This window comes from uncultured Arthrobacter sp. (assembly GCF_947493765.1).
GTDB lineage: Bacteria > Actinomycetota > Actinomycetes > Actinomycetales > Micrococcaceae > Arthrobacter_D.
In genome coordinates this window covers 224303-339064 of record NZ_CANLSZ010000002.1, presented here as the reverse complement: position 1 = coordinate 339064, position 114762 = coordinate 224303, and the positions used below count along the sequence as shown (strand labels likewise).

103 protein-coding genes, 4 tRNA genes and 3 pseudogenes (2 of these 110 only partly in view) are annotated in these 114762 nt (G+C 67.7%); 54 read left to right on the top strand and 56 right to left on the bottom strand.

The annotated features are described in order from the left end of the window. On the top strand, nt 1-381 hold the 3' portion of the coding sequence (locus tag Q0747_RS04535; RefSeq protein WP_298252050.1) for an inositol-3-phosphate synthase. The gene continues 705 nt to the left of window position 1, outside the view; only the last 381 of its 1086 coding nucleotides appear in the window; the start codon falls outside the window, past its left edge; its stop codon occupies nt 379-381. 77 nt (nt 382-458) lie between these two features. On the opposite strand, the gene Q0747_RS04530 is transcribed toward Q0747_RS04535, so the two are convergent. From Q0747_RS04530 to mshA, 3 genes are read right to left on the bottom strand one after another with little or no spacing between them, the layout of a single operon-like run. Beyond that, nucleotides 459-2126, bottom strand: coding sequence for a formate--tetrahydrofolate ligase (locus tag Q0747_RS04530; RefSeq protein ID WP_298252049.1), 1668 nt, complete (start codon nt 2124-2126; stop codon nt 459-461). Nucleotides 2127-2152: 26 nt separating this feature from the next. Continuing rightward, a complete protein-coding gene (locus tag Q0747_RS04525; protein ID WP_298252048.1) occupies nt 2153-2923 on the bottom strand; it encodes a phosphatase in 771 nt (256 codons plus the stop codon). A 9-nt stretch (nt 2924-2932) separates the two neighbouring features. Further along, nucleotides 2933-4192, bottom strand: coding sequence for a D-inositol-3-phosphate glycosyltransferase (gene mshA, locus Q0747_RS04520; RefSeq protein ID WP_298252047.1), 1260 nt, complete (start codon nt 4190-4192; stop codon nt 2933-2935). Nucleotides 4193-4489: 297 nt separating this feature from the next. Between mshA and Q0747_RS04515 the strand changes: the two genes are divergently transcribed. After that, complete coding sequence (locus Q0747_RS04515) at nt 4490-5650, top strand: DUF418 domain-containing protein (RefSeq protein WP_298252046.1); 1161 nt, start codon at nt 4490-4492, stop codon at nt 5648-5650. On the opposite strand, the gene Q0747_RS04510 is transcribed toward Q0747_RS04515, so the two are convergent. Together Q0747_RS04510 and Q0747_RS04505 are read right to left on the bottom strand one after the other, a co-directional pair. Further along, nucleotides 5647-6297, bottom strand: coding sequence for a histidine phosphatase family protein (locus tag Q0747_RS04510; protein WP_298252045.1), 651 nt, complete (start codon nt 6295-6297; stop codon nt 5647-5649). The two genes, Q0747_RS04515 and Q0747_RS04510, sit on opposite strands and share 4 nt — an antisense overlap. Continuing rightward, nucleotides 6294-7739 carry a CCA tRNA nucleotidyltransferase gene (locus tag Q0747_RS04505; RefSeq protein WP_298252044.1) on the bottom strand — a complete coding sequence of 482 codons (1446 nt, stop codon included), beginning with the start codon at nt 7737-7739 and terminating at the stop codon, nt 6294-6296. The genes Q0747_RS04510 and Q0747_RS04505 overlap by 4 nt, the downstream gene beginning before the upstream one ends. A gap of 190 nt (nt 7740-7929) precedes the next feature. On the opposite strand from Q0747_RS04505, the gene Q0747_RS04500 reads away from it, so the two are divergent. The 5 genes from Q0747_RS04500 (at nt 7930) to trxA (ending at nt 13391) form a co-directional block, all read left to right on the top strand. Next, a complete protein-coding gene (locus Q0747_RS04500) occupies nt 7930-8406 on the top strand; it encodes an NUDIX hydrolase (protein WP_298252043.1) in 477 nt (158 codons plus the stop codon). Between the two features lie 49 nt (nt 8407-8455). Next, entirely contained in the window at nt 8456-10183 is a 1728-nt protein-coding gene (gene murJ, locus Q0747_RS04495) for a murein biosynthesis integral membrane protein MurJ (protein WP_298252042.1), read from the top strand. 71 nt (nt 10184-10254) lie between these two features. Then, nucleotides 10255-11841, top strand: a complete 1587-nt coding sequence (locus Q0747_RS04490) for an ABC transporter substrate-binding protein (protein WP_298252041.1) — start codon at nt 10255-10257, stop codon at nt 11839-11841. Nucleotides 11842-12004: 163 nt separating this feature from the next. Next, complete coding sequence (gene trxB, locus Q0747_RS04485; protein ID WP_298252293.1) at nt 12005-13039, top strand: thioredoxin-disulfide reductase; 1035 nt, start codon at nt 12005-12007, stop codon at nt 13037-13039. A gap of 25 nt (nt 13040-13064) precedes the next feature. After that, nucleotides 13065-13391: a thioredoxin gene (gene trxA, locus Q0747_RS04480; protein ID WP_298252040.1), complete on the top strand. Its 327-nt coding sequence runs from the start codon at nt 13065-13067 to the stop codon at nt 13389-13391. A gap of 1657 nt (nt 13392-15048) precedes the next feature. Here the strand turns inward: trxA and Q0747_RS04475 are convergent. The 8 genes and pseudogenes from Q0747_RS04475 to rpmH form a co-directional block, all read right to left on the bottom strand. Beyond that, entirely contained in the window at nt 15049-16059 is a 1011-nt protein-coding gene (locus tag Q0747_RS04475; protein ID WP_367277663.1) for a ParB/RepB/Spo0J family partition protein, read from the bottom strand. A gap of 574 nt (nt 16060-16633) precedes the next feature. Next, nucleotides 16634-17626 carry a ParA family protein gene (locus Q0747_RS04470; RefSeq protein ID WP_367277662.1) on the bottom strand — a complete coding sequence of 331 codons (993 nt, stop codon included), beginning with the start codon at nt 17624-17626 and terminating at the stop codon, nt 16634-16636. Between the two features lie 94 nt (nt 17627-17720). Beyond that, a pseudogene (gene rsmG / locus Q0747_RS04465) lies at nt 17721-18301 on the bottom strand (16S rRNA (guanine(527)-N(7))-methyltransferase RsmG). Nucleotides 18302-18383: 82 nt separating this feature from the next. Beyond that, nucleotides 18384-18944 (bottom strand): R3H domain-containing nucleic acid-binding protein, encoded by a 561-nt coding sequence (locus Q0747_RS04460; protein WP_298252038.1) that lies wholly within the window; start codon nt 18942-18944, stop codon nt 18384-18386. Continuing rightward, complete coding sequence (gene yidC / locus Q0747_RS04455) at nt 18941-19903, bottom strand: membrane protein insertase YidC (protein WP_298252037.1); 963 nt, start codon at nt 19901-19903, stop codon at nt 18941-18943. The genes Q0747_RS04460 and yidC overlap by 4 nt, the downstream gene beginning before the upstream one ends. A gap of 2 nt (nt 19904-19905) precedes the next feature. Then, nucleotides 19906-20259, bottom strand: coding sequence for a membrane protein insertion efficiency factor YidD (gene yidD, locus Q0747_RS04450; protein ID WP_298252289.1), 354 nt, complete (start codon nt 20257-20259; stop codon nt 19906-19908). Nucleotides 20260-20264: 5 nt separating this feature from the next. Next, nucleotides 20265-20633 carry a ribonuclease P protein component gene (gene rnpA, locus Q0747_RS04445; RefSeq protein ID WP_298252287.1) on the bottom strand — a complete coding sequence of 123 codons (369 nt, stop codon included), beginning with the start codon at nt 20631-20633 and terminating at the stop codon, nt 20265-20267. Nucleotides 20634-20726: 93 nt separating this feature from the next. Then, nucleotides 20727-20864, bottom strand: a complete 138-nt coding sequence (gene rpmH / locus Q0747_RS04440) for a 50S ribosomal protein L34 (RefSeq protein ID WP_022892375.1) — start codon at nt 20862-20864, stop codon at nt 20727-20729. A 460-nt stretch (nt 20865-21324) separates the two neighbouring features. Here rpmH and dnaA point away from each other — a divergent pair, with 460 nt between their 5' ends. From dnaA to Q0747_RS04380, 12 genes are all read left to right on the top strand, one after another. Further along, on the top strand, nt 21325-22737 hold the full coding sequence (gene dnaA / locus Q0747_RS04435; protein ID WP_298252036.1) for a chromosomal replication initiator protein DnaA: 1413 nt from the start codon (nt 21325-21327) through the stop codon (nt 22735-22737). A 460-nt stretch (nt 22738-23197) separates the two neighbouring features. Then, nucleotides 23198-24322: a DNA polymerase III subunit beta gene (gene dnaN, locus Q0747_RS04430; protein WP_298252035.1), complete on the top strand. Its 1125-nt coding sequence runs from the start codon at nt 23198-23200 to the stop codon at nt 24320-24322. A gap of 47 nt (nt 24323-24369) precedes the next feature. Further along, nucleotides 24370-25266, top strand: a complete 897-nt coding sequence (gene gnd, locus Q0747_RS04425; protein WP_298252034.1) for a phosphogluconate dehydrogenase (NAD(+)-dependent, decarboxylating) — start codon at nt 24370-24372, stop codon at nt 25264-25266. A gap of 10 nt (nt 25267-25276) precedes the next feature. Continuing rightward, entirely contained in the window at nt 25277-26527 is a 1251-nt protein-coding gene (gene recF, locus Q0747_RS04420) for a DNA replication/repair protein RecF (protein ID WP_298252033.1), read from the top strand. Beyond that, nucleotides 26469-27053: a DUF721 domain-containing protein gene (locus Q0747_RS04415; RefSeq protein ID WP_367277670.1), complete on the top strand. Its 585-nt coding sequence runs from the start codon at nt 26469-26471 to the stop codon at nt 27051-27053. The genes recF and Q0747_RS04415 overlap by 59 nt, the downstream gene beginning before the upstream one ends. Nucleotides 27054-27325: 272 nt before the next feature. Further along, nucleotides 27326-29326: a DNA topoisomerase (ATP-hydrolyzing) subunit B gene (gene gyrB, locus Q0747_RS04410; RefSeq protein WP_298252285.1), complete on the top strand. Its 2001-nt coding sequence runs from the start codon at nt 27326-27328 to the stop codon at nt 29324-29326. A 143-nt stretch (nt 29327-29469) separates the two neighbouring features. Further along, on the top strand, nt 29470-32139 hold the full coding sequence (gene gyrA / locus Q0747_RS04405; protein WP_298252031.1) for a DNA gyrase subunit A: 2670 nt from the start codon (nt 29470-29472) through the stop codon (nt 32137-32139). A 65-nt stretch (nt 32140-32204) separates the two neighbouring features. Further along, nucleotides 32205-32654: a DUF3566 domain-containing protein gene (locus Q0747_RS04400; RefSeq protein WP_298252030.1), complete on the top strand. Its 450-nt coding sequence runs from the start codon at nt 32205-32207 to the stop codon at nt 32652-32654. Nucleotides 32655-32732: 78 nt separating this feature from the next. After that, nucleotides 32733-32806, top strand: a tRNA-Ile gene (locus Q0747_RS04395). Between the two features lie 38 nt (nt 32807-32844). Further along, the gene (locus tag Q0747_RS04390; protein WP_298252029.1) at nt 32845-32961 is read left to right on the top strand and encodes a DLW-39 family protein; all 117 of its coding nucleotides are present in this window, start codon (nt 32845-32847) and stop codon (nt 32959-32961) included. 35 nt (nt 32962-32996) lie between these two features. After that, nucleotides 32997-33069 (top strand) — tRNA-Ala (locus tag Q0747_RS04385). 85 nt (nt 33070-33154) lie between these two features. Next, on the top strand, nt 33155-34072 hold the full coding sequence (locus Q0747_RS04380; RefSeq protein WP_298252028.1) for a DMT family transporter: 918 nt from the start codon (nt 33155-33157) through the stop codon (nt 34070-34072). A 98-nt stretch (nt 34073-34170) separates the two neighbouring features. Here Q0747_RS04380 and Q0747_RS04375 read toward each other — a convergent pair whose 3' ends face one another. Beyond that, the gene (locus Q0747_RS04375) at nt 34171-35046 is read right to left on the bottom strand and encodes a hypothetical protein (RefSeq protein ID WP_298252027.1); all 876 of its coding nucleotides are present in this window, start codon (nt 35044-35046) and stop codon (nt 34171-34173) included. A gap of 188 nt (nt 35047-35234) precedes the next feature. Here Q0747_RS04375 and Q0747_RS04370 point away from each other — a divergent pair, with 188 nt between their 5' ends. Together Q0747_RS04370 and Q0747_RS04365 are read left to right on the top strand one after the other, a co-directional pair. Then, on the top strand, nt 35235-35777 hold the full coding sequence (locus tag Q0747_RS04370) for a peptidylprolyl isomerase (protein WP_298252026.1): 543 nt from the start codon (nt 35235-35237) through the stop codon (nt 35775-35777). A 157-nt stretch (nt 35778-35934) separates the two neighbouring features. After that, nucleotides 35935-36657 carry a rhomboid family intramembrane serine protease gene (locus Q0747_RS04365; protein WP_367277660.1) on the top strand — a complete coding sequence of 241 codons (723 nt, stop codon included), beginning with the start codon at nt 35935-35937 and terminating at the stop codon, nt 36655-36657. Between the two features lie 222 nt (nt 36658-36879). Here the strand turns inward: Q0747_RS04365 and Q0747_RS04360 are convergent, their stop codons facing one another. After that, nucleotides 36880-37128 (bottom strand): cell division protein CrgA, encoded by a 249-nt coding sequence (locus tag Q0747_RS04360; protein ID WP_298252024.1) that lies wholly within the window; start codon nt 37126-37128, stop codon nt 36880-36882. A gap of 373 nt (nt 37129-37501) precedes the next feature. On the opposite strand from Q0747_RS04360, the gene Q0747_RS04355 reads away from it, so the two are divergent. Continuing rightward, a complete protein-coding gene (locus Q0747_RS04355; protein WP_298252023.1) occupies nt 37502-38146 on the top strand; it encodes an aminodeoxychorismate/anthranilate synthase component II in 645 nt (214 codons plus the stop codon). A 63-nt stretch (nt 38147-38209) separates the two neighbouring features. Here the strand turns inward: Q0747_RS04355 and Q0747_RS04350 are convergent, their stop codons facing one another. From Q0747_RS04350 to Q0747_RS04325, 6 genes are read right to left on the bottom strand one after another with little or no spacing between them, the layout of a single operon-like run. Further along, complete coding sequence (locus Q0747_RS04350) at nt 38210-39994, bottom strand: protein kinase domain-containing protein (RefSeq protein ID WP_298252022.1); 1785 nt, start codon at nt 39992-39994, stop codon at nt 38210-38212. Continuing rightward, nucleotides 39991-41433, bottom strand: coding sequence for a penicillin-binding protein 2 (locus Q0747_RS04345; RefSeq protein WP_298252021.1), 1443 nt, complete (start codon nt 41431-41433; stop codon nt 39991-39993). Before Q0747_RS04345 ends, Q0747_RS04350 begins: the two co-directional genes overlap by 4 nt. Next, nucleotides 41430-42860 carry an FtsW/RodA/SpoVE family cell cycle protein gene (locus Q0747_RS04340; RefSeq protein ID WP_298252020.1) on the bottom strand — a complete coding sequence of 477 codons (1431 nt, stop codon included), beginning with the start codon at nt 42858-42860 and terminating at the stop codon, nt 41430-41432. Before Q0747_RS04340 ends, Q0747_RS04345 begins: the two co-directional genes overlap by 4 nt. Beyond that, complete coding sequence (locus Q0747_RS04335; RefSeq protein ID WP_298252283.1) at nt 42853-44541, bottom strand: PP2C family serine/threonine-protein phosphatase; 1689 nt, start codon at nt 44539-44541, stop codon at nt 42853-42855. The genes Q0747_RS04340 and Q0747_RS04335 overlap by 8 nt, the downstream gene beginning before the upstream one ends. A 2-nt stretch (nt 44542-44543) precedes the next feature. Further along, entirely contained in the window at nt 44544-45032 is a 489-nt protein-coding gene (locus Q0747_RS04330) for an FHA domain-containing protein (protein ID WP_298252019.1), read from the bottom strand. Next, nucleotides 45029-45766, bottom strand: coding sequence for a DUF3662 and FHA domain-containing protein (locus Q0747_RS04325; RefSeq protein WP_298252018.1), 738 nt, complete (start codon nt 45764-45766; stop codon nt 45029-45031). The genes Q0747_RS04330 and Q0747_RS04325 overlap by 4 nt, the downstream gene beginning before the upstream one ends. A gap of 322 nt (nt 45767-46088) precedes the next feature. Between Q0747_RS04325 and Q0747_RS04320 the strand changes: the two genes are divergently transcribed. After that, a tRNA-Leu gene (locus tag Q0747_RS04320) sits at nt 46089-46171 on the top strand. 59 nt (nt 46172-46230) lie between these two features. On the opposite strand, the gene Q0747_RS04315 is transcribed toward Q0747_RS04320, so the two are convergent. From Q0747_RS04315 to Q0747_RS04300, 4 genes are all read right to left on the bottom strand, one after another. Beyond that, nucleotides 46231-49647, bottom strand: coding sequence for an error-prone DNA polymerase (locus Q0747_RS04315; protein WP_298252281.1), 3417 nt, complete (start codon nt 49645-49647; stop codon nt 46231-46233). A 65-nt stretch (nt 49648-49712) separates the two neighbouring features. Beyond that, nucleotides 49713-51314 (bottom strand): DNA polymerase Y family protein, encoded by a 1602-nt coding sequence (locus tag Q0747_RS04310; RefSeq protein WP_367277659.1) that lies wholly within the window; start codon nt 51312-51314, stop codon nt 49713-49715. Continuing rightward, nucleotides 51311-52075, bottom strand: coding sequence for a hypothetical protein (locus tag Q0747_RS04305; RefSeq protein ID WP_298252017.1), 765 nt, complete (start codon nt 52073-52075; stop codon nt 51311-51313). The genes Q0747_RS04310 and Q0747_RS04305 overlap by 4 nt, the downstream gene beginning before the upstream one ends. Before the next feature lie 76 nt (nt 52076-52151). After that, on the bottom strand, nt 52152-52544 hold the full coding sequence (locus Q0747_RS04300; protein ID WP_148599857.1) for a DUF5997 family protein: 393 nt from the start codon (nt 52542-52544) through the stop codon (nt 52152-52154). 42 nt (nt 52545-52586) lie between these two features. On the opposite strand from Q0747_RS04300, the gene Q0747_RS04295 reads away from it, so the two are divergent. Continuing rightward, on the top strand, nt 52587-53327 hold the full coding sequence (locus tag Q0747_RS04295) for a LysR family transcriptional regulator substrate-binding protein (RefSeq protein WP_298252016.1): 741 nt from the start codon (nt 52587-52589) through the stop codon (nt 53325-53327). After that, complete coding sequence (locus tag Q0747_RS04290) at nt 53317-54993, top strand: FAD-binding dehydrogenase (RefSeq protein ID WP_298252015.1); 1677 nt, start codon at nt 53317-53319, stop codon at nt 54991-54993. Before Q0747_RS04295 ends, Q0747_RS04290 begins: the two co-directional genes overlap by 11 nt. Before the next feature lie 9 nt (nt 54994-55002). Here the strand turns inward: Q0747_RS04290 and Q0747_RS04285 are convergent, their stop codons facing one another. From Q0747_RS04285 to Q0747_RS04250, 8 genes and pseudogenes are all read right to left on the bottom strand, one after another. Continuing rightward, nucleotides 55003-56403: a GntP family permease gene (locus Q0747_RS04285; protein WP_298252014.1), complete on the bottom strand. Its 1401-nt coding sequence runs from the start codon at nt 56401-56403 to the stop codon at nt 55003-55005. After that, nucleotides 56400-56942 (bottom strand): gluconokinase, encoded by a 543-nt coding sequence (locus Q0747_RS04280; RefSeq protein ID WP_187393241.1) that lies wholly within the window; start codon nt 56940-56942, stop codon nt 56400-56402. Before Q0747_RS04280 ends, Q0747_RS04285 begins: the two co-directional genes overlap by 4 nt. A 158-nt stretch (nt 56943-57100) precedes the next feature. Further along, nucleotides 57101-58342 (bottom strand): MFS transporter, encoded by a 1242-nt coding sequence (locus Q0747_RS04275; protein WP_298252013.1) that lies wholly within the window; start codon nt 58340-58342, stop codon nt 57101-57103. Nucleotides 58343-58378: 36 nt separating this feature from the next. Further along, on the bottom strand, nt 58379-59215 hold the full coding sequence (narI, locus tag Q0747_RS04270; protein ID WP_298252012.1) for a respiratory nitrate reductase subunit gamma: 837 nt from the start codon (nt 59213-59215) through the stop codon (nt 58379-58381). Continuing rightward, a complete protein-coding gene (gene narJ, locus Q0747_RS04265; RefSeq protein WP_298252011.1) occupies nt 59212-59910 on the bottom strand; it encodes a nitrate reductase molybdenum cofactor assembly chaperone in 699 nt (232 codons plus the stop codon). The genes narI and narJ overlap by 4 nt, the downstream gene beginning before the upstream one ends. Then, complete coding sequence (gene narH / locus Q0747_RS04260) at nt 59910-61586, bottom strand: nitrate reductase subunit beta (protein ID WP_298252010.1); 1677 nt, start codon at nt 61584-61586, stop codon at nt 59910-59912. Before narH ends, narJ begins: the two co-directional genes overlap by 1 nt. Then, nucleotides 61586-65311: pseudogene (locus tag Q0747_RS04255) on the bottom strand (nitrate reductase subunit alpha). Before Q0747_RS04255 ends, narH begins: the two are co-directional and overlap by 1 nt. Nucleotides 65312-65523: 212 nt before the next feature. Then, nucleotides 65524-66018, bottom strand: a complete 495-nt coding sequence (locus Q0747_RS04250) for a Dps family protein (protein ID WP_148599861.1) — start codon at nt 66016-66018, stop codon at nt 65524-65526. A gap of 206 nt (nt 66019-66224) precedes the next feature. On the opposite strand from Q0747_RS04250, the gene Q0747_RS04245 reads away from it, so the two are divergent. Continuing rightward, on the top strand, nt 66225-66773 hold the full coding sequence (locus Q0747_RS04245; protein WP_148599862.1) for an SRPBCC family protein: 549 nt from the start codon (nt 66225-66227) through the stop codon (nt 66771-66773). Between the two features lie 65 nt (nt 66774-66838). Here Q0747_RS04245 and pstS read toward each other — a convergent pair whose 3' ends face one another. Then, nucleotides 66839-67951, bottom strand: coding sequence for a phosphate ABC transporter substrate-binding protein PstS (gene pstS / locus Q0747_RS04240; RefSeq protein WP_298252009.1), 1113 nt, complete (start codon nt 67949-67951; stop codon nt 66839-66841). Between the two features lie 124 nt (nt 67952-68075). On the opposite strand from pstS, the gene Q0747_RS04235 reads away from it, so the two are divergent. The 3 genes from Q0747_RS04235 to Q0747_RS04225 are packed head-to-tail and all read left to right on the top strand — an operon-like array spanning nt 68076 to nt 70047. Next, entirely contained in the window at nt 68076-68435 is a 360-nt protein-coding gene (locus tag Q0747_RS04235) for a GntR family transcriptional regulator (protein ID WP_298252008.1), read from the top strand. Then, nucleotides 68432-69337: an ABC transporter ATP-binding protein gene (locus Q0747_RS04230; protein ID WP_298252007.1), complete on the top strand. Its 906-nt coding sequence runs from the start codon at nt 68432-68434 to the stop codon at nt 69335-69337. Before Q0747_RS04235 ends, Q0747_RS04230 begins: the two co-directional genes overlap by 4 nt. Then, on the top strand, nt 69334-70047 hold the full coding sequence (locus tag Q0747_RS04225) for a hypothetical protein (RefSeq protein WP_298252006.1): 714 nt from the start codon (nt 69334-69336) through the stop codon (nt 70045-70047). The genes Q0747_RS04230 and Q0747_RS04225 overlap by 4 nt, the downstream gene beginning before the upstream one ends. Before the next feature lie 74 nt (nt 70048-70121). On the opposite strand, the gene Q0747_RS04220 is transcribed toward Q0747_RS04225, so the two are convergent. Then, a complete protein-coding gene (locus tag Q0747_RS04220; RefSeq protein WP_298252005.1) occupies nt 70122-70919 on the bottom strand; it encodes an SDR family oxidoreductase in 798 nt (265 codons plus the stop codon). Between the two features lie 142 nt (nt 70920-71061). After that, a tRNA-Val gene (locus Q0747_RS04215) sits at nt 71062-71135 on the bottom strand. A 179-nt stretch (nt 71136-71314) separates the two neighbouring features. On the opposite strand from Q0747_RS04215, the gene Q0747_RS04210 reads away from it, so the two are divergent. The 5 genes from Q0747_RS04210 to nhaA all read left to right on the top strand — a co-directional run bounded on the left by Q0747_RS04210 (nt 71315) and on the right by nhaA (nt 76020). Continuing rightward, on the top strand, nt 71315-71566 hold the full coding sequence (locus Q0747_RS04210) for a DUF2630 family protein (protein ID WP_298252004.1): 252 nt from the start codon (nt 71315-71317) through the stop codon (nt 71564-71566). Beyond that, nucleotides 71566-72234, top strand: coding sequence for a haloacid dehalogenase type II (locus Q0747_RS04205; protein ID WP_298252003.1), 669 nt, complete (start codon nt 71566-71568; stop codon nt 72232-72234). Before Q0747_RS04210 ends, Q0747_RS04205 begins: the two co-directional genes overlap by 1 nt. Before the next feature lie 237 nt (nt 72235-72471). Next, nucleotides 72472-73797 (top strand): TrkH family potassium uptake protein, encoded by a 1326-nt coding sequence (locus Q0747_RS04200; RefSeq protein WP_298252277.1) that lies wholly within the window; start codon nt 72472-72474, stop codon nt 73795-73797. Continuing rightward, entirely contained in the window at nt 73790-74488 is a 699-nt protein-coding gene (locus tag Q0747_RS04195; RefSeq protein WP_222861825.1) for a TrkA family potassium uptake protein, read from the top strand. The genes Q0747_RS04200 and Q0747_RS04195 overlap by 8 nt, the downstream gene beginning before the upstream one ends. 113 nt (nt 74489-74601) lie before the next feature. Further along, nucleotides 74602-76020 (top strand): Na+/H+ antiporter NhaA, encoded by a 1419-nt coding sequence (gene nhaA, locus Q0747_RS04190; protein ID WP_298252002.1) that lies wholly within the window; start codon nt 74602-74604, stop codon nt 76018-76020. 4 nt (nt 76021-76024) lie between these two features. On the opposite strand, the gene Q0747_RS04185 is transcribed toward nhaA, so the two are convergent. Together Q0747_RS04185 and Q0747_RS04180 are read right to left on the bottom strand one after the other, a co-directional pair. Next, nucleotides 76025-76288 (bottom strand): hypothetical protein, encoded by a 264-nt coding sequence (locus Q0747_RS04185; RefSeq protein ID WP_298252001.1) that lies wholly within the window; start codon nt 76286-76288, stop codon nt 76025-76027. Next, the gene (locus tag Q0747_RS04180; protein ID WP_148599872.1) at nt 76288-77121 is read right to left on the bottom strand and encodes a Ku protein; all 834 of its coding nucleotides are present in this window, start codon (nt 77119-77121) and stop codon (nt 76288-76290) included. Before Q0747_RS04180 ends, Q0747_RS04185 begins: the two co-directional genes overlap by 1 nt. Nucleotides 77122-77190: 69 nt before the next feature. Between Q0747_RS04180 and Q0747_RS04175 the strand changes: the two genes are divergently transcribed. The 8 genes from Q0747_RS04175 (at nt 77191) to Q0747_RS04140 (ending at nt 87431) form a co-directional block, all read left to right on the top strand. Further along, nucleotides 77191-77685 carry an SRPBCC domain-containing protein gene (locus Q0747_RS04175; protein WP_148599873.1) on the top strand — a complete coding sequence of 165 codons (495 nt, stop codon included), beginning with the start codon at nt 77191-77193 and terminating at the stop codon, nt 77683-77685. 66 nt (nt 77686-77751) lie between these two features. Beyond that, nucleotides 77752-80274, top strand: coding sequence for an ATP-dependent DNA ligase (locus Q0747_RS04170; protein ID WP_298252000.1), 2523 nt, complete (start codon nt 77752-77754; stop codon nt 80272-80274). Then, complete coding sequence (locus tag Q0747_RS04165) at nt 80275-82656, top strand: phosphoketolase (protein ID WP_298251999.1); 2382 nt, start codon at nt 80275-80277, stop codon at nt 82654-82656. Between the two features lie 34 nt (nt 82657-82690). Further along, nucleotides 82691-83155 (top strand): SRPBCC family protein, encoded by a 465-nt coding sequence (locus Q0747_RS04160; protein WP_148599876.1) that lies wholly within the window; start codon nt 82691-82693, stop codon nt 83153-83155. A 184-nt stretch (nt 83156-83339) separates the two neighbouring features. Then, a complete protein-coding gene (locus tag Q0747_RS04155) occupies nt 83340-83753 on the top strand; it encodes a hypothetical protein (protein WP_298251998.1) in 414 nt (137 codons plus the stop codon). Between the two features lie 91 nt (nt 83754-83844). Then, on the top strand, nt 83845-84564 hold the full coding sequence (locus tag Q0747_RS04150) for a VIT family protein (RefSeq protein ID WP_298251997.1): 720 nt from the start codon (nt 83845-83847) through the stop codon (nt 84562-84564). A gap of 126 nt (nt 84565-84690) precedes the next feature. Then, nucleotides 84691-85905 carry a CaiB/BaiF CoA-transferase family protein gene (locus Q0747_RS04145; RefSeq protein ID WP_298251996.1) on the top strand — a complete coding sequence of 405 codons (1215 nt, stop codon included), beginning with the start codon at nt 84691-84693 and terminating at the stop codon, nt 85903-85905. Then, a complete protein-coding gene (locus Q0747_RS04140; RefSeq protein WP_298251995.1) occupies nt 85902-87431 on the top strand; it encodes a carboxyl transferase domain-containing protein in 1530 nt (509 codons plus the stop codon). Before Q0747_RS04145 ends, Q0747_RS04140 begins: the two co-directional genes overlap by 4 nt. On the opposite strand, the gene Q0747_RS04135 is transcribed toward Q0747_RS04140, so the two are convergent. Continuing rightward, on the bottom strand, nt 87416-88519 hold the full coding sequence (locus Q0747_RS04135; protein ID WP_298251994.1) for a GTP pyrophosphokinase family protein: 1104 nt from the start codon (nt 88517-88519) through the stop codon (nt 87416-87418). The genes Q0747_RS04140 and Q0747_RS04135 overlap by 16 nt on opposite strands. A 175-nt stretch (nt 88520-88694) precedes the next feature. On the opposite strand from Q0747_RS04135, the gene Q0747_RS04130 reads away from it, so the two are divergent. Continuing rightward, a complete protein-coding gene (locus Q0747_RS04130; RefSeq protein WP_298252274.1) occupies nt 88695-89489 on the top strand; it encodes an alpha/beta hydrolase in 795 nt (264 codons plus the stop codon). Nucleotides 89490-89511: 22 nt separating this feature from the next. On the opposite strand, the gene Q0747_RS04125 is transcribed toward Q0747_RS04130, so the two are convergent. From Q0747_RS04125 to Q0747_RS04115, 3 genes are read right to left on the bottom strand one after another with little or no spacing between them, the layout of a single operon-like run. Further along, nucleotides 89512-90309 (bottom strand): isocitrate lyase/phosphoenolpyruvate mutase family protein, encoded by a 798-nt coding sequence (locus Q0747_RS04125; RefSeq protein ID WP_298251993.1) that lies wholly within the window; start codon nt 90307-90309, stop codon nt 89512-89514. Then, nucleotides 90302-90943 carry an alpha/beta hydrolase gene (locus tag Q0747_RS04120; protein WP_298251992.1) on the bottom strand — a complete coding sequence of 214 codons (642 nt, stop codon included), beginning with the start codon at nt 90941-90943 and terminating at the stop codon, nt 90302-90304. The genes Q0747_RS04125 and Q0747_RS04120 overlap by 8 nt, the downstream gene beginning before the upstream one ends. 9 nt (nt 90944-90952) lie before the next feature. Then, on the bottom strand, nt 90953-91930 hold the full coding sequence (locus Q0747_RS04115; RefSeq protein WP_298251991.1) for a ring-cleaving dioxygenase: 978 nt from the start codon (nt 91928-91930) through the stop codon (nt 90953-90955). Nucleotides 91931-92083: 153 nt separating this feature from the next. On the opposite strand from Q0747_RS04115, the gene Q0747_RS04110 reads away from it, so the two are divergent. The 6 genes from Q0747_RS04110 (at nt 92084) to Q0747_RS04085 (ending at nt 97165) form a co-directional block, all read left to right on the top strand. Next, entirely contained in the window at nt 92084-92566 is a 483-nt protein-coding gene (locus tag Q0747_RS04110; protein WP_298251990.1) for a PGPGW domain-containing protein, read from the top strand. 51 nt (nt 92567-92617) lie between these two features. Next, entirely contained in the window at nt 92618-93541 is a 924-nt protein-coding gene (locus Q0747_RS04105) for a carbohydrate kinase (protein WP_298251989.1), read from the top strand. A 47-nt stretch (nt 93542-93588) separates the two neighbouring features. Next, a complete protein-coding gene (locus Q0747_RS04100; RefSeq protein ID WP_298251988.1) occupies nt 93589-94125 on the top strand; it encodes a YbhB/YbcL family Raf kinase inhibitor-like protein in 537 nt (178 codons plus the stop codon). 48 nt (nt 94126-94173) lie between these two features. Continuing rightward, nucleotides 94174-94983, top strand: coding sequence for an HAD family hydrolase (locus Q0747_RS04095; RefSeq protein ID WP_298251987.1), 810 nt, complete (start codon nt 94174-94176; stop codon nt 94981-94983). Beyond that, complete coding sequence (locus Q0747_RS04090) at nt 94961-95800, top strand: glycerophosphodiester phosphodiesterase family protein (protein ID WP_298251986.1); 840 nt, start codon at nt 94961-94963, stop codon at nt 95798-95800. The genes Q0747_RS04095 and Q0747_RS04090 overlap by 23 nt, the downstream gene beginning before the upstream one ends. 240 nt (nt 95801-96040) lie before the next feature. After that, nucleotides 96041-97165, top strand: coding sequence for a hypothetical protein (locus Q0747_RS04085; RefSeq protein WP_298251985.1), 1125 nt, complete (start codon nt 96041-96043; stop codon nt 97163-97165). Nucleotides 97166-97189: 24 nt separating this feature from the next. Here the strand turns inward: Q0747_RS04085 and Q0747_RS04080 are convergent, their stop codons facing one another. Together Q0747_RS04080 and Q0747_RS04075 are read right to left on the bottom strand one after the other, a co-directional pair. Next, a complete protein-coding gene (locus tag Q0747_RS04080; RefSeq protein ID WP_298251984.1) occupies nt 97190-97711 on the bottom strand; it encodes a GNAT family N-acetyltransferase in 522 nt (173 codons plus the stop codon). A gap of 81 nt (nt 97712-97792) precedes the next feature. Then, nucleotides 97793-98716: a GNAT family N-acetyltransferase gene (locus tag Q0747_RS04075; protein ID WP_298251983.1), complete on the bottom strand. Its 924-nt coding sequence runs from the start codon at nt 98714-98716 to the stop codon at nt 97793-97795. 23 nt (nt 98717-98739) lie between these two features. Between Q0747_RS04075 and Q0747_RS04070 the strand changes: the two genes are divergently transcribed. Next, nucleotides 98740-99270 carry an RES family NAD+ phosphorylase gene (locus tag Q0747_RS04070; protein ID WP_298251982.1) on the top strand — a complete coding sequence of 177 codons (531 nt, stop codon included), beginning with the start codon at nt 98740-98742 and terminating at the stop codon, nt 99268-99270. A gap of 388 nt (nt 99271-99658) precedes the next feature. After that, a pseudogene (locus Q0747_RS04065) lies at nt 99659-100447 on the top strand (formaldehyde dehydrogenase, glutathione-independent); the annotation flags it as partial. 926 nt (nt 100448-101373) lie between these two features. On the opposite strand, the gene Q0747_RS04060 reads toward Q0747_RS04065, so the two are convergent. Together Q0747_RS04060 and Q0747_RS04055 are read right to left on the bottom strand one after the other, a co-directional pair. Continuing rightward, nucleotides 101374-101883: a GNAT family N-acetyltransferase gene (locus Q0747_RS04060; protein WP_298251980.1), complete on the bottom strand. Its 510-nt coding sequence runs from the start codon at nt 101881-101883 to the stop codon at nt 101374-101376. Between the two features lie 96 nt (nt 101884-101979). Beyond that, complete coding sequence (locus Q0747_RS04055; RefSeq protein WP_298251979.1) at nt 101980-102549, bottom strand: dihydrofolate reductase family protein; 570 nt, start codon at nt 102547-102549, stop codon at nt 101980-101982. 69 nt (nt 102550-102618) lie between these two features. Here Q0747_RS04055 and Q0747_RS04050 point away from each other — a divergent pair, with 69 nt between their 5' ends. Next, a complete protein-coding gene (locus tag Q0747_RS04050) occupies nt 102619-103197 on the top strand; it encodes a TetR/AcrR family transcriptional regulator (protein ID WP_298251978.1) in 579 nt (192 codons plus the stop codon). A gap of 180 nt (nt 103198-103377) precedes the next feature. Beyond that, nucleotides 103378-103959, top strand: coding sequence for a recombinase family protein (locus Q0747_RS04045; RefSeq protein WP_298251977.1), 582 nt, complete (start codon nt 103378-103380; stop codon nt 103957-103959). A 140-nt stretch (nt 103960-104099) separates the two neighbouring features. Here Q0747_RS04045 and Q0747_RS04040 read toward each other — a convergent pair whose 3' ends face one another. The 8 genes from Q0747_RS04040 to Q0747_RS04005 all read right to left on the bottom strand — a co-directional run bounded on the left by Q0747_RS04040 (nt 104100) and on the right by Q0747_RS04005 (nt 111854). Continuing rightward, nucleotides 104100-105077, bottom strand: a complete 978-nt coding sequence (locus Q0747_RS04040; protein WP_298251976.1) for a sporulation-delaying protein SdpB family protein — start codon at nt 105075-105077, stop codon at nt 104100-104102. After that, the gene (locus Q0747_RS04035) at nt 105071-105613 is read right to left on the bottom strand and encodes an SdpA family antimicrobial peptide system protein (RefSeq protein WP_298251975.1); all 543 of its coding nucleotides are present in this window, start codon (nt 105611-105613) and stop codon (nt 105071-105073) included. Before Q0747_RS04035 ends, Q0747_RS04040 begins: the two co-directional genes overlap by 7 nt. Nucleotides 105614-105738: 125 nt before the next feature. Next, nucleotides 105739-106491: a hypothetical protein gene (locus Q0747_RS04030; protein ID WP_298251974.1), complete on the bottom strand. Its 753-nt coding sequence runs from the start codon at nt 106489-106491 to the stop codon at nt 105739-105741. A gap of 83 nt (nt 106492-106574) precedes the next feature. Beyond that, the gene (locus tag Q0747_RS04025) at nt 106575-107552 is read right to left on the bottom strand and encodes a hypothetical protein (protein ID WP_298251973.1); all 978 of its coding nucleotides are present in this window, start codon (nt 107550-107552) and stop codon (nt 106575-106577) included. After that, nucleotides 107549-108490, bottom strand: a complete 942-nt coding sequence (locus Q0747_RS04020) for a CPBP family intramembrane glutamic endopeptidase (RefSeq protein ID WP_298251972.1) — start codon at nt 108488-108490, stop codon at nt 107549-107551. Before Q0747_RS04020 ends, Q0747_RS04025 begins: the two co-directional genes overlap by 4 nt. Before the next feature lie 77 nt (nt 108491-108567). Next, nucleotides 108568-109200 (bottom strand): DUF3887 domain-containing protein, encoded by a 633-nt coding sequence (locus tag Q0747_RS04015; RefSeq protein ID WP_298251971.1) that lies wholly within the window; start codon nt 109198-109200, stop codon nt 108568-108570. Nucleotides 109201-109655: 455 nt separating this feature from the next. Continuing rightward, a complete protein-coding gene (locus tag Q0747_RS04010) occupies nt 109656-110822 on the bottom strand; it encodes an IS30 family transposase (protein WP_298251970.1) in 1167 nt (388 codons plus the stop codon). A 348-nt stretch (nt 110823-111170) separates the two neighbouring features. Next, nucleotides 111171-111854 carry a hypothetical protein gene (locus tag Q0747_RS04005; RefSeq protein ID WP_298251969.1) on the bottom strand — a complete coding sequence of 228 codons (684 nt, stop codon included), beginning with the start codon at nt 111852-111854 and terminating at the stop codon, nt 111171-111173. 108 nt (nt 111855-111962) lie between these two features. Between Q0747_RS04005 and Q0747_RS04000 the strand changes: the two genes are divergently transcribed. Further along, on the top strand, nt 111963-112454 hold the full coding sequence (locus Q0747_RS04000) for a DUF2975 domain-containing protein (RefSeq protein ID WP_298251968.1): 492 nt from the start codon (nt 111963-111965) through the stop codon (nt 112452-112454). Between the two features lie 13 nt (nt 112455-112467). On the opposite strand, the gene Q0747_RS03995 is transcribed toward Q0747_RS04000, so the two are convergent. Then, nucleotides 112468-113472, bottom strand: coding sequence for a hypothetical protein (locus Q0747_RS03995; protein ID WP_298251967.1), 1005 nt, complete (start codon nt 113470-113472; stop codon nt 112468-112470). A 67-nt stretch (nt 113473-113539) separates the two neighbouring features. After that, nucleotides 113540-114762: the 3' portion of a uracil-xanthine permease family protein gene (locus tag Q0747_RS03990; RefSeq protein WP_298251966.1), read on the bottom strand. The gene runs 106 nt beyond the window's last position; only the last 1223 of its 1329 coding nucleotides appear in the window; its start codon lies beyond the right edge, outside the window; its stop codon occupies nt 113540-113542.

Below are 114762 nucleotides of genomic sequence, written 5' to 3'. Positions count from 1 at the left end.
GAGTCCAAGAAGGTCTCCAAGACCCAGGCCGTGACCTCCAACGTGAAGGCGGAGCTCCACGCCGACGACGTCCACATCGGCCCCTCGGACTACGTGGCCTGGCTCGACGACCGCAAGTGGGCCTTCGTGCGCCTCGAGGGCCGCAACTTCGGCGACGCACCGGTCTCGCTGGAGTACAAGCTCGAGGTGTGGGACTCGCCGAACTCCGCTGGTGTCATCATCGACGCGATCCGTGCCGCGAAGATCGCCCTCGACCGGGGTATCGGCGGACCGATCCTCTCCGCCTCCAGCTACTTCATGAAGTCCCCTCCGGAGCAGTACGCGGACGACATCGCCCACGAGAAGGTCGAGGCCTTCATCCGCGGCGACGCGGACCGCTAGCACCGGCGGTATCGCCCGGCCGACACGGGGTCGACGCTCCGTGTCGGCCTCGCTCCGGTGCCCGCACCCGGAGGGACCTAGAACAGCCCGACGGCGTTCCCGTCGGCGTCGACGTCCATCCGCAGCGCGGCGGGCTCCTTCGGCAGTCCCGGCATGGTCATCACGGCTCCGGTCTTCACGACGACGAAACCCGCCCCGGTCTTGGGGATGAGCTCCCTGACGTGCAGCGTGAAGCCCGTCGGAGCTCCGAGCAGCGTCGGATCGTCCGAGAACGAGTACTGCGTCTTCGCGATGCACACCGGCAGGTCGTCCCAGCCGTTGGCCCGGATCTCCGCCAGTCGTCGCAGGGCGACCGCCGAGAACTCGACACCGTCCGCCCCGTAGATCTCCCGGGCGATGGTGCGGATCTTGTCCTCGACGGGGAGCTCGAGCGGGTACAGGTGGGAGAAGTCGACCGGACGGTCCAGGGCCGCGAGGACCTTCGCCGCCAGCTCGTCCCCTCCGGGACCACCACCGCCCTGGCCCCAGACGTCGGCGACCGCCGCCTCGATCCCCTCGCTCCGGCACCACCCGAGCAGCCAGTCCAGCTCCTCCTGCGCGTCGGTGCCGAACTGGTTGACGGCCACCACCGGCGCCAGGCCGAACTTCTCGATGTTCCGGACGTGCCGGAGCAGATTCTCCGTCCCCCTGGCAACTGCGTCGACGTCGGGTGCGGCCAGTTCCGTCTTCGCGATTCCCCCGTGCATCTTCAGCGCGCGGATCGTGGCCACGATGACCACGGCGCCGGGCGCGAAGTCGGCGGCACGGGCCTTGATGTCGAGGAACTTCTCCGCCCCGAGATCGGCCCCGAACCCCGCCTCGGTGACCACGATGTCCGCCAGCTGCCGGGCCGTCCGCGTGGCGATCACGGAGTTGCAGCCGTGGGCGATGTTGGCGAACGGACCGCCGTGCACCAGGGCGGGCGTGCCCGCGATCGTCTGGACCAGGTTCGGTTTGATGGCGTCCCGGAGCAGCAGCGTGAGGGCCCCCTCGACGCCGAGATCGCGGACCGTCAGGGGCACCCGGTCGTAGCTGGAGCCGAAGGTGATGTCCCCGAGCCGTTCCCGGAGATCGTCGAGATCCTGGGCCAGGCAGAAGACCGCCATGACCTCGGAGGCCACCGTGATGTCGAAGCCGTCCTGCCGTGGGGTGCCCTCGGTGGGGCCGCCGAGCCCGATGACCACCTCGCGCAGCGCCCGGTCGTTGACGTCGAGCACGCGCTTGAACGTGATGCGCCGCGGGTCGATGCCGAGGGCGTTGCCCTGCTGGATGTGGTTGTCGATCAGGGCGGCCAGGGCATTGTTGGCCGCCGTGATGGCGTGGAAGTCACCCGTGAGGTGCAGATTGATCTCGTCCATGGGCAGCACCTGGGAGTAGCCGCCGCCCGTGGCACCGCCCTTCATGCCGAGCACCGGTCCGAGGGAGGGCTCGCGCAGGGCGATCATCACGCGCTGCCCGGCCCGGGCGAGGGAGTCCGCGAGCCCCACGGTGCAGGTCGACTTGCCCTCGCCCGCGGGGGTGGGGCTCATGGCGCTGACGAGGACCACGCTGCCGGGCGTCCCGCCGTCCGCGGGCAGGAGGCGCGGATCGATCTTCGCCTTGAAGCGTCCGTGGAACTCGATCGCCTCGCGCGGGATGCCCGCGGCGTCGGAGATCTCCTCGATGGGCCTGACCGCAGCGTTGCGGGCAATCTCAAGATCGCTCATGCGCCAAAGGTACCAGCGGGCCGGCCTCAGGCCGGAGGCATTCCGGCCCGCTCCAGGACGTAGTCGACCAGGGGCCCGTACAGACCCGGGCACACGTTGTCGTCGAGCGGCACGGCGACGTCGAGCTGCCCCTGGGCCTCGGAGACGAACAGGCCGGGGTCGTTGCAGTCGGCGAACCCGATGGTGGGCAGGCCGGAGCTCGCGGCGTACCCGGCCCAGCCGTGGTCGGCCACCACGAGATCGGGGGGCGGAGCGCCCTCCTCCGCGAGCGTGTCGAGGCTGATCCGCATGGGTTCCGGGGAGTGCGTGTGCATGAGGCCCCCGTGCTGGTGCCAGGCGAGCACCCCGAAGAGCCGGCGGATGTCCCCGTCCCCGAAAGCGCGCCCCTCGGGCACGGCCACCACGGTGGCGCCGGCGGTGGCGGCGGAGCGGGCGAGGGCGGCATGGACGGGAAGGAGCCCGGCAGGGTGCCCCGTCGCGAAGAGGATCCTCTCCCCCCTGCCCACCGAGGCCCCGAGGACGTCGGCGAACCGGTCGAGGGCCGCGACGCAGGTCCGGGCGTCGATGGTGTCCTGACCCCGGACGTGCCCGGGATCGCCGCTGATGCCCACGCGCTCGTGCATGAGCCCGAACACGGCGTCGAAGCTCCACTCGCGTGTCCGGGTGACACCGAACTCGAGGTTCTCGTCGCCCTCGAGGAAGAGCCGTATATGCCGGAGATTGTCCTGCCGAGGCGTGGCGACCAGACCGGTGATGCGGGCGGAATCGAGGTACTCGGCGAGCTCGGTGGGATTCACCCGTCCATCCTAGGACGCCGTGATGCGCGGGGCGCCGACGGGGAAGTGCTCGACGGCGGTGCGGTAGCTCTGCGCCGTGAGCAGGGCGGTGCGCTGCCACCCGAACGCCAGGGCGTGCGTGGCCGCACCCCGGCCGAGCCTCACGCGCAGGGCCGTGTCGTCGTGGAGTCGCTCGAGGGCGCCCGCCCACTCGCCGGCGGAGTGCCCGTCGACGAGGATGCCGCTGCGCCCGTCGCTGATGGCCTGCGGCAGTCCGCCCACGTTGGCCGCGATGACCGGCGTGCCGCACGCCTGCGCCTCCAGCGCCACGAGTCCGAAGGACTCGCTGAAGGACGGCATGACGACGGCGTCCGCGGCCCGGAACCACTGGGCCAGATTGACCGCCGCGACGGGTGGGTAGAGGCGCACGCTGTCGCCGAGGCCGGCGTCGTCGATGAGGGGTTGGAGCGCCAGGGCCTCGGATCCGCTGCCGGACCCGAGGATGCTGACCACGAGCGGGATGTCGGGCCTGCGCGCGCGCAGTTCCGCGGCGGCCGCCACGAGGACCTGCGGACCCTTGAGTTTCTGGATCCGCCCCGCGAAGACCACGTGGAACTGCTCCGGCGGGAAGGCGAGGGACGCGCGGGCTGCACCGCGGTCGCCCGGGTGGAAGGTGGCGAGGTCCACGCCGGGTGCGACCACGTCGACGCGATCCGGTGCGGCGCCGTAGAGGGAGACGAGCTCGGTGGCCTCGGTGCTCGTGTTCGCCAGGAGACGCGTGGAGCCGTCCACGATGGCCTGCTCCCCACTGATCCTGTCGGCCGGTTCGGGCGAGCCGATCTTCCTCATCCGCAGGTTCTTCACGCGGGCCATGGTGTGCATCGAGTGGACGAGCGGCAGCTCGAGGTCCCTGCTGAGTTCCAGGCCCACGGCACCCGAGACCCAGTAGTGGGAGTGGAGCACGTCGAAGTGGCGGTCCGTCAGCATCCGGGCCACATCGGTGATGGCATCGGCGAAGATCCCGGTGAGGCCCGGGAGCGCTTCCTTGGGTATGGGCCGTGCCGGGCCGGCGTCGAGGTGGTGGACCACCACGCCGTCACCCAGGACCTCCCGGCGCGGACGGCCCTCGCCGACCTCGCGCGTGAAGATCTCCACCTCGATCCCCACCTTCGCGAGCTCGAGGGCCGTACTCCTGACGTACACGTTCATGCCGCCGGCGTCGCCGCTGCCGGGCTGCTCCAGCGGGGAGGAGTGGAGGGAGAGCATGGCAACGCGCCTGACGCCGGTCACACCTCTCCTCCCAGACCGGCGCGGGGGTGTGCCGGTCAATCCCCCTGACACTACAACGCCGCGATGTCGGCTCACATTCCGCTCCGGCGGCTGCACCCCGGCAGTGCCGGAGCGCCTGGAGCGCCCGGCGGGACGACGGCCGCCCCATCCCCGAGGGGCGGGAAAGCTACCCTGAGGAGGATCCGCCGGGACGGCCGCTGCGGGCGGTCCCCGGCGACGACGACCCCGGAAGGCGGGACGCATGGCTGGTTCGGTGCCGGCGGTCCGCGGCGACGACGACCCCGGAAGGCGGGACGCATGGCTGGTTCGGTGCCGGCGACGGATCGTGTCGCTGCCGTCGATGCCCTGCGCGGCTTCGCGCTCCTCGGCATCCTGCTGGTCAACATCTGGTACTTCGCCGACTCCACCACCCTCTCGGGTGGCCCGCTTCCCGCGACGGCCTCCGCGCCAAACCTGGCCGTCCGCTTCCTGGTGACCACCCTGTTCGAGGGCAAGTTCTACCTGCTGTTCTCACTCCTGTTCGGCTACGGGTCCGCCGTGCTCCGGGACCGCGCCGGCGGGCAGGCGGTACACCTGACGTCGAGGCGCCTGGGCTTCCTCGCCGTCCTCGGGATCCTCCACGGAGCAACGCTGTTCTACGGCGACATCCTGCTGACCTACGCCCTGGCCGGCTCCCTGCTGCTGGCCACGCGTTCCCTCGCCCCGCGGGTGGAACTGCTCCTCGCGGTCGCCATCACGGCCGCGATGGCGCTCCTGCTCGTCTCCTCCGCACTGCTGACCGGGCCCGCGGAGGCCGCCGCGACCGCCGTCGGGGACTCCGCCGTCGAAGACCCCGCCGTCGGGCCGGCCGGGGCGCTGGCCGCCAACGCGGCGACCTACGGGGTGATCGGGATCAACGTGGTGGTCTTCCAGGGTCCGCTCGCCCTCGCGGCGTTCTACGCCGGCTCGGCCCTCGCCGCGTGGGGGGTGCTCCGGCCGTCGGCACCCCCGAAGCCCCTCCTGCGGCGCCTCGTCCTGCTGACGCTGCCGGCGGGCCTGGTCCTCTCCGCCGGCCAGGCCTGGCTCGCCCTCCGAGGCGACGACGGCTCCACCCTGCTGGCCTCCGGGATCTCCGTGCTGGTGTCGCCGCTGGTGACGATCGGCTATGCGGCAGGCTTCCTGCTCCTCCTCGGTACCCGTCCGGGACGCGTCGTCTCGCGGGTCCTCGCACCGATGGGCCGACTGTCCCTGAGCAACTACGTCGCGCAGTCCGCCCTGCTCGGCCTGGTCTTCACCGGGTACGGGCTCGGGCTGCAGGACCGGCTTCCCGCCGTCGTCGTCGTGCTGGTCGGCGTCGCCGTGTACCTGGTGCAGGCGGTCGCCAGCCGCCTGCTCCTCCGGCGCTTCGCCTCCGGCCCGCTCGAGTGGGCGCTGCGCCGCGTCACGTACGGACGATCAGCCCGGCACGACGGCGCCTAGAGGTTCCAGTGCACGATCGCCGGTGTGCGCTTGTCCCAGCCGAGCGCACAGACGGCCGCCGTTCCCAGGACGAATCGCCGTCCCTCGATGCCCCCGAACTGCAGCCAGCGGGCAGCGACGATCCGCAGGAAGTGGCCGTGTGCCACGAGCAGTGCGTTCTGCACGGGGGTCGCCCCGGGATCACGGTCCGCAGGGGTGCCGCATCCGGCCTGGATGCGCGCGATCACGCGGTCCGCCCGCTCCGAGACCTGGTCCAGCGTCTCACCGTTCGGGACACCGTCGTTCCAGATCAGGTACCCCGGGTTCTCCTCGCGCACGGTGGCACTGTTGCGGCCCTCGTTGTCGCCGTAGTCCCACTCGTGCGCGAAGGGCAGGATCTCGGCGTCGGGGAAGCCGGCGAGCTCTGCGGTGCGCCTGGCGCGCTGCAGCGGCGAGGAGACCACGAGCTCGAAGTCGACACCTTCTAGGTGGCGGCGGGCAGCGAGGGCCTGCTGCTCGCCGTTCTCCGTGAGCGCGAGATCGGTGAGCCCCGTGTAGCGGCCGTCCCTCGACCACTCGGTCTCGCCGTGCCTCAGCAGCCACAGCCGGGGAAGGGGTGTTCCGGCCGGTGTCAGGTCCGGTGCTGCTGCGCCTGTCATGGGTGTCATCGCGTGCTCTCCTCGAATTCGGGCTGCTCGGACCACCAGGAGCGGAGCGAGGCCTCGGCGTCGGCCGGGTCCTGCGGGCCGTGTTCCATGCGTTCCTCGAGGAGGAAGCGGTAGGCGCGCCCCACCACCGGTCCCGGGGCGACGCCGAGCAGGGCCATGATCTGCTCCCCGTCCAGGTCCGGGCGGATCGAGGCCAGTTCCTCCTGCTCGGCGAGCGCACTGATCCTCGACTCGAGATCATCGTAGGCGAAGGCCAGCCGTTCGGCCTTGCGCCGGTTCCGCGTGGTGACGTCGGAGCGGGTGAGGCGGTGCAGCCGCTCGAGGAGCGGGCCGGCGTCGCTCACGTACCGCCGGACGGCCGAGTCGCTCCAGCCTGCTTCGCCGTAGCCGTAGAACCGCATGTGCAGTTCCACCAGGCGGGCCACCGCCTTGACGGTGTCGTTGTCGAACCGCAGTGCACGCAGCCGCTTCGCCGCGAGCTTGGCTCCGACGGCGTCGTGGTGACGGAAGGTGACCGCGCCCCCGGACTCGAATCTCCGGGTGGCCGGCTTCCCGATGTCGTGGAGCAGGGCCGCGAGGCGCAGCACGACGTCGGGCCCGGGCACGGGGCCCTGGGCGTCCGTCTCGAGCTCGCAGGCCTGGCGCAGCACGGTCAGCGAGTGCTGGTAGACGTCCTTGTGGCGGTGGTGCTCGTCCGTCTCAAGGCGCAGGGCCGCGACCTCCGGCAGGACGTGGTCGGCGAGGCCCGTCGCCACCATGAGGTCCATCCCGGCGTCGGGGGCCGTCCCGCCGATGAGCTTCACCAGCTCGTCGCGCACGCGCTCGGCGGAGATGATGGAGATGCGGCCGGCCATGTCCGTCATGGCCTGCGCCACCTCGGGGGCCACCGTCATGCCCAGCTGGGCGACGAACCGCGCGGCGCGCATCATGCGCAGCGGATCGTCGGAGAACGACGACGACGGCGTCCCGGGGGTCCGCAGCAGCCGCGCGTGGAGGTCCCGTACGCCGCCGAACAGGTCCACGAGCTCGAGGGACGGGAGCTTCAGGGCCATGGCGTTGATGGTGAAGTCCCGCCGCAGGAGGTCGTCCCCGAGATCCGTCCCGAACGCCACCGACGGCTTCCTGGACTCCGGATCGTAGGCCTCGGCGCGGTAGGTGGTGATCTCGATCTGATAACCGTCCCTGCGGAGGCCGATCGTCCCGTAGGCACGGCCGATCTCCCAGTACGCGTCCGCCCATCGCCTGACGACGGCGATGATCCGGTCCGGATCGGCGTCCGTGGTGAAGTCGAGATCGCCGGACACCCTGCCGAGGAACAGGTCCCGCACCGGCCCGCCGACGAGCGACAGCTCGTGTCCGGCGGCATCGAAGAGCTCGCCGACCTCGAGGACCACGGGAGGGAGGGAAGCGGTGAGTACAGAGGTGTCCGGCAGGTGCGACATAGTCCTTCAAGGGTGCCAGACGCGCCGCGGTTTCCCACAGCGGACGCCGGTCCGCCGGCGGTGGCACCGCACCGGCCGGACCCCGCGGACGGGGCTGCGCCGTCGTCAGCCCGAGGCAAAGCTCGTTAGAGTGGTCTGCATGGACCGACCCGTTCCGAGTGCTCCAAAACGCACCCCGTTGACAGTGTCAATGGGAACGACGGGCATGCCTGCGGTCCACCAGCTGCCCACGGTGGAAGAGGTCTCCTCCGGCGGAGTGGTCATCGATGCCTCGAAGGACACGTTCGACGTCGCCATCATCGCCCGCCTCAATCGGGGCGGCCGCCTCGAGTGGTGTCTTCCCAAGGGACACCCCGAGGGCCCCGAGAACAACGAGGACGCGGCGGTCCGCGAGATCGCCGAGGAGACCGGGATCGAGGGCCGGATCGTCTCCACGCTCGGGAGCATCGACTACTGGTTCACCGTCAGCGGTCATCGGGTCCACAAGACGGTGCACCACTTCCTGCTCATCGCGACCGGCGGCGAGCTCACCATCGAGAACGACCCCGATCACGAGGCGGTCGACGTGGCCTGGGTGCCCCTCCAGGACCTCGGCCGGCGGTTGTCATTCCCGAACGAGCGGCGCATCGCCGATCTGGCGCGGCAGGCACTGCCCCACCACCTCTGAGGCAGCGCGTGCGCCGGGTGCCGGCGCCCGGGTGAGACGATAGGGAACGATGTCTGACACGAACACAGCCTCGATGCCGCTCGCGGATGCCGACCCGCCGGAGCGGGCGGACCCCTCAGCTCCCCGCAGCGGTTCCACCGCCCGGTCGAGCGCCATCATGGCCGCCGGGACGCTCGTCTCCCGGCTCCTCGGGCTGGTCCGCGTGGCGCTGCTGGCCACGGCGATCGGCGCTGCGGGCCAGGTGTCGGATCTCTTCACCTCGGCCAACAACCTGCCGAACTTCCTCTACCTGATGCTCGCCGGCGGTGTCTTCAACGCGGTGCTGGTACCCCAGATCATCCGTGCCAGCCGGCAACCCGATCGCGGCGCGGACTACGTGAGCCGGCTCCTGACGCTCGCCGCTGTCGTCCTGCTCGTCCTCACCGTGCTCGTGACGCTCGCCGCGCCGATCATCGTCGACATCACCACGAGTTTCACCGGCGCCAGGCTCGCCCTCACCACGGTGTTCGCCTACTGGTGCCTGCCGCAGATCTTCTTCTACGGCATGTACGCGGTGACGGGGCAGATCCTCAATGCCAACGGTTCCTTCGGCCCGTACATGTGGGCGCCGGTGGTCAACAACATCGTGTCGATCGGTTTCCTCGTGGCCTTCATCGCGCTCATGGGCACCGAGCAGGTGGAGCGGCACAGTCCCGGGTCCTGGACGGGTGAGCAGACCCTGCTGCTGGCGGGCGGCACCACGCTGGGCATCATCATCCAGGCGCTCGTGCTGATCATCCCGCTCAAGCGGCTGAACCTCGGTCTCCGCCCCACGTTCGGTCTCCGCGGCTCGGGCCTCGGACGGACCGGGAAGCTGGCTTCCGTCACGATCGTGACCATGCTCGTGGGTAACGGTCTGTACCTCGTGAACCTGAAGATCGCCACGATCGCCTCCGACGCCCGCCCGGCCTTCCTCGGCCAGGATCCCCCGGTCGAGATCGCCGGTGCTACGAACCTCGAGTTCGGCACCATGCTCTACCAGTTGCCGCATGCGGTGATCGCGCTCTCCCTGGCCACGGTCATGTTCAACCAGCTCTCCTCCGCCCACGCCGACAACGACCTGCCCTCCGTCCGCGCCACACTGTCCCACGGCCTGCGCATCATCGGCGTCGCGACGGTCTTCGGGGCGGCCGCGCTGCTCACCTTCGCCGGACCGCTCGGCATGCTCTTCAGCGAGTCCCCGGAGGTCGCGGCCATCAACGGCGTGATCATCGCGATCCTCGCGGTGGGAGCGCCGTTCCTCAGCGCCAATTTCTTCCTCACCCGTGTGTTCTACGCCAGCGAGGACGTCAGGACTCCCCTGAAGATCCAGCTGATCCTCTCGGTGGTCGGGGTTGCTCTGGCCCTGGTGGCCGGCACGTTCAATCCCCGGCTGATCGTCCCGATGCTCGCCGTGGCATACTCGCTCGGCAACGTGATCGCCGTCGTCGTCAGCCATGTCTTCCTGACCCGCGCCATCGGATCGTACGGCGCAGGGCGCGTGTTCGACGTCCATGTGCGGCTGATCATCGCCGGTATCGTCGCGGCCGTGGTGGGCAGCGTGCTGTGCTGGAGCTTCGGCGGCTACGACGCCTCCGGATTCCTCTGGCAGTCCAAGCTCAATGCCATCGCCGTGCTCGCGCTCGGCGGGATCACCATGCTGGCCGTCTACCTGGTGATGCTCAGGGTGCTGAAGGTGACCGAGCTGCGGGAGTTCGCGGCACCACTGCTGGCCCGAATCGGCCGACGCAACGCCTGATCCGCTGATCCGCCGTCGGACAGGCCGAACGGTAGCATGGGTAGAAATCAGCCGGACGGGGAGAGGAACACGTGCCAGAAGCAGCAGACGTCGGTTCGGTCCTGGGCAATCGGTACAGGGTGACCGCGCATATTCTGGCATCTGCTCGAGAGGACCTCGTGCTCGACGGCGTGGACCAGGTCCTCAATCGTCCGGTCAGCATCCTCGCGGCCTCGGAGGGCAACGCGGACCAGGTGGTGGAGAGCGCCAGGGAACTGGCGACGGGAGAACGAACGGCGAATCTGCAGGTCCTCGACCTGCTGACCACGGACGACGGCACCTACCTCGTGACGGGTCGCACCCCGGCCGCGGATCTGCTGGACCTCGTGGTGCGGCAGGACGACGCGGCAGGCGAGGAGCCGTATGTGGAGCCGTTCTTCACCGACACCCTCGGCTCCGAGATCTTCGGGGGCCCCCGCCCCACGGAGCTCGAGACCTTCGACGACGAGGACGACGACGATCACCGCGAGGAGTTCCGCTGGTCCGGGCTTGCAGGTCTCAGGCGGCGCTTCGGGCGACGCCAGGAGGAGCTGGGCGAGGATCAGCTCGGGGACGAGCCCTTCCATGACGCCGAGGGCCCCGCCGAGGGGGCCACGCCGGTGGATGCCGCGCCGGTGGAGGCCGCTCCACGGAGCACGGCACCTGTCGCCCCGAGGCCCACCTCGCATCGCGTCCCACCACCCCCGGCCCACCGGCCGAGTGCCTACCGCAGCGAGGCGCAGGGCGAGCCCGTCCGGCCGGCCGTCGTGGCCGGACCAGCCGGAGTCGCCGTCGGCGGCAGTTCGACCGGGACCATCGGGGCACCGGACGGGACGAGCTCGGGCTTTCCGTTCTTCGACGACGACGACGAGGCGGCGGCCGGCGGTGCGGGGAACGATGGCGCGGGGGACGATGGCGCGGGGGACGATGACTCCGACGACCGGGACCGCGACACCGGTGGTGCCGGCGGATTCGGTGTCGCACGAATCGTCACCGGAGTGATCCTCAGCCTCGTCCTCGTGATCTCGGTGATCCTCGTGGTCACCCAGCTGGCCTCGGTCTTCGGCGGGTCGGAAGCGGCCAACAACCCGGCTGAGCAGAACACGGGAGCCACGGCGGCGCAGAGCCCCACCTCCGCGCCCGAGGCGTCGTCCGCCGCACCGGAGGCAGCGACGGTGGACCCGGTCATCACGGGCATCAGCCGCGTGGTCCCGGACAACCCCGGTCTCGACGCCGGCAACGACGCCGACCTCCCACAGATCATCGACGGCGATCCGGACACGTTCTGGGGCAACCAGGTCTACGCGAGCGACACGTTCGGGGGCCTCGCGGGGAGCCTCGCCCTGGTGGTCGAACTCGAGGAACCGTCCACCATCTCCGACGTCACCATCGAACAGCTCAACGGATCCGGCGGCAGCTTCTCCGTCCTGGTCAATGACGAGCCGACCCTCGACGGGGCGAAGCAGATCGCCCAGGGCAGCTTCACCGCTCCCACGGTCGACGTCCCCATCGTGGCGGGCGAGGACGGGCAGCCCACGGGCAGGTACGTGATCGTGAATGTCACGCAGCTCCCCAGACTCTCGGACATCCAGGCACAGTACCCCTACGGCCTCCGGATCGCGGAGATCGACGTCAGGTGAGCCCGATCCGGCCCAGCGTCGCAGGGGCCGCCGGGGTGTGGAATAACCCCCTCCATGGGAGGGTTCTTGCAAGTGTCCCCGGAGATGGCCGGCCAGGCCGGCTCAGCCGATGGAGAAGACAGAAAGGTCTTTCGAGAACGTGACTACTCATACCGACGTCGAGCTGGAAACGCCCAGCACCGACGCGTCCAGCACCGAACCCAAGATCCATGACGTGATCATCGTGGGGTCGGGGCCGTCCGGCTACACGGCAGCGGTCTACACGGCTCGCGCAAACCTGAAGCCGGTGCTGATCGCCAGCTCCGTCAAGGCCGGCGGCGAGCTCATGAACACCACCGACGTCGAGAACTTCCCCGGTTTCCCCGAGGGTGTCATGGGTCCGGACCTCATGGACCAGTTCGAGCAGCAGGCACGCCGGTTCGGCACCGAGATCCTGTTCGAGGACGTGGTGTCGGCCGAGCTCGACGGCGACATCAAGAAGCTCACGCTGGCCACCGGTGAGGAGTACCTCGCCCGGGCGGTCATCATCTCCACAGGCTCGGAGTACCGCGAGATCGGGCTCGACGACGAGAAGCGACTGTCCGGTCACGGGGTGAGCTGGTGCGCCACGTGCGACGGCTTCTTCTTCCGGGACCAGGACATCGCGGTAGTGGGAGGGGGCGACTCCGCCATGGAGGAAGCGCTCTTCCTCACCAAGTTCGCCCGTTCAGTGACGATCATCCACCGCAGGGACAGCCTCCGCGCGTCGAAGATCATGCAGGACAGGGCGTTCGCCCACGACAAGATCACGTTCCTCTGGAACTCCGAGGTCACGGCGATCCACGGCGGGGACAAGGTCACCGGTCTCTCCGTCTCCAGTACGGTCGACGGCACCACGAGCGAGATCGAGGTCAGCGGGATTTTTGTTGCTATTGGCAACGATCCTCGCGTGGATCTCGTCCGGAACCAGCTGGAGCTGACGAGCGAGGGCACGATCGCCGTCAACGGCCGTACGTCCAAGACCTCACTCGAGGGCGTCTTCGCCGCGGGTGACGTGATCGACCCGACATACCGTCAGGCCATCACTGCCGCGGGAAGCGGATGTGTGGCCGCCCTCGATGTGGAGCATTACCTCGCCGACACGGTCAGCGCCGCACAGACCGCTGCTCGCGTCCCCACCCCGCCGGCCGAAGCCGTGTCGGAATCCGCCTCACTCTGATCGATCGAGCACAAGGAGAATATCCATGAGCAACGCCAAAGACGTCACCGACGCATCCTTCGACGCCGACGTCCTGCAGTCGGACAAGCCCGTGATCGTCGACTTCTGGGCCGAGTGGTGTGGCCCCTGCCGCATGCTCTCCCCGATCCTCGACGACATCGCCTCCGATCACGCGGGCAAGGTGAACGTGGTGAAGGTGAACGTCGACGACAACCCCTCGATCTCCGCCAAGTACGGCATCACGTCAATCCCTGCGGTGTACGTCTTCCAGAACGGTGAGGTGGCGGCCAAGTCCATCGGTGCAAAGCCGAAACAAGTGCTGGAGCAGGAGTTCGCCGCGTTCCTCGGTTAGTCCAGAACTGAGGTGGTCCAGAACTGAGTTAGTCCGGATCAGCCCGCTCGAAAGGACCCACCCACTCGGGTGGGTCCTTTTTCGTCCCATCTTTCTCCAGCAGGAGCGCCGCGATCGTTGGTTGCCGGCGTCAGTTAGTCGCCGGCGTCAAAAACCCAGCCGTACCGGTCACCTGCCGGAGTGAAACTCGCCGCCTATGACGCGAGTCCATCGACACCGCCTACACGGGTTGATGAACACCAGTTCGTGAACGACTCAGCCGGGCCAGCGGAGTAACTATTGTCGTGGGTTCAGGTGAAACCTCCTATGATTCCGCGGCTGACGTCCTCACCTGCTATGACAGGGAGCCACCGGGCCTAAGGTCGTGCTCCACTTCGCGCTCTGATCGGCCCAAAAGTACAGGTTGCCTATTACTCCGGGCACTGACGGCCCCCTGCCAACTTGATCCAACTGCTGCAGCCAGGGTGAGGTGCGTAAGCCTGTCTTCCTCATGCAAAGGTGGCCTGCTGTGTTCGGGCATGAGAGTAGTTTCACGTGAAACATGGAGCGCCATGCCATCAGGGTCATTCGTGCTGCGCTATGTTCCACGTGAAACCTGGTCCAGATTCGGGCGCTGAAGTCTGAGTTGGGGCGGATCCTCAGCTTGCCCCGGGAGCACGGAGTTCGTCGGAACCTCTCCGAAACAGAATGGGTTCAGCAAATCACCACCAGTGACGCCGATCCGCTACCTGCAAGGGCAGTCCGGGACTTGTCCTCCTCCGGGCCGGGACCGAGGTCGGCCCTGGAGGCCCTGAGACACTGAGACACTGAACGGTCATCGTCTCTCTTCGGAGGGGACACGCCTGGCTGTTCCATGCTCCGAAGCCACAGCTGCGGACTTCAGCCGCCGTAAAAGTCCTGGTGCCAACCACGGCGTTCGAGCGCTCCGCCCGGAGAAGAGCTGGTAACGAGATGCCACATCAGTAGCCTCATCACGCGAGCCACGCAACCTACGCAAGCCGCCCAGGCCACGCACGCCACGCCCGCCGCGCAGGCCACGCAGGCCACGCAGGCCACGCAGGCCACGCAGGCCACGCGAAATGCTCTACTAAAGAGCCGCTCGATCCAGACAGATCGGAGCGAATACTTGCACTGGACCTTCTGCTCGTCCTTAGCCCGGCCTTGGATGAGATGCCGCAAGTGCACTCTCAGCAGTCAGCAGTGACCGTTTCACGTGAAACAGCGAGCCCCCTGTTTCGTTGCGATCAGGCCCGGCAGCTCTTCATCGATGTGTCGCCGCTTCGCTACCGGATCCTTCGACCCCGCTCCATCACTTCAGAGCAAGTTCACTCCCGAACTCACTTGCCCCGTGCAATTCGTGCCCGAGCGTCCCGAGCGCACCCGTCTGTCCTTGAGCACCACAGTGTTCCGCACAATACGGCGCCACGAAGCTGTTGCCCGGTCATGCGTGCGCCTACGTAGCGAAGAATTCGACCTCGCTTCATCGCAGCTTGGTGGGAATCCACATAAAGCGATCATCGGTGGTGAGCTGACCGTTCAGAGCACCGACGACCGTCCGCATCATTGCTCGTTCGCCAGTAATCACGTTTCACGTGAAACATGATTCCATGATGGCGCTTACCCGGAGCGATGCGAGATCAGTCTCGGGCGACCAGCTCTACTCGGAACCGGGGGAGATCACTCCGATGATGCGGTTCAGATCGTCCACCGACGCAAATTCGATGCTGACACGCCCCTTCTTCGCGCCGAGCGATATCTTCACATTCGTGTCGAGCCGGTCCGAGAGCGAGGAGGCCAGATAATCCAGGCGCTCGTGACGTGCACTCGTCGGTGTCCGCGCCGGCTTGGAGACTTGCCGCAAGCCGGACTCGAGGGCCACGATCTCCTCTGTGGTCCGCACCGAGAGGCCCTCAGCGACGATCCTCTGAGCCAGCTGCTCCATCGCGGCCGCGTCACTGAGCCCGAGGAGTGCGCGTGAATGGCCGGCCGTCAGGACACCGGCGGCAACTCGCCTCTGCACGAGGGGTGGAAGGCTCAACAGCCGTAGTGTGTTGGAGATCTGGGGGCGTGATCGCCCCAGGCGTCCCGCGAGTTCGTCATGGGAGCACCCGAAGTCGTCGAGCAGTTGCTGATAAGCCGCTGCTTCTTCGAGCGGATTCAGGGCACTTCGATGGAGATTCTCCAGGAGAGCGTCCCTGAGCAGATCGTCGTCCAGCGTGGATCGGATGATGGCCGGGATCGTCGACATACCGGCCTCTTTCGAAGCCCGCCATCGACGCTCACCCATGACCAGCTCGTAGTCGGTCGAGCCATCCGCCTGCGATGGTCGGACCACGACCGGCTGCAGCACGCCGACCTCACGGATCGAGTGCACCAGTTCCGCCAGCTCGTCCGAATCGAATTCGACGCGAGGCTGCTTGCTGTTAGGGCGGATCCTGTCGAGCTCGAGTTCGGCGAAGCTGGCTCCCGGCACCTGTACGAGATCGGAGGAAGCTTCGGCTGAAACGCGGGTCGGTTGCACCGACTCGGCCGAGTCGAACGATTCGCTCGGCGCTGCTGTGGCGGCGGCTGTTGAAGCGACGGGCTCCGGGGCTACCTGATCGCCGGCTGATGAGACTGTTTCACGTGAAACGTTCGACGACTCAAGCTCTTCGGCATTCTGCTTCACCTCGCGCCGCTTCCGGACCGGACTGCCCGCACCAGCAGATCGATTCACCTCGTTGCTCGTCTCCGCAACGTCAGCACCTGTCCCTGCAACATCGGGGGTCGAAGTCTTCCTGTCCCCAGCACCGGCGTGGAGAGGAGGAGCGGACTCCTCGCTCCTCGACCCTCGCGATCTACCCTTCCCGCCGGATGCTGCCCCTGGGCTCTTCTCGGCCGACTTCGCAACTCTTTTGGATTGTGCTTCACGCACATTGCGGTCGATGCCCGACCTCAGCGCTGTCGAGTAGGAGCGTGGCGTCTCGACGACATCCTCCGACGTGACACGCTCGAAGAACAGGTCCACGGGCCGGCCCCCCTGCGGTCGAGGCGCACCGGTCTCGGTGTCGTCGGTACCGGAATCGCCCCCCGGCGTCGTGTCGTCGATCTGCTCCTTCGTCTCCTCCAGTGGGGCACTGGGAATGAGGGCTCCAAGACCCCGACCCAGACCACGCCGCTTCTCCACCATGTCGTTCCTTCCGGATCCTGGGCGTCAGCCCGCTAAAGTTCGTTCCACCTCGGCGATCAGGTACGAGCGTCGCTCAGGGGCGGGCGGTGATCTCCGCCGCGGCCTCCTGGTAGGAGAGCGCACCGCTCGACGAGGGGTCGTAGGTCATCACGGTCTGCTGGTAGCTCGGAGCTTCCGAGATCCTCACCGATCGGGGGATGACCGCCTTGAGCACCTGGTCTGGGAAGTGCTCACGTACCTCGGCCGCCACCTGTGCCGCCAGATTGGTCCGCCCGTCGTACATGGTGAGCAGGATCGTGGAGACCACCAGATCGGCGTTGAGATGCTTCTGGATCATCTCGATGTTCTTGAGCAACTGGCTGAGTCCTTCCAGCGCGTAGTACTCGCACTGTATCGGGATCAGCACCTCCCTGGCCGCCACGAATGCATTGACCGTGAGCAGACCCAGGCTCGGTGGGCAGTCGACCAGGACGAAGTCGAGGCGGGGCTGGCCGAGTGCTTCCCTGTCCTTCGCGTAGGTGTCGATGGCCCGCTGCAGCCGCTGTTCACGCGCCACGAGGGAGACGAGCTCGATCTCGGCACCGGCCAGGTGGATCGTCGCGGGCGCACAGATGAGGTTCGGTACATCGGGGCACGGTGCCACGACGTCCTTCAGGGGCACGTCGTCGATCAGGACGTCGTAGATCGAATCGATCTCTGCGTGATGGTCGATGTTCAGGGCGGTGGAGGCATTGCCCTGGGGGTCGATGTCGATCACCAGCACCTGGAGGCCGGCGGTCGCGAGTGCCGCCGCGATGTTGACGGTCGTCGTCGTCTTGCCCACGCCCCCCTTCTGGTTGCTGACGGTCATGACGCGGGTGCTCGACGGTCTGGGCAGCGTCTTACCGGCCAATTTCTCACGCCGCTTCGCCTCGCGTGCGAGTTCCCGCCCGAGCGGCGACGAGTCGTCCATGGTCTCCATCACGCTCTTCGCGGATCCTGCCGATGTGCCTGCCGACACCGGGACGGCGTCGGTGGACACGACGGTTGCATCGGTGTTCTGCAGGGGGCTGCCATCAATGGACACGCACAAACCAACTCTCACAGGCCAGACATCGTTATCTACAAGGGTAGCCGGAGGAGCACCCCCGGAGGACGAGGACGACCCCGTCGGACGGCGCCTACCGCGACACCACCGGGATGCGCACCACCGTCGTGGGCGTGGAGAGTCTGTCCACCCCGGCGGACACGATGTCGACCTGGCCCCCGCCGAGGCTCCGGATCGTCTTCCTCGCCTTGGCGATCTCCTCGCCGGCGCTGCGCCCCTTGATCGCGAGCACCTCTCCGCCGACCCGGGTCAGGGGCATCGTCCAGCCCGCCAGCGTGGAGAGTGCGGACACGGCTCGAGCCGTCGAGTAGTCAGCGACGATCGTCCCGACCATCTGCTCGGCCCGGCCACGGAGCACCTCCACGTTGTCGAGGCGGAGATCCTCGACCACCTCGTTCAGCCACAGGGTTCGACGCTCGAGCGGCTCGACGAGCTGGAGCCGCAGATCAGGTCGCGCGATGGCGATCACCACCCGGGGAGCCCCGCACCACTGCCCACGTCCACCACCGTGGAATCCTGGTCCATCAGTTCGGCGACCACGGCGCAGTTGAGGACGTGGCGTCCCCAGAGTCGGGGGACTTCCCGGGGACCGAGCAGGCCCCGTTCAGTGCCCGACGTCGAGAGGTGGTGCACGAATCGCCGCGCCAGGTCCATCCGCTCCCCGAAGATCGCGGTCGCAGCAACCTGTTCCTCCGTCGTCGGCTCAGGATCCGCGTGGGAGGACCCGGGGATGTCCTCAGTCATCGCTCATGGAGACGACGATGTGCCGGGCGTGACCCTCACCCTCGGACTCGCTCGAGAGTCCCAGATCGGCGATCGCGTCATGCACGATCTTCCGCTCGTAGGCTGTCATCGGGGCGAGCGCGACGTCGTCTCCCGACTCCCTGGCCTTCTGGGCCGCGTCCTGGGCGATCTTCGTCAGTTCACCTTCACGGCGATCGCGATACCCGTCGATGTCGAGGACCAGTCGGCTCCGTGCGTCCGTCGCGGTGAGTACGCTCAACCGCGTCAGTTCCTGCAGCGCCTCGAGGACCTCCCCGTCCGGGCCCACCAGCGAGGACAGGGCGGTATCGGAGGTGTCCTCCGAGACGATGGAGATGTAGGAGCGGCCCTCGCGGACCTCGATGTCGATGTCCCCGTCGATGTCCGCGATGTCGAGCAGTTCCTCGAGGTAGTCGGCCGCCACGTCCCCCTCCTCGTCGAGACGGGACGCCCTCGTGCCCTCCCCGGAGGACATCCCCTCATCGGGGAGCGCATCCTGCGGGGCGGATGCGTGATCTTCGTTCTCCACCGTCATCGCTTCTTCCTCTTCTTGCGCTGGGGCTGCACACGCTGGGTCCGGGGCTCGGGCACCGTCTCGACCGCGGGTTCGGACTTCCGCTCACCGAGCAGGGGGACCATCGGCAGGCCCTTCTTCTCGCGCCGATCGGCGAGGGCCTTGGCTGCGGGCGAACCGGGAGTCGGCATCCGGCGGATCACGTAGAACTGCTGCGCCATGGTCCAGACGTTCGTGGTGGTCCAGTAGACGAGCACGCCGATCGGGAAGTTGATGCCGCCGATGCCGAAGACCAGGGGAAGGATGTACAGCATGATCTTCTGCTGACGCATGAACGGGCTCTGCATGGCCTCTTCGGACATGTTCTTCGCCATGATCTGCTTCTGCGTGATGAACTGCGATGCCGACATCGCGATGATCATGAGCACCGAGAGGATGATGACGCTGATGTTGCCGTCCGCGCCGAAACTCCCGAGGAACGTCGAGGACAGCGGGGCGCCGAGAATGGTCGCGTCGTCGAACTGCCGGACCGAGTCGGGCTGGAGCGCACCGATGCTCGTCCCCTCGGCGCTGGCGCGGGAGACCCCGTTCAGCACGCGGAAGAGGGAGAAGAAGAACGGCATCTGGATGATGATCGGCAGGCAGGCCGCGAACGGATTGGTCCCGTGCTTCTTGTACAGGGCCATCTGCTCCTGGGTCATGGCCTGGCGCGAGAGCTGATCGGTCTTGCCCTTGTACTTCTGCTGGAGCTTCCGCAGGTCCGGCTGGAGCGCCTGCATTCCACGCTGTGCCTTGATCTGCTTGACGAACACCGGGATCAGCGCCGTCCGGATGATCACCACGAGTCCGATGATGGACAGCGTCCAGGTCCACCCCGACGCCGGATCCATGCCCAGGAAGGAGAAGGCCTCGTGGAACAGGAACATGATCCACGAGACGAGCCACTCGAAGGGGAAGAGAATAGTCCCTAGGAAATTCATAGTCAGTCTGCTCCTCGGGCCGCGGGGCGGCTTTCGTCATCGTCCGGGATCACCGGGTGGTTCAACACAACTATTGCTGGCACTTTCCTGTCCGGAAAAATCCTGCCACCCGGCGGGACGTGATCGACGCCGCCGTCGTTCCACGGATGGCAACGCCCCACCCGCCGTATCGTGAGCCAACTACCTCGAGGAAGTCCGTGGACCGTCACCGCTTCCAGTGAGTAGGCCGAGCAACTCGGATAGAACCGGCACACCGGTCCGTACAGCGGAGAGACCACTTTCCGGTAGGCGATGAGCACCCAGATCACTGCCGTGCGAGGAACGCCGGCAAGAAGACGGATCACCCCGGTGGTGATGTCCCTCACGATACTCTGCCTTCCCGTTCGACTCGATCCGCCCGCTCCAGCTTCCGGACCACAGTGCTCAGACAACCCGCGAGCTCGTGTCGCAGCGACTGCCAGTCGGACGCGCCGGCCGCCGGTAGTGCCCGGACGACGAGGTCGTACCCGTAGGGATGCGCACGAAGGTGTTCCAGTGCGGCATGACGAAGCCTTCGTTTAACGAGGTTGCGCGCCACGGCGTTCCCCACGTTCTTGCCCACGATGAAACCGACCCGGGACGGGGAGTCGCTGGAGGTCACCACGCCATATAGCAGTACGTTCCGGCGCCCTGAGCGGGCGCCGGAACGTACGGTATGGCTGAAATCGCCGGCTGCTCGTACCCGGTTCATCACCGGGAGCATCGTCGGGGTCTTCCTGCTATCGGGGCGTCGGGTCCTGGAGCGGTGCAGTCATCCCAGGGATGCATCACCGGCAGGAGCCGCCTATGCCGAGAGTTCGGTACGACCCTTGCCGCGTCGCGCCGACAGGATCGCGCGGCCTGCGCGGGTACGCATGCGAAGGCGGAAACCGTGCTTCTTGGCACGACGGCGGTTATTCGGCTGAAAAGTCCGCTTGCTCACTGTAGTTACTCCAGAACGATCTTGAGATGCGCCCGGCCCATTGCAACAAGAGGGGAGAACAGACTGACGCGATGAGGGTGGTCGTCCGACATTCGCGGGACTGCCGTCACCTTCCGGGGTTTCTTGGACTCCGGAACAGCTGTGACGGCACGCGGAATGCAGACGTGGTGGACTTCATAACGTTAGGGGAAGCGGTTGCGAGGCGTCAAACCGGGCGGGCAGGGCCTGTGGGTGATCCTGTCGACAGCCTGTGGACAACTGGACGCCGGGTGTCGGTCGGCTGTTGTCCCGGAGTCGGCCGCCTCCCTCCTTCGACGAGCTCCAAGGCGCAGAACTCCGCTATCTTCTGCACTTTCCATCCTCTAGTCTTGGCCATGGTCCGTCCGCCCATGACCTGTGCACAAGTCTGTGGATGACGGACCTTTTCGAGCGCGAGCAACGCAGCCAAGAGGGGTCTTCCGTGGGAACAGATGAGATCAACGACGTCGGGAGCTCCTGGCGGAAGGTCATCCGGACCCTCGAACAGGACGATCGCATCACACCCCGCCAGCGCGGTTTCATGGTCCTCACCCAGGCCCAGGGACTCATCGGCACCACCATGCTGATCGCCGTCCCGAACGAGCTGACGCGCGAGGTCCTCCAGACCCAGCTCAAGGGATCACTCGACGAAGCGCTGCGGGAGGTCTTCCACGAGGAGGTGCAGTGCGCGTTCGTGATCGACCCCGAGCTGACGCCCGTGGAGGAGGAGGTCGAGCACGAAGCACCCGAAGCAGTTGCTCCGGAGCCCAAGGGGGAGCCGAAACCGTCCCCGACTCCTCCGAGCAACTCCCACGAGTTCGGTCGCCTCAATCCCAAGTACATCTTCGACACGTTCGTCATCGGGTCCTCCAACCGCTTCGCACACGCGGCGGCCGTCGCTGTCGCCGAGGCGCCGGCCAAGGCCTACAACCCACTGTTCATCTACGGGGACTCCGGGCTCGGCAAGACCCACCTCCTGCACGCGATCGGCCATTATGCGCGGCACCTCTATACGGGCATCCGCGTGCGGTACGTGAATTCCGAGGAGTTCACGAACGACTTCATCAACTCGATCCGCGACGACGAGGGCTCGAGCTTCAAGCAGACCTATCGGAACGTGGACATCCTCCTGATCGATGACATCCAGTTCCTCTCCGGCAAGGACCGGACCATGGAGGAGTTCTTCCACACCTTCAATGCGCTGCACAACCACAGCAAGCAGGTGGTGATCACCTCGGATCTGCCCCCGAAGCAGCTCATCGGCTTCGAGGAGCGCATGCGGTCACGCTTCGAATGGGGACTGCTCACCGACATCCAGCCACCGGAGTTGGAGACCCGCATCGCGATCCTCAGGAAGAAGGCGATCAGCGACAGCCTGAGCGCACCCGACGACGTCCTGGAGTACATCGCCTCGAAGATCGCCACCAACATCCGCGAACTCGAGGGCGCCCTGATCCGGGTGACCGCGTTCGCCAGTTTGAACCGCCAGCAGGTGGACGTGAATCTGGCGGAGATCGTCCTCAAGGACCTCATCTCCGACGACGGTGCCAGGGAGATCACCTCCACCGTGATCATGGCCCAGACCGCCGACTACTTCCAGATCAGCCTCGAGGAACTGTGCAGCAAGTCCCGTACGCGAACTCTCGTCACGGCCCGGCAGATCGCGATGTATCTCTGCCGCGAACTGACAGACATGTCACTGCCCAAGATCGGCCTCGAGCTGGGTGGACGTGACCACACCACGGTGATCCACGCCGACCGCAAGATCCGGGAGCTCATGGCCGAGCGACGGGCGATCTTCAACCAGGTCACGGAGCTCACGAACCGGATCAAGCACAAACAACGCGAGGGATGACAGCTGACCGTAATTAACAGCTGTGGATCGCCCTGTGGATAACTGCCGGCGCACAGGGGTACAGGCTGAGGACAACTCCCCCGATCCTGTGGACGCCGCCGTAACCCCGCACGTCGTCCACATGACACCGCTGCGCGACGCCGCATCACTTCACAGCTTATCCACAAGCAAAATGCGCGCCGGCGCGCCACGAGAACACGTTATCCACAGAATCCACAGCAGTTATTAACACTACGAACCTTAAACTTCAAAAGTTCTTCAGATAACACTTCGCGTTTCCCCGACCCGACACGATCAAGCCCGAGACCCGGTCCCGTTCCGCCTCGGCGCCCTGCTATCCGCCGCCGTCCGTACGCAGTAGGGTTGTACTTCGTTGCGTCGGGGGTCCATCCGCACGCAGTAGGCTTCCCGCTGATTCCTCCGCGGCGGTCCTCGATCCGACGAAAGGTGGCACTGCTCCGTGAAGTTCAGAGTTGAGCGGGACGTATTGGCAGAGGCTGTGTCCTGGACCGCTCGTTCCCTCTCACCGAGACCACCGGTGCCCGTCCTCGCCGGTCTGCTCATCAAGGCCGAGGGAGGAAGCCTCAGCCTCGCCAGCTTCGACTACGAGATCTCGGCCCGTCTCGAAATCGCCGCGGATGTCCTGGAGGAAGGGACCGTCCTGGTGTCGGGGCGTCTGCTGGCCGATATCTGCCGGAGCCTTCCTTCCGCGCCGGTGGAAGTCATGACCGACGGCTCGAAAGTCACCCTCACGTGCCGCAGCAGCCGGTTCAACCTGGCCACCATGCCCGAGGCCGAGTACCCGGAGCTGCCTCGTCTGCCCGAGGTCAGCGGCGTGGTGGACGGTGAAGCCTTCGCCCAGGCCGTGTCCCAGGTGATCATCGCCGCGAGCCGAGACGACACCCTGCCGATCCTGACCGGCGTCCGCCTGGAGATCGAGGAAGACCTCATCACCCTCCTGGCCACTGATCGGTACCGCCTGGCACTGCGCGAAGTGTCCTGGAAGCCGACCTCCCCCGGTATCTCCACCACAGCCCTGGTGAAGGCGAAAACCCTCAGTGAGGTGGCGAAGACCCTCGGCGGAGCAGGGGACCTCAACATCGCCTTCTCCGATGATTCGGAGCTCATCGGATTCGAATCCGGAGGTCGCCGGACCACGTCACTGCTCGTGGACGGGGACTACCCGAAGATCCGCTCGCTGTTCCCAGAGACGACGCCCATCCACGCGATGGTCCAGACCTCCGTCCTGGTGGAAGCGGTACGCCGCGTATCACTCGTCGCGGAGCGCAACACCCCGGTCCGGCTCGCCTTCACGGAGGGACAGGTGACGCTCGACGCCGGGACCGGTGAGGATGCCCAGGCGTCGGAGGTCATCGAGGCCACCCTCGAAGGGGACGACATCACCGTCGCGTTCAACCCCCAGTACCTCAGTGAGGGTCTGGGCGCCTTCAGCAGTCCGTACGTCCGGTTCTCCTTCACCTCGCCGCCGAAACCCGCCGTGATCTCCGCGCAGGAGGAAGCGACCGGCAGTGATCGCGAGGACTACAGGTACCTCCTGATGCCCGTGCGGCTGCCGAACCAGTAGTCGGACCGACAGACAGCGCCACCAGTCGTACCCAGAAGGAGAAACTCATGCACATCGGCCTCATCGGACTCGGGAAAATGGGCTTCAACATGAGGGGCCGCCTGCGTGAGCAGGGCATCGAGGTCACGGGGTTCGATCGTGATCCCGAGCTGACCGACGTCGCCACCCTGGACGATCTCGTGGCCGCGCTGCCGTCCCCGAGGATCATCTGGGTGATGGTGCCGGCAGGACAGATCACCGACGGCGTCATCCACGACCTGTCGGGTGCCCTCTCGGAGGGCGACCTGGTCATCGACGGCGGGAACTCCAAATTCACCGACGACCAGATCCACGCAACGCTGCTGGCCCAGCAGGGCATCAGGTTCGTGGACTGCGGTGTCTCGGGCGGCGTCTGGGGTCTGGAGAACGGGTACGGTCTGATGGCCGGCGGCAGCACGGAGGACATCGAGCTGGCCATGCCGATCTTCGATGCGCTGCGTCCGGAGGGTGGGCGTGCGGAGAGTTTCGTCCACGTGGGGGACACCGGCGCCGGCCATTACGCGAAGATGGTGCACAACGGCATCGAGTACGGCCTCATGCAGTCGTACGCCGAGGGGTATGAACTGCTGGAGGCGAAGGGCATCGTCAAGGACGTCCACGGGACGTTCGCGGCCTGGCAGAAGGGGACCGTGGTGCGGTCCTGGCTGCTGGATCTCCTCGTGAAGGCTCTCGAGGAGGATCCGGAGCTCTCCCGGATCGCAGGGTACGTGGAGGATTCCGGCGAAGGCCGCTGGACCGTCGAGGAGGCCATCGCGAACGGCGTACCCGCACCCGCCATCACCGCGGCCCTGTTCGCCCGGTTCTCCTCGCGGCAGGAGGACGCCCCGGCGATGAAGATGGTGGCCGCGCTTCGCCAGCAGTTCGGAGGGCACGCGGTCAAGCCCTCACGGCAGCTCCCTGGGTAAGGGCTGACCGGTGTACGTCGAGCACCTCTCGCTCACCGGGTTCCGGAGCTATGAACAGCTCGATGTCCCGATCGGGCCGGGGATCACGGTCTTCGTCGGTGCGAACGGCGTGGGGAAGACCAACATCGTGGAGGCCATCGGGTATCTGGCCACCCTGAGTTCGCATCGCACGGCGACGGATCGGCCGTTGGTGACCTTCGGGCACGAGCGCGCGATCATCCGCGGCAAGCTGGTTCGCGGGACGCAGCGGACCAGCGTCGAGGTGGAGATCAACGTCGAGGCCGCGAACAGGGCACGGATCAACCGGGCGAATCCGGTACGGGCGAGGAACGCCGCGGGAATCCTCCGCTCCGTCGTGTTCGCCCCCGAGGACCTCTCGCTCGTCAAGGCCGATCCATCCGTCCGTCGCCGCTATCTCGACGAGGTCCTGGTCGCGCTGCTCCCTCATCAGGCGTCGCTCCGTGCGGACTACGACCGTGTGCTGAAACAACGAAATGCACTGCTGAAGTCCGCACGGGCGGCCGGCCGGTTCTCCACCACGCACGAGGCGACCCTCGACGTCTGGGACCAGCACCTCGTGGAGGCCGGGGTACTTCTCCTGTCTGCACGCCTTCGCCTGGTGGAGCAGCTCCGCCCGCTGGTGGTACGTGCGTACGGGCAGCTGACGGACGGGTCCAAGGGCGTGGACATCCACTACTCCTCGAGTGTCTCCCCGTCCGGTGAGCTGCTCGTGCCGGACGACGACCCCGGAATCGCCGCCCCCGTGCGCGACGAGGGCCTGGCACACCTGCCGGATTCCGAGCTCAGGGAGCTGTTCGCCGCTGACCTGATCCGCCACCGGGGGAAGGAACTGGACCGGGGGATCTCCCTCGTGGGTCCGCACCGCGATGAGCTCGGACTGACACTGGGGGGCGCACCGGTGAAGGGCTATGCCTCCCACGGGGAGACCTGGTCGATGGCGATCGCCCTCCGGTTGGCGTCGTACTATCTCCTGCTGGAGGACGGGCGGACTCCTGGAGCGGAACCCGTCCTCATCCTCGACGACGTGTTCGCCGAGCTGGATGTGCAGCGACGTTCACGCCTGGCAGCGATCATCGGCTCTGCGGAGCAGGTACTCATCACCGCGGCCGTGGTGGACGACATCCCGGAGACTCTCACGGGACGTCGGATCAGGGTCGTTCCCGGTGGCATCGACCCTGTGGATGCCACCGGGGGTGGCGGGGTGTCGGCGCTTCCCGATGGGGCGGGTACGGATGACTGACAACCCTCCGGACGTGGATCCGCCGGATCGTGGCGAGCAGGACGCCCCCCAAGCCCTGCTGAACAGGTTGCGGGATGCCTCTCGCGCCAGGGGGACGCCGCGAGACACGGGGACCCGGGCCCGGGGAGAGACATCCCGGCGCGGGTATATACCAGCCTCGACATATGGTGGGCGCGACCCCGAGGGTGTGGGGGATGTCTTCTCCCGCATGCTCGCAGAACGCGGATGGAAGTCCCCGGTGGCGATCGGCGCGGTCCTGGGTCGGTGGCACGAGATCGTGGGTCGCGAGATCGCAGCCCACTGCGTGCCCGAGAGTTTCGACGCGGACACCGTCCTGGTGCGATGCGATTCGACGGCATGGGCCACCCAGGTACGGCTCATCACGCCCCAGGTGCTCCAGCGTTTCGAGACCGAGCTGGGAGCGGGAGTGGTGAAGAAGCTGTCGGTGATCGGACCCGCGGGCCCGAGCTGGCGCAAGGGTGGCCGATCCGTTCGCGGGAGGGGCCCTCGGGACACCTACGGGTGAGCGGGGGCGTCTGGTCCCCGCGATCCACGGGCGGCCCGCAGCGCTCGTGGGGATGCCGCCGTCGTATCCGGCCTCATGGACGGGCCTGATGAGGACTCTGAACCGGCTTTACTGCCCAGTGAGGGCTTGTTCGTGCGCGATTGTAGCCCTCCGCAGGGTAGAATGGGACGAGCTTATTTCTGCTTTACCCAGTTGAGGAGCCGACTACGCCCGTGCCACACGAGAACGAGTTGAACGCAAGCGATGTACTGATCGGCGAGGACGAGTCCCCCATCCTGGAGGCCACGACCGAGCATGCCTACGGTGCCAGTGAGATCACCGTGCTGGAGGGTCTGGAGGCGGTTCGCAAGCGTCCCAGCATGTACATCGGATCCACGGGACCGCGCGGTCTCCACCACCTCGTCTACGAGGTGGTCGACAACTCGGTCGACGAGGCCCTCGCCGGTCACTGCGACCACATCCAGATCACCCTGCGCGCCGACGGTGGCGTCCAGGTCATCGACAACGGGCGTGGGATACCGGTGGACATGCATCCCACGGAGGGTCGACCCACGGTGGAGGTGGTCATGACCATCCTCCACGCCGGTGGGAAGTTCGGCGGCGGCGGGTACGCCGTCTCGGGCGGACTGCACGGTGTGGGTATCTCGGTGGTCAATGCGCTGTCGAAGCGCGTCGAGACGGAGGTCCGGCGGCAGGGCCACGTGTGGCGCCAGTCCTTTTCCGACGGCGGTAAGCCCTTCGGTGAGCTCAGGAAGGGCGAGGAGACCTCGGAGACGGGGACGACGCAGACGTTCTACCCCGACGACACGATCTTCGAGAGCACGGAGTTCGATTTCGAGACACTCCGCGCCCGCTTCCAGCAGACCGCCTTCCTGAACAAGGGTCTACGGATCACCTTCATCGACGAGCACGTCGACGAGGTCGAGGACGAGGTGGCCGACGAGACCGGTGACGATCCGACGCCGAAGCACCGCGAGGTGGAGTACCTCTACGAGAACGGGCTGGTGGACTACGTCCATCACCTGAACTCGTCGAAGCGCGTGGAGGTGGTGCACCCGGATGTCATCGTCTTCGAGACCGAGACGCCCGACCGCACCATGTCGGTGGAGATCGCCCTGCAGTGGACCACCGCCTATTCCGAGAGTGTCCACACCTACGCGAACATGATCAACACGCACGAGGGTGGAACGCACGAGGAGGGCTTTCGTGCGGCCATGACCACCCTGATCAACAGGTATGCGCGCGAGAAGAACATCATCAAGGAGAAGGACGACAACCTCACGGGCGACGACATCCGCGAGGGCCTGACGGCGGTCATCTCGGTGAAGCACTCCGAGCCGCAGTTCGAGGGCCAGACGAAGACCAAGCTCGGTAATTCCGAGGTCAAGGGCTTCGTGCAGCGCGTGGTGACGGACCGGCTCGGTGACTGGCTGGAACGCAATCCCGGTCCGGCCAGGGACATCATCCGGAAATCCATCCAGGCCTCCCAGGCACGTCTGGCCGCGCGCAAGGCGCGGGAGTCCACGCGCCGCAAGGGCCTGCTCGAATCCGGGGGGATGCCGGGCAAGCTGAAGGACTGCCAGTCCAAGGACCCGGCGCGCTCCGAGATCTACATCGTCGAGGGCGACTCGGCCGGCGGCTCCGCGGTCCGCGGGCGCAATCCGGAGACGCAGGCCATCCTGCCGCTGCGCGGGAAGATCCTCAACGTGGAACGGGCCAGGCTGGATCGTGCGCTCGGCAATGCCGAGGTCCAGGCGATGATCACGGCATTCGGTGCCGGTATCGGCGAGGACTTCGACGTCGAGAAGGCCAGGTACCACAAGATCGTCCTGATGGCGGACGCGGACGTCGACGGCCAGCACATCACCACCCTGCTGCTGACCCTCCTGTTCCGCTACATGCGCCCGCTGATCGAGAACGGGTTCGTCTATCTGGCCCAGCCCCCGCTGTACCGGATCAAGTGGTCCAACGCGAAGCACGACTACGTCTTCAGTGACCGGGAGCGGGACGAGGTCATCAAGATGGGTCTCGCCAGGAACCAGCGGTTGCCGAAGGAGAACGGCATCCAGCGGTACAAGGGCCTGGGCGAGATGGACTACACGGAGCTGTGGGAGACCACCATGGACCCGGATCATCGCACGCTGCTCCAGGTGACCATGGACGACGCCGCTGCGGCGGACCAGGTGTTCTCGGTGCTGATGGGCGAGGACGTCGAGTCCCGCCGCAACTTCATCCAGCAGAACGCCAAGGACGTGCGTTTCCTCGACATTTGAGTGCCGGTACCCGGGATCTTGCCGGCGCGACGAAATTCGCTCGTTCCTCGCGAATATCAAAGCGCCTACACAAGACGCCGGGCACAGGCAGCCGGCCGCGTCCACTCTGCGGCGGAGACCTTCTTCACGAACGGAACTGATTCATGACTGACGAGACCATCGGCAACGGCCCGGACGAGCCCATCGAGGGCGAGGTCCTGACCGACCGTGTCGAGCAGGTGGACCTGCAGACCGAGATGCAGCGGTCCTACCTGGACTACGCGATGGCGGTCATCGTGGGACGTGCGCTGCCGGACGTCCGCGACGGTCTCAAGCCCGTGCACCGCCGCGTCCTGTATGCCATGTTCGATGGCGGGTACCGGCCCGACCGGTCGTTCAACAAGTGTGCCCGCGTGGTGGGCGAGGTCATGGGCCAGTACCACCCGCACGGGGATTCCGCGATCTACGATGCGCTGGTCCGGCTCATCCAGGACTGGACCATGCGCTATCCGCTGGCCCTCGGGCAGGGCAACTTCGGTTCACCGGGCAACGACGGGGCGGCCGCACCGCGCTACACGGAGACGAAGATGGCACCCCTCGCCATGGAGATGGTGCGGGACATCGACGAGGAGACCGTCGACTTCCAGGACAACTACGACGGGAAGAACCAGGAACCGACGATCCTGCCGTCGCGCTTCCCGAACCTGCTCGCCAACGGATCCTCCGGCATCGCCGTGGGCATGGCCACGAACATCCCCCCGCACAACCTGCGGGAGGTCGCCGAGGGTGTCCAGTGGTACCTCGAGAACCCCAGCGCCTCCCGGGAGGAACTGCTCGAGGCACTGATCCAGCGGATCAAGGGACCCGACTTCCCCACCGGCGCGCAGATCCTCGGCCACCGGGGCATCGAGGACGCGTACCGGACCGGACGCGGGTCCATCACCATGCGGGCCGTGGTCAACGTCGAGGAGATCCAGAACCGCACGTGCCTCGTGGTGACCGAGCTCCCCTACCAGGCCAACCCCGACAACCTCGCGATCAAGATCGCCGAGCTGGTCAAGGACGGCCGGATCAGCGGGATCGCGGATCTGCGGGACGAGACCTCGGGCAGGACCGGCCAGCGCCTGGTGATCGTGCTCAAGCGCGACGCCATCGCCAAGGTGGTCCTGAACAACCTCTACAAGCACACGCAGCTGCAGGACAACTTCAGCGCCAACATGCTCGCCATCGTGGACGACGTGCCCCGCACGCTCAGCCTGGACGCGTTCATCCGCCACTGGGTGACCCACCAGCTCGAGGTCATCGTGCGGCGCACGCGCTACAGGCTGCGCAAGGCCGAGGAGGAGGCCCACATCCTCCGTGGCCTGCTCAAGGCACTCGACGCCCTCGACGAGGTCATCGCCCTGATCCGCGCGTCCTCCACCACCGAGGAGGCGCGCGACGGGCTGATCACCCTGCTGTCCATCGACGAGCTCCAGGCCACGGCCATCCTCAACATGCAGCTGCGTCGACTGGCTGCGCTCGAGCGGCAGAAGATCCAGGACCGTCACGCCGAGCTGGAGTCGATGATCGTCGAGTTCCACCGCATCCTCGCCTCCGAGGACGTCCAGCGCGGCATCGTCAGCACGGAGCTCGCCGAGATCGTCGCCAAGTTCGGCGACGACCGACGGACGGAGATCCTCCAGGGCTACGACGGTGACATGAGCATGGAGGACCTGATCCCGGAGGAGGAGATGGTCGTCACGATCACCCGCGGCGGCTACGTCAAGCGCACGCGCAGCGACAACTACCGCCAGCAGGCGCGTGGCGGGAAGGGCATCAAGGGGGCGCAACTGCGGGGCGACGACGTCGTCGAGCACTTCTTCGTCACCACCACGCACCACTGGCTGCTGTTCTTCACGAATCTCGGTCGGGTCTACCGGGCCAAGGCCTACGAACTGGTGGAGGCCGCCCGCGACGCGAAGGGGCAGCACGTGGCCAATCTGCTCGCCTTCCAGCCCGACGAGACCATCGCGCAGGTCCTGGACCTGCGCGACTACCAGCAGTCGCCGTACCTGGTCCTGGCGACCCGGCGGGGACTGGTCAAGAAGACCCGCCTCGAGGACTACGACACCAACCGGACGGCCGGCGTGATCGCGATCAACCTGCGCGACAACGACGAACTCGTCTCCGCGCAGCTGGTCTCCGGCGCGGACGACATCATGCTCGTCTCGCGGAAGGGCCAGTCGATCCGCTTCACGGCCGACGACGATGCGCTGCGTCCCATGGGGCGCGCGACGTCGGGTGTGACCGGCATGAAGTTCCGCAACGACGACGAACTGCTCGCCGCGAAGGTGGTCACCGACAACTCGTTCGTCTTCATCGTCACCGAGGGTGGTTTCGCGAAGCGGACCAGGGTGGACGACTACCGGGTGCAGGGCCGCGGGGGCCTCGGTATCAAGGTGGCCAAACTCGCCGAGGAGCGGGGGGACCTGGTGGGAGCACTCGTGGTCCAGGAGGAGGACGAGGTGCTCGTGGTGATGGGCGGGGGCAAGGTGGTCCGATCCGCAGTGGCCGGTGTTCCCGCCAAGGGACGCGACACCATGGGCGTCATCTTCGCCAAGCCGGACAAGGCCGACCGCATCATCGCCGTGGCCCGCAACAGCGAACGCAGCGTGGCCGTCGAGGAGGGCCTGATCGACGATCCGGCGCAGGCCAGCCCGGACGTCGACGTCATCGGGACGGTGGGACCGGACGCTGATTCCGAGGAGTTCCCGGGGGATGAAGTACCGTTGTCGACAGAGGACGTGGCTGAGTCAGATGCCGGGTCGCCGGAACACGGAGGTAGCGAGTGAGCTCGGGCAGCACCAATCCGCGATCGTCAAGCGGCCAGGTCAAGACACCTGGATCGACGTCGCGAGTGAACCCGCCACGTCCGGCCCAGCGGCCGGCGTCCACGGGGAACCAGGGCAAGCCCGGGCTGGTGAAGCCGGCTCCGAAGGCGAAGGCGCGGAAGGCGCGCCTGCTCGTGAGCAAGGTGGATCCGTGGTCGGTCCTGAAGATGTCGTTCCTGCTCTCGGTGGCCCTGGGCATCGTCACGGTGGTCGCCTCGTTCGTGATCTGGACCGTGCTGGACCTGACGGGGATCTTCGACGGGGTGAACGAGCTCCTGAGCGAGATCGCAGGCTCCGAGAGCGGCGGGTTCGATCTCCGGGAGTTCGCATCCCTGGCCCAGGTCCTCTCGTTCGCCACCATCATTGCGGTGGTGAACGTGGTGCTGCTGACGGCGCTGGCCATGCTCTCGGCCGTGCTGTACAACATCGCGTCGAGCCTCGTGGGCGGTATCGGCGTCACGCTCACCGACGACTAGGGCTGACCCGCCCGTGGCCTGATTTGAGAAATCGAGAATCACTACGGTAAGGTCAATTCTTGGCCCGTAGCGGTATGGGGGCGTATAGCTCAGGCGGTTAGAGCGCTTCGCTGATAACGAAGAGGTCCCAGGTTCAAGTCCTGGTACGCCCACGGATCCGCCACTCGCAGGTATGCGTGAGGAGACAGTTGTGAAGAAGTTGCTCGTCGCAGCAGCGGCCGCAGCAGGTGTCCTCGTCTACACGCGGTGGCAGGGTTCGGTGAAGGAGAAGAAGATCTGGAGCAACGCGACGGATCCTGTCGCGTAGTACGGATGATCCACGCGTGTGGGTGGATGTATCTCGGGGGCATGGCGCAATTGGTAGCGCACCTGCTTTGCAAGCAGGGGGTTCGGGGTTCGAGTCCCCGTGCCTCCACCGAAGGGTAGGTCCCGGCCGGGAGGTCGGGACCTAGCCGCGTTAAGGGGGTCCTGGGGGAGATGAAGTGCACTAGGGTGGCCCGGTGATCATCTTCCTGTCGATCCTCGGCGTCATCGGAGTCTCGGCATCTGGTCCCATCATGGCCGCCACCGCCGCACCGGTCCTGGCGATCGCCTTCTGGCGGAATCTGCTCGGCGCCGGCCTGATGGCGGTACCCACGGCGGTGACGAAGCGCGCGGAGTTCGCCGCGCTGACCGCGGCCGACTACAAGCGGCTCACCATCGCGGCCGTGGCACTGGCCCTCCACTTCGTCTGCTTCGTCTCCGCGCTCAAGCTCACCTCGGTCGCCGCGGCGACGGCGCTGGTGTGTCTGCAGGTGGCCTGGATCGCCCTCTTCGACTCCCTCCTGGGCCGCCGGCCGCAGGGTGTCGTGGTGGCGGGTCTCGGAGTGGCGCTGCTCGGCGTCGTCATCATCACCGGGTTCGATCTCTCGCTCTCCCGCGAAGCGCTGCTCGGCGACGTCCTGGCCCTGGCGGGAGGAGCCATGGCGGCGATCTACCAGATGGCCGGCGCCGCGGCGAGGAGGACCATGTCCACCGGGACCTACACCACCCTGTGCTACGGCGCCTGCGCGGCGATCCTCGCGGTCCTGTGCCTCCTGACGGGGCAGGCACTCGTGGGTTTCAGCCCGGCCGCCTGGGCAGGGATCCTCGCGGTCACGGTCCTGGCGCAGCTCATGGGCCACTCGGTGTTCAATCATCTGCTCGCCGTGATGAGCCCGCTCGTCGTCTCGATGATCATCCTGCTGGAGATCCCGGGCGCGGCCCTCCTCGCGGCGATCTTCCTGGACGAGAAGTTGCCCATCGGCACGTACGGGGGGCTCCTGCTGATCCTCGCCGGCCTGGCGGTGGTGGTGCGCGGTCAGCAACGGGCCAGGGGCCGACGTCGACCGCTGGGAACCGACCATCCCACCCCGCCGCCGGCTCTCGGCGGAGAGTAGGCTCGCGCCCTCGCGGGCCGGGAGCGCCGCCCGGACAACGAAGGACCCCCGGGAATCCCGGGGGTCGTTCCGTCGTCGATGGTGCGGCGACTACCGGATCAGGCGCGGTGCTCGTCCGTGCCGGTGTTCTTGGTGGTCTCCGGTGCGTTCTTGGTCGCGGTGACCGGAGCCGGCACGTCCGCCTGGGTCTTGGTGTCCTCGGTCTGTCCTTCGGCGGCCGCCGCGCGATCAGCGGCTTCCTTGATGGTGGCGATGACCTCCTTCGCCTCCTCGGACTTGGCACTGGACACCGGAGCGGGGGTCGCCTTGATCGGCGCCGGCGTCTTCCAGGGGTCCTCGACCGGCTTGGACGCCCGCCAGGCGGCGACGCCGGCGACGAGGGCCGCCATGACGATACCGAGGACCAGCCAGCCCTTGCCGGACTTGCGCGCCTGGTTCTTCTTGAGGTCCTTCGACGTCTGCTTGGCTGCGGCGGCGAGGCGCTTCTGCGCGTTCTTCACGCTTTTCTTGTTGCCGGTCACCTTCGTCACGGTCTTCTCCACGGCGGGAGGCACCGTGGCCCCGGCGAGGGAGCGCGATGCCGTGTCGGCGGCTTCTCCGAGCCTGGTGGACAGCGCGGGGAGGTACTCGTCCACCACCTTGCCCTTCGCCGTCGTGATGGCGGGCCCGGCCTTGTCCAGGGTGCCCTGGAGCCTGGGGGTGGTGTCGTCGATCAGCTGGGAGAGCCTCGGGCCCACCTTGTCGATCCCGTCCTGGATCTTGGGCGTCACGGTGGAGATTCCTCCGGAGATGCCGTCGGCCGCACGCCGGTAGGTGTCCTGGAGCGCGGGGCCGGCGGTCTCGAGGCCCTTCTCCAGACGGGGCTTCGCCCAGCCGTAGGCTGCATCCACGCGGGGTGCCGCCCATTCACGGACGGCGGTCACTCCGGCGACGACGTCTTCGAGCTCATGGGCAACACGATCGTTCTTCTTCACAAAAACCTCCAAAAGGGTGCCTACTCGTTGACATCAGCCTACGTTGCATGGGCAGGGCGTGCTATCCGACGCCGAGCGAATATCCGTCGGGTTCCGGCATTTCACCGTGATTTCACTGTGCGATTTCACTGTGCGCGGAATGGCACCGCTCCAGCTTTTTCCCCGGGACACCGTGAAAGAATGGAGGGATGACTGCCATTCCAACAGCAAAAGCGACCATCCGGACGAACCAGGGCGAGATCCTCGTGAATCTCTTCGGCAACCACGCACCGAAGACCGTCAAGAACTTCACCGGGCTCGCCACCGGCGAGATCACCTGGACCCACCCGAAGACCGGCGAGAAGAGCAACGCCCCGCTCTACAACGGGACCATCTTCCACCGCATCATCAAGGACTTCATGATCCAGGGAGGCGACCCCCTGGGACAGGGAGTGGGCGGCCCCGGCTACCAGTTCGACGACGAGATCAATCCCGACCTGACGTTCGGGGAGCCGTACAAGCTCGCGATGGCCAATGCGGGGCTGCAGGGCGGACGCGGGACCAACGGGTCGCAGTTCTTCATCACGTCGGTGCCCACCACCTGGCTGCAGGGCAAGCACACCATCTTCGGCGATGTCACCGACGAGGACTCACGCGCGGTGGTCGACAAGCTCAACTCGATCGCCACCGACATGAGGGACAAGCCCCTCGACGACGTCGTGATCGAGAGCATCACCGTCGAGCAGCTCTGACCGAGTGTCCTTCGGTGTTCCCGCGCCAGATACCGGCAGCCAGGAGGCTCCGGTATGTCCGCGGCATCCTGACCGCGTCAGCTATGTGAGCTGCCAGCGGTGCGGTCGCCCGGCCTGCGGGCAGTGCCAGCGGCCCGCTGCCGTGGGCTTCCAGTGCGTGGACTGCGTGCGGGAGCAGGCCGCCAACGCACCGGTGCGCAGGAACGCCTTCGGCGGGATCGCCCGCGGGACCGGGCCCGTGGCCACCTACACCTTCATCGGGCTCTGTGTGGTGGTCTTCCTCCTGCAACTCGTCGTCCCAAACCTGACCCGCGCCCTGCTCTACGCCCCCGTCTTCACGGCGGGGCTCGAGGGCGTGATCCCCGCCCAGCCGTGGCGCATGCTGACGGCGGCGTTCCTGCACTCCCAGAGTTCCTTCCTGCACATCGCGTTCAACATGTACGCGCTGTACATCCTCGGGAAGGTCCTCGAGCCGGCGATGGGATGGGCCCGGTTCGCTGCGCTGTACCTGATCGCCGCCGCGGGCGGGTCGATCGGGGTGCTCCTGCTCAGCCCGAACCCGCTCCAGGGCGTGGTGGGGGCCTCCGGCGCCGTCTTCGGACTGTTCGGAGCGCTCTTCATCATCCAGCGGAAGCGCGGCAACGACGTCAAGCAGATCGTGGTGCTCATCGGCATCAATGCCGTGCTGGGCTTCGTGGTGCCGGGCATCGCCTGGGAAGCGCATCTCGGGGGGCTCCTGACGGGGGCCGCCTGTGCGGCGGTCATCGCCTATGCACCCCGCGGCGAACGGCAGGCCACCATCCAGTGGCTGGGGCTCGCCGGGGTGGTGGCGCTGCTGGCCGTGCTCACCCTCGTCGGGGGTGCACTCCTGCCCGGCTGACCACAGGGGATGCACTGAGGGGCCGGTACTGTCCGTACCGGCCCCTCAGTGCGTTATCCACAGCAGTTGTCCACAGCGGGGATAACTTACACACATGTAATTCCACAGCTGTGGATAAGCGCTGCGGGCGATCGGCCGGGAATCGGGACGAAATCCCCCATCTTCTGCACAGTTGTGGAAAACGTCATGCACACGCTGTGTACAGTCCCGGGCGCCGGGCACTCACCGCCAGCGCGTGGTCATGAGGAAGCCGACGATCGCGATGCCGAAACCGGCCATGATGTTCCATGACCCCCAGGCCTCCACGGGGAAGCGCGACTCGGAGATGTAGAAGGTGATGATCCAGAGCAGCCCGATGATCATCAGGCCGAACATCACGGGTTTGTACCAGGCAGGATTCGGGGCGGGCTGCGAGGATCTCACGCCGGCCGTTGCTGAGGTGGCTCTCTTGCGGGGCTTCGACTCTGGCACGGGTACTCCTCGACGGGGCGCGGCCGCGGATCGACGGCGCCGGGGGTGGGACGACTTGCTGTCCGGGACGCTGTGTCCGGGCCGACGGGCCCAGCGACAGGCGGCGGCCCGGCACTCCTGACGATTCTAGCCAAGACCCGGGTCACCGGAGATCCTGCCGGCGGGAGCGGCCGCCGCTCCCGCCGGGCCGGGGACCGCGCCTCGGCGGAGGAGCCCGAATGGTCCGTGCCGCAGGACAGGGATAATCTGGGGGACGACGACCCGACGACCCGACGGTCCCGCCCACCGGCTCCGGCCACCTCCGGGGTGCTGCCCGTCCGGGCCTTGGCGGGCCGGTCCACCCACCGATTCAACGATTGGTTCCCTCTGGCTCATGGCTGCTACAACCCGAATCCTCGTCGTGGACAACTACGACAGCTTCGTCTACACCCTCGTCGGTTACCTGCAGGAGCTCGGGGCCGAGACGACAGTGGTCCGCAACGACGATCTCACGCTCGCCGAGGCGCAGGAGATGGCGGCGTCCCGCGACGGCGTCCTGATCTCTCCCGGCCCCGGGACGCCCGCCGAGGCCGGCATCTGCGTGGACCTCATCACCTGGTGCGGAGAGCATGCCAAGCCGATGCTCGGGGTGTGCCTCGGGCACCAGGCACTCGCCGAGGCGTACGGCGGGACCGTCACGCACGCCCCGGAGCTCATGCACGGCAAGACCTCCCTCGTGGAGCATGATTCCACCGGGGTCTTCGCGGGTCTGCCGTCGCCCATGACGGCCACCCGCTACCACTCGCTGGCGGCCGTCAGCGACGACGTGCCGGCCGAGCTGGTGGTGACCGCGCGCACGGCGAGCGGGATCATCATGGGGCTGGACCACACCACAGCGCCCCTGCGCGGCGTCCAGTTCCACCCGGAGTCCGTGCTCACGGAGGGTGGTTATCAGCTGCTGGGGAACTGGTTGGAGTCCCTGGGTCTCCGGGGGGCTGCTGCCACTGCTGCGGGCCTCAGTCCGCTCATCGCACGCTGACGCCGGCGCAGCACGCCCTTCGACCGTGCAGGGCTTCCGACGGCGGCCCGTGGAGCCGCCGGTTCAGGGGGTCGAGGTGGGAGCGGGTGTCGGGTCGGCCGCTGCTGCGGGGCTCGAGGTGGGCTCCGGACTCGTGGTGGGCTCCGGGCTCGTCGTCGGCTCCTCGGGCGGCGGTTCTTCGCTCGGTACAGGCTCGACGGGCGGCGCAGGTGCGGGAGGACCGGAGGAGACGACGTAGTTGACGTTCGTCCCCGTGGCGACCACCGCACCGGCTCCGGGTGCGGTTCTGACGACCGTGCCCGCGGGCTGCTGGGACTCCTCGGTCCCCTCGTTCACCGGCACGAGTCCCAGATCCACGAGGATGCGGTCCACCTCGGCGGAGGTCCTTCCCTGCAGGCCCGCCGGTACCGTGACCTCCTCCGGGCCGCTGGAGACACTGAGCGTGATGGTGTCGCCCCGGGTGAGGCTGCCGACCGGGTCGATGCCGGTCACGAGGCCCTCCCGGGTATCGGAGGGTGGATCCGTCTCCGTCGTCACCCTGAAGCCGAGCTCGGCGAGCTCGTCCGTCACCTCGGCCACCGGCCTCCCCAGGTAGTCGCCCGTGGTGATGACGATCTCCGCTTCCTCGCTGGGCTCCGGTGACGGCGTCGTGGGTGCCGCCGAGGTCGGGGCCGGAGGCACGTCCGCCGCATCGTCGCCCACGAGCAGGGGCTGGAGCATCAGGAACGCGATCGCGCCGAGGGCGAGCAGGAGCAGCACGATCAGCGGTATCAGCCACGGGCTGCGCCGGTTCGCCTCGTGGTCGTACGCCTGCGCACCGTCGGGGCCCTCGACGTCGTCCTGCGACCAGTCCCGCGACGCCGCGATCCCGGCGGTCGTGGGAGCGGCCACGGTGGGCAGGGCCGACGTCGACGGGGAGGAGATGGCGGTTGTCGCCTGGGTGTCCTGGCGCTGTACCGCTGCCGTGGGCGTGTCGGCGCCGCGGGAGAAGGCGAGCATCCCGGGGACGGCGGCCTCCGCAGCCCGGATGTCGCCGGAACGGATGGCATCGACCGCCCGAGCCAGGGCCTCCGAGTCGGCGGGCCTGTCGGCCGGGTTCTTGGCCAGCATCGAGCCGATGAGTGCCCGCACCGGATGCGGGATGGACTGCGGCAGGGGAGGTGGTGCGTCGTTGACCTGCGCGAGTGCGATGGCGATCTGTGATTCGCCGGAGAAGGGGCGCCGGCCGGCCAGCAGTTCGTAGCCGATCACGCCGAGTGCGTAGATGTCGGAGGAGCCCGTGGCCGGCTGGCCGGTGGCCTGCTCCGGAGCGAGGTACTGGGCGGTGCCCATGACCTGGCCGGTGGCGGTCAGCGGCACCTGATCGGCGAGCCGCGCGATCCCGAAGTCGGTGATCTTCACCCGGCCGTCCGGCATGACGAGGATATTGCCGGGCTTGACGTCGCGGTGGACGAGGCCCTGGCGGTGGGCGACGGCGAGGGCCGTGGCGGTCTGCCCCACGATGGACAGGGTGCGGTCCGGTGAGAGGACCTGCTCCTTCTCGATCACGGCGGAGAGCGGCTGCCCCGGGACGAGTTCCATGACGAGGTAGGCGGAACCGCCCTCCTCGCCGTAGTCGAAGACATTCGCGATTCCCTCATGGTTGAGCAGGGCGGTGTGACGTGCTTCCGCCCGGAAGCGGTTGAGGAACGCCGGGTCGCCCGAGTACTCCTCCTTGAGGATCTTGATCGCGACCACGCGCCCGAGGATCCGGTCCCGGGCCTTCCAGACCTCCCCCATGCCACCGATGGCGATGCGGTCGGTCAGTTCGAATCTGCCGCCCAGGGTGATTCCTGACGTTGGCCTCATCTGTTCAACACCGCCTCTATGAGTCGCTTGGCACTGGGTGAGGTCAATTGCTGACCGGTGGGGATGTCCACGTTCTCCATCACGATCGAGATGGCCACCTGCGGGTCGTCCGCGGGGGCGAAGCCGGTGAACCAGGCGTTGTCCCCGCTGTCGGTGACCTCGGCGGTCCCTGTCTTGCCGGCCACCTTCACGCCCGCCACCTGGGCTCCCGCCGCGGTGCCGTTGTCCACCACGTTGACCATCCACTCCGTCAGCTGGTCAGCCGTCTCCCGGCTCACCGACTGCCGCAGCGTCTCCGGCTGCGGGGAGTCGATCAGTTCGAGGTCGGCGGCCCTGATGGAGGAGACGAGCTGCGGCTTCATCTGCTCGCCGTCGTTGGCGATGGCAGCGGCGACCATGGCCATCTGCAGGGGGGTGACGCGCGTGTCGAACTGGCCGACCGCCGACTGGGCCAGCTCGGGGTCCGTCAGGTCCGTCGGGAAGATACTGGCCAGGACCCTGGTGGGGATGGACAGCTCCTCGCCGAAACCGAACCGCTCCGCCTGCTTGCGGAGGGCCTCCTCGCCCAGGTCCAGGGCGATCTGCGCGAACGCCGTGTTGCAGGACTGCTCCAGGGCGAACTCGAGATCCGCCGTCGCCCGGCTCGCACACCCGCCGGAGACGAAGTTCGGCAGGGTGTACTCGATCCCGGGGAACTCGAGCGCCGGCGGGTTGGGGATCTCCGACTCGGCGTCGTACTCCCCGGACTCGAGCGCCGCCGCCGCGTCGATGAGCTTGAAGACGGATCCCGGTGCGATGAGCGACTCCGTGGCCGGGTTGGTGTAGACGGACAGGCCCGGCTGTTCCGTGAGCGCTGCCAGATTCTCGGCGACGATCGAGGTGTCGTGCCCCGCCAGCAGATTCGGGTCGTAGGTCGGCTTGGACACCATCGCGAGGATCCGCCCGGTGGACGGTTCCAGCACCACGATGGAGCCCCGCTGGCCCTCCGGGATCAGGTCCGACGCGAGCTGCTGGAGCTGGGGGTCGATGGTCAGTTCCACGGAGGCGCCTCCCGGTTCGGCTCCGGAGAACAGGCTCACCACACGGTCGTAGAAGAGCGAGCTGCTGGTGCCGGCGAGGATCTCCGATTCCGCGTCCTCGAGCTGCGTGGACCCGATCGAGAGGGAATAGAAACCCGTGAGGTGCGCGTACCGCTCGGGTTCCCCGTAGACGCGCTGGTAGTTGAACTGGTCGTCGGACGGCACGGACTGGGCCACGGCCCGCCCGTCGACCAGGATCGCCCCCCGCTGCCGGTCGAAGTCCTGATAGAGCTGGCGGTTGTTCCAGGGGTTGGCCGTCAGCTCGGCCGCCTGGAAGAACTGCACGTAGGTCAGGGAACCCAGGACGAGGGCGAACATGGTGACGGCGACCACCCAGGCCCCGCGGATGGCCTGATTCATCGGGTTCCCTCCCTGGCTGCCCTGGTTCTGCCGATCTTCCCCGTGACGCCGACCGGCTCCGGGAACGAGTTCTTCATGGGCGTGCTGGTGACCGGTCGCCGCGCGGTCTCGGAGATGAGCAGCAGCAGGGCCACGATCAGCCAGTTGGCGAGCAGCGACGACCCGCCGGCCGACATGAACGGCGTGGTGAGCCCCGTCAGCGGGATGAGCCGGGTGATGCCGCCGATCACCACGAAACACTGGAGGGCGATGGTGAAGGAGAGACCGCACGCCAGCAGCTTGCCGAAGCCGTCCTTGGTCCCGAGAGCGGCCCTGATGCCGCGGGAGACGAGGATGACGTAGAGCATCACGATCGCGACGACGCCGATGAGCCCGAGTTCCTCTCCGAGCGCGGCGATGATCATGTCGCTGTTCGCATAGGTCACGAGATCGGGCCGGCCCCCGCCGAGCCCCGTGCCCAGGAGCCCGCCGTCGGCGAGTCCGAACAGGCCCTGCACCACCTGACCGCTCCCGCCGGGAGCCCTGTTGTAGACGTCGGGGTCGAAGGCGTTGATCCACGAGTCGAAGCGCAGGGCCACGTGGCTGAACAGCTCGAGGGCGACGAACACCCCGCCGGCGATCATCGCCAGGCCGATGAGGACCCAGCTGACCCTGCTCGTCGCCACGTAGATCATGACCATGAAGAGACCGAAGAAGAGGATCGACGACCCCAGGTCGCGCTGGAAGATCAGCACGCCGATACTGACCACCCAGGCCGCGGCCATCGGGGCCAGATCACGGAAGCGCGGCAGCTGGAGGGGGCCGATCTTCTTGCCGGCCAGCAGGATCAGATCGCGGTTGGTCGACAGATAGCCGGCGAAGAAGATGGCGAGGGTGATCTTCGCGATCTCACCCGGCTGGAACGTGCCGAAACCGACCGAGATCCAGATCCGCGCCCCGTTGATCTCCAGGCCGAGGGGTGGGGGCATGAGGGGCAGCAGGAGCAGCACGGCGCTGACGATGAGCGAGGTGTAGGTGAAGCGCCGGAGGATCCGGTGATCCTTGAACACGAGCAGCAGGACCGCTGCCGCCCCGATCGCCACCGCGGTCCACATGACCTGTTGCGGCGCGACGGGGGTGAACTCGGGATTCACCGAGAGTGCCGAGAGATCGAGGCGATGGATCATGGCCAGGCCGATCCCGTTCAGGGCGATCACGATGGGAAGTATCACGGGATCGGCATACTTCGCCCGGAACCGGAGCACGATGTGGAGGAACAGGCCCATGAGCCCGAGTGTCAGGGCCTGGGACCAGAAGTAGTCGCCGAGGGGCTCGTTGCGCCCGAGATTGGCCAGGAAGTTCGCCCCGATGCCCACCACGAGGGCGAGCAGGAGCAGGACGAGCTCGATGTTGCGCCGTGAGCGGGGCGCTGTCAGGACATCACTCATCGCCGGTACCTCCACAGTCCACGGTCGGGGAACCGGACCCGGAGGCGGTACCGGCCTGCACGGACGCCGACGGCGCCAGCGAGGCGGAGGCCGACCGGTTCGGCATCGCGGAGGCCGACGGACCGGCCGACCCGGAGGGACCGGGACGTGCCGTGCTGCCGGCGGTCGGAGCCGCACTGCCGGTGCGCGGGCTCGCGGATGCGGTGCCCGGCGTGACCGGGTCGCAGGAGACGGCGCGCAACTCACTGCGCAGATCGCCCACGATCCGTTCGGCCTCCTGCAGGCTCGCCGCCGGCAGGGTGTTCCGCACCTGGGAACGCTGGTACTCGGGCAGATTGGAGACCGGGATGTCGGTGGTCCGGTACAGATCACTCAGATCGATGGGGCCCACCCTCTGGGGCACCCCCGTGAAGATCGCGACGCGATTGTCGGCGTCGGCGATGTAGTAGCGCGTCTGCGTCCAGGTGTAGCCGAAGCCCAGGACGGCCACCAGGATCAGGGTGAGCAGGGAGAGGAAGGCGGGCACGAGCCAGCGCCGCTTCCGGACGGGGGGTTCGTCCTCGAGGTCCTCGGCCAGATCCTCGTCCGACTGGCGCATCAGCATCTTCGCCGCGCGCCGCTCCGTGGTCCGCTGCGTCACGATGGGGATCTGGCCCGTCTCCGTGGCCAGGGCCGCCGAGCCCACGAGGACATGGGGCCTGGTCAGCAGATCCTCGCGGATCACGTCGGCGCGGATGGCCGTGCCGGGCAGGTCCCCCTTGTGCTCGACATCCGTGGAGGCGGTCTCCGCCGGGTCCGTCCCGGCGGTGTTCCCCGTCCCGGCGGTGTTCCCCGTCCCATCGGTGTCCCCCGTCCCGGCGGTGTCCCCCGTTTCGGCGGGGCGCTCCGCTGCGTCGTCGCGCTCGCCGGCCGCTTCCCGGGCCGGAGGCAGCACGGCGGGCGGGCCGCCGTCGTCGTCCGCATCGACCACCTCGATCACGGCGACGGTGATGTTGTCGGGCGAGCCGCCCGCGAGCGTCATGTCCACGAGGGCGTCGACGGCCTCGCGGATGTCCTCGGCCTCGCGCATGGTCTGCTCGACGACGCGGTCGGGGAGGACGGCGTTGAGCCCGTCGGAGCACAGCAGCCAGCGTTCTCCCGGCGCCGCGTCGAAGTGGTCCAGATCGAGCTCGGGGCTGGCATCGACGTCGCCCAGGACCCGCATGAGGACGTTCTTGTGCGGGTGGACCTCCGCGTCCTCGGGCGTGATGCGGCCCTCGTCGATGAGCCGCTGCACGAAGGTGTGGTCCGTGGTGATCTGCTCGAAGACGCCGTCCTTGAGGCGATAGGCGCGTGAGTCCCCGATGTGGGCCAGCTGGAGCGTGCTGTCCTCGAGGAGCAGGGCCGTGACGGTGGTGCCCATCCCCGCCAGTTGCGGACTGGTGCCGACCAGTTCGGAGAGCAGCGAGTTGGCGGTCTGGATCTCGTCCGCGAGATGCGTTCCCGCCTCGCCGCCGTGTCCGTCGTGGTCGAGGTGGATCAGGTCCAGCACCGTCGACGCCGAGGCGACGTTCCCGCCGGCATGGCCTCCCATGCCGTCGGCCACGACGGCGAGATAGCGGCCGGCGTAGGCGGAGTCGTCGTTCTTCGCACGCACCATGCCCACGTCGGACCGGGCGGCGAACCGCAGGGCGAGCCGCATGCTCACGGCCTCAATTCGATGACCGTCTTGCCGATCCGGATCGGGACCCCCGGCTCGACGGGCAGGGCTCGCGTCAATTGCTGACCGGCCAGGTACGTGCCGTTCGTGGAGCCGAGATCCTCGACGAACCAGCGGCTGCCCTGCGGGAACAGGCGCGCGTGCCGACCGGAGGCGTAGTCGTCCTCGAGGACGAGCGACGACTCCTGGGCCCGGCCGAGCAGGATGGGACTGGAGGCGAGTTCCAGGACCGTCCCGGTGAGGGGGCCCTCGGTGACGACCAGCTGCCGCGCCGTCGTGCGTGCCGGGGGTGCCTGGTCCACGAGGTCCGGGTTCCTGCGGATCTCCCGTGCCGTGGGCGTACCCACCTTGTTCCGGCGGCCCACCACGAGGTCGCGGCGCAGGGCACCCACGGTGCTGAGGACGAGGATCCAGAGCAGGATCAGGAATCCGAAGCGCAGCAGGGTGACGGTGAGTTCACCGGCATCGGTCATCGGTGTCCGCCGCCCTGCGCGGGGAGGATGCGGAACATCAGGCGCGACCGCCCCAGGGAGATGGCCGAACCGTCGGTGAGCTCCGTGCGGCCCGCCACGCGCTGGCCGTTGACGTAGCTGCCGTTGGTGGACCCGAGGTCGACGGCGTAGACGCGCCCGTCCTCCGAACGGATCTCCAGGTGCCGCCGCGACACCCCGGTGTCGTCGACGAGGATGTCCGCCTCGGACGAGCGGCCCAGCACCACCGAGCCGGAGGTGATGGAGTACCGCCGCCCGTCGAGCTCGAGGACCGGCTGGTACCGCACCGGCTCGTGCCGGGGCGTCGCGGGAGCAGCGGGCCCTGCGGGGCGACGCTCCGCGCCCGCCTTCTCGATGGAGGAGTCGATCTCGAAGACACCCGCCCGAAGATCGGGGTCGTGCTCGAAGGAGACACGCACGGGCCCCTGCAGGCTGTACTGCTGGCTGTTCACGTGGGCGATGACCACGTCGCAGAGTTCCTCGGCGAGGGGGGAACCCCACTGCTGGGCGAGGTCGAAGTCGGAGTCCGACAGTCGCGCGGCGAAGACGTTCGGTGCGAGGGTACGACCCTGCGAGAGGACCAGGGAGCGGTTGTCGAGCTCCTTCCGGAGGGCACTGGCGATCTCCAGGGGCTGGACCTGGGAGTGCGAGCCACTTGCGAAGGCGCCGCGGACGAGCTTTTCGAGTCCGCGTTCCACGTTGTCGAGAATGCCCATCGCGTGCCTCCTTCTGCTGTCGCTGCGCCGGTCCGACGGCGGGGTGCCGCGGCATCGTGCCCGGTGCTGCCTGATGGCAGGGTCCAGCCGGGCGTGTTCCATCCGATACTACTGGGAGCCCTCCTGAAAGGGCTCCAGGTGGGCTCCCCGAGGATCACTTTGTCCTAACGATCACCGGGCCGGGCAGCTCCCGGTGCGTGGATCCATGGTACGACCGGCCATGTCCGGGGGTGTTTAGGTGAATGCCGCAGCTCTCCGCTATGCTCGTTTCTGCTGTTCACAACATCTGCGCCCTGGCGTGCAGGAGTTGGAAACTCAGACTGCGCGAGTGGCGGAACGGCAGACGCGCTGGCTTCAGGTGCCAGTATCCGAAAGGGTGTGGGGGTTCAAATCCCCCCTCGCGCACAGTGCATCACAGTGGAGGGCTCCCGCCGGTCGGGGGCCCTTCGTCGTCGGGGCGCGGGTCAGCGGAAGTCGCGTGACTTGCTGGTGGCCTTCAGCTGCAGGGCCTCGATGCGGTCCGCCACCACGTTCACGATCCCCTCGTCGGAGCGTTCGAGGATGCCGCGGACGATCACGCTGCCGGCCTCGCGCGCCACCCGGCGGTGGCGCTGCCAGACGCCCACCGAGCAGATGATGTTCACCAGTCCCGTCTCGTCCTCGAGATTCATGAAGGTGATACCGCTCGCGGTTGCCGGCCTCTGCCGGTGCGTGACGACTCCCGCCACCTCGATCCTCCGACCGGACTCCGTCGTCCTCAGCTCCAGTGCCGTCAGGGCGCCACGGCGGATCAGCCTGCTCCTGGCGTGGCGCATGGGGTGGTCGTCCGGAGTGATCCCGGTGGACCAGAGATCGGACCCGACCCTGTCGATGTCCGAGAGCTCGGGCATGAGCGGGGGCTGGATGTAGACGGCGGTCCCCTTGATCTGGTCGGCCCGCTCGGTGGACGCCGGGCCGGCATGCCACAGCGCCTCCCGGCGGGTCAGGCCCATGGAGTCGAAAGCACCCGCCGCGGCCAGGGCCTCGAGCTGGCCCGCATTGACCCCGGTGCGCCGTGCCAGATCGGGAAGATCCTCGTAGGGGCCCTCCCGTTCCCGCTCCGCGACGATCCTCTCGGCCAGCTTCATGCCGAGGGACTCCACGCTGGCGAGCCCGAGTCGCACCGCATGGTTGCCGTCACGCCGGTGCGGGGTGGAGTCGAAGGGCGTGTCCGGGTCGAAGGGACCCACCGGCGCCTGCTCGTTCTCGGTGCAGCAGTCCATACCGGTGGTACGCCGGGAAGGATCGGAGGGAGGGTGGTACCCCTCCAGCGGTTCAAGATCGGCGTGCACCCCGGAGAGCAGGATGTCGGGGCGCAGCACGACGGCGCCGTGCCGCCGGGCGTCCGCCACGAGCGTCTGCGGCGAGTAGAACCCCATGGGCTGCGCACGCAGCAGCGAGGCGAGGAACGCCCCCGGATAATGCAGGCGCAGCCAGGCACTGACATAGACCAGCAGCGCGAAACTGATCGAGTGGCTCTCGGCGAAGCCGAAGTTCGCGAACGCGTAGATCTTGCTGTAGATCGCGTCCGCCGTCTCTCCGGTGATCCCCTTGGAGGCCATGCCCTCGTACAGCGTGGCCTTGAGGGAGTCGATCCGCTCCTCGCCCCGCTTCGATCCCATGGCGCGGCGCAGGAGGTCGGCGTCCGCGCCGGTGCAGCCGCCCACCACCATGGCCATCTGCATGAGCTGTTCCTGGAAGAGGGGGACACCCAGGGTCCGCTCCAGAACCGGTTTCAGTTCGGGGTGGATGTACCGGACCTCCTCCTCGCCCATCTTCCGCTTGACGTACGGGTGGACGGCGCCGCCCTGGATGGGACCGGGCCTGACCAGGGCCACCTCGATCACGAGATCGTAGAACTGGCGGGGCTGCAGGCGGGGGAGCATTCCCATCTGGGCGCGGCTCTCCACCTGGAACACCCCGATGGAGTCCGCGAAGCACAGCATGTCGTAGACGCCCTGCTCCTCCTTCGGAATGGTGTGCAGCTCCCATGTCTCACCGAAGTGCCGTTCCACGAGATCGAAGTTGTACTGGATGGCGGCTAGGATGCCGAGCCCCAGGAGGTCGAACTTCACGAGCCCCATCCAGGCGCAGTCGTCCTTGTCCCACTGCAGGACGGTCCGCCCCTCCATCCGTCCATGCTCGATCGGACATACTTCTCCCACCGGCCGGTCCGTCAGCACCATCCCGCCCGAGTGGATCCCCAGGTGGCGGGGAAACTTCAGCACCTCCTGCGCCAGCGTGACCACGGACTCCGGGATGTCGTGATCGCTGCTGGAGACGAGGCCCCCCCAGCGCTCGATCTGCCGGGACCAGGCGTCCTGCTGCCCTGGACTGTGCCCGAGTGCCTTCGCCATGTCCCGGACGGCGAACTTCGGCCGGTACGTGATCACGTTGGCCACCTGGGCGGCGTTGAAGCGTCCGTACTTGCGGTAGACGTACTGGATGACCTCCTCGCGCCGGTCCGAGTCGAAGTCCACGTCGATGTCCGGTTCCTCGTCGCGCAGACTCGAGAGGAAGCGTTCGAAGGGGAGCCGGTACTTGATGGAGTCGACGGCGGTGATCTCCAGCAGATAGCAGACCGCCGAGTTCGCGGCCGAGCCGCGCCCCTGGCACAGGATGCCGTGCCGGCGGGCGTACTGCACGAGATCGTGGACGATCAGGAAGTAGCCCGGGAAGTTCTTGTCCTCGATGACCTCCAGCTCGCGCTCGATGCGTTCCCGGACGTCGGCCCGGCCCCCGTAGAGCCTGTCGGCTCCCTGCCAGACGAGCTGGCGGAGATAGCTCATCTGGGTGTGTCCCTCGGGCAGCTCGATGTTCGGCAGACCGGGGGTGACACTGCGCAGGGTGAAGGACAGCTCCGCCGCGAGGTCCACGGTCCGTTCCACGGCTCCGGGGTAGTCCCTGAACCGTCGCAGCATCTCCGCCCCGCTGCGCAGGTGGGCGGAGCCGGCAGCGGGGAGCCAGCCGTCCATCTGGTCCAGGCTCCGGCGCGCCCTGACCGCGGCCAGGGCGGAGGCGAGCCGGTGCTGGTCCGGGGTGGCGTAGTGCACGTTGTTCGTGGCGACGGTGGGCAGCTGCAGGCGGCCGGCGAGGGTGGCCAGGGCGGCGTTGTGTGCGGTGTCCAGCGGGTTGCCCTGGTCGATCAGCTCGACGGCGACGGACTCCCGGCCGAACAGGTCCACGAGCCTCCGGAGCTCGGTCTCGGCCTCGGTGACCCCGGTGGCGAGGGCCGAGCGGACCGACCCCTTGCGGCACCCGGTGAGGATCATCCACTGGCCACCGGCGTGTCCGGCGAGACGCTCGAGGTCGTAGCAGGGCTTGCCCTTCTCGGCCCCCGCATCGAGCTGGGCCTCCGTGATGGCCGTGGAGAGGCGGTGATAACCGGCGGCCCCGCGGGCCAGGACCAGCAGGTGCTTCCCCTGCGGATCCGCCTCCCCGTTCTGGGGCCGGGACAGCCCCAGCGAGAGCTCGGTGCCGTACATCGTCGAGAAGCCGGCGTACTTCTCGGTCGCCTCGGCGAAGCGGACGGCGCCGTACAGACCGTCGTGATCGGTCAGGGCCAGCCCGGTCAGCCCGAGCCGGTGGGCCTCCTCGGCGAGGTGCTCGGGGCTGGAGGCGCCATCGAGGAAGCTGAAGTTGGAGTGGACGTGCAGTTCCGCGTACGGGACCACCGGGCCCTCCGGGGCAGGGAGCGCCGCAGGGGCCGTGTAGGGCAGGCGCTTCCGCGACCACGCGGGACTGTCACCACCGTCGGCGCCCACGGGCGGTGCACCGGGCCGGGTCGCGGAGAGATTCCGCTCGAACTCCGACCACGGGATGGGTGGGTTGTTCCAGCCCATGGTCCTCCGTCCCGTCGTCGTTCCCGTCGTCGTTCCCGTCACTGTCCCTGCTGCCGGCACCCCGGTCAGTCGTAGCTCGCCTCCACCCACCAGGCGTGGTCCTCGAGCAGCAGCAGCCAGGCGGATCCCGACTGATCCACCAGCTGGAAGCGGTGGAGCGCCCGTCCCTTCGGATCCCACCACCGTTCACTGATGGGCCACGGCCCGGCCCAGGAGTGCACGGGCCGCTGTCCGCCGTCGGACCCGGCGCTGAAGAAGGCGGGATCGGCGCTCAGGAGACCGCGGGGATCCACGTCCACCGGATTGCCGCGCGCATCGACGACGACGGCGGGCCTGGGGTCGGCGAACACGGTGGCCGGAGCCGGGCCCGGCAGCCTGCCGGGCCAGGGCTGGTCCCGCTCCCTGGCGGGTGGTCCCGGGGACTGCGATCCCGCCGGTACGTCCCCCCAGGGGATGAGGACGCGGCGATCCGCCAGGAGCCGGCCCCCGGCGATGACGGCGGTGAGCACGGCGCTGTGGCCCAGCATGCTCTGCACCCGGGCCAGGCCGTGGTGGATGCTCTCGTCCGGTCCCGTGCCCCACAGGCCGTCGGCGTGATCGCCGAGGTCCTCGACGACGTCGGGCACCAGGTGCACCCGGGTGATGCCGGAGGTCAGGCCGTGGTCGGACGCATTGGCCCCCTGCAGTTGCCAGCGCACGCGGTCCACGACGTCGTCGGCGTCGAACCAGCGCGGGTGCTGCCAGCGGCGCGCGGAGACCTCGCCCGACTCCGTGTGCAGGGACACGTGCAGGGCCGTGCAGACCAGGCCGGCCCCGCGCAGGGTGTCGATGAAGGCAGCAGCCTTGGTGCGCATGGTGAATGCGAGCTGGTCGATACGGGCCAGCGGCGGCTCGAAATCGGCGACGGCGTCGAGCTGGGGCGGGGGCGTGCGGGCCACGACGTCGTGGTGGTCGAGCCCGCCGGCCTGACGGTGGGCCACGGCGCCCTCGAGGCCGAAGCGGTTCCGGACGTCGGAGGCCCTGAGGGCGGCGAAGTCGCCGAGGGACCGGATGCCGAGCCGTTTGAGCAGCACCGTGAGCTTCGGCTGCTCCAGGACCTCCAGGGGGTAGCTGCTGAGGAACCAGGGCGAGCCACCGGGCGGGATGACGACGACCGGCGCGGCGTCGTCGTCGAGCTGGTCGGTGGCCCGGGCTGCCTGCTCGGCGGCGAACGGCCCGTCGGCGACGCCGATCCGCACATCGGTGAGGCCGATGGCGGCAAGGGTGTCGACGACGACGCCGGCGGTCTTCTCCTCGCTGCCGTAGTACCGCGCGGGTCCCTTGACCCTGATGGCGCACAGCCCGGGACGGATCACCTGCACGCCGGGCATGATGGTCTCGACCGCCGCGGTCACGGGTTCGAAGGCGCGTTCGTCGAGGGAGGCATCGTACGCGAGGGACACGAGTCCGGTGCTGCGGGCCTGGGCCTCCCTGATCCGCAGTCCCCGCCGCACGCCGTCCTGGCGCGCGGCGGGGGAGCACGCGAAGACCTCCCCCCGATCCACGAGGACGAGTGCGGTGTCCGCGGGCAGCGCGTGTTCGCGCAGTGCTGCCGTCACGGGCCAGTCCGGGCACCAGAACATCAGGGTCCGGGTGGCGGTGGGCGCTGCGGGCAGGGTGGATCTCACGAGGACTTCATCAGCCGGGGTTCGAACAGGGAACCGGCGGGATCGCCGTCGCCGAGGGAGGGGGCTCCGGGGAGCACGGTTCCGTCCGCGGTGCCCTGCAGCTCGGCCAGTCCCACATAGGCGTGGCGGAGCCGTCCGGAGGGTTGCGTGGCGGTGATCTTCATGCGGCGTTTCCGGAGGTGGCCGGAGCCGGCCCCGAGGCCCTCCCAGGCGCTCTCGGCCACACCGAGCGTCGAATCGCTCTGCTTCCAGGAGCCGAGGGTGATCAGCGCCGCGCCGCGCTGGCGCAGGCGCGCCTTCAGACGGGCCCACTCGGTGGGTGCGAGGTGTTCCGGGGTGCGGACCAGCACGATCGAGACCACGTCCACGAGGGCTGCCGTGACGGAGAGCCACTGGCTTCCGGGGTCGGGGATCAGGATGAGCCGCTCGAGGTTGATGCCGAAGCCCTGTGCCGCTTCGGCGCTGAAGTCCGGTACGCCGATGACGCAGCACCAGGCGCCCGTTGCCGACGGGCCGGCGAGCAGCGCCATGGCCAGGGTGGCGGAATTCCGCACCGCGTACGAGCTTCCGGACTGGAGGCCGCCGCCGGGCAGGATCCGGGCGAGTGCGGGAACCGTGGGCATGCACCGCGAGGCCAGCGTGCTGGCCTGCATGCTGTTGATCCGGGCCTGGAGCTCGCGGGCCGTCCCGGACGCCGCGGGTCGTGGCGCGCCCTCGGTGGGGGGATCGTCCCACTCGGGACCGGCAGCTGGAGGCGTCACCCCCTAATATTCGAAGACGTGTTCTATTAAGTCAATCGGTGTGTCCGGTCCGGACGAACCGCGTCCACGGTGCTTCTCAGGTGTCGGCAGCCCTGCGCGCGGCATCGCGCTCCTTGACCCTCGCCGCCTCGCTGCGGACGGCCGCCTGCGTGGCGCGCTCGCTGACCAGCCAGGCCGGCGGATCCTGCAGGAGGGCGGTGATCTGCTCGGTCGTCAGGGGATCCGTCAGTCCACCGCGGGCCAGGCCGCTGATGGAGATACCGAGCTTCTGCGCCACCACGGGGCGCGGGTGCGGGCCAGTGCGGCGCAGCTCCGCGAGCCATTCCGGCGGGCTCTGCTGGAGTTCGTCGAACTCCGCGCGCGTCGGTCCACTCTCCTGGAAGGCCTGGGGGGCGGCGGGCAGGTAGATCCCCAGCTTCTTGGCCGCCGTGGCGGGTTTGAGGGTCTGGGTGGCTTTCGCGGGAGTCATGGACCCAGCTTAACGGTCGAGCCCAGGCGCTACTGTGATCAGGTGCCCGCCGACCAGCCCCGCGTCCTCTCCGTCGGCTTCGTGCCGGGCGTGACGCCGGGCAAGTGGGCGTCGAGGTGGCGTGAGCGGCACCCCAGCGTGCCCCTGGAGCTCCACGAGCACGACGCCGACGCCGCCCTGGAGGGCCTGCGGAACGGATCCGACGACGTCGTGTTCGTCCGCCTGCCGGTGGAGCGCGCCGGGTTGCACCTGATCCCCCTCTACGAGGAACAGCCCGTGGTGGTGATGTCGCGGGAGAACGAGCTCTCGCTCCTCGACGAGGTGCCGCCCGAGGAACTCGGGGCGCAGACCCTGCTCGACGTCGGCGCGTGCGGCGGACCGGGGAACGCCGTGGAGGTGGCTGCCTCCGGCGCGGGGGTTGTGGTCCTGCCGATGTCCCTCGCCCGGCTGCATGCGCGCAAGGATGCGGTGCACCGCCCGGTACCGGGCCTGCCGGTGACCACCATCGGCATCGCGTGGCGGGTGGAGGACGAGTCGGACGACGTCGAGGAGTTCATCGGCATCGTCCGCGGACGGACGGCGCAGAGCTCACGGCAACCCTCCCGGCAGGAGGCCCCGAAGAGGACCGCTGCGCAGAAGGCCGCGGCGAAGAAGGCCGCCACCGGCCGGGGCGGGGGACAGCAGGGCAGTGGACAGCAGGGCAGTGGACGAAAGGGCAGTGGACAGCAGAGCCACAAACAGCAGGGCAGCGGGCAGAAGGGCGGCAGACGGCGTGGACGCTGACGTCATCATCGTCGGAGCAGGGCTTGCCGGCCTCGTCGCCGCCAACGAGCTGATCCGGGCGGGCAGGACGGTCCTCGTCGTGGAGCAGGAGAACGCCCGCAATCTCGGAGGCCAGGCATTCTGGTCCTTCGGGGGTCTCTTCCTGGTCGACACCCCGATGCAGCGCCGGCTCGGCGTGAAGGACTCGTTCGACCTCGCCTGGCAGGACTGGCAGGGCTCGGCGGGCTGGGACCGCCTCGAGGGCGAGCTTCCCGAGGACGAGTGGGCGCAGCGGTGGGGACGCGCGTACGTCGAGTTCGCGGCCGGCGACAAACGCCCCTGGCTCGAGGAGCAGGGCGTGAAGTTCACGCCGCTGGTGGGCTGGGCCGAGCGGGGTAGCGGTTCGGCGGCGGGACACGGCAACTCCGTGCCCAGGTTCCATGTCCCGTGGGGCACCGGGACCGGGATCTCCGAGCCGTTCGCCGACAGGGCCCGCGCGGCCGCGGAGGAGGGCTCACTGGGCTTTTGTTTCCGTCACCGCGTCGACGGCCTCGTCCTGGACGGCTCCACGGTCGCCGGGGTCCACGGGACGGTCCTGGCGCCGGACGACGCCGCCCGGGGTGTCAGCTCGACCCGCGACGCCGTCGGCGCGTTCGAGCTGCGGGCCCAGGCCGTAGTGATCGCCAGCGGAGGGATCGGTGGGGACCACGAGCAGATCCGCAAGTGGTGGCCCCCACGCCTGGGCACGCCGCCGTCGACCATGATCACCGGGGTGCCGCGGCACGTGGACGGACGCATGCTCGACATCGTCGCCGACGCCGGTGTCCGCCTGGTCAATCGGGATCGCATGTGGCACTACACCGAGGGCGTGCGGAACTGGGACCCTGTCTGGCCGCAGCACGGCATCCGGATCCTGCCGGGTCCGTCGTCGATGTGGTTCGACGCCCTGGGGCGGAGGCTGCCCGTGCCCGGCCTGCCCGGGCACGACACGATCGGGACCCTGAAGCTCCTCCGCACCACCCCGGACCTGGTCGAGTACGACCACTCCTGGTTCATCCTGACGCAGAGGATGATCGAGAAGGAGTTTGCGCTCTCGGGCTCGGAGCAGAATCCCGATCTCACGGACCGGGACCTGAGGCTGCTGCTGCGCAGCAGGCTGGGTCGCGGTGCGCCACCACCCGTCGAGGCGTTCAAGGATCGAGGCGAGGACTTCGTGGTCGCGAGCACCCTTCGCGGACTCGTGGCGGGCATGAACCGGCTCACCGACACGGCGCTGCTGGACCACGACCTGATCGAGCGTCAGATCGTCCAGCGTGATGCCGAGCTGGACAACCCCTATTCCAAGGACGTCCAGGTCATGAGCATCCACAATTCGCGGAGGTTCCTCGGCGATCGGCTCACGAGGACGGCGAAGCCCCACAGGATCCTCGATCCGGCGGCGGGGCCGCTGATCGCGGTGAAGCTGCACATCATCACCCGGAAGAGCCTGGGCGGCATCCAGACCGATCTGACCGACAGGGCCTTCGATACGGCGGGAACGCCGATCCAGGGCCTGTACGCGGCGGGCGAGGCCGCGGGGTTCGGGGGCGGAGGCGCCCACGGGTACAACGCCCTCGAGGGCACCTTCCTGGGTGGGTGCATCTTCTCAGGACGGACCGTGGGCCGTTCCCTGGCCGCGCTGCTGTAGCCGCGGCCGTCAGCCCGCCGAGGCGAGGGCGAAGACCGCCGCCGCGATGGCGAAGCCCATGACGCCGATCGTCGTCTCCATGACGGTCCACGTCTTCAGCGTGGTCTTGACGTCCATGCCGAAGAACCGCCCCACGAGCCAGAAGCCGGAGTCGTTCACGTGGCTGGCCACCACCGAGCCGCCGGCGACGGCGACCACGAGGGCCGCGAGCTGGAACGTGTTGTAGTCGCCCGCGAGGATGGCGGGGGAGATGAGGCCGGCCGCGGTGGTCAGTGCCACGGTCGCCGAGCCCTGGGCGATGCGCAGGATCGCGGCGATGAGGAAGCCCGCGAGGATCAGCGGGATGCCGAGCTCGCCGAGGACATCCGCGAGGGCGTCGCCGATTCCGCTGGTGCGCAGCACGCCGCCGAACATGCCGCCCGCCCCGGTGATGAGGACCACGGAGGCGATCGGCCCGAGGGCGGATTCCAGGGTGCTCTCGAGGACGGTCTTGTCCATTCCGCGCCGGCGGCCGAGGACATAGGCGGCCACGAGCAGGGAGATCAGCAGGGCCACGGGTGTCTCACCGAGGGTCCTGAGTACCTGGAACCAGGTCTGGTCGGCGAGACCCTCGTCGGCCGAGCCCGATCGTGCCACGGTGTTCAGCCCCGTGTTGAGGAAGATCAGCACGAGGGGGAGCAGGAGGATGGCCACCACGGTGCCGAATTTCGGAGGATTGGCCTCCGCATGCTCGTCCGCCGTCCCGAGGAGTGCCGGGACGGGCAGGACGTACTTCTTGCCGACCCAGAGGCCGTACAGGTAGGAGGTCACGTACCAGGTGGGGATGGCGGCGACGAGGCCGACCATGATGACGATCCCCACGTTCGCCCCGAAGAACTCGGAGGCGGCGACCGGTCCCGGATGCGGGGGGACGAAGATGTGCATGACCGAGAAGGCCCCCGCGGCCGGCAGACCGTACCGCAGCACACCACCACCGAGGCGACGGGCGATCGAGAAGACGATCGGCAGCATCACCACGAGTCCGGCGTCGAAGAAGATGGGGAACCCGAAGACCAGTGAGGCGACTCCCAGGGCCAGGGGTGCCCTCTGCTCACCGAAGACCCTGATGAGGTAGTCGGCGAGGACCTTGGCACCGCCACTGGTCTCGACGAGCCGGCCGAGCATGGCGCCGAGACCCACGAGGAGTGCCACGGCGCCCAGCGTGGAACCGAAGCTCCCCACCAGGACGGTCACGATCTGGGACGTCGGGATACCCGTGGCGAAGGCCGTCGCGAGGCTGATGAGGATCAGGGCCACGAACGCGTGGAGGCGGAGCGTGATGATCAGGAACAGCAGGACGAGGATCGCCGCTGCGGCGATCAGCAGGAGCGGACCGGCGGTCAGGGTCTGGGTCCATCCTTCGACGGTCATGGCGTCTCCTCCTGCAGGGGGTCGGAATGCTCGAGGCCGAGCTGGTCGATCACGCCGGCGGTCACCTCGTCGGGAGTCCCGGTGTTCATGATCCTGATGCCCTGCTCGTCGGACTCCAGCGGTTCGAGCGTGCTGAGCTGTGACGGCAGGAGCGACTGCGGCATGAAGTGGCCGCTGCGGGTCTTCATGCGGTCGAGGATGAGATCCGTGTCGCCGAGCAGGTGCACGAACCGGACCTCGCCCGCCGCCTGCGCGAGGACGTCGCGGTAGGCGCGCCGCAGGGCCGAACACGTGATGACGGTACTGGTACCGGCCTCCGCCTGCTCGGTGAGCCAGGCGCGGATCGACTCCAGCCAGGGCCAGCGGTCCTCGTCGGTCAGTGGTGTCCCGGACGTCATCTTCTCGATGTTCTCCGCGGAGTGGAACTCGTCCGCCTCGGCGAACGTCCACCCGAGTGTCTCCGCCAGGTGGGTGGCGATGGTGGTCTTGCCGGAACCCGAGATTCCCATGACCACCACGTGGCGCGGTTGTGCATCCATTCTGACTCCCTTACCCCACAGCGGGGATCACGATGTCGGGTAAACCTAGCATCATCGGCGCATGGGTCCCATGCCGGCTTCTACCTGAGCGGACCACGGACTCGGTCCGAGTGCGTGTCCGGGGTGGTCAGTCGGTGCTCCGGCGATACCGCGCGAGATCAGGGATCGGCCCGCGCGTCGACCTTTCCACCATTGCGCACGGTGAGGGAGAGCAGCAGGGACAGAACCGCGAATGCTGCCAGTAGTGTCAGCCCGACGAAGTAGCTGCTGTTCTCGGTGTTGTAGGTGGCACCCATGACCAGCGGTGGGAAGTACCCGCCCAGACCGCCGGCGGCCGCGATGATGCCGCCGATGGTTCCGACGTTCCTGGCCGGGGCTGCCCGGCCTACCCAGCCGAAGACCCCACCGGTGCCCAGACCGAGGAAGAGTGCCATGAGGAGGAAGACGGGCCCGTAGACGCGTTCCTGCCCGGGTTGGAGGGCCACGACCATCGCGAGCACGGCAGTGCCGCCCAGGGACGCCAGGGTGACGGTCCTGGGTCCGATCCTGTCAGCGAGGATCCCGCCGACGGGGCGGGCGATGACAGCGGCCAGGGCGAATCCCGCGGTGCGGGTACCGGCGGCGGTGGCGTCGAAGCCATACACGTTGTCGAGATAGGTCGGCAGATAGTTCGAAAATGCCACGAACGCGCCGAACACCACCCCGTAGAGGAAGCACAGCTGCCAGGTCACCTTCAGGGTGAAGGCGTGGCCGATCTTCGGCAGGACCGGCTCGGGGGTCTTGGCCGCATGCACGGGTGAGTCGCGCAGTAGCAGCCAGCTGACCAGGGCCATGAGGGCGACGATCACGGCGACGGTGATGTGCGTACCCAGATATCCGATTCCGGCCACGAGGCGGGGAGTGAGGAACGCCGAGACGGCGGTGCCGATCATGCCGGCACCGAAGACACCGGTGGCGAAGCCCTTGCGGTGGGACTCGTACCAGGCGGAGCAGAACGGGATGCCGATGGCGAAGACCGTGCCGGCGATACCCAGGAAGAACGCCGCAGCCACGAGCAGCCCGAAGCTGTTCAGCTGCCCGATCAATCCGGTGGCCAGCACCAGCGGGGCCGCCATGCCGAGGATGACGGTGAACATCACCCGTCCCCCGTAGCGGTCGGTCAGAGCTCCCACGGGAACACGGAAGACGGAGCCGACGAGGATCGGCATCGCCACCAGGACGGCGGTCTGGGTGGCATCGAGCTCCATCTGCTGGGCGTAGCGCCTGGAGAGCGGACCCACGATGGTCCAGGCCCAGAAACCGACCGTGGACGCCAGCGTGGCCAGGACCAGGTTGCGCAGCTGCCCGGCTCTGAGATCCGGGTCAGTGCCGGGAGATGTCGCTCGGGAGGTGGATGCCATGGTCGTCCTCGTGCGGTCGGTGGATGAGACGGGACATCAACGTCGGCCGGCCCTCCTGCGGGGCGAAGGTGCCCTCGTGGCACCGCGGGCCCGGTCCTGGGTGCCCACAGGTTCCCAGCCGCGGTGGCCGGATGAGTGGTGATGCGACGAGGAGCCGGTGTCGCGGGAGCGGTAGACGATGTATGGACGGAAGAGGTAGTGCACGGGTGCCGTGAACGCGTGCACGAGGCGGGTGAACGGCCAGATCGCGAACAGGGCCATCGCCCACAGCGCGTGGAGCTTGAAGGACGGCCCGGCGGCGGCCATGGCTGCGACATCCGGCTGGAAGATCCAGATGGAGCGGAACCACGGGGAGACTGTCTGCCGGTAGTCCGCGACCGAGTGGTCGAGCACCGAGATGACGGTGGTGGCCAGTCCCGTCAGCAGGGCCGCCAGGAGCATGACGTACATGAACTTGTCGTTCTTGGTGGTCGCCATGAACACGGGGCCGGTGGTGCGGCGGCGCCAGACGAGCAGGACGATCCCCACGAGGGTGCCGATCCCGGCGATCGTCCCGATGCTCAGGGCCATGAAGTGGTACATCCCCTCGGTCATGCCCACGGCGGCAGTCCAGGACGCGGGAATGAACAGGCCCATGATGTGCCCCGCCAGGACCGCGAGGATCCCGAAATGGAACAGCGGGGAGGCGATGCGCAGAATACGGGATTCATAGAGCTGCGAGGACCGGGTGGTCCAGCCGAACTGGTCGTACCTGTAGCGCCACACGGTGCCGCCGATCACGACGGCCAGCACTACGTAGGGGAGCACGCCCCACAGCAGGATGCTACCTACGCCCGTGTCAGCGTTCTGAACGATCGGGGCAACGCGGTTCATGGAGTGCTCCTTCGGCTGACGGGCAGTAACCGGGGATCGTAGGGATCCAGGCCGACGGACTCGGTGGGCGGACCGTAACCGGCCATCCGCATCACGGCGTCGCGGTCCTCCGGGGAGACCCCGGGAAGGGTGGAGCACACGAGGGCGACGGCGCCGCGGTACGGCAAATGATCGTCACGCAGCGCGAGCCGCAGCAGTTCGAGGGAGGGGCGGTAGCGCTGCAGCAGCTCGTAGCCGTCCTCCGGGGAGATCCTTGCGGCGAACTCCAGCACCAGCGGCAGATAGTCCGGAAGCTCGGATTCCTCGGGATCTGCCCCGTGGGAGCGATAGATCTCCTTGAACGCCGCCAGGGCCTCCCCCCGACGGCGGGTGTCGCCGTCGGTCCAGTACGTCAGGTGCAGGCTGTGGCGGCGGGAGAGGTCGAACTCCTGGACATAGTCGGACTGCACCTGCTCCAGCGGTCGGGCCGTGAACCAGTCGAGGAGCTCCTCGATCTCCTCCACCGGAGCTCGCACCTCCTCGAGGGCAGCACGAAGGGTCGGCAGCATCGTCAGAAGCTGGTGGTCCGGATAGCCGAGGAGCAGAGCGGTGGCCTGGCGGATCACGGCGCTGCGCCGGGGATCGGTGTCGGTATATATGCCGGGATCGACGGTTCCCGGTCCGGCTTTGCCGAGCAGCTTCTCCAGCACACCCATCAGTTCGTTCCGTTCCTAGGTCCGCTGTCGGGCGGGAACAACCCCTGGGGGTTGCCCCGGCCGTCCCAGTTGAGCAGGTTGACCCGTCCGGCCAGGCCCTCGTTGCCGGTGGGATCCTCGCCGCGCTGCCGTGCCTGCAGGGCGTTGAAGTTCTCCGTCGCCACGGGCATCGGTCGGCCGGAGGCCTCGCCGAACACGCCGGTCTGGCCCATGCCCGGCCCGCCGTCGACGTCGAGGGAGCAGCCGATCTCCTCGAGGTTGTGTGCCTCCTCCAGATGAGCGGAGGGGATGACGTAGCGTTCCTCGTACTTGGCGATCGCCATGAGCCGGTACATCTTCCGGATCTCGGCACCGGTCATCCCGACAGCCTCGGCGATCCCCTCGTCCGGGTCCTCGCCGAGGGCGATGTCGCGCATGTACGAACGCATGGCGGCCAGTTTGCCGAGTACCTCACGGATCGTCCCGGTGTCCCCGGCCGTGAACAGCTCGGCGAGGTACTCGACCGGGATGCGCAGGGCGTCGATGGCCCCGAACAGGGTGGAGGCGTCCTCGCCGTCGTGACCCTGGTCCTTGAGCAGGTCCACCACCGGGGACAGCGGCGGCACGTACCAGACCATGGGCATGGTCCGGTACTCCGGGTGCAGCGGCAGAGCCACCCGCAGCTCCTTGGCGAGAATGTGGACGGGGGATCGGCGTGCGGCGTCGAGCCAGTCCTCGGGGATGCCTTCGGCACGAGCAGCGGCGACTACGTCGGGGTCATGGGGATCGAGCATGATGTCCAGCTGGGCCTCGTAGAGGTCCTGCTCGTCCGGGGTCGCGGCGGCCTCGGTGACCCGGTCGGCGTCGTAGAGGACGATGCCGATGTAGCGCAGCCGGCCCACGCACGTCTCCGCGCACACGGTGGGGATGCCCACCTCGATGCGGGGGTAGCAGAAGGTGCACTTCTCCGCTTTGCCGGATTTGTGGTTGTAGTACATCTTCTTGTACGGGCAGCCGGTGATGCACTGGCGCCAGCCTCGGCACCGGTCCTGGTCCACCAGCACGATCCCGTCCTCCGCACGCTTGTAGATCGCGCCGGAGGGGCAGGAGGCCATGCAGGAGGGATTGAGGCAGTGCTCGCAGATCCGGGGAAGGTAGAAGGCGAAGGTCTGTTCGAACTCGAACGTGATCTTGTCCTCCGATTCCCGTCGGACCTTTTCCACGACCGGGTCCAGATGGCCCAGCTGGGCCGTACCGCCGAGATTGTCGTCCCAGTTGGCCGACCACTCGATCTTCATGTCCTCACCGGTGATCAGGGACTTGGGCCGGGCCACCGGGAAGTCGGTGCCGGCCGGAGCGGTGATCAGATTCTCGTAGTCGTAGGTCCACGGCTCGTAGTAGTCGTTGAGCTCGGGCTGGACGGGACTCGCGAACAGGCCGAAGAGCTTCGCCCAGCGCCCGCCTGCCTTGAGCTTGAGATTGCCGCGGCGATTGAGCTCCCAGCCGCCCTTCCACTTCTCCTGGTCCTCGTACCGGCGGGGATATCCCTGGCCCGGACGGGTCTCCACGTTGTTGAACCACACGTACTCCGTGCCGGCGCGGTTCGTCCACGCCTGCTTGCACGTCACCGAACAGGTGTGGCACCCGATGCACTTGTCGAGCGCCATCACCATCGCGACCTGGGCCATGACTCGCATCAGTACCGGACCTCCTGGGAACGCTTTCGGACCACGGAGACGATGTCGCGCTGGTTGCCGGTGGGCCCGAGATAGTTGAAGGCCCAGGACAGCTGTGCGTAGCCACCGATCATGTGGGTCGGTTTGACGAGGATGCGGGTGACCGAGTTGTGGATCCCGCCCCGGCGGCCGGTCGTCTCGGACTTCGGCACGTCGATGGTGCGCTCCTGAGCGTGATGAACATAGACCACCCCGGCCGGCATGCGGTGGGAGACGATGGCCCGTCCCACGTAAACGCCGTTGGTGTTGAGGCACTCGACCCAGTCGTTGTCGGAGACCTCGATCAGCGCGGCGTCCTGGGGGCTCATCCACACCGTGGTGCCGCCGCGGGAGAGGGAGAGCATGAACAGGTTGTCCTGGTACTCCGAATGGATCGACCACTTGTTGTGCGGGGTCAGGTACCGCACGGCGATCGACAGCTCACCGCGCTGCCCGAGCTGGGGCTCCCCGAACAGGCGGTGCATGTCCAGGGGCGGGCGGTAGATCGGCAGGGACTCACCCATGTCCTTGATCCAGTCGTGGTCGAGGAAGAAGTGCATCCGCCCGGTGAGGGTGTGGAACGGTTTGAGCCGTTCGATGTTGATGGTGAACGGGGCGTAGCGCCGACCTCCGGTCTCCGAGCCCGACCACTCCGGGGAGGTGATCACGGGAACGGGAGCGGCCTGGGTGTCGGCAAAGGTGATCCGCTTCTCCTGGGATCCGCGGGCCAGATCGGCCAGCTGGACTCCTGTGCGCTGCTCGAGCGTCTCGAATCCCTGTACGGCCAGCTCACCATTGGTGGTGCCGGAGAACAGCAGGATGGCCTCGGCCATCCGCGCGTCGGTGTCCACTGCGGGCCGGCCCGCCGCGGCGCCGGAGTCGAAGACGCCGTGCTTCTGCGCGAGCTGGCGGATCTGGTGGGTGACGTCGTAGGTGATGTGTTTCGTGGTGAATCCAAGCTTCTCCGCCAGCGGTCCGACGGCCGAGAACTTCTGCCCGACCGCGGCGTAGTCCCGTTCGACGATCTTCAGCTCCGGCAGATTCCTCCCCGGGACGGCCGGGATGTCAGTGCCCTTCCAGTCCGGAGCGTGGCCTCCGGGTTGGGCGAGCTCGCCGGGGGTGTCGTGGGTGAGTGCAGTGGCCACCAGGTCCTTCCGCACGCCCAGGTGGGCGCTCGCCTGCCGGGAGAATTCCTCGGCCAGCAGCCGGAACAGGTCGTAGTCCGTCTTGGCCTCCCAGGGCGGGCTGATCGCCGGGGTGAAGGCGTGCACGTACGGGTGCATGTCGGTCGAGGAGAGATCGTGCTTCTCGTACCAGGTCGCCGCCGGGAACACGACGTCGGAGAGCAGCGTGGAGCTGGTCATCCTGAAATCGGCCGAGACGAGCAGGTCGAGTTTGCCCTCGGGGGCTTCCTCGTGCCAGGTCACGTCCTTCGGCCGTGACCCGGCGTGGTCCTCCCCCATGACGTTGTGATGAGTGCCCAGCAGATGCTTGAGGAAGTACTCCTCGCCCTTGGCCGAGGAACCCAGCAGATTGGAACGCCACAGGATCAGGGTGCGAGGCCAGTTCTGCGGGGCGTCGACGTCCTCCACGGCGAAGCGCATGTCCTCGGCCTTGAGCCGGTCCGCGACCCACTGCGCCTCGTCGGCAGCTTCGCCGCGGGCCACACCCGCGATGGCCGCCTCGGCCACATCGAGCGAATTCTGGTCGAACTGCGGGAAGAACGGCATCCACCCCATCCGGGTGGACTTGGCGACCACATCGGCGGTGTGCATGCCCTCCAGATGACCCTGGGCCAGCGGGGACTGCAGGGAATCGGAGGAGTACCCGTCGGAGCGGAACTGGTCGGTGTGCATGTACCAGAAGGCCGTGCCGATCATGAACCGCGGCGGACGGGTCCAATCGGTGGCTGCCGCCATCGCTGCCCAGCCCGTGATGGGGCGGACCTTCTCCTGACCGACGTAGTGCGCCCAGCCGCCGCCGTTGCGGCCTTGGCAACCACAGAGCATGAGCATCGCCAGGATGGCCCGGTAGGTGACGTCCCCGTGGTACCACTGGCAGATGCCGGCGCCCAGGATGATCATCGACCGGCCTCTGGACTTCTCTGCATTGGTCGCGAATTCCCGGGCGATGCGGGCTACTGCCTGAGCTGGGACCGAGGTGATCTCCTCCTGCCAGGCCGGCGTGTAGGGCGTGTCGACGTCGTCGTACCCTGAGGCCCACTGTCCGGGCAATCCGGCTCTACCCACTCCGTACTGGGCGAGCATGAGGTCGAAGACCGTCGTGACCTGGCGTCCGGCAACTTCCGTGACGGGTACTCCGCGGTGCACCACCGAGCCCTCTCCCGTGGCGTCCGTGAAGGCGGGCAGCTCCACCGTACTCGTGGTCCCGCTGTACGATGCCGCGTCGGTGATCGACAGAGCCGGACGCACGCCCTGCAGATCCAGGTTCCACTTCCCCTCGTCTACCTCGTTGTAGCGGAACCCCACCGACCCGTTGGGCACCACCGGGGTACCCGCATCCCGATCGATCAGCACCGTCTTGAACGCCGCGTCGGAAGTTTCCGCCTCGGCGTTGCCCAGATCCGTGGCGGTGAGGAACTTGTCGGGCACCACGGTGCCGTCCGGTCGCTGCTCGAGGGTGACGAGGAAGGGTAAGTCGGTGTACTGCACCACATAGTCCTCGAAGAAGGGAACCCTTCTGTCCACGAAGTTCTCCTTGAGGATCACATGACCCATCGCCATGGCCAGGGCAGCGTCCGTGCCGGCCTGGGCCGGCAGCCACTCGTCGGCGAACTTCGTGTTGTCGGCGTAGTCGGGGCTGACGGAGACGACTTTCGTCCCCCGGTAGCGTGCCTCGACCATCCAGTGCGCGTCAGGGGTGCGGGTCACCGGGATGTTGGAGCCCCACATCATGAGGTAGGTGGCGTCCCACCAGTCGCCGGACTCCGGGACGTCCGTCTGGTCGCCGAAGACCTGAGGACTGGCAACGGGCAGGTCCGCGTACCAGTCGTAGAAGCTGTTCATCACCCCGCCGATGAGGTTGATGAACCGCGCGCCGGCCGCGTGGGAGACCATCGACATGGCCGGGATGGGGGAGAACCCGGTGCACCGGTCGGGTCCGTAGGTCTTGATCGTGTGCACGTGGGCGGCGGCCGTCATCTCCAGGGCCTCCTGCCAGCTCGAGCGCACCAGTCCGCCCTTGCCACGGGCCTACTGGAATGCCCGGCGCTTCTCCGGGTCGCTCACCACCGCCTGCCAGGCGAGCACCGGATCCCCACCCACCTCTTCCTTGGCCTGGCGGTACATCCCCAGCAGCACTCCGCGTACGTACGGGTAGCGCACGCGGGTCGGCGAGTAGGTGTACCAGGAGAAGGCCGCGCCACGGGGGCAGCCGCGGGGCTCGTACTCCGGGCGGTCCGGACCCACCGACGGGTAGTCGGTCTCCTGCGCCTCCCAGGTGATGATCCCGTCCTTGACGTAGACCTTCCATGAGCACGAACCGGTGCAGTTCACCCCGTGCGTGGAACGGACCACCTTGTCGTGACTCCACCGGTTCCGGTAGAACGCGTCACCGGCGCGTCCGCCCGAGCGGAACACCGCGCGACGGTCCGGGCTCTGGTCCCATCGGGTGAAGAACTGCCCGATCTTGAGGAGGGCGTCGGACGCGGGACCATCGGTACCCGGAGCTATAGGAGGGGTAGCCATGACGGAAAGCGTAGTGACGCCTGATGTCAGCACCAGGGTCCCAGGCCTCTGGTATCCCGATGCGTTTCCCTACCTGCCAGTCCTTGGGTCCCGGGTGAATCAGGCATCGGCGGACCCGGGATGAAGGCAGCGCGAAAGGGGGAGGGGAGGTGCCCACGGGCACCTCCCCTCCCTACGTGACTGTCACGCGTCAGTGCAGATAATGCAGTGGCTCAGACGGTGGCCTCTTCGGTGCCGACCGGCGTGACGACCTCTGCGGTCGGTTCCATGTTCTCGGCGTCGACCATCCAGGCGTACTGCTCGAGCTTCCCGATGAAGCCGTGGAGCAGGTCGGCCGTGGTGGGATCCTCCTCGTCGATCTGGTCGTGGACGTCGCGCATGGTCTTCACCGCTGCGTTCAGCATCCTGACCACGAGACCCACGGTGTCCTTGGTGGAGACGAGACCGGCCGGGAAGGGTTCGATCTTGGTGCCCTCGGCCACGGCGATGCTGCGGCCGTCCGGTACGGCGTGCAGCGCACGCATGCGCTCCGCCATGTCGTCGGCGAAGGTGCGGGCGTCGTCGATGATCTCGTCGAGCTGCAGGTGGAGATCGCGGAAGTTCTTGCCGACCACGTTCCAGTGCGCCTGCTTGCCCTGCAGGTGCAGTTCGACCAGGTCCACGAGGACCGCCTGCATGTTGTCGGTGAGGGTGCTTGAAGCCTTCATGAATCCTCCAGTGCTAGAGAAATGACCTCCTCCGGCGGCGTGGTGTTCACGCCGGGAAACGCCGGGGGACCGTTTTCAGCGTAGTCCCGGGTGTTGGCCAAATCCAACCGGAATCAATACGCTAAGGGGACTTACGGTCCAGTCGTGCCGAAACCCCGCACGAGGGGTATGGGCGGCGCCGGAGTCTTGAAAAAGGAGGAACCCTCGTGGCTTCAGTGCAGGAATCCATCGACGTGGCAGTACCGGTCACCACGGCCTACAACCAGTGGACCCAGTTCGAGAGTTTCCCCCGGTTCATGGGGGGTGTCGACTCCATCACGCAGTCCTCCGAGACCATGACGCACTGGGTGACGAGCATCGGTGGGGTGAAGCGCGAGTTCGACGCGGAGATCACCGAGCAGCATCCCGACCAGCGGATCGCCTGGAAGAGCACCGACGGGGAATCGCACGCCGGCGTGGTGACGTTCCACCGGCTCGACGAGAGCAGTACGCGGCTCATGGTGCAGATCGACTGGCACCCGGAGACGTTCACCGAGAAGGTCGGTGCCGTGGTGAATGCGGACGCGATCCAGGTCAAGGGCGACCTCAAGCGGTTCAAGTCCTTCATCGAGAAGAGTGGTGGAGAGACCGGCGCCTGGCGCGGGGAGGTCGACGCGCCCCCCACGGGGGAGACGGGGGATGCGGTGCCGGCGAACGATGCGGTGCCGGACACCTCGACGAACGACCCGGACTCGGGTGGACCGCGCGCCGACTGACGCGCAGGCGAAGGACAGGAGGCGGATCCCCGTGGGGTCCGCCTCCTGTCCTGCGTCCTCCCGGCCTACGGGACGTCGCCGACCTCGATCGTCGCGATGGCGTCGGTCGCCTGACGGGACAGCTCCGCGGAGATGGGGGAGCTCTTCGCCGCCTCCGCCGCTTCGGCCTGACCCTCCGCGCTGACCGCGTAGGTCCCGAAGGTGCGGACGACGTCGGCGGTCGACTCGTTCTCGTAGCGTGCGCAGTAGACGTGGTAGGACACCAGGACCAGCGGGTAGACGCCGGGTTCGCGCGTGGACCGGTCGAGGTCCAGCGCTATGTCGTAGTCCGCCCGGCCCGGGACGCGGCCCGCGAGATCGACGGCGGCTGCGGCGGCGTCGGCGCTGACCGGCACGTACGCGTCCCCGACCCGCAGGGCGGCCCGCCCGAGGGGATCCCCGACGGCCGAGTCGTCGGCATAGGTGATGGCCCCCTCCGTACCGGCCACCGTGCTGACCACCCCCGCATTGCCCTTGGCGTTCTCGTTGTCGAGACCGGAGGGCCAGGTCCCATCGGCCTCCTCGGTCCAGATCTCGGGCACCACGGCGTGCAGGTAGTCGGTGAAGTTCTCGGTGGTTCCGGAGTCGTCGGAGCGGCTCACCGCGGAGATCGCCAGATCGGGGAGGTCCACCTCGTTCTGCGCCGCGATCGCCGGATCGTCCCACCGCGTGATCTCCCCGCGGAAGATCTGCGCGATCGTACCGGCATTGAGGTTCAGCTCCGTGATGCCGGGGAGATTGAAGGCAACGCTGATGGGGGAGACGTAGGCAGGGATGTTGAAGGCCCCGCCGGGACCGCAGGCCTCCCGCGACTCGGCGAGTTCCTCGTCGCTGAGATAGGCGTCGGATCCGGCGAAGGAGACCGCGCCGGCGAGCAGCGCGCCCCGGCCCGCCCCCGAGCCGTCGGGTGAGTACTGGACCTGCGCGCGCGGGTACAGCGTACTGAAGCCGGCCCGCCACGCGTCCATGGCCGGTCCCTGCGCCGAGGACCCAGCACCGGTGATCGCGCCCTTCAGGCTCGTGTCACCGTTCTCCGCTGCCGCCTCCTGCTCGGCTCCGAGGGGGTAGTCGGAGCCGCAGGCCGTCAGGGCGAGCGCGGCGGCGAGGGCGAGGGATACGGCGGGGGCTCGGTTTCTCACCGGAGCCACGTTACAGGGGAGAGGAGCCGACCTCGCGGACGGGCGCCCGGCGCCCGATGAGGCCTTGACGGGACAGCATGCACCTCGTAGGTTAACTAGTGTAGTAATGAACCAAGGGAGTGCGATGTTCACCGGAGACAGCCCCATCTATCAGCAGCTCGCTGCCCGGATCGCGGACGACATCGTGGCCGGGACCTACGCCGAGGATGCCGCTGTACCGTCGTCGAACGACTTCGCGACCTTCCTGCACATGAATCCGGCCACGGCCGGGAAAGCGCTCAATGTGCTCGTCGAGCAGGGCGTGCTCTACAAGAAGCGGGGCGTGGGCATGTTCGTGGCGCCCGGCGCCCGGAGCCAGCTCCTCAAGCAGCGGAGGGCGGACTTCCCGCAGCAGTTCGTCCACCCGCTCATCAGGGAGGCCAGGGCCGTCGGTATCGAGCCCCCGGAGCTGGCGCAGATGATCAAGGAGGAATACATCCCATGACACAGGCGATAGAACTACAGTCCGTCACCCGGCGCTTCCGCAATGACAACGCGCTGGAGGATGTCACCCTGACCGTGCCGGACGGCGCCATCTGCGGCCTGCTCGGCAGGAACGGTGCGGGCAAGACCACCGTGATGTCGCTGATCTCGGGGCAGGACCGGCCCACCACCGGGCAGGTGCTCGTGGACGGGGAGGACCCGTTCGAGAATGAGGCGGTCCTGTCCAGGATCAGCTTCGTCCGCGACAACCAGCGGTATCCCGACGACTACTTCCTGCATCACGTCCTGAGCATCGCCCCCGAGTTCGCGCCTTCCTGGGACGGCGAACTCGCCGCCGAACTGGTCGAGGGCTTCCGGCTGCCGCGGAAACCGGCCATCAGGAAGTTCTCCAGGGGCCAGCTCTCCGCCGTCGCCATCGTGCTCGGACTCGCCTCCCGGGCGCCGGTCACCCTGCTGGACGAGCCGTATCTCGGTCTCGACGCGACGGCCCGCGGGCTGTTCCACGATCTCCTGCTCCGCGATCTCGGGCGGCACCCGCGCACGCTCCTGCTCTCCACGCACCTCATCGACGAATCGGACTCCCTCTTCGACCATGTCGTGCTCATGGACCGCGGCCGCGTGGTCCTCCGTGCGGAGGCCGAGGAGGCGCGCCGTCTCGCGATGTGCGTCAGCGGCGTCGCGGATGCCGTCCAGGCGTTCTGCGCGGACTACCCCGTGCTCCGCAGCCATTCCATCGGCGGTCTGCGCACATCCACCATCACCGGCCGGCTCGACGACGACGCCCGGTCGCGTGCGGCGACCCTCGGCGTCCAGCTCAAGGGCGCATCGCTGCAGGATCTCGCGGTGGCCTACGGCTCCGGGGACTCCCTGCAGGACTCCAGCAAGGAAGGAATCAGCGCATGAGCGGCATCCAGGCGGCCACCCGGCTGCATCTGACCAAGAAGAACATGACGTTCGGGGTCCCCCTGCAGATCGTGGGGCTTATCGCCGTCATCTCAGCCCTGATCGCCCTCATCATCTGGCGTGCCGGGGGACTCCCGGGCTCCGAGGAATGGATCGACGGAGCACGAAGCAACGGTGGCATGGCCTTCGGGCTGCTGGGATTCCTCGTCTACATGGGGGTCCAGTCGATCGCCACCACGTTCCCCTTCGCCCTGACGCTCGGCTCCACGCGGAAGGCCTTCGTGGGCGGGACCCTGGTCTGGGCCGCCGTCACCTCCGCGTATCTCGCGGTCATCTACGCCGTGCTCCTGCTGGTGGAGCTGGCCACCGATCACTGGTTCGCCGGCATCTACATCTTCGACGTCTACTACCTCGGGACCGGTGACCTGCTGATCCTGCTGCCCACGGTGTTCCTCGGCAGCCTCGGCGCACTGACCATCGGAGCCCTGTTCGGGGCGTCCTGGGCACGCTTCGGGAATCGCGGACCGGTCTTCCTCGGAGCAGGTCTGGCGATCGGACTCCTCGGCCTGCTCGCCCTGGTCCTGCCGTTGATCACCGGGTCGGTGCTCGACGGCTTCCGGCTGTGGTGGCTGGCGGTCGCCGCCGTCGTGATCATCGCCGTCAGCGCGGTCATGACCCTTCTCCTGCTGCGCTCAGCGGTGGTCCGGTAGCGCTCCGGCTCGGCGACACCGCAGGAATGACGGATCCCGGACCCCGGGACCCGTCGTTCCTGCGGGATCGGCCGCTAGACCGTGCGCCAGTCGCCGCTCGTGAGGTGCGAGCCGGCCTGCGGCCCCATGAGGAGCATGCCGCCGTCGACGACGAACGAGGCGCCGTTGACGTAGCTGGAGGCGCCGGAGGCGAGGAAGGCGACGACGTCGGCCACCTCCTCCGCCGATCCCGGCCGGCCCACCGGCACCCCGGGGCGGTCGATGCTCCGCGGATCCTGGTCCTCGGAATCGTTCATCGGAGTGTTGATCTCGCCCGGGAGTACGGCGTTCGCCGTGATGCCGCGATCACCGAGCTCCAGGGCGATGGTCTTGACGAGGCCGCCGAGGCCGTGCTTGGACGCGTCGTAGGCGGCCGATCCCACACGCGGCTGCGCCTGGTGGACACTGGTGACCGCGATGATGCGCCCGCCCCTGCCGGCGTCGAGCATGTGCCGGGCCGCGCGCTGGATGCAGACGAACGCGCCGTCGAGGTTCGCGCCGACCGTGGCGCGCCAGAGATCCCAGTCCGTCTCCATGAACATGGTGCCGCCGTTGATGCCGGCATTGTTGACGAAGACGTCCACCCCGCCGAGTTCCTCCGCGAGCTGGTCGATCACATCTCCGCAGGCCGGCGCGTCCGTGGTGTCCAGGTGCGCCACCGCCGCCTTGACGCCCTTCTCGCGGACGAGGCGCGCGGTCTCCTCCGCGCCTTCCTGGTCGGAGTGCCAGGTGACACCGACCGCGCAGCCGGCCGCTGCGAGGGCGAGTGCTGTTGCCCGGCCGATGCCGGAGTCGGAGCCGGTGACGATTGCTGTGCTCGGTGTGAAGTCCATGCCCCCATCCTTCGCGTGCGGGGCGCCGCTGTGCAAGGTGGGCCTCGGCGGGATGCGGATGCAGGAGGGGCCCGCACCGTCGTCCCGGTGCGGGCCCCTCCTGTATCACCGTCACTGTACTGCCGTCACCGGCGTTCCGATGTGCCTGCGCGGGGCCTTGATCCCCGGGCCTTCCGCGTGTGAGGCGGATGCTCTACCAGACTGAGCTACACAGGCCTGTGACTCCTGACCAGCTTAGGCCATCCGGGCGATGCGCCAAATTCGCGGGGATCAGCATCGCCGACGACGGCCGGACGGGCCGCTGGTCATCGTCCCGACACCTCAGTAGCCTGAGGGAAACGGATCGGAGGCCGGAGCGGGTCGATCGGTCGGGCACGGCGACGAAGGGACAGCACATGAACAACGAGGACATCCTGCAGCGGATCCAGGCGCTCGTGCAGGAGGAGCACGATCTCAGGGACCAGCCCCAGGGCGCTGCGGCCGGCGCCGAGAGCCAGGACCACACGGCGCGGCTGAAGCGGCTGGAGGAGGACCTCGACCAGTGCTGGGATCTGCTGCGCCAGCGCCGCGCCAAGGCCGATGCCGGGGAGAACCCCGCGGACGCCGATGCGCGCCCCATCAGCCAGGTGGAGGGGTACCGGCAGTAATGGCGCCGCCCCTGGTGCTCTTCGACGTCAACGAGACGCTCTCGGACATGAGCGTGATGTCCCAGCACTTCGAGGAACTCGGCGCACCGCCGCAGCTGGCCGGGCTGTGGTTCGCCGCGGTGCTCCGGGACGGGTTCGCCTTGACCGCCGTCGGGCAGAATGTCCCCTTCCGGGACGTGGCCGAGGGGACACTGCGGGCCGTCCTGGCCGGTCAGCCCCTCAACCGGGACCTCGAGGAGGCCGTGGAGCACGTCTTCTCGGGTCTGCAGGGCCTTCCCGTCCACGCCGACGTCGCCGACGGCATCCGTGACCTGGCCGCAGGGGGCGTCGACATGGCCGCCCTGACCAACGGCGCGGCCGCGACCGCGGAGGCCCTGCTCGACCGCGCCGGAGTCCGTGACCTGATGGGCACCGTCCTGTCCGTCCAGGATGCGCCGCGGTGGAAACCGGCGCCGGAGTCCTACGCCTACGCACTGGAATCGCTCGGCCGGGATCCGGGCGACGTCGTGCTCCTCGCCGTCCACCCGTGGGACATCGACGGCGCGGCGCGGGCCGGCCTGAGGACCCTCTGGCTGAACCGCGACGGCGCGCCCTACCCGCCCGCCATGACCGCACCGGACCAGGAGATCCACGCGCTCACCGACGCCCGGGGCGCCCTGCGCGCCTGACGCCGTCCGGGAGCCGTGGCGGGCCCGCTCGGCGGGGTGCGTTCCCGGACCGTGCAGCCCGGTCCGCAGCGCCTTCCGCGGGAGCGGGATGCGGCGTAGGATCAGCTCGCCGCATCCCGCTACCGGAGGTTCCGCGTCCCCGTGAGGCTCACCAGTCAGACCCCGCGGGCGGCCCGGACGCCGGCGACGTCGAGGGTCCAGGCCCTGGCCCGGATCCTCCGTGCCTGGGCGGCACATCTGAGTCCGCGCCATCCGGCCCAGGTGATCGTGCTCGGCTTCGCAGCGGCCATCCTCGCGGGCACCCTCCTGCTCACGCTGCCCACCTCCAGGGTGGGCCCGGGAGGCGCGGGCTTCCTCGAGGCCCTCTTCACCGCCACGTCCGCGGTCTGCGTCACCGGCCTGACCGTCGTCGACACCCCGGCGTACTGGACCGGTATGGGCCAGGTGACCATCCTGGCGCTGATCCAGATCGGCGGCTTCGGCATCATGTCCTTCGCCTCGCTGCTCGGAGTCCTGCTGGCCCGTCGGATGGGCCTGCGCTCGCGGATCTCGACGGCGGCGGAGACGAAGAGCACGGGTATCGGTGACGTGCGCAGCATCCTGGTCGGGATCCTGAGGACCACCCTGCTGGTGGAGGGCGTGACCGCGGTACTCCTCGCCGGCCGCTTCCACCTCGGGTACGGCCGTCCACCGGCCGAGTCCGTGTGGCTCGGCGTCTTCCATGCCGTCTCGGCGTTCAACAACGCCGGCTTCGCCCTGTTCAGCGACAACCTGACGGGATTCGTGGGCGACCCGTGGATCTGCCTGCCCGTGGCCGGCGCCGTCATCCTCGGAGGACTCGGCTTCCCGGTGCTGTTCGAGCTGCGGCGCCACTTCCGGTACCCGCGCAAGTGGCTGATGACCACCAAGCTCGTGCTGAGCGGGACCCTCGTGCTCCTGGTCCTCGGCACCGTCTTCATCACCGCGGTGGAGTGGTCCAGTCCGGCGACCCTCGGGCCGCTGCCGCCCGGCGAGCGGGTCCTCGCCGGATTCTTCCAGTCCACCATGACGCGCACCGCGGGCTTCAACAGCGTCGACATCGGGCAGCTCCACCCGGTCACCCTGCTGGCCATGGACGTGCTGATGTTCATCGGGGGTGGTCCCGCCGGCACCGCAGGGGGGCTGAAGATCACCACCTTCGGTGTGCTGTTCTTCATCCTCTACACGGAGATCAGCGGAGGCAACGCCGTCAACGTCTTCGGCAAGCGACTCCCGCGCTCCGTGCACCGGCAGGCCATCTCGATCGTGCTGCTCGCCGGTGGCCTGGTCATCACGGCCACGATGGTCCTGATGCTGATCACCGACTTCGGGCTGGACCGGATCCTGTTCGAGGTGGTCTCCGCCTTCGGCACCGTGGGACTGTCCACCGGCATCACCGCGGGCATCCCGTCCGTGGGCCAGGTGATCCTCATCCTGGTGATGTTCGCCGGGAGGCTGGGCCCGGTGACCCTCGCCTCGGCCCTGGCGCTGCGGTCCAGGCCCCTCCAGTACGAATACCCCAAGGAAAGGCCCCTCATTGGCTAGGCAACGCTTCTTCTCCTCCAAACCCATCGAGGCCATCGCGGCGGCCGATTCCGTCGCCGTCATCGGCCTCGGGCGCTTCGGCGGCGCGCTCGCCCTCGAACTCGAGGGGGCCGGAACCGAGGTCCTCGGGATAGACCTCGACGAGGAAGTGGTCCAGTCCTTCAACGGTCGCCTGACGCACGTGGTGCGCGCCGACGCCACCAAGGAGGAGGCGCTGCGCCAGCTCTCCCTGCCGGATTTCGACCGTGTGGTGGTGGGGATCGGCAGCGACCTCGAGGCGAGCATCCTGACGACGTCGATCCTCCTGCGGTTCGATCGCTCCACCGTCTGGGCGAAAGCCATCAGCGAGCCGCACGCGCAGATCCTGTCGCAGCTCGGGGTGGAGCACGTCATCCGGCCCGAGCACGACATGGGCCGGCGTGTGGCGCACCTGGTCCGCGGCACCATGCTCGACTACGTGGAGTTCGAGGACAACTTCGCGATGGTCAAGACCCGCCCGCCCCGCGAGTACTGGGACCGGGAGCTGGGCACCACCGGGCTGCGCGGCAAGTACGGCGTGACGGTCGTCGCCGTCCGGCGCAAGGGCGGGACGTGGGACTACACCACGGCCCAGACCACCCTCTACGACGACGACGAGATCATCGTCGCGGGACCGACGGCCAAGGCGGAACTGTTCAGCTCCCTCCTGTAGCGCGCCACGTCATCGATGTCGCGCCCGCGCCCGAGCGGGGCTAGTGTGGACGAACTGGTGAGCCGGGAAGTCTGGTCGGCGTGACGTCGAGCGTGCCCAACCGAAGGAATGCCATGGCCCATCTTGCAGGCCCCACCGATCCCGTCCCGGACTCCCCGCCCGGCAGCAGGATCTTCTCCCGCAGCAGCTACCCCGAACACCTGCGCATCACGAGCATCCTGCGCAAGGAGACCGTGGGCGGAGGCCTGCTGCTGCTGGCCACGGTGATCGCGCTGGTCCTCGCCAACACGGCCGCGGCGGACGCCTACTTCGCCGTCCGGGACTTCCGGTTCGGCTACGAGCCGTGGCACCTCGAACTGAGTGTGGGAACCTGGTCCGCCGACGGGTTGCTCGCCATCTTCTTCTTCCTCGCCGGCTTGGAACTGAAGCGGGAGTTCGTGGCCGGGGACCTCCGCAAGTTCGACCGCGCGATCGTCCCGGTCGCCGCGGCCGTGGGCGGCGTCGTCGTGCCCGCGCTCATCTATGTGGCCATCACCTTCAGCGCCGGACCGGAGGCCCTGCGCGGCTGGGCCATCCCCACCGCCACCGACATCGCGTTCGCGGTGGCCGTGCTCGCCGTCGTCGGGTCCCATCTGCCCAGCGCGCTGCGCATCTTCCTCCTGACCCTCGCCGTGGTGGACGACCTCCTGGCGATCAGCATCATCGCCTTCTTCTACTCCGAGGACATCGCGTTCCCGCCCCTGCTGCTGGCGATCGTCCCGCTCGCGGTCTACGCCTTCGCGGCGCAGCGCTTCCCCGCCTTCTTCCAGCGCCATCCGTGGTCGCCGTGGGTGATCCTGCTCCCCCTCGGGATCATCGTGTGGGCGCTGGTGCACGAGTCGGGCGTCCACGCCACGGTGGCGGGCGTGCTGCTCGCCTTCGCCATCCCGGTGCTGCCCCGCGGTGTCACCCGCGCGGACGCCGTGAAGTCGGCCGACGCCGTCGACGCCGCGGAGGCGTCGGCGGACGAGGTGCCTGCCGCCCAGCCGGACGGCCTCGCGGACACCCTCGAACACCGCATCCGTCCGCTGTCCGCCGGGTTCGCCGTGCCCGTCTTCGCATTCTTCTCCGCCGGCGTGGCCGTGGGCGGGATCGACGGTCTGGTGAATGCGATCACCGACCCGATCGCGATCGGCATCATGGTGGCCCTCGTCATCGGCAAGCCCATCGGGATCCTGCTCGCCACCGTCGTCGTCACGAAGACCACGAAGGCGGCGCTCGCCCCGGACCTGGCGTGGATCGACATCATCGGCGTCGCGATCCTGGCGGGCGTCGGCTTCACGGTCTCGCTGCTCATCAGCGAACTCGGCTTCGGGCAGGGCACCGTGGAGGACGATCACGCCAAGGTGGCCATCCTCGCCGGGTCCCTGATCGCCGCGCTCGTGGCAGCGGTCCTGCTGCTCCGGCGCAGCAAGCGCTACCGGGAGATCGAGGAGCAGGAGCAGATCGACGCCGACGACGACGGCATACCGGACGTCTTCGAGCAGCAGTAGGCGCTCAGTCCGCGCGGGGTCCGTACCTCCGCCACAGCCAGGAGAGGGTGAGGATCCCGGCGCTGCGACGGAACCCGCTCCGACCCGTGGTGGTCTCGAGCAGCGCCCACACCAGCAGGCAGGCGGAGCTCGCCCGGCGTAGGCGCTGGCGGTTCTCCGCCCCGAGCGCCATGAAGGAGGCCGCTTCGGACCCGGCCCAGCCGAGGATGGGCGCGTTGGGTCGCTGCAGCACCGTCTGCCGTCCGAACTCGTCGGTGAAGAATCCCATCACGCGCCCTTCTGCTTCGTGGAGCCGGTGGCCTTCTTGGCGCCGGCCTTCTCCCGGTTCTTCTCGACGCTGCGGCGCAGCGCCTCCATGAGATCCAGGACGTTGTCGTCGTCGTCCTCGTCCGCCGGGCCGAAGGTCTCCTCCGTGTCGAGGGTGTCGCCCTTGTCGATCTTCGCCTCGATGAGGGTGCGCAGCTGGGACTGGTAGTCGTCGGTGAAGTTCTCCGGATCGAAGTCCGTGGAGAAGGAGTCGACGAGCTCGGCCGACATCTGCTTCTCCTTCGCGGAGATGCGCACCTTCTCCTCGAGGGCGGGGAAGGCGGCCTCGCGGATCTCGTCGTCCCAGAGGAGGGTCTGGAGCATCAGGACGTCACCGCGTACGCGCAGCGCGGCGAGGCGGCTCTTCTGGCGGAGGGCGAACTGCACGATCGCCGTGCGATCCGTCTCCTGGAGCGTGCGGCGCAGCAGGACGTACGCCTTGATCGAGGTGCTGTCCGGTTCGAGGTAGTAGGCGCGGTCCAGCATGATCGGGTCGAGCTGATCGCTCGGGACGAACTCCACCACCTCGATCTCCCGGCTGCGCTCCACCGGCAGCGCGGAGAGATCGTCGTCGGTCAGCACCACGGTGTGCTCGCCGTCGTCGTAGGCCTTGTCGATGTCCTTGAAGTCCACGATCTCCCCGCAGACCTCGCAGCGCCGCTGGTAGCGGATCCGGCCGCCGTCCCTGTCGTGGACCTGGTGGAGCGAGATGTCGTGGTCCTCCGTGGCGCTGTAGACCTTCACGGGGACATTGACCAGGCCGAACGCGACCGCACCCTTCCAGATGGCTCTCATGGCTCCAGTAGACACCACGCGCGCCTAGCGGGCCAGAGCACGCGGGACAACCGCGCCTAGACTTGGGGGGTGACTTCCGAAACCGCAGAACCCACGGTCAGCAGGACCACCAGCGACGACGGCGCCACGGTGCTGCGCCTCGCCTTCGAGTTCGCCTTCCCGCCCACCGTGCTGTGGAAGCACCTCACCGACGCCGAGAAGCTCAAGTACTGGTTCCCGTGCGAGATGGAGTTCGAGCCGCGGAAGGACGCGGAGATCCTGTTCCGGTACGCCGACCAGAAGCCCCTGCGCGGTGTGGTGCTGGAGGCCGAGCGGCCCTCGGTGCTGGCGTACACGTGGGAGCGGGACACCCTGCGCTGGGAACTGGAGCGGACACCGGACAACGGTACGCGCCTCGTGCTGCTGCTCACCCCCGGGAGCCCGCGCCACGCGGCCACCATGGCTGCGGGCTGGCACCTGACCATTGCGGGCCTCGACGACTTCCTGAACAAGCGCAATCTCGGGCAGGATCCCGCACTTTGGGAGGTCTACGTGGACCGGTACCGCGAGCAGTTCGCCGACTGAGACCGCCACCGGCATCGACGGACCGCACCACTGGCATCCGCGGCCCATCCGGTCGAGACTGGGGGTATGGTCCCCACCCGCTCCCAGAGCGTCACCGTGGACGGGCGCACCCTCCGCCTGTCGAACCTGGACAAGGTGCTCTACCCGGCCACCGGGACCACCAAGGCCGACGTGCTCTCCTACTACGCCGCCGTGGCCGGGCCCCTGATCCACCACGCGGCCGGGCGGCCGGCCACGCGGAAGCGCTGGGTCCACGGCGTGGGGACCCCTGCCGCGCCGGGTGAGGTGTTCTTCCAGAAGAACATCGACGACAACGCCCCGGACTGGGTGCCCCGCACCGCCGTCCGGCACAGGGACCACACGAACAGCTATCCGCGGGTCGACGACCTCGCGACCCTGACCTGGCTGGGACAGATCGCGGCCCTGGAGATCCATGTGCCGCAGTGGCGCTTCGACGCCGACGGCGCCGCGGCCGCCCCCGACCGCCTCGTGCTCGATCTCGATCCGGGGGAGGGGGCCGGCCTGGCCGAGTGCGCCGAGGTGGCGCTCCTGGCCCGGCCCATCCTGCAGGGCATGGGTCTCGAGCCCTTCCCCGTGACGAGCGGAGCGAAGGGCCTCCACCTCTACTGTGCCCTGACCGGGGGCCAGAGCTCGGCACAGGTGTCCGCCGTCGCCCACGAGCTCGCGCGGGCGCTCGAGGCGGACCACCCCGCACTCGCGGTCAGCGACATGAAGAAGACGCTCCGCTCCGGCAGGGTCCTGGTGGACTGGAGCCAGAACAGCGCCACCAAGACCACCGTGGCCCCGTACTCCCTCCGCGGCGGGTTCGAACCCACCGTCGCGGCGCCGCGCTCGTGGGAGGAGCTCGAGGCGGGCGGGCTGGACCAGCTGGATCCCGCGGCGGTCATGGCCCGGATCGCAGCGTCCGGGGATCTCCTCGCCCCCGCCACGGTTCCCGTCCCGGCCGACGCCGGCGGCGCCTCCGCCGGCGCGTCCGCCGGTGAAGCTCCCGCCGACCGGCTCTCCACCTACCGGAGCATGCGCGATGCGTCGAGGACACCCGAGCCCGTGCCCGCGGCGACCGGCCCGGCCGGTGGGACCGGGTTCGTGATCCAGGAGCACCATGCACGCCGCCTCCACTGGGACTTCCGCCTCGAGCGCGAGGGTGTGCTGGTGTCCTGGGCCCTCCCCAAGGGGCCTCCCCTGACACCGGACAGGAACCACCTGGCCGTCCAGACCGAGGACCACCCCCTCGAGTACGGGAGCTTCGAAGGAGACATTCCGGCCGGGGAATATGGTGGCGGCCACGTCTCCATCTGGGATGCCGGAACCTACGAGCTGGAGAAGTGGAGGGACGGCAAGGAGGTCATCTGCACGCTCCACGGCCGGCCCGACGGCGGCCTGGCGCGCGCGGGAGCGGCCGTCCGCCGGTACGCGCTCATCAGCACGGGAGGCGTGAAGGGGAAGAACAACTGGCTCATCCACCTCATGAAGGACCAGCCCGCGCAGCAGGAGGACGCGCCGACGGTCCGCACGGCGCCCCCTGACGGGGAGCACCCGGAGGAGAGGACGTCCGGCGGGTTCGTCCCTCCCATGCTCGCGACCCCGAGCGTGGCGCAGACCCTTCCGGACCCCGACGACTGGGCGTACGAGCTCAAGTGGGACGGGGTGCGCTGCATAGCCACCGTCTCGGAGGGAGGGCTCACGCTGTGGAGTCGGAACGGCGTGGACATCACGGCGGTCTACCCGGAACTCGGCGACCTGGCCGAGCACGTCCGGGCCGACACCGCCGTGCTCGACGGCGAGATCGTGGCGCTCGACCCGAGGGGCCGGCCGGACTTCGGGCTGCTCCAGCAGCGCATGACGCTGACGGACGAGCAGGAGATCGAGGAGGCCCGTGGCATCACGCCGGTGCGCCTGGTGCTCTTCGATCTGCCGGCCCTCGAGGGGAACGACCTCACGGGATTCGAGTACCGCCAGCGGCGCGAACTGCTCGAGCGGGCCGTCGACGAGTCCGGGGACCACCACGTGCAGGTGCCCGCGGCCCTGGACGCGACGTTCGAGGAGGCGGTCGTGGCGAGCAGGCAGCTGGGCCTCGAGGGCATCGTGGCCAAGCGGCTCTCCGGCGACTACCGACCGGGAGCGCGCTCGCCGTCGTGGATCAAGATCAGGCACCTGCGGACGCAGGAGGTGGTGGTGGTGGGATGGCGTCCGGGCAACGGCGGCAGGGCCGCGACGCTCGGCTCCCTCCTGGTCGCCGTGCCCGACGGCGACACGCTCCGCTATGTGGGCCGGGTGGGCTCCGGTCTCGGGGAGCGCGATCTCCGCGCCGCCCGGGAACGCCTGGACGGGCTGGGCCGCTCCACGGCGCCGCTCGGCGACGTCCCGCCGGCGGAGGCCTCCGACGCCCACTGGGTGAGCCCCTCGCTCGTGGCCGAGGTCCGCTACAGCGGCCGGACGGGAGGCGGACGTCTCCGCCATCCCGTGTGGCGCGGCTGGCGCCCGGACAAGACACCGGACGACATCACCGACGACATCACGGACGACATCACCGACGACCGAACTAGTTCCATGAACACGGAGGCATAGATGAGTATCGACATCCAGGGTCTGCATGCGTGGTGGCGCGCCGCCAACTATCTGTCCGTCGGGCAGATCTACCTGCGGGACAACGCCCTGCTGACGCGATCCCTCAGGAGCGAGGACGTGAAGGAGCGCCTGCTCGGACACTGGGGGACCACCCCGGGCCTCAACTTCGTGTACGCACACCTGAACCGGGTGATCGCGCAGCGGCAGCAGGAGATCCTCTTCGTCACCGGTCCGGGGCACGGCGGCCCGGCGAACGTGGCCAACGCGTGGCTGGAGGGGACCTACTCGGAGATCTACGGGAAGATCGGGTCCGACGACGCCGGGATGAACGCCCTGTTCAAGCAGTTCAGCTATCCCGGCGGCATACCGTCCCACGCAGCACCAGAGACCCCGGGCTCCATCCACGAGGGCGGGGAGCTCGGGTACTCCCTGGCCCACGCGTACGGCGCCGTCTTCGACAACCCCACGCTCATCGCCGCCACGGTGGTGGGCGACGGCGAGGCCGAGACCGGTCCCCTCGCCGCGAGCTGGCACTCGAGCAGCTTCGTGGACCCCGCCATCGACGGCGCGGTGCTGCCGATCCTGCACCTCAACGGCTACAAGATCGCCAATCCCACGGTGCTGGCCCGCATGCCCGAGGAACAGCTGCGGCAGCTCATGTACGGCTACGGCTACGATCCCCGCTTCGTCACGGTGACCGATCCCGCCGCCACGGAGGCCGCGCACCAGGACTTCGCGGACGTCCTCGACGCGTGCATCGACGACATCCACGCCATCCAGGACCGGGCGCGGACCTCCCCCTCCGGACCAGGGGACCCCGCCGTGCGCTGGCCCATGATCGTGCTGCGCTCACCGAAGGGCTGGACCGGCCCCGCGGAGGTGGACGGCGCACCGGTGGAGGGTACCTGGCGGTCCCACCAGGTACCGCTGTCCGGGGTCCACACCGACGAGCGGCACCTGCAGCAGCTCGAGGAGTGGATGAGGTCCTACGACCCGGAGTCCCTCTTCACCGGCAACGGGGAACTGCGACCGGAGATCGCCGCCCTTGCGCCCGAGGGCGGTCTCCGGATGAGCGCGACACCCTATGCCAACGGCGGCTGGCTCCTGAAGGATCTCGTCCTGCCCTCCTACGCCGAGCACGCCGTGGCGGTCTCCCGTCCCGGGACGGAGAAGGTGAGTCCCATGATCACGGTGGGTGGCTACCTGCGCGACGTCATCGAGCTCAATCCGCACACGTTCCGTCTCTTCGGGCCGGACGAGACGGCCTCTAACCGGTTGTCGGCCGTCTACGAGGTGACGGACAAGGCCTGGCAGCCGCGCATCGAGGAGGTGGACGAGCACCTCGCGCGATCAGGGCGCGTGATGGAGGTGCTCAGCGAGCACCTGTGCCAGGGCTGGCTCGAGGGGTATCTGCTCACGGGGCGGCACGGTGTCTTCAACTGCTACGAGGCATTCGTGCACATCGTCGACTCGATGTTCAACCAGTTCGCCAAGTGGCTGAAGGTCCACCGCATGCTGTCCTGGCGCAGGCCCATCGCCTCCTTCAACTACATGCTCTCCAGCCATGTCTGGCAGCAGGACCACAACGGGTTCTCCCACCAGGACCCCGGCTTCATGGACCACGTGGTGAACAAGACGGCCGACATCACCCGCGTGTACCTGCCACCGGATGCGAACACCATGCTCGCGGTGACCGAGCACTGCATGCGCGCGCGTGACACCGTCAACGTGATCGTCACGGGCAAGCAGCCCACCCCCACGTGGTTCGGGCCGGAGGAGGCGCAGCTGCACACCGAGCGGGGCATCGGCATCCTCGATTTCGCCGGCAGCGAGGAGCCGGGCATGGAGCCCGACGTCGTCCTCGGCTGTGCCGGTGACGTGCCCACGCTCGAGGCCGTCGCGGCAGCAGGTCTCCTCAAGGCCGGTGTTCCCGGTCTGAAGATCCGCGTGGTGAACGTCGTGGACCTGATGCGCCTGCAGGACGACACCGAGCATCCGCACGGGCTCTCGTCGCGCGACTTCGATACGCTCTTCACCACGTCGAAGCCCGTGATCTTCGCGTTCCACGGCTACCCGGCGCTCATCCACCGCCTCACCTACCGGAGGAACAACCACGGTAATCTGCACGTTCGGGGCTACAAGGAGGAAGGCACGACGACGACGCCGTTCGACATGGCGATGCTGAACCAGATCGACCGGTTCCAGCTGGCCATGGACGTCATCGATCGCGTGCCGACCCTGGGCGCCTCGCAGGGCCGGTTCCGGCAGGACCTGCAGGACCAGCGGCAGCGTGCATGGCAGTACACGCGCGATGCCGGCAAGGACCTGGAAGCCATCACCGGCTGGACGCTCGACGAGTCCTCACCGGACGACGCGCAGTAGACGGCGTCGTCCCCAACCAGAAGGAGAACGTTCCATGGCAGAAACAAGCATTTCCGCAACTCGCACCATCGATGCACCCGCCGCCGCGATCTTCGAGATCCTCTCGAACCCGGAGCATCATGCCGCCCTGGACGGTTCGGGGATGGTGCAGTCCGACAGCAAGTCGGATCGCATCACCGCCGTCGGCCAGGTGTTCACCATGAACCAGCACTGGGACAAGATGGGCGGGGACTACCAGACCGACAACCACGTGGTGGGCTACGACCCGAACAAGCTGCTGGCCTGGAAGACCGCTCCGGCCGGCGAGGTTCCCCCGGGATGGGAGTGGGTCTGGGAGCTTCAGCCCGACGGCCCCGATTCCACGCAGGTCTCGGTGACGTACGACTGGTCGGCCGTGACCGACAAGGAGCTCCTCAAGAAGGTCAGCTTCCCCGCCGTGCCCCAGGACGCCCTGGACACCACGCTCGGGAATCTCGCAGCGCAGGTCTCCGAGGCCTGATGCTCCGGGCCCGTTCCGCGGGCCCGGTCAGGACGGGAACGGCCGGTCACCCTCGAGGGGGCCGGCCGTTCCGCTGCCCGGCGCGAGCACACCGGACCGACGATGACCCTCCGCCGTAGCCCTCCGCCGTAGCCCTTCGCCGTGGTCCGGAGTACACTAAATGCCCCGATGAAGCAGGTGTGTGATGGATACCCATCGAAGCCGACAGTCGCAGCAGCAGGATCCCACGGCGCAGCAGGACTCGGACGCGCAGCAGGACTCGACAGTGCCGCCCGATCCCGCGCCGCAGCCCGATCCGGCCGCCCGGCACAGGGCCGAGGACCTTCCGATGCCGCCGGAGTCCGGAACCGATCCCGGAACCGACCCGGGGACCGTCCCGAAGAAGCCGGGCAGGGGTCATGGCTCGATCTTCGACAGGATCGACTCCACCGTCCGGGTGTTCCTCGGACCGGCCGACCGGTCCGAGGGGGATCTGCCCGTGGTCCATCGGCACGACGAGGCAGAGGACTTCTCGGAGGAGACCCTGGGGTCCATCGAGATCCATGAGGACTCCCTCGGCCACCACTACGCCCAGCAGCGCCGGCGACCGGAGCAGTGAGCGTGCACCGTAGGCTCCCGCAGCGCGCGGGCCGCGTGAGGCAAGCCGAACCTGTGTGGCCGGATGGCGCCGCCCGGTGTTTACTGCAGGGATGGCACACATCCCCGCGGGTCGCCCCGAGCCCCACGACAACGGCATAGCATCGCGCCTGAACTGGCTCCGCGCCGCCGTCCTGGGCGCGAACGACGGAATCGTCTCGACGGCCGCCACCGTGATCGGCGTGGCGGGTGTGACCAATACCGTCACCCCGATCCTGGTCGCCGGAACAGCAGCCGTGGTGGGCGGATCGGTGTCCATGGCGCTCGGAGAATATGTCTCGGTCAGCAGCCAGCGGGACAGCCAGGAGGCCCTGATCGAGAAGGAACGCCAGGAGCTCCGCGAGGATCCCGAGGGCGAGCTCCTCGAACTCGCCGGGCTCTACGAGAAGAAGGGTCTGGCCCCGGACACCGCGCACCGGGTCGCGGCGGAGCTGACCGAGCACGATGCCCTGGCCGCCCATCTCTCCATCGAACTCAACATCGACGAACTCGAGGTGGCCAATCCGTGGCACGCCGCGTTCGCCTCGGCGGCGGCCTTCGCCGTGGGCGCCGTCCTGCCCCTGCTCACCATCCTCCTCGCACCCGCCGACATCCGGGTGCCGCTGACCTTCGTCGCCGTCCTGGTGGCACTGGCCATCACGGGAGCGATCAGCGCCCGCGTGGGCGAGAGTTCGGTGGCCCGCGCCGTGACCCGCCTCATGATCGGCGGGGCCCTGGCCATGGCGTTCACCTACGCGGTGGGACTCCTGCTGGGAACGACCGGGGTGGCATAGCGCTTCGCGCGTGCGCACCAGATGCGTTGGAACTCGTGGACCACAGATCCTGGTAGTGCTGGTCCGATCCACTTCGCGCACGACCGACCCCACGCGACCGATCGCGCCCGAACCTCCGGAGGAACCATGAGCGCCGAGACACCGTCCCCTACGAGCGGAGACCGCGGCGGCCCCCTCGCCGGCCGCCTGGTCGTCGATCTCAGCCGGGCGCTCGCCGGACCGCACGCGGGCATGATGCTCGGCGATCTCGGCGCCCGCGTGATCAAGGTGGAGACCCCCGGGACCGGCGACGACACGCGCGGCTGGGGGCCGCCGTTCGTGGGGCCGGAGGAGGACCGGCAGTCCACCTACTTCCTGTCCTGCAACCGCAACAAGGAGTCCATCGCCCTCGACCTCAAGAGCGACGACGGCAGGGACACGCTCACCGAGCTGCTGCGCCGCGCCGACGTCGTCGTGGAGAACTTCCGCCCCGGCGTCCTCGACCGCCTCGGGTTCTCCACCGAGGCCATGCTGGAGCTGAACGCCGGCCTGGTGATCCTCTCCATCACCGGGTTCGGGCACGACGGACCGGAGGCCAGGCGCAGCGGCTACGACCAGATCGTCCAGGGCGAGGCGGGCCTCATGTCCCTCACGGGCCCCGATCCCGACCATCCCCAGCGCGTCGGCGTGCCGATCGCCGATCTGCTCTCGGGCATGTACGGGGCGTACGGGGCCGTCGCGGCACTGCTCGAGCGCGAGCGGACGGGCAAGGGCCAGGTGGTGCGGACGTCCCTGCTCGCCTCGATCATCGGTGTGCATGCGTTCCAGGGCACCCGGGCCACGGTGGCCGGCGAGGTGCCGCAGGCGCAGGGGAACCATCACCCGTCGATCGCCCCCTACGGTCTCTTCACCTGCCGCGGAGGCAGGGTGCAGATCAGCGTGGGCAGCGAGAAGCTGTGGGCCACGTTCGCGGAGACCTTCGGCCTCGCGGCGGACGAGCCCCGGTTCGCCACCAACGCGGACCGCGTGCGGAACCGGGAGCAGCTGATCGGGGTGGTCGAGGACGCCTTCTCCGCGTACCAGGCCGAACCCCTCCTGAGGAAGCTCGAGGAGGCCGACATCCCGGCCGGCAAGGTGCGCACGCTCGACGAGGTGTACGCCTGGGACCAGGTGCGGTCGCAGGGTCTGCTCCTCGACGTCGAGCACGCGCTGCTCGGGACCATCGCCCTCCCGGGACCCCCGCTGCGGTTCTTCGACGGCGCCGCCGAGACCACGCCCACCACGCATGCCGCGCCCCCACTGCTCGACGGCGACGGCGAGTCCATCCGCGCCTGGCTCGCGGAGCCGGCGCCGGGCGCATGACCGCCGGAGCGCGCCACCTCACGGCGCGGGACCTCATCGACGAGGTGCTCGACGACGGTTCCTTCGCGTCCTGGGACAGTCCCGTCCCCGTCCCGTATCCGGGCGCGAGCCCGTCCTACGAGGACGAGCTGCTGCGCGCCCGGCACAGGAGTGGCGCGGACGAGTCCGTCCTGACGGGGGAGGGCCTCATCCACGGACGACGGGTGGCCGTCATCGTCTCGGAGTTCGCGTTCCTCGCCGGCTCGATCGGCAGCGCGGCCGCGCACCGCATCACCGCCGCCATCCAGAGGGCCACCCGCGAGCGGCTGCCCCTCCTGGCCGGGCCGGCGTCGGGCGGGACGCGCATGCAGGAGGGCACCCCGGCGTTCCTGTCCATGGTGGACATCACCGGTGCCGTGCGCGCCCACCGGCAGGCCGGTCTGCCCTATCTCGTCTATCTCCGCCATCCCACCACCGGCGGGGTCATGGCGTCGTGGGGCTCCCTGGGGCATCTCACCGTGGCCGAACCGGGCGCCCTCCTCGGGTTCCTCGGGCCCCGCGTGTACGAGGCGCTCTACGACAGGCCCTTTCCGCCGGACGTCCAGACCGCGGAGAATCTCTTCGACAAGGGACTCATCGACGCCGTCGTCGCACCGGAGCACCTGGCGAAGATCGTCGACACGGCGCTCAGCGTGCTGCTCGCCGACGCGACCGCCGGGCCGCCCGTGCCCGCCACCGCCTCCGTAGCGCCCGGCACCGGGAGCGCCTGGGAGTCCATCCTGGTCTCACGCGATCGACGCCGACCGGATCTCCGCCGGCTGCTCGCCCACGGCGCCCGGGACGTCCTGCCACTCAACGGCACGGGTCAGGGGGAGAAGGACCCGGGTCTCCTGCTCGCCCTGGCCCGCTTCGGGGCGCAGCCCTGCATCGTGCTGGGGCACCAGCGACCACGGGAGCCCGGGGAGGCCGTGATGGGCCCGGCGTCCCTCCGGGAGGCGCGCCGCGGCATGAAGCTCGCCGAGGAACTGGGACTGCCACTCCTGACGGTCATCGACACCGCGGGCGCCGATCTGTCCAGGGAGGCGGAGGAGGGCGGCCTGGCCGGCGAGATCGCCCGGTCCCTGTACGACCTCATCGGGCTCGCGTCGTCGTCGGTCTCCGTGTTGCTCGGGCAGGGCGCGGGCGGCGGTGCGCTCGCGCTCCTGCCGGCCGACAGCACCATCGCCGCCGAGCACGCGTGGCTCTCACCCCTGCCGCCGGAGGGAGCGAGCGCCATCGTCCACCGGACCGTGGAGCGGGCGCCCGAGATGGCCGAGGCGCAGGGCGTGAAGGTCGCCGCCCTCGTGGAGCGCGGCGTGGTCGACCACGTGGTGGACGAGCGCCCCGACGCCGCCCGGGAGGGGCGCGCGTTCTGCGAGCGGATGGCCCTGGCGATCGAGTACGAGCTGTCGCGGGTCAGGGCCCTGCCGTCAGCGGACCGGCTGGTGCGGCGTGCGGGGAAGTACCGCGCCGCCACCGGCGACGAGCCGGGTCAGGGATGCTGCTGACGGTAGATCTCCATCTGCCGGTGCCGGCGCTGGAGGCTGTCCCGGCGGGGAGTGCTCTCGGCGCTCTCGGGCTCGGCGGTGAGCTCGATGTGCGGATGGCCGTAGTGCCACAGCAGCAGGTCGTCGAGGAGCCGGTCCGGGCCCGGTGAGTAGCGGTGGTCCAGGGCCTTCCGGACCGAGGTGATGGCCCCGGCCTGCAGCAGCGGCACCAGATCCAGCGTGGTCCTCAGGCCGTGGGCGGCCAGCAGCTCGGCGGCCCACGCCCAGTCGTCCCCGGACTTGCGGTCCACGTGGGGCAGGAGGGTCTGCCAGATGTGGCGGATCCTGTTGGGCGTCAGCGGAGCGCTGCCCTCGCCGTCCTCGTCCCAGAAACCGGTGATGGTCTCGTACCGCTCGTGCAGTTCGGCGAAGGTGGACTCCACGGTCTCCAGCATGGCCGCGGTGGCCGTGAACTGCCGGTCGAAGTAGGGGCTCCAGGCCTTCGGGTTGGACGCCTTGAAGCGCAGGTCGTGCTCGATCTCCGACCAGGCATGGGCCAGGACCGTGCGCACCTGCACCTCGAACAGATAGCTTCCCGCGGCCTTCGTCTCCGGGTCGACGACCTGCTGGAACGCACGGACCACGTCGTTGTGGATGGTCCGCATGATCAGGTGCCGGCTCGAATAGCCGTACGTGCCGGACTCGATCGAGCCGATGTCCTTCTCGCGGTCGCCGCGGCAGTCGAACTCCCGGCGCTGGCGCTTGAGCATGTTCGCCGCGAGATCCACCTCGTGCGGGAGGGTGGTGATGATGCGCACGCCCACCAGGTCGATCAGATTACGCATCGGGTCGGGGAAGACGAGGGTGGGAGGTGCTCCCGGCTCGGACGAGGGAAGGGTGCGCGAGGCCTTGTCGCGGAAGGACTCGACGGTCTTGGTGCGCGCCGTGACGAACAGGGGGCTCAGATCGGTCCCGTCGAAGATGGCCGAGATGCTCTCCCGCATGGCGCTCGTGACGCGGTCCAGGGCAGGGCGGACACGCTCGAACTCGCGCGTATGGGCCTCGACGGCAGGGCGCAGCCGGTCGTCGAGATCGTCCCACGCGCCCATGCACACTGCCTTTCCGAGGAGAAGTCCCATCGTAGCCAACGCTCCCGACGGCTAGGCTGCACGGGTGGATCCCCTACGACGACGCCCCCTCCTCGCCCTTGCCGCCGCAGCCGGTGCCGCGCTCCTGATCGGCGGCTTCAGGGCCGCCGCGGAGCCCACCGCGAAGCCGGCCGCGGTGACGCCGCAGCGCTACGCCTACGGCGATGATCCGAGCCAGTTCGCGGAACTCTACCTCCCGGCCACGGGGACCGCCCTCCGGGGTGTCGTCGTGATCATCCACGGCGGCTACTGGCGCTCCACCTACGGCGCGGAACTCGGTGAACCCCTCGCGCAGGATCTGGTGCGGCGCGGGTACGCCTGCTGGAATCTGGAGTACCGCCGCGCGGGCAACGGCGGCGGCTGGCCCGCCACCTTCGACGACGTCGCCACCGGGATCGACCACCTCGCGGTGGCGGCCGCCGAGCACGGACTGGAGCTGCGCTCGACGACGGCGCTCGGGCACTCCGCGGGAGGTCACCTCGCGGTGTGGGCGGCGGGCCGCAGCACCCTCCCGGCCGGCACCGCCGGCACCGGTGTGCCGGCGGTGCCGCTCACGGCGGTGGTCAGCCAGGCCGGCGTCCTGGATCTGCGGCAGGCACGCGAACTGCGACTCGGCGACGACGCCGTCGAGAACTTCCTGCGGGCACCGGGCGATCCCGAGCGCTATCGCCTCGCGGATCCGATGACCGCCCTCCCGCTCGGCGTCCCGGTCCACGCGGTGCACGGGACGGAGGACACCGCGGTGCCGCTCTCGCAGTCCGAGACGTATGTGGCCGCCGCGACGGCACGGGGCGCCACGGCCGATCTCACGATCGTGCCCGGGGACCACTTCGCGGTCATCACCCCCGGATCGAAGGCGTGGGAGGCCGTGGTGGAGGCGCTGGGACGGGCCGCGGACACGGCGAACCCCGGCCCGCCCGTGACGGGCTGACCGGGGTTCGCCGGGGAACTCCCTAGTTCAGGGGACGCGTGCCCTCGGGCAGCGCGCCTCCCGCGTACAGCTCGGCGGCCGAGTCCGCCAGCGCGGTCAGGGCCACGCGCTGCGTCCACGGTCCGTAGGAGATCCGGGCCACGCCGAGCTCCTGCAGCCGGGCCGGAGCGAGACTGCCCGGCACGTTGATGACGCTCAGGCGCTGCGGGCCGAAGGCCTCCACGAGCGTGCTCACCGCGTGCTCGTCGAGCAGGCCGGGAACGAAGACGTTCGTCGCGCCGATGCCGAGGAAGGCCTTGCCGCGCTCCACGGCGTCGCCGAGGACCTCCGCCGGATCGCGATCACCGGCCCTCACGAACGCGTCGGTGCGGGCGTTGAGGACGAAGTCGATGCCCTCGGCCTGGCCGGCCTTCATGGCCGCCTCCATCTGCGCCACGGCGTCGGCGAGCGGGCGCATCTGGTCCTCGATGTTGGCCCCCACGATCCCGACGCCGATCGCCCGGCGCACGGTGTCCTCCGGGTCACCGTAGCCCGATTCGAGATCGGCGGAGACCGGCAGGTCCGTGGCCGCCGCGATCCGCCCGATCGCCGCGATCATCTCCTCCAGGGGGATGTTCTCGCCGTCCTCGTAGCCGAGGGACGCGGCGATCGAGTGGCTCGCCGTGGCGAGGGCCTTCGTGCCGGGTACGTCGGCGACGGTCGTCGCGCTGATGACGTCCCAGACGTTGACCACCTGCAGGATCTCGGGGGCGGAGTGCAGCTCGGCGAAGGCGGTCGCCCTCGCGGCGAGGCCGCCGTGCTCGGTGTGTGCGTCAGTCATGTGAAACCTTCCGGGTGAGCGAGGCGATCCACGCTGCTGCGCCGTCGATCTCGCTGGGATGGATACCGTGCCCGCCCTCGCGGACGGCCCGGTGTACTTCGGCGCCACGGCTCTCGAGGATCGACCCGAGGCGGACCACGCTGTCGATCGGTGCCATGGCATCCGCCTTCCCATTGAACAGGGCGATCGAGGACCCGGACAGGTCCGCCTCGACCGGACGCCCGTCCAGCGGGTACATCCCCGAGAACGCGACGGCGTCGGCCACCGCACCCGGGTGCAGCAGGGCCGTGGCGAGGGCGATGTTCGCGCCGTTCGAGAAGCCCACGGCCACGAGCCGGCGCTCCCCGATCCCGTAGTGGTCCCTGGCCCACGCGATGAAGTCGGCCAGCTCACCGGAGCGGCGGACCACGTCGTCGACGTCGAAGTTGCCCTCCCCGAAACGGCGGAACCAGCGGTTCATGCCGTGTTCCTGCACGGGACCGCGGGGTGCCAGGTACCCTGCCTCCGGTGCGAGCCCCTTCACGAGCGGCAGGAGGTCGTGCTCGGTCCCCCCGGTGCCGTGCAGCAGCAGCAGCACCGGGGCGTCCGCCGCTCCGGCGTCGAACAGGTGGGGCCAGTCGTGCGTGGTGGTCATGGTGCGCTCCTACTTCAGGAAGGACTGGACGGCGGGGTTGTTCTCGCCCGGGACGTCGATCTTCGCGACCGCGTGGGCGATGGCCTCGCGGTTGGGCTCGAGCCACGGCGGCAGCTTCAGCGAGCGGCCCAGTTCCAGCAGGGGTTCGTCGATGTCGAAGCCCGGTGTGTCCGTGGCGATCTCGAGCAGTGTTCCACCGGGCTCGCGGAAGTAGATCGAGGTGAAGTACTGGCGGTCGAGGATCGCGGTGACCCCGTAGCCGCGCTCCGCGAGCTCGCGGCGCCACAGCTCCTGGGTCTCCTGGTCGGGGACGCGGAAGGCGATGTGGTGCACGGTGCCGCCGGCCACGAGGCCGCGCTGGCCGCGGGGATCGGTGACCACGTCCACCACGGTGCCGGGGGCGCCGTCGTGCGTGCTCAGGCGGTAGCGGCCGTCCTTCTCGCTGAGGATGTTCATGCCGAGGTCACGCGTGAACGTCTCGAGGGTGTGGGTGGGATCCTGCACCGTCAGCACCGACGAGTGCTGGCCGCGCACGGCGTACTCGGCGGGGACGGAGGCGGAGTCCCAGGGGTTGCGCGGATCGGAGATGGAGGAGGCCACGAGGTCGATCTGCAGGCCGTCGGGGTCGCGCAGCGAGAGGCGCTCCTCCTCGGACGACGCACGCGAGACGGTGGACTCGACGCCGAGTCCCTTGAAGTGCTCCTGCCACCAGCCGAGGGTGCCCTGCGGGACGGAGAAGGCGGTGGTGGTGGACTGGCCGCTGCCCACCCGGCCGCTGCGGATGCCCTGCCAGGGGAAGAAGGTCAGGAGGGAGCCGGGGTTGCCGGACTCGTCGCCGTAGTAGAGGTGGTAGGTGCCGGGATCGTCGAAGTTCACCGTCTTCTTGACCAGGCGCAGACCCAGGCCCTTGATGTAGAAGTCGATGTTCTTCTGCGGGTCCCCCGCGATCGCGGTGACGTGGTGAAGACCTTCGGTCTGGATGGTCATGCCGTCCTCCTTCATAGGGCTGGCGTCTCTCGACCAGCATATCAATGCAAACGCATGAAGTTTTCCTTTCATTCCCGCGCCGGCGACCTCCGGTGGGCGGGCAGGCCGTCCGGTCGACCGGCTCCGCCCTGCATCCTGTGACATCCTGTGTGCATGGCAGCGAGAGGGCGGGTCTCAGGGTGGATCCGCCGCACCGGCATCGAGGTGCTCGGGTGGACCCTGGTGGTGCTGGGGCTCGCGGCCCTGGTGCTGCCCGGTCCGGGACTGCTGATGCTCGCCGCCGGTCTCGCGGTCCTCTCGCAGCAGTACCACTGGGCCCGCCGCTTCCTCAAACCGCTCAAGGGCAACGCCTTCCACGCGGCAGCGCTCGGGGTGCAGACCGTGCCGCGGATCGCCCTGAGCTGCGCCAGCGCCCTGGTGATCATGGGCCTCGGCGTGGTGTGGGTGCTCCAACCCCGGATGCCGGGCTGGTGGTTCCCCGGCGAGGGACTGTGGCTCCCCGGAGGCGTGGGGACGGGGGTCAGCCTCATCGTCTCCTCACTGATCGCCCTCGCCCTGATCGCGTACAGCGTGCACCGCTTCCGCGGCCGTCCCCTGCCGCCCAGGGTGCCGCTGTTCCGCAAGAACGCCCTGTAGCCGTCCGCGACCGAACGGCCCCGTCGCAGGTACGACTGGTACCTTGAAGGCGTGCTCACCGTGATCGGGGAAACCCTCATCGACGAAGTCGTCAGCGACATCGCCCCCATGCGCGCCCACGTGGGTGGCAGCCCCATGAACGTGGCCGTGGGGATCGCGCGGCTGGGGCATCCCGCCCAGTTCGTGGGCCGGTACGGCGACGACGACTACGGGCGCCTGATCCAGCAGCACCTGCGCGACAATTCCGTCCCGTTCCCCATCGGCCCCGACGACTCCCCCACGAGTGTGGCCACCGCGCGACTCGATCCGGCGGGCGGGGCGGCCTACGACTTCCAGCTGGTCTGGGAGCTGCCCGGTCTGGCCGGGCGGCGCGAGGAGCTGCTCGACGGCACCACCCTCCTGCACACCGGGTCCATCGCCACGATGCTCACCCCCGGCGCCGACGACGTCCTGGCCCTGGTGCGGGCGGCACATCCCGGCATCACCATCACCTACGACCCCAACTGCAGGCCGACCATCATCCGGGACCGGGATCTCGCCCGCGACCAGGCCGAGGCGTTCGTGGCGCTCGCGGATCTCGTGAAGGCCTCCGACGAGGATCTGCGCTGGCTCTACCCGGACCGGAGCCCCGAGGAGACCGCACGTGCCTGGCTCGAGGCCGGGCCCGCCGTCGTCGTCGTGACCCGCGGTTCCAGGGGGCCATGGGCGGTGTGCCGCGCCGGCGAGAGCGCCGTGCCCGCGCCGTCCACCAGCGTGGTGGACTCGGTGGGTGCCGGGGACTCCTTCATGGCAGCGCTCATCGGCTCGCTCGTGGATCTGGGGCTGGACGGCGCGCAGCGCCGGCAGGACCTGCGCGGCATCACGCTCGACCAGCTGACCGGGATGCTGCAGTACGCCGCCCGGGCAGCGGCCATCACCGTCTCCCGCCCCGGCGCGGATCCGCCCTCGCGTGCCGAGATGATCCGGACACCGTAATCTGCAGACCCCGACCCGCCCTGCCGACCACCAGAAGGAGCACTCCCATGTCCCGCGATCCGTACGCCGACCTGCCGCAGGTCCCCGAGTTCGAGCTCACCAGCGAGAGCATCACCGACGGTGAACCCCTCGCCACCGCGCAGGTCTCGGGACGGATGGGACCGGGCGGCGACGACGAATCACCGCAGCTGTCGTGGAGCGGCTTCCCCGAGGGGACCAAGAGTTTCGCCGTCACCGTGTACGACCCCGACGCCCCGACCGCCAGCGGTTTCTGGCACTGGGCGCTGGTGGACGTGGACGTCGCCACCACGTCGCTGCCCGCGGGTGCGGGGAGCGAGCACTCGGACCTGCTGCCCGAGGGTGCTTTCCAGCTGCGCAACGACGGCGGGTTCGCCGGGTACGTCGGAGCCGCACCGCCTCCCGGCCACGGCCCGCACGAGTACCACGTGGTGGTCCACGCCGTCGACGTCGAGTCCCTCGGGATCCCCGCCGACGCCTCGCCGGCGTACCTCGGCTTCAATCTGTTCTCCCACACGCTCGGCCGCGCACGGCTGATCGGGACCTTCGAGGTGCCCGCGGAGTGAGACCGCTGCGCCGGTAATCTGGAGGATCAAGGACCGAAGGAGTCAGCGATGCGCCTCGTGGCGAGCGACATGGACGGGACCGTCGTGGGCCATGACGGGAAGATGAGCGCACGGACGGTCAGGGCGTTCGAGGCATGCGTCGAGGCGGGGATCCACGTCGTGTTCGTCACCGGGCGTCCGCCCCGCTGGCTCCACCCCCTGCGCGACCAGCTCGGGCACCGGGGAACCGTCATCTGCTCCAACGGCGCGCTCACCTATGATCTCGCCACCGAGACCGTCCTCAGCTCGAAGCTCCTCGAGCCGGTCGACGTCTACGCGGCTCGCGACATCATCCGCGGCCTCTTCCCCGCGGCGACGTTCGCGGCGGAGACGATCGCGGGCTTCACCGTCGAGCCGGGCTTCGGGGACGCCGCGGCCTCGGAACTCCTGGGCGACATCACCGCCCGGCCGTTCGAGGAGACCCTGCCAGGGGAGGAGATCGTGAAGTTCCTCGCCCGGCTGACGGACATCTCCCCGGACGAGTTCCTCGCGACCGTCAGGCCCGCCGTCGCGCACCTCGTCTCGACGACCCACTCGGCACCGAGCGTGGCGCTGCTCGAGATGGCGCGGCCGAACATCGACAAGTCCGTGACGCTCGCGCAGTACGCCGCCGAGCTGGGGGTGGACAGGGCCGACGTCGTGGCCTTCGGCGACATGCCCAACGACGTGCAGATGCTCGGTTGGGCCGGGCAGGGCTACGCGATGGCCTCCGGTCACCCGGACGCGCTCGCCGCCGCGAAGCTGATGGCCCCCGCGTTCGAGGAGGACGGCGTGGCGCAGATCCTGGAGGAACGCCTTGCGGCGCTCCGTACGGCCTGATCCGCAGCGGTTCCCCTATCTCGACGCCGCAACCGGGGCTGGCGCCGGGAGCGGGGTGCGGGTTGGGCGTGCGCCCCTCGCCCTCGCCCACCGCGGTTTCGCGCCCGACGGCGGCGAGAACACCATGGACGCGATCGAGCGTGCCGTGGGCCTCGGCTTCCGGTACGTGGAGATCGACGTCAGGGCCTCGTCCGACGGCGTGGTGATGGTCTTCCACGACGAGCACCTGGACCGCGTCACGGATGCCCGCGGGCCCCTCGTGGAGCGCTCCGCTGCGGAGCTCGGCGCCGTCTCCGTGGAGGGTCGCGGCGGCATCCCGACGCTCGAGGCGGTGCTGCTGCGCTGGCCGGAGCTGCGCCTGAACATCGACATCAAGACGGATGACGCCGTGCGGCCGTTCGCGGAGCTGATCAATCGCCTGCGGGCCCATGACCGGGTGCTCGTGGCGTCGTTCTCGGACCGCCGCCGCCGGCAGGTGCTGCGCCTGCTCGAGAGGCCGACGGCGTCGTCGGCCGGGATGCGGGTCAATGCCGGGGTGAAGGCGGCGGCGCCCCTGGGTCTGGCGGGGATCGTCGCTCGGCGCGCCGGCGTCCAGGCTCTGCAGGTGCCCGAGACTTACCGGGGGGTCCGGGTGGTGACGCCCCGCTTCGTGGCAGCCTGCCACGCCGCCGGGCTGCAGGTGCACGTGTGGACCATCAATCGACGCGAGGACATGGACCGGCTGCTGGATCTGGGCGTCGACGGTCTGGTCTCGGACGCGGGAGATGTTCTTGCGGAATGTGTTGCGGCGCGCTCGACGCGTCCAGGAAGCCGGTAGTACCGCGTGGACTGACGCCGCCATGCCGCCCTCGTGGTGCTCGGGTCCAGCAGGATATGGCTCCGGTCTCCTGGGTCCGGGCGGCCCCGAGGGTGCAGCGTTCCGGCCTCGTCTCGAGAAGTTGCCTCGGCGCACAGTGACGATTGTTGACTGGGTCACACTTCTCCCGTAGCTTCCTTCGGAGACTGATATATCACTCGTCGACGACGACGTATGGATCTTTTCGGAAGAAGGCACCTTTTGGCTCAGAACGCACCCACGCGGGCGCACCTGCACACCTCCGAGAAGGTGAGTGTCCTCCGAGTCCTCACCTATGCGGGCGCGATCATGGCCTTCCTCATCGGATCCGGATTCGCGACCGGCCAGGAAATCATGCAGTACTTCACCTCGTACGGTTACTGGGGCGTGTTCGGGACCGGAGCACTGGTTCTGGTCCTCATGACCTATGTGGCCATGGAGTTCTTCGTGGTGGGGGAGGCGAAGAAGTTCGATCGTCCCTCACGGATCTTCCACTACTACTGCGGCAAGTACCTGGGGACGTTCTTCGACTTCTTCTCCATCCTCTTCGTGTTCCTGAGCTTCACCGTGATGGTGGCCGGTGCCGGCGCCGTGTTCGAGGAGCATTACGGGATCTCCCGATACATCGGCGGCGTCGGCCTAGCCGTCGCCGTCGGCGTCAGTGTGTGGTTCGGTCTGAAGAGCCTGGTCGACGTCATCGGCAAGATCGGACCGATCATCGTGGTGGTCGCCATCGCGCTCGGGCTGCTGGGAATCTTCCGGAATCCGGGCGGAATCGCTGCCGGTCATGCGATCCTTCCGACCCTCGATCTGACGCAGGCGTCCACGAACTGGTTCCTGGCCGGGCTGTCCTACGTTGGCTTCTGTATGCTCTGGCTGGCAGCCTTCCTGACGGCGCTGGGGAAGACCGCGCACAGCCGCAAGGAAGCCGCCGCAGGCGGCTCGATCGGAGCCATCGCTTTCTCGGTCGCCTGCATCATCGTCGGCCTCGGCCTGCTTGCAAATGTGGTGAAGGTCGGCGGGGCCGAGATCCCGATGCTCGTACTGGCGAGGGATGTCAGCCCAGTGCTTGCCGCAGGTATCTCGGTCATGATCCTCACCGGGATCTACACGACAGCCGTACCGCTGCTGTGGACCGTGTCCTCACGGTTCTTCGTGGACAAGACGCTCCGCTTCAAGGTGCTGACGATCGTCCTCGCGGTGGTCGGGACGGTGATCGGCTTGCTCCTGCCGTTCTCCCAGATGGTCAACATTGTGTACGTGATCAACGGGTACGTGGGCATCCTGCTGCTGGTCCTCATGCTCGTGAAGACCGGAACGCGTATCGTCCGGAGGCAACCGGTCTGAGCGAAAGCCGAGGAGGAGCCTGCATCAGAACAGGTCTACTGAGGGCGGTCCGGAGCGTGAGCTACCTGCAGCGAAGACGAGGGAACTGCTCCACTGTCCTCCTGTGAACCTGTCCCTCGGGCGCACTCCCGTGAAGGTCATGCCGATCTTCTCGAGGACCCTCGCCGATGCCACGTTGGCCGGCCGGCACGTGGCTTCGATCAGATCCAGCTCCAAGGTGTTGTGGGCGTGGGCCAAGAGGCAGGTCGCCGCTTCTGTGGCATAGCCCCTTCCCCAGTGGTCGACCCCGACGACGTAACCAAGATGACCACGCTGCTGCTCGTCCACGGTCAGTCCGACGGAGCCCACGGGCACACCCCCGGGTAGCGTGATAGCCAGGGTGAACACTGTGCGGGGAGAGGCTTCCTGAGCGGCGATGCATCCTTCGAGATAGGCGCGGGTGTCGTCCTCGGTGTTGGGCCCCCAGTCCACGAACCGGGCAATTCGCGGGTCAGAGGCGAAGGAATGGACGGCGCCGAAGTCCTCGAGGACATACTCACGAAGCACCAGTCGGTCGGTGTGTAGTTCCAGGGTCCAGCTCCAAGGTGATGGGACGGCTTCGCGGTGATTGAAATCGGTGCAACGCGTTCAGATGGTGCCCCTCGTGCTCGGTCCCGCACCCTCCGAGTGCTGCCGCAACCCGTCCTGGGTTTCTTGTTCGAGCATAGGTGCTCGCGGACGGCGTCGGTCCGACGCGTGAGCTACCAAAATCCCGGTTCTCCGGCCGCCGTCCACCGTCTCCTCGATCCGAACGAACCCGAGGCTTTCCAGGAGAGCCAGCGAGGGTGTGTTCTCGGTGTCCACGGTCGCGAACATTGCCCGAAGCCGGAGAGTGTCGAAGCCGTAGCGGGTGACCAGTGCGGCTACTGCGCGGCCGTACCCTCGGCGCCAGTGAGAGCGCTGGATAGCGTACACGAGCTCCCAGTCCTCGATGTCATCGCGGGGCGAGGGCTTGAGCTCGGCGTGTCCGATGAGCAAGCCGTGAGCGACGACAGCCCAGACTGCGAACTTGTTTGTCGGGTACACCCGGGTGAAGACGCGATGGAAAAGCTCGCGATCGGCTGCCTCGGTCTCCAACCCGTCACCGACGTAACGGACGACCTCCGGGTCCTGGAACAAGGCGACGAAGAATTCTTCGTCTGCCTTTGTGTACGGGCGAAGCTCGATGAGACCGTCGCGCAGAACGGGTGAAGATGATCCGGTGGTGCTCACCCCAGCAAGTCTGCCTGACATGGCACTCATTGATGGTCTTTCGTCGGCGCCCGTACCAATGTGAGGATGGGCGAGCCCGATCTCGATCTCGAGCTCCAGCGCGAGCTCATGGGCGACAGCGATCCTCCCGTATCTCAGCGCCGTCCGATAACCATCGATGGCCGCCCGCGCTTGGATGGTATCGACGATTGGATCCGTCGAGGAGAACCTGATTCCTCCTGAACCTTCTGACGGCAGAGCCAGGAGACAACGGCGATGCTGTTCGGGGAGCACATCACCTGGCAAGGTGTGCTTGAACAAGCGGACTTCAGAGATAAGGCGGTGTGGTGCAGCAGAGCCAACCAATCGTCAGCGGCGACGATCCGCTGATGCGATCAGTACGAGGATCATTTTTCCGCGCAGTAGATCCCTCGTATCGCGCCGACGCGCTGACCGGGTCGCGGTCTGCCGGCCGGTATTCTCCGGAGGGCGTACCGACGCTGTACCTCAGCTCCTCGCGTGAAGGGGTGGCAGCCGCGATGATCGCTCATACCGACGATCGCACTCCTGACCTTGAAGTGCTGCAGTTCGAGGTAGAAGCCGATCGCATCGTCGACCTCCGCATACAGCAGGCGTTGAGGTCCATCGGTGTCGACCCGGCGGATGCCGCCGCGGACTGGCAGGGACCCATCGCACGAGGAGAACGGCCTCGTCCCTGGCGAGTACGAGAAGCCCTTGAGGATCTGGGCGCCCACGGCCTGATCGACCCCTCCCGCAGGCAGCCTCATCTTTGGCACCTGACCCTCTTCGCCTGGAACAGCGAGGGGACTCCTCGCGTCATCGACCCCGCGATCAGGAGGGCGCCACCTCCCTAAGGGGCGAGAGGCTACCTCTGCTGAAGCTATTGGGCTGCGCGCTGGGCGCCAGTGCCTATTAGGCCGTGTTTCCCCCGCCCCATCGCTCACGCGCGTGGGGATTGCGGGTCGAAGACTCCCAGGAACGAGAAGCGGAACCTCGCCGGGTCGAGGTTGCGCAGCTCGACGTTGCCACCGTTGCCATCGGTCGCCTAGGAGCCCTAACGTTCTCGGATGCCCCCGGACCGTTTGCCTTGCCAACTTATCGGCGACGTCGGACTCCGGTTCCTCGCCACGTGCACCACGTCGAGTCGGAATTCCTCAGCGTAGGGCATGGGCATGCTGACTTAGAGCCGGAACATCCGCAGGATGAAGAACGTCATGGAGCCTAGGAGGAGAGCGAGCCCGACAGGCCGAGTATCTCTTTGTTCCCTATGCGGACTTCCAGCTGCTGAAGTTCCCGGACCGTGACCAGGCCATGGAGAAGATCCGCGATCTGGCGCTTCTCTCTGACATCCTCCCGACTGCTTTCCACGGCCTCATGGAGGCTGGCGCCAAGCCCGGGTCCACTGTCTACATCGCGGGGGCCGGCCCCGTGGGCCGTTGCGGCGCCGCAGCTGCGCGCCTGCTGGGGGCGTCCTGCATCATCGTCGGCGACCATGACAAGGATCGCTTGGCCCTGATGAAGCGCAACGGTTGCGAAACCATTGACCTCAACGAGGATGTCCCGCTGCAGGACCAGATCGAAAAGATCCTTGGCGAGCCGATGGTCGACTGCGCCGTGGACTACGTCGGCACCGAAGCTCACGGCATCGGCAAGGACGCGGACAAAGAGGATCCGGCCTATGCGATCAACCAGGTGATCGACGTTACCCGCGCGGGAGGCGCCACCGGCATCATCGGCATCTACGGGCCTGACCCCCTGGCGGATTCCAAGGACGAGCAGAACGGCATCTACCCGATTGAATTCGGCAACGCCTGGATCAAGTCCCCGAAGATCACCGCTGGCCAGGCGCCGATCATGCATTACAACTACGAGTTGATGCAGGCGATCCTGTGGGACCGCATGCCGTACCTGTCGGACATGCTGCAGACCAAGGTCATCGGCCTTGACGATGCTCCTCAGGCCTACGCGGACTTCGACAACGGCTCGGCCGAGAAGTACATCATCGACCCCCACGGCATGATCGCCTCCTGATCTTGCCCACCCGGTAGTGAGGCCCTGGCAATTTGCCAGGGCCTCAGTACTGCCAGCCCCCCCCCGCCCAAGACTGAGGGGGCCTTTTCGTTCTCTCCTATGGCCGACCAGGGACAACAGCTAGCCGTGACCCCCGGTGCCAGGGGTTCCACGCCGGGGTACCAGGCTCTCCCATGAAGGGGTGCCATGATGGGCCCCATGGCTACCCACAGTGATACCCCCAGCAACGAAATTCCTAGCCAGAAAGGGGTATCAGGGGGTTCCAGTGCGGTGTTCACCATGAAGGAAGCCGCCGATGTGGCATGTGTCAGTGTGAGCACCCTCCGCCGACGACGCGCCGAGCTGGAAGAAGTGGGGGCCACCATCACCTCCACCGGGTGGCAGGTGCCCATGACCGCACTCATCGCCGTGGGCCTTATCCACGGCGAGGGTTTCCATACCGCCTCACAGGCCGGACCATCGACCCGAGCCGCTCAGCCTTCGGAGGAACCAGAGAACACCGGGCGGCTGCTCGAGCGCGTCCGCGAGCTGGAGGCTGAGGTCCAGGAGTGGCGACGGCGCTCCGAAGTTGCTGAAGCACGAGCCGAAGAACGCCGCCGAGCTCTCGACGCCCTGCAAATCGCCAACGAAACCGAGTCGCAGATCTGTAGTAGCAGCAGATCCTGCGACGGCTACATCAAGGCGTCGTCAGCAGTGTCGCCTCCCATCCTTGGCCAGCGGTGCAGAAACGATCGGTTGTGCACTGGTGTTCTGCGCCGTACGCCAGTTGGAGCTGAACAGGTAGTGGCTGGTAGCGATGGATTCATGGGCGGTGCAGAACCGGACGGGCGCTGCTGCGTAGTTCTGCACCACCCGCGGTGTACTGATGTTGAGATCGGTGGGCAGCTCGAGGGATTGGCGAACGGTCGATCCTGGAAGCCAGCGACCTACTGCAGGGGATCGGTACCGGACGGGGGCGAAGGTTCAAAGTGCTGCCAGAGCACTTCGCCGTCGACAATGGTCGGCGTGGCGCTGAGGCCGAGGCGTGCGGCAATACGAGCCGAGGCTTCGTGGTCGGGATGGATGAAGGCCCTCACCATGATTACCTGGTGGTCTTGTAGCCAGGTGAGCATCGTTGTGGTTGCTTCTGTCGCGATGCCGTGGTGTTGTGCTGGGGGAGTGATGAGCCAGGCGATGTCTGCGACCAGAGCAGTATTCTCGTGGGTAAGGGTCGCTTGGACGTACCCGAGAGCATCCCTGGTTGTTTGGGAGCGGATAATCCAGTTGAGCCACCCGGCGTCATCGGAGGGTGAGTGGCCAACGGCTTGTTTCTGGTACCGGGTTCGTAGGGCATCCAGGGTCGGTGGCTCGCCGCCGATGAAGGTGTACAGCTCTGGGGGCGCGAGTACCGCGACCATCTCGGTGGCATGGTCAGGGGCGAGCGGTTCGAGGATCAACCGGGCGCTCTCGAGACCGGTAGCAGTAGGCCATGGCATGGAACAGATCGTCGCACGAGGGGTCAAGGCCTTACCTCGCCTGATACAGGAGGAATCTCATCGGGCGCGTTCGTATTCTTCGATGACCACGCCGGAGGAGAACCGTCGCGCGTGCACTGGGTGGAAGGACGCTGGCCGACCAGTGACGCCCCCGAACAGGGAGATGCCGGCTCCGAGGATGATGGGGTTGCGTTTGAGGATCAGACGGTCTATTTCAGGGAGTAGGTGCCCGGCCAGATTTCCCCCACCGCAGAGGTAGATGTCCAGCCCATCGTCTTGCTTGAGTTTCTGGACGGTGCTCAGCGCATCACGGGTGAAGGTGACAGCCGGATCGGTGGTGTCTTTGGTCCGTGTTGCTACGAACTCTCGGAGGTGTGCGTACGGGCGGGTGATTCCAACGGAGTGCGCGACGGCGTAGCTGTTCCAGCCTTGGATGACCGTGTTGAAACGTGTCCGCGGCGCTTCGAGACCCATTGACGCCAGGACATGGGTTGGTAGGGCGTCGGCGTACTCGGTGAGAAGCGTTTCCATATGGTCGCCCTCGAGCGGGAACGCGTCGAAGGAACCATCGGGTGCGGCGATACGGCCGTCGATCGACACGGCGATGTAATACACGAGCTCACGCACAACTACTCCAATCACTACGGATGTCGTGATCGAACGTTACCACGACGCCTGTCGTGAATATCGTAAGATATGGACATGATGCGGAACCCGGGGCGGCGCACGATTCTCGCTGATGCTGCCGTCCACGTCCTCGCGCAGCAAGGATCAAGGGGGCTCACCCACCGCGCACTCGATGACGATGCAGGGGTTCCTCGGGGGACTTCGTCCAACTTCTTCGCCACCAGGGACTCGATCATCGACGCGATTCTGGTCCGTATAGGTCAGCGCCTGGCACCTGATCCGGTTGTGCACGCTGGTCTGGCGGGTCAGGCGCCCGGGAAGAAACTGTTCACCGCCTACATGAAGGACATCGTCCACCGATTGACGTCGGACCGTGATGCGGCCCTTGCCCTGTTCGAGCTTCGCCTCGAGGCAACACGGCGCCCCCACGTCGAAGAAGCCATCACCGCCTGGCTACGGGCAGGACTCGCAGACGACGTCGCTCTCAACACCCGTATGGGACTACCAGGAGGTGAGCAGGAGATCGCCCTCTTCCACTACGCGATCAACGGGTTCATCCTCGATCAGATCACCGTTCCTGTGAAACCCGGGGTAAACAGGGACGAGATCATCGAGCGCTTCGTGCAGCTCCTACTTCATTCTGAGTAGCTTCAGTGTCCGGTCAAAGGATCCTTTGACTGGACCGACCGAGGTGGTCCAGGGGTGGGTCAGTGAACTCCAGTATCGGCGGGGAACTTGGCGGCCAGCATCTGTCTCAGCAATGTGTCTCACGTCAGTTATTCTCAACAAAGGAGAGACGGGCCTTTGATGAGTGTGAGGAACACTGAGATGGGAAGTATCGGGTATGCCAGGGTCAGCACTTTGGAGCAGAACGCGGATCTGCAGCATGCAGCGCTCACCACAGCGGGTTGCAGCCGGATCTTCACCGACCATGGTGTAAGTGGAACGGTGGCCAGTCGGCCTGAGCTCGACAAGCTCCTCGATCACCTCCGGAAGGGTGATGAGGTCGTGGTGTGGAAGCTGGACCGGCTAGGGCGCAACACTCGCAACCTACTGGCCCTCATCGACGACCTGGAGCGCAGGGGAGTGCACTTCCGCAGCGTCACCGAGGGCATCAGCACCACAGGCCCCATGGGAAGGGCCATGCTCACAGTGATGTCCGCGTTCGCGCAGCTCGAGCGTGACCAGCTCGCCGAGCGGACCAGGGCCGGTATGGCCGCTGCTGCAGAGCATGGGCGGAAGGCTGGCCGACGGGAAGTCACCACCGACCACGCGAAGGTCAGACGCGCTCGAAACCTCAAAGCTCAGGGACTTACTCCGGCCGATATCGGGAAGATCATCGGTGCCAGCAGAGCAACGGTGTACCGCTACCTGAGTCTGGGTTCGATGACGCACTCTGACGCACTCTGACGCGACCTATGAGGCTGACACCACTTGTGCCGCACAAGAACTCCGCCACGCTTAATAGCGCTTACGGCGGTGGTGTCGGGTGTCCTCCTCCTGTAGGGGCGAAGGCGTCGTCAGTTGCCCGCTGAGCCGTCACGATGGTCCTACTTCATGGCTGCCAGCTCCACAGTGGGTTCCGCCCCGGTGTCAGCGCCGTGATTCAGGGGCGTTCTTCGGTGCGCAACGGTGCGCAGGCTGAATCCGGCAGTGAAGGCCGGCGATCTGATTGGCGTTGCAAGAAGGACAAGTCCTCCGATCATGATGATCTGGAAGCTCCAGAGACCGATGAAGACAATGATCCCAAGATGCAGTGCTACTCCGGCGATGGCGATCAGGACTCTGGCCCGTCCGCGTGTGAGCAATGTCGCGGCCAGGGCGAGTTCCAGAGCGATTGTGCCCCATGTTAGAGCTGCTGCGCCTAGCGCAGTGGAGCTGACGGTCGTAATCACCCAGAGAGGAAGGCCGCTCGCTCCGAAGAAGCCCTGTCCAATGTAGTAAAGGGCTGTTCCCTCTGCCCACTCTGTGACGAACAGTTTGCCTGCAGCTGAATAGAAGTACAGGACGGTGAGTTGAAGCTTGATTCCGATGAGGAAGACGAGAGCGAATCCAGCCCGCGGCTCGTAGAGGCGACGCGCCGTACGAGCGCTGCTCCAATGGTTCATCCGTGGGTCAGTAACGCAGATCGGAACCAGGAGGAGGGCGATGATCGTGGCGATCTGGTCGCCGCCTTCAGGTATCGAGATGCTCGAACTGATGCTGAATGCAACCCAAAGGTGCAGAAGTGATGTTATCTGCGGGAGGAACCCGCTGATGACGGCCACCAGGATGAGGGCACACAGTCCTTGCGCGAGCGGAAGATCTTCCCGCATGAGGCAGAAGACGCCAGCCTGGTCCAGATTCGTGCAGAGGGGGTAGGACCCGAGCCCGGCAACGGGGCGGAATAGGTAATCGGCGGGAGTTAGCAGAACTGTGATCAGTCCCCCGAGTGCGACGAGGGTGCGAGCTAGGCCCACAACGGGTGACCAGATGATGGCATCGGGTACGACAGGCAGCTGCCACCCGCGACGCAGAGTGCTCAGCATTTGACGTCCATTCGTAGGCCGCTCTCTGCAGATTCGGACAGTTCTGTGTGGTCTCTGTAGGACCAGGCGACGGGCGTTGATTCCACAAGCACGATCTCACCGCATAGGGAAGGCGATGGAACAGTGTTAGTGACGGGGTGCAGGGTTGAGGACATCAAGTCCTCCGCACACGTGTCCAGAGCGGGAGAATCACAAGTGATCCAGTTTGCGTCGGGTAAGGCTGCCATCAGCAGGGCGGTCTCCACGCCCTGCGAACGACCGTGTCGGCTGAGACCGAAGAGATTCTCGGCGCGTGTGTTAGGGAATCCTGCGACTGATTCAAGGGTGCTGTCGCTTGCAGCGAAAGGTTCGATTTGCGGGTCGCGCGGAGACTTGGTGAAGAAGGACCAGCCTTGCGGGGCAACCGACATGATCTCGACGCGCTTTTCGTCGAGCCCTGGCGGGTCCAAGACGGTTGCGTCCAGCGAAGCGAGACCGGAGTAGAGAGCGAAGACTCCGAGCAGCGTGGAGGGTAGAAGGGTGTGGCGGATTTTCATGAGTCCTACCTGGCAGTGGCGAGAAGGGTGGCTTCGGCCTCAAGGCGCAGAGGGAGGAAGCGGTGACCCGCATTGTGCAGGTCACCGCTTCTCGTGAAGCCTTCCGTGAAGGATTCTGGATGGACTCAGAAGGCCTGCAGGGTTTCGGTCAGCTCGACGATCCCCTTTTCGGACTCGAGAGTTCCACCACCACCGGCAGGGGACGCCCAGAACGCGTTCTGCGTCCAGGCGACATTGTTCTGAACTGCGGCGGTGAGGGCGTGTACTGCACCTGCAACCGAGACAACAGCAACCCAGACAGCGAATACCGGAACGGCTGCTGTTGGGTTCGCGGTCTCGGGATCAGCCTTCATCACGGAGGCTTGCTGCTGCTTTTGCTGCTGCACGTCAGCGGCGACGACATCGCTCAAGTTCTGTGTGCCTGAGACAAAGGCCGCCTCAACACGCAGCACATCGCCCGAGGTCAACTCCTTGTGCCACTTCTTGAGGGAACCCGGTGATGCCGCTTCCACCTTGCTGACGAGGGCGTCGATGGCCTTGTTGTCCGGGCCGACTTCCTGCACCATGTCCCGGAACGCGGAGTAGGCCGAATCGTCCAGAGCTGAATCGAAGGACTCAGCCGCTGGTCCGACTCCGAAGTACACCGCCTTGTAAAGATTCCGAGCATCGGACATCGATGTCTTCTTCGCTGAGGTGACTTCAGTGTGGCTGGCCGGAGTGCTTACCGGGCCTGCGATTGCTGCGCTTGGTAGTGAGACCAGAAGAGCCGAGGTAACCACCACGGCGATGAGCTTGTTCTTCAACTTTTCCCCATTCAAGTAATTCGTGTGTTCATGCTGTGCGGTGATGTCGGCGGGCTCGATCGCCTCTGCCTGCATCGTCCGCGTCGTCAGTCCCCCGCTGACGGCGCCCCCTCTCCCAGTTCTTGCGGTGTAGCGAACAGTCGCTACGTCCAAATCTGTTAGTGCCGTTCGGCGGCGGCGTTGTACGCGGCGGCGGCTGCTTCTGCCCCTTCAACGGTCACAACGATCGTCTCCCCGGTGCTTCGATGAATGAGGAGGGTCTTGCCGAGGCGAAAACGAAGCTGCGGTGAGCGCGTTCCAAGGCCGCGGATCCCGAGTCCGAGGGCGTCCAGGGCATGCGAGGCCTGTCCCGTCGATGCTCTGGCGCCGGGTTCAGCGGTAACGCGGATTGAGCCCGGTCCCCGGGTGGGGCGGCACGTGAGTCCATCGACATCAACTGTGACAGCCCAACGGCTCAGGCCGAATCCCAGGAGCACCATCACACCTCCGAGGAGAGCGACCGGCCATGGCGTGAGTGATGCAATGCCGAGCGCGAGGAGGATGAGCCCGATCACACCAAGGGCGACGAACACCCAGGCCGTCGTCGTTTCCGACCATAAGGTAGTAGCCCGGTTACCACTGGTGCCGGTCGTCCCAGTGATTTGGGCATCGCTTCGCGGATAACGGCTGGCGCTGACCGCGGCCAGGGCTCCCAGCAGAACGGCCGCCACACCGAGGGCCGCGATAGCTGGTACACCCGGGTCCGGGGCCAGCCATGGGTCGGCGACAGCCAGTGATGGCACCAACAGGGCGGGTAGGGAACCGCTGAGGAACAAGGACAAGGCGACGAGAGCACCGACTGTGGAGCGTCGGCCCCATTCGTTCAGTTTGCCGCCAAGCTGTACGACAACGAGGAAAACCAGGGCTGCGAGTGCGGGCCCAAGCGTGGAGGCCATCGCGACGGCCAGCGGAGCGACACTGACCACGGTGCCTTCCGCCCATTTCATCGCAACTTCGGAGGGCAACTGGAACGCCCACCCCACGGCCAGTACCAGACTCGAAAGCAGAGCTCCGGTTGCCGGTGCGACTGCAGCCCACCAGAAACGGGAGTCCGTGCTGGTCGGCGTAGCCATGGTGTGAGTTCGTGAAATGGTCATGATCGACTGCCCCCTGAGTTGACCTGTGAAACAGCACCTGCGTCATCCGAAGAAGGATCTGCTTGCTGCGCCACTCTGATATTTAACGTTTCATGTCTCGGAAAAAGTGTCAAGGCTACCTTTCGCATCCCTCCGCTCAGGAAGACCGCACCAATGGTGATCGCCATCAACGTGCAGGTAACCCACCCGAGCGGACCGACGGCGGCGGCATCAGGATTGGACCCTGCTGCAATGACAAGGCTCATGAACCCGGCGGAGGCGTTGAAAGCGCTGTGCGCCATGACTGCCGGCCACACGGACCCTGTACGCAGGCGCAGCCAGCCAAGCAAAACCCCAAAGATCATGCAGGCCGCCGTCATGAGCGCTAGCCCTGACACCCCGGGGCGGGCGTAGTTGTAGCCGAGCAAGATGATGGGGGAGTGCCAAAGACCCCAGATCGCGCCGCTAAGGAGTAGTGCGGGCCAGGTTCCTAGCGGCAGCAGTGCAGGAAGGAGCCAACCCCGCCATCCCAACTCCTCACCCAAGGCGAAGGGGATGCTCAGTAGAGTGTTCAAGGGAATTGCGATGAGTTGGAGAGCCACAAGGGTCCCGATGGGCAGGGCAAGCTCGCTGATCCCCGCCTGCTCAAGTTGTGCGGCATAGCCACTGAAGGTCGCAAGGTCCAGGTCAACGAGCCCCAAGCCCGCGGATAGGATTACTCCGCCCACCACAAGCAGGGCGGCGGCCGGGACGGCAGCCACTGATGACCAGATGATGCGGCGGGCTGGGCGTATCGGCCAGAGCCCGAGGAAAACCATAACCGGATGGGGCCGGGGCTTCTGTACAAGGAGAGCGACCACGGTGGCGATCGCAGGCGCAAGCATCATTACCGGCAACACAAGGGCGCTCCATGAACTCGCCAAACCATCAGCGCTTCCCCATAACGGCAGGGCGATCATCCAAGCCAATCCCATGGATACTGCGACGAAGACAACGACAGCTCTCCATGGAACCGAAGCTGTAACCTCTGTTTTCCTCACGATGCACCTCCGGCCACCGCGCTGGCATCCAGGATGAACAACCCAGCGATCTGGTTGTCTTCCGTGAGAGCGACGCGGCCCACCATTTCACCTGCTTCGAAATGCAGGGGAACATCCACGACCGTCAGCTCGCCCATGCGCCGAGCGGTCGGCTCACCGTTACTCTCGAAGGCTCCCACCGTCGTCAACACATGCGCCCAGACGTCCCCCAGCTGCTCAGCGGTCATCGCCTGCTGCATCGTTTCGTCGAAATCAATGTGAACGTCCTTGCCCCTTCCCTCCCTAAGCAGGTCGAAAACAAGGATGGCCCGGCCGGCAGCGCCTTCAAACGGATCCTTCGCCAAGGGACGCCCCGTCCTCGGGTCGGTGACCTGACCAAATCTCTGGTACGCAGCCTGACGTGAAATTCCCAACGTGCTACCCACTTCCTGCCATGTCGCCCCGAGCGACCGTGCATCGTCAACGAGAGCAGACAGGAGTGCCTCAGCATCCGCCCGCAATCCCGCAGCATTACGCACAGCCCTCAGTGCCGACTGCTGATCCCTCCTGTCATGCACACTCGCCGCCAATGCCTGCGTGCGAGCAAGCAGCGCGGTAACGAGAGACGGGGAAATTCGATCCTTACTCATGCGTAAAGTATCTCTTTACGCCCATCGAGGCGTCAAGCAAAACCTGACAGATAGTTGTGTCGCTGCGACGACGCCTTCAGGAAGCCTGGGAGCGCCCGTGCACCACGAAGGGAACCAGACCGGAATCGCCGCGACGCTGGGTTAAGCCAATCGGGCCCACTCCACCCGCGCTTTCTCCCGCGTCACCGGAACCACATCGAGCAAATTCGCCGCCGCGCACCAGAGAGCAAGACACACAAGGAACAGCAGTGGCGGGGGAGTGGAGGTGCCTCGACCAAGTCTGCTGCAACCCGTTGCTTGCGAGACAGTCTCACAACGTCGGACGGGCGTTCCGGTAAGACGTTCCATGTCGAGACAACTAAGTAAGACAGTCGCGACGCTCTCATAGCGCGGAGCGGTCGTAACGGGTGTGGGCCTGCCACGGCGTCTCGCAAACCTTTGGCGACCTCAACCGGTCAATGCACCACCTGTGATTCTGAGGGTATCGCGGGCTGGTTCGCGGTGCTGAGGTGGGCCTGGTAGAGGTCGTTGGAGCTGGCCCATTTTAGGACCTGCCGGGGACGGTCGTTGAGGAGGTTCGCGATGTCGTCGAGGTCTTTGGCTGTGAAGCGTTGGAGGTCGGAGCCTTTCGTGAGGTATTGGCGGAGCATGCGGTTCGTGTTCTCGTTCGTCCCGCGCTGCCAAGGGCTCCCTGGGGCGCAGAAGTAGACGTCCATCCTCAGGTCCGTGGAAAGCTGCTGATGCTCTGCCATTTCCCGACCGCGATCCCAGGTCAGCGACCGGCGCAACGGTTCCGGAATCGCTGTGAACGCTTCAGTCAGGGCGATGCGTACGGCCTCTGCTTTGTACCCGTCGGGAAGATGAACGACTTTGACGGCCCGGGTGGTGCGTTCGACTAGCGTCGCTACCGCGGAGGGCCTCTTTCCCATGACGAGGTCGCCTTCCCAGTGGCCGACTTCAACGCGGTCCTCGATTGATGCTGGGCGGGCGGTGATGGGCACCATGTTCTTCAACCGGCCACGACCCAACGACTGCTTGGCTTTTCGTGGCCGGCGGATGGTGCTCCCGGAGCGCAGATGCTGGGACATGCCACGGTCGAGCTCACGGCGGTATTCGTAGTAGATCGACCGGTAGATCCCCTCGTGGGACAGGCGCATGACCGTGTCCTCGGGATAAGCCAGCTTCAACCATGCGGCGATCTGCTCCGGTGACCACCCCAGGACCAGCTTCTCCTTCACGACCTTCAGCAACGCCGGTCGTTGTTTGAGCCGGGTCAGCTTCGGCCGCTTCATCCGAAGGCGGGCTGTATCTTCAGCGGTTGTTGCCCGGTACGCGGTTCGTCCGCCGTTGCGCCCGAGCTCCCTGGAGATGCTCGAGTGAGACCTGCCCAGGGCCGCGGAGATCCGGCGGACAGACAATCCTGCCGCAACACCGCGGGAGATCTCCTCGCGCTCCTGATGACTCAGGTGCCGGTGATGCCGCCGAGGAACGCTCGGCTTGATGCCGCCATGGCCCCGGAGGAAGTACTGGATGACGTGCGCCGGTTGCCCTACCCGGTCGCCGACCTGGCGGAAGGACTCACCATCCCGCCACCCCTCCCAGATCGCCTGCTGCTGCTCCATCGTGAACTCCACACGCACCTCCACCACTCATCCTGCCAAGGAGTGGTGCATTGACCGGTTGAGACCGCCACAGGTTCCCGAGACAGGCATTCATCTCCGTCGGAGCCGAAGAGCTTCCGCCAGATCTAGGGGTGTCGACTGTCTCAGGAAGTCACCTCACCGTGAAGTATCTCAGCGCTCCTGTCGCTAGGACTTTGTGGGACGGACTGCTGAGATGGAGCACACGGGCTACACCCGCGTGAGTGCATCGTCCCGGGACGCGAAGATGCAGCCCGACGAACTCGTGCCACCGGCGTCCGAAAGCGAGCCATCTTCGCCGGTGGCCGCCTAGGGTGCCGACCCCTGGTTTCAGTCGCGCGAGGTGATGTCGCCGCTGATGAGGATCATGAAGGTGTGGTCCTCGGTGAGGATGTTGACGAAGCCCGAATCGACGCTCAGGACGTAGCCGGTGATGGTGCCGTCGGTGGTGCCAATCCGTTCCTCGGGTACCCAGGGTGTCTGGACGAGGGCTGCGACGAACAGGACGGAGACGCCGGTGACCCACCCCACGCTGGTCATGGCTCGGGAGAAGATGCGGCGCACCCTGCTTCTTTCCGGAAGGATGCGGATGAGGGCGAACATCCCGAACACGGCCGCTGCCGCAACGGGCAGCCACACGAGGTGGAAGCTCACGGTCAGGGCGATCATGGTCACCGCGGCCAGGACGGTGGAGAGCACGACGACGGCCTGAAGCCCGCGGGACGACCACACGAGGGTGGCGACCAGCAGCGGAAGGACGCCGATCAGGAGAATCGCCACCAGTAGGTATCCGGCCATGAGCGTCCCGACGAGAAGGGCGAGCCCATCGCTGAAGCTGATGGTGGTGCTGACGGCGAAGGCGGTGTTCCAGTCGTAGCCGGAGACGGCGAGGATCCGCAGGAGCAGGAAGACGAACGCCCATGCCGCCGCCGGTGCAACGGCGCCGGTAAAGCGGGCAGCTGTCCCCGAGGAGTCGTCAGCTGCGGGGTCGGTCGTCTTCGCGTGAGCGCTCACAAGACGAGGCTACTGGTCCCGGGGGCACGGTCTCGTTCGGGAGAGCACGGTGGCCGGGAAAGTAGCCACCCTGTTGACCGACGTCGGCCGGAGGACGAGGATCGCGACATGACCACGCAGGAAGCGCTTCCCCTCCGTTTCTTCCTCGGGCTCTGGGCCGCCGCGGCACTACTGGTTCAGGTCGTGGTCATTCCACGGGCCGGCTCCGATGTGGCCGGCGCTTACCCGGAAGTCGCACACCTGGCACCCCCGACCGTCGCGGTCCTCATAATCGCAGTCGTTGGGCTGGAGCTGGCGATCGTGGCAGCCTGGCGCCTCGTCGCGATCGCTGTGGCGGGTGGGACATCGACCGGTAGGGCACGGCGCTGGGCCGACGTCATGGCGGCGTCGCTCACGGGCATGGCCGTACTCGGTGCCGGAGTATGTGCGTACATGGGTTTCGTCGCGAATATCGGAGGACCCGCGATGCTTTTCGGGCTGCTCGCCTCCCTCGCCCTGATCCCGCTCGCCGTCGCGCTGCGGGGCTGGGTGATGGGCTGGTTCGACCGAAGCGCCTCCGCACAGGAGCACCCCACCTCCGTCCTGCCGACAACAGCCTAGAACCGCGCAGGACCTAGAGCACCGGGTCACCCAGCGTCCGCAGATGCCGCAGTGCCGTCGGTGCGTACTCGCGCAGGGATTCCTCGTCGGCGTGCACGAGCAGGCGCAGCCACGAGGCGTACCGGTGCACCCCGGCCAGCGCCAGGGCGGGCTCGACGGCGGCGCGCAGCCGGCTCAGCGGGGCATGGTCCGTCCACCGCTCGAGGTACGCCGTGATGACCGCCTCGATCCGTGGATCGCCCGGCGTCGTCCCCCACTGCTCGCGCATCTGCGTGATCGGCACGAGCAGCGCGCTGAACGGATGCGCCCAGTAGGAGTCCGCGAAGTCCAGGAAGCGCAGCGGCTCCTCATCGGTTCCCGGGAGGAAGCAGTTGCCACCGTGCAGGTCGTTGTGGTCGAGCGAGAGCGGCACGGGCACGGAGCGCAGCACGTCCACGGCCGCGGCGATCGCCGGGAGGCGCGCGACGACGTCGGCTGCCTCCTCCACGGACAGGTGCATCGGGTGCCCGGCCGGAATGCTCGTGTGGAGCTGCAGCTGGTTCTGGACGAAGTCCACGGCCACCTCGGGGTTCATGATGACCAGCCCTGCCCCGGCGAGCCGGTCCCCGTGGGGTGCCGCGATCCGCTGCAGCTCGGCGAAGTCCACGGCGATCCGCGCCCAGAGGGCAGGATCGGACGGGCCGAGACTGTCCACGGTGACCCCGTAGTCTGCGGTGAGCATCCACCCCCGGGAGGCGTCGATGACCAGTGGCGCAGCCACGCGGTCCGGTGCGAGCTCGCCGAGGACCGACAGGATGGAGGCCTCGGCGAGCTGCCCGGGATTGTTCTCCTTGAACCACAGCGTCCCGTGATCCGTGGGCACCGCGAGCTGGGTCGACCAGAATCTGATGCGCGGCTGCTCGGCGGGCCCGGTGCGCCGCACCTCGAGGGCTGCGAGCGCAGTGTCGATCCACTGCTCGGCCTCCTGGCGCCAGGCGGAGGAGGCCCAGAGTTCACGGGTCATTGGTCCACTGGTCATGGGGTGCTGCTCATGGAACGCAGGGCAGGACGGAAAGGTATGGCATGCGGCTCATTGTCGCAGCCGGTCAACCGAGCTTCGAGGGTCTGCTGCCGTGGTCGCTCGATTCGAGCTCCTCGGGCCCGGCGACGTGCTCGCTGCCGCGGATCCGGGCGATCGCCGTCATGCCGTGGAAGATGAGCAGTGCCGCCGCCGTCCCGAGGGCGATCCCGGCGAACGTCAGCTCGCCGATCACCCAGGTGAAGTCCGCGATGCCGATCACCAGCGCCACGCCGGCCGTGGACAGATTGATCGGATTCGAGAAGTCCACCTGGTTCTGCACCCAGATGCGCACCCCGAGGATCCCGATCATCCCGTAGAGGACCACACCCGCGCCGCCCAGCACCCCGGGAGGCACGGTGGCGATCAGCGCACCGAACTTGGGGAACAGGCTCAGCAGGATCGCGACGACGCCGGCCACCCAGTAGGCGGCCGTTGAGTACACGCGCGAGGCCGCCATGACGCCGATGTTCTCGGCGTAGGTGGTGGTGCCGGACCCACCACCGGCGCCGGCGATCATGGTGGCCAGCCCGTCCGCCATGAGGGCCCGACCGGTCAGGGGGTCCAGGTCGCGGCCTGTCATCGCGGCCACCGACTTCACGTGGCCGATGTTCTCCGCCACGAGGACGAGGACCACGGGGACGAAGAGCCCGACGACGGAGAGATGGAACTCCGGAGCGGCGAAGTCCGGCAGGCCGGTCCACGCCGCGGCGCCGATCGCGGCGAGATCCACCTCCCCGCGGAGCAGGGCGACGGCGTACCCCGCGAGCACGCCGACGAGGATCGACAGCCGCCCGAGAATGCCCTTGAACAGGACTGTGACGAGCAGGATCGCGAGCACCGTGACCAGTGCGGTGAGGGGTGCCTGCTCGAAGCTGGCCTTGGCCGTGGGCGCCAGATTGAGGCCGATCAGGGCCACGATGGAGCCCGTCACGATGGGCGGCATGGCCACCTGGATCCACCGGGCGCCGGCGGTGTGCACGATGAACCCGATCACGGCCAGGGCGGCGCCCGCCATGATGATGCCGCCCAGGGCGCCGGCCGGCCCGTGCTGGGACTGGGCTGCGGCGATCGGGGCGATGAAGGCGAAGCTGGAGCCGAGATAGCTGGGGATCCGCCCTGCCGTGATGACGAGGAACAGGAGGGTGCCGATCCCGGAGAACAGGAGCGTGGTGGAGGGCGGGAAGCCGGTGATCAGCGGCACGAGGAAGGTGGCCCCGAACATCGCCACCACGTGCTGCGCGCCGATAC

Coding starts and splice junctions, on each gene's coding strand:
- Q0747_RS04030 (WP_298251974.1), bottom strand. CDS start 106,491: ATGCAGGCAGAGGCGATCGAGCCCGCCGACATCACCGCACAGCATGAA.
- Q0747_RS04300 (WP_148599857.1), bottom strand. CDS start 52,544: ATGACTCCCGCGAAAGCCACCCAGACCCTCAAACCCGCCACGGCGGCC.
- Q0747_RS04505 (WP_298252044.1), bottom strand. CDS start 7,739: ATGTCGCACCTGCCGGACACCTCTGTACTCACCGCTTCCCTCCCTCCC.
- Q0747_RS03995 (WP_298251967.1), bottom strand. CDS start 113,472: ATGACCAGTGGACCAATGACCCGTGAACTCTGGGCCTCCTCCGCCTGG.
- narI (WP_298252012.1), bottom strand. CDS start 59,215: ATGAACCGCGTTGCCCCGATCGTTCAGAACGCTGACACGGGCGTAGGT.
- trxA (WP_298252040.1), top strand. CDS start 13,065: ATGAGCAACGCCAAAGACGTCACCGACGCATCCTTCGACGCCGACGTC.
- Q0747_RS04250 (WP_148599861.1), bottom strand. CDS start 66,018: ATGAAGGCTTCAAGCACCCTCACCGACAACATGCAGGCGGTCCTCGTG.
- Q0747_RS04120 (WP_298251992.1), bottom strand. CDS start 90,943: ATGACCACCACGCACGACTGGCCCCACCTGTTCGACGCCGGAGCGGCG.
- narH (WP_298252010.1), bottom strand. CDS start 61,586: ATGCGAGTCATGGCCCAGGTCGCGATGGTGATGGCGCTCGACAAGTGC.
- Q0747_RS04315 (WP_298252281.1), bottom strand. CDS start 49,647: ATGGGCTGGAACAACCCACCCATCCCGTGGTCGGAGTTCGAGCGGAAT.
- Q0747_RS04180 (WP_148599872.1), bottom strand. CDS start 77,121: ATGAGAGCCATCTGGAAGGGTGCGGTCGCGTTCGGCCTGGTCAATGTC.
- Q0747_RS04095 (WP_298251987.1), top strand. CDS start 94,174: ATGCGCCTCGTGGCGAGCGACATGGACGGGACCGTCGTGGGCCATGAC.
- Q0747_RS04155 (WP_298251998.1), top strand. CDS start 83,340: ATGGATACCCATCGAAGCCGACAGTCGCAGCAGCAGGATCCCACGGCG.
- Q0747_RS04345 (WP_298252021.1), bottom strand. CDS start 41,433: ATGAATCAGGCCATCCGCGGGGCCTGGGTGGTCGCCGTCACCATGTTC.
- Q0747_RS04050 (WP_298251978.1), top strand. CDS start 102,619: ATGGACATGATGCGGAACCCGGGGCGGCGCACGATTCTCGCTGATGCT.
- Q0747_RS04140 (WP_298251995.1), top strand. CDS start 85,902: ATGACCGCCGGAGCGCGCCACCTCACGGCGCGGGACCTCATCGACGAG.
- Q0747_RS04165 (WP_298251999.1), top strand. CDS start 80,275: ATGAGTATCGACATCCAGGGTCTGCATGCGTGGTGGCGCGCCGCCAAC.
- Q0747_RS04205 (WP_298252003.1), top strand. CDS start 71,566: ATGGCGCCGCCCCTGGTGCTCTTCGACGTCAACGAGACGCTCTCGGAC.
- Q0747_RS04000 (WP_298251968.1), top strand. CDS start 111,963: ATGACCACGCAGGAAGCGCTTCCCCTCCGTTTCTTCCTCGGGCTCTGG.
- nhaA (WP_298252002.1), top strand. CDS start 74,602: ATGGCCCATCTTGCAGGCCCCACCGATCCCGTCCCGGACTCCCCGCCC.
- Q0747_RS04035 (WP_298251975.1), bottom strand. CDS start 105,613: ATGAAAATCCGCCACACCCTTCTACCCTCCACGCTGCTCGGAGTCTTC.
- Q0747_RS04280 (WP_187393241.1), bottom strand. CDS start 56,942: ATGGATGCACAACCGCGCCACGTGGTGGTCATGGGAATCTCGGGTTCC.
- Q0747_RS04115 (WP_298251991.1), bottom strand. CDS start 91,930: ATGACCATCCAGACCGAAGGTCTTCACCACGTCACCGCGATCGCGGGG.
- Q0747_RS04025 (WP_298251973.1), bottom strand. CDS start 107,552: ATGACCATTTCACGAACTCACACCATGGCTACGCCGACCAGCACGGAC.
- Q0747_RS04145 (WP_298251996.1), top strand. CDS start 84,691: ATGAGCGCCGAGACACCGTCCCCTACGAGCGGAGACCGCGGCGGCCCC.
- Q0747_RS04510 (WP_298252045.1), bottom strand. CDS start 6,297: ATGACACCCATGACAGGCGCAGCAGCACCGGACCTGACACCGGCCGGA.
- gnd (WP_298252034.1), top strand. CDS start 24,370: ATGCACATCGGCCTCATCGGACTCGGGAAAATGGGCTTCAACATGAGG.
- Q0747_RS04045 (WP_298251977.1), top strand. CDS start 103,378: ATGGGAAGTATCGGGTATGCCAGGGTCAGCACTTTGGAGCAGAACGCG.
- Q0747_RS04220 (WP_298252005.1), bottom strand. CDS start 70,919: ATGGACTTCACACCGAGCACAGCAATCGTCACCGGCTCCGACTCCGGC.
- Q0747_RS04500 (WP_298252043.1), top strand. CDS start 7,930: ATGGGAACGACGGGCATGCCTGCGGTCCACCAGCTGCCCACGGTGGAA.
- Q0747_RS04275 (WP_298252013.1), bottom strand. CDS start 58,342: ATGGCATCCACCTCCCGAGCGACATCTCCCGGCACTGACCCGGATCTC.
- Q0747_RS04015 (WP_298251971.1), bottom strand. CDS start 109,200: ATGAGTAAGGATCGAATTTCCCCGTCTCTCGTTACCGCGCTGCTTGCT.
- Q0747_RS04020 (WP_298251972.1), bottom strand. CDS start 108,490: ATGATCGCCCTGCCGTTATGGGGAAGCGCTGATGGTTTGGCGAGTTCA.
- Q0747_RS04100 (WP_298251988.1), top strand. CDS start 93,589: ATGTCCCGCGATCCGTACGCCGACCTGCCGCAGGTCCCCGAGTTCGAG.
- Q0747_RS04355 (WP_298252023.1), top strand. CDS start 37,502: ATGGCTGCTACAACCCGAATCCTCGTCGTGGACAACTACGACAGCTTC.
- Q0747_RS04325 (WP_298252018.1), bottom strand. CDS start 45,766: ATGGGCATTCTCGACAACGTGGAACGCGGACTCGAAAAGCTCGTCCGC.
- yidC (WP_298252037.1), bottom strand. CDS start 19,903: ATGAATTTCCTAGGGACTATTCTCTTCCCCTTCGAGTGGCTCGTCTCG.
- Q0747_RS04370 (WP_298252026.1), top strand. CDS start 35,235: ATGACTGCCATTCCAACAGCAAAAGCGACCATCCGGACGAACCAGGGC.
- Q0747_RS04340 (WP_298252020.1), bottom strand. CDS start 42,860: ATGAGTGATGTCCTGACAGCGCCCCGCTCACGGCGCAACATCGAGCTC.
- Q0747_RS04185 (WP_298252001.1), bottom strand. CDS start 76,288: ATGGGATTCTTCACCGACGAGTTCGGACGGCAGACGGTGCTGCAGCGA.
- Q0747_RS04330 (WP_298252019.1), bottom strand. CDS start 45,032: ATGACCGATGCCGGTGAACTCACCGTCACCCTGCTGCGCTTCGGATTC.
- gyrA (WP_298252031.1), top strand. CDS start 29,470: ATGACTGACGAGACCATCGGCAACGGCCCGGACGAGCCCATCGAGGGC.
- Q0747_RS04150 (WP_298251997.1), top strand. CDS start 83,845: ATGGCACACATCCCCGCGGGTCGCCCCGAGCCCCACGACAACGGCATA.
- Q0747_RS04170 (WP_298252000.1), top strand. CDS start 77,752: ATGGTCCCCACCCGCTCCCAGAGCGTCACCGTGGACGGGCGCACCCTC.
- Q0747_RS04335 (WP_298252283.1), bottom strand. CDS start 44,541: ATGCGGCTCGCCCTGCGGTTCGCCGCCCGGTCCGACGTGGGCATGGTG.
- Q0747_RS04225 (WP_298252006.1), top strand. CDS start 69,334: ATGAGCGGCATCCAGGCGGCCACCCGGCTGCATCTGACCAAGAAGAAC.
- Q0747_RS04515 (WP_298252046.1), top strand. CDS start 4,490: ATGGCTGGTTCGGTGCCGGCGACGGATCGTGTCGCTGCCGTCGATGCC.
- Q0747_RS04460 (WP_298252038.1), bottom strand. CDS start 18,944: ATGACGGTGGAGAACGAAGATCACGCATCCGCCCCGCAGGATGCGCTC.
- murJ (WP_298252042.1), top strand. CDS start 8,456: ATGTCTGACACGAACACAGCCTCGATGCCGCTCGCGGATGCCGACCCG.
- Q0747_RS04040 (WP_298251976.1), bottom strand. CDS start 105,077: ATGCTGAGCACTCTGCGTCGCGGGTGGCAGCTGCCTGTCGTACCCGAT.
- Q0747_RS04285 (WP_298252014.1), bottom strand. CDS start 56,403: ATGACCGTCGAAGGATGGACCCAGACCCTGACCGCCGGTCCGCTCCTG.
- Q0747_RS04230 (WP_298252007.1), top strand. CDS start 68,432: ATGACACAGGCGATAGAACTACAGTCCGTCACCCGGCGCTTCCGCAAT.
- Q0747_RS04530 (WP_298252049.1), bottom strand. CDS start 2,126: ATGAGCGATCTTGAGATTGCCCGCAACGCTGCGGTCAGGCCCATCGAG.
- Q0747_RS04415 (WP_367277670.1), top strand. CDS start 26,469: ATGCCACCGGGGGTGGCGGGGTGTCGGCGCTTCCCGATGGGGCGGGTA.
- narJ (WP_298252011.1), bottom strand. CDS start 59,910: ATGGGTGTGCTGGAGAAGCTGCTCGGCAAAGCCGGACCGGGAACCGTC.
- Q0747_RS04235 (WP_298252008.1), top strand. CDS start 68,076: ATGTTCACCGGAGACAGCCCCATCTATCAGCAGCTCGCTGCCCGGATC.
- Q0747_RS04125 (WP_298251993.1), bottom strand. CDS start 90,309: ATGACTGACGCACACACCGAGCACGGCGGCCTCGCCGCGAGGGCGACC.
- Q0747_RS04110 (WP_298251990.1), top strand. CDS start 92,084: ATGGCAGCGAGAGGGCGGGTCTCAGGGTGGATCCGCCGCACCGGCATC.
- Q0747_RS04160 (WP_148599876.1), top strand. CDS start 82,691: ATGGCAGAAACAAGCATTTCCGCAACTCGCACCATCGATGCACCCGCC.
- rnpA (WP_298252287.1), bottom strand. CDS start 20,633: ATGAACCGGGTACGAGCAGCCGGCGATTTCAGCCATACCGTACGTTCC.
- Q0747_RS04010 (WP_298251970.1), bottom strand. CDS start 110,822: ATGGAGCAGCAGCAGGCGATCTGGGAGGGGTGGCGGGATGGTGAGTCC.
- Q0747_RS04350 (WP_298252022.1), bottom strand. CDS start 39,994: ATGAGGCCAACGTCAGGAATCACCCTGGGCGGCAGATTCGAACTGACC.
- Q0747_RS04135 (WP_298251994.1), bottom strand. CDS start 88,519: ATGGGCGCGTGGGACGATCTCGACGACCGGCTGCGCCCTGCCGTCGAG.
- Q0747_RS04210 (WP_298252004.1), top strand. CDS start 71,315: ATGAACAACGAGGACATCCTGCAGCGGATCCAGGCGCTCGTGCAGGAG.